The following is a 115,343-nucleotide window of genomic DNA, read 5'->3' on the forward strand; positions in this document are numbered from 1 at the left end:
GACCGGACGGTCCTCGACCGGCTGGCCGGCTCGGAGTCGTTGTGGGAGCGGCGAATCGCCATCATCGCGACGTTCGCCTTCATCCGCCGCGACGACCCGGAGTGGACGCTGCGGATCGCCGACAAGCTGGTGGACGACCGGCACGACCTGATCCACAAGGCGGTCGGCTGGATGCTGCGCGAGGTCGGCAACCGGGATCGCGACGCCGAGGTGCGGTGGCTGGTCCGGCATCAGCGGACGATGCCGCGAACCATGCTGCGGTACGCCATCGAGAAGTTCGCGCCGGCGGAACGCCGAGCCCTTGCCGGCGAAGGCCCCGGCGGGGTGTCCGCCGGGGCCTTCGCCGAGCCGTGATCAGGACGCGGTGATGGTGTCCCGCACGGCGACGAACGCCTCGTACTCGGCCTTCTGGTCGACCGGCAGCTGGTAGGCGGCGGCCATCAGCTTCGGCACGGACGGCAGCACGGACAGCTTGAACGTCTGGCCGTCGGTGGTCTTGATGACGGTGCGGCCCTGGAGGTCGCGGCGCTTGACCGAGGCGCGGTTGGCGTCGTCGACGGTCAGCGGCGCGCCGGCGGTGATCACGCCCTTGTTCTCGTCGAGCGGCACGATGACCAGCTCGGTCCGCCCCGGCTTGAAGCCGACGGCGAAGTTGCTGACGGTGGTCGTGCGGAACACGATGTAGTTCTTCTGCTTCATCTCGGAGGCGTACACCTTGGTGTAGCTCGTCCCGTCGGCGACCACCGACTCGAAGGCGGCGTGAATGGCCGCCTTCAGCTCTTCCTTGCTCGGCACTGCAACTCCATTCCATGACGGTGCCGGACGGCCGCTCCACGCGGCGGTTCTCGGCCCCGCAATGAAACGCAGTGGCGGCAAAGGTTTTCAAGGCGCGCGAGGGCAGCGAGTCCCGACGAAAGTCGGGGCGCCTGTGGGTAATTCGGCCGTCGTGGAAAACGCTTACCACGGGAGGTGAGCGCCCGGTTCTGCACGGTGAGCTCGTCGGGAACTGGTGTCCGGTCACACCGGACGCACCTCGGGCGCCGGGCGGTGACCGGTCCCTAGTCTCGGGTCCGATCCGCTTGATCCCCGAAGGAGAGACCCCATGGCGAAGGTTGCCGTCATCTACTACAGCGCGACCGGGACGGTGCACAGCCTGGCCCAGGAGTACGCGGCCGGGGCGGCGGACGCGGGTGCGCAGGTGCGGGTCCGCCGCGTGGCCGAGCTGGCGCCGGCGGAGGCGATCGCGTCCAACGAGAGCTGGCAGGCGCACCACGACACGGTCAAGGACCAGCCGGTCGCCACGGCCGAGGACGTGCTGTGGGCGGACGCGGTGGTGTTCGGCAGCCCGACGCGGTTCGGCAACGTGACGGCGCAGCTCAAGCAGTTCATCGACACGCTCGGCCCGCAGTGGGCCCAGGGTCTGTTGGCGGACAAGGTGTACTCGGGCTTCACGTCCACCTCCACCACGCACGGCGGCCACGAGTCGACGCTGCTGGCGCTCTACAACTCGGTGCACCACTTCGGCGGCATCCTTGTCACGCCGGGTTACACCGACCCGATCCAGTTCGTCACCGGCACGCCCTATGGCCCCACGCACACGGCGTCGGCCGGCTCGTCGATCAGCGACGACACCAAGGCGTCGGCCCGGTACGCGGGCGGCCGGATCGCCGCCGTGGCCGGACGCCTGGTCCGATGACCGAGCTGCGCAACTTCGTCGGCGGCCGGTTCGTGGACGGCGGCGCGGCGTTCGACGACATCAACCCGGTGGACGGCTCGCTGGTGGCGACCGTGCACGAAGCCTCGGCCGAGCTCGTGGACAGCGCGGTGCGGGCCGCCCGTCGGGCCGTCGACGGTGTCTGGGGTCGTTGCCCGGCAGCGGAAAGAGTGCGGCTGCTGCGGCGGATCGCCGATCTGATCGACGAACGGTTCGACGACCTGCTCGCGGCCGAGGTGGCGGACACCGGCAAGCCGGCGCCGCTGGCGGCGGAGCTGGACATCACCCGTGCGGCGGCGAACTTCCGGGCCGCGGCGGACATCGTGGCCGCGGCCGGGCTGGACTCCTTCCTCACCGACAAGGCCCTGAACTACGCCATCCGCAAGCCGGTCGGCGTGGTGGCGGTGATCGTGCCCTGGAACCTGCCGCTGCTGCTGTTGACGTGGAAGGTCGCGCCGGCTCTGGCCAGCGGCAACGCCGTCGTGGTGAAGCCGTCGGAGGAAACGCCGGCGACCGCGACCCTGCTGGCCGAGATCATCGCCGCGGCCGGTGTCCCGGACGGCGTGTACAACGTGGTGCACGGCTTCGGGCCCGGCTCGGCGGGGGAGTCCCTCACCCGGCACCCCGGCATCGACGCGGTGACGTTCACCGGCGAGTCCCGCACCGGCGCGACGATCATGCGCGCGGTGGCCGACCGCGTCCGGCCGGTGTCGTTCGAGCTGGGCGGCAAGAACGCGGCGATCGTGTTCGACGACGCCGATCTGGGTGAGGCAATCGACGGCCTGGCCCGGTCCACGTTCACCAACACCGGCCAGATCTGCCTGTGCACGGAACGAATCTACGTGCAGCGCGGCGTCTTCGACGAGGTCGTGGCGGGCTTGGCCGAGCGGGCTCGGAGCCTGCGGTTCGGCCGTCCCGACGATCCCGCCACCACCACCGGCCCGCTGATCTCTCAGCAGCACAAGGAAAAGGTGCTGTCGTACTACGACATCGCGGAAAGGGAAGGCGCGACACTGGTGGCCGGCGGCGGTGTTCCCGACCTGGACGCCGGCCTGGCCAAGGGATCCTGGATCCAGCCGGCGCTGTGGACCGGGCTGGACAACGGCTCTCGCATCATGCGCGAGGAGATTTTCGGCCCGGTGGCGGCGATCGCGCCCTTCGACACCGAGGAAGAGGCCGTGAAACTGGCCAACGACAGCGACTACGGCCTGGCGTCCGCGGTGTGGACGACCAATCTCGAACGCGGGCACCGGGTGGCCGGCGCGATGAACGTGGGGATGTCCTGGCTCAACACCTGGTACCTGCGCGACCTCCGCTCGCCCTTCGGCGGCAACAAGCTCTCCGGCATCGGCCGTGAAGGCGGGGCGCACTCGCTGCACTTCTACAGCGAGACAACGAATGTGTGCGTGAAACTGTGACGGCCCGGATCGTCGCCGGCAAGGCGACTCCGCGAGGTCGGTTCCCGCACGTGAAGGTGGCCGGCGGGCTGGTGTTCGTGTCGGGCACCAGCAGCCGCCGTCCGGACAACACCATCGCCGGGGCCGAGGCCGACGAACTCGGCGCGACCCGGCTGGACATTGCCGTCCAGACCGAGGCTGTTATCGCTAACATCCGGGATAATCTGCACGAAGTCGGGGCCGACCTGACCGACCTCGTGCAGATCACCGCGTACCTCGTGGACATGAACGACTTCGCCGCCTACAACGAGGTCTACGCCCGCCACTTCGACGAGAACGGCCCCACCCGCACGACCGTCGCCGTGCACCAGCTGCCGCATCCGCACTTGCGGATCGAGATGCAGGCCGTCGCGATCAGGCCGGACGAACCGCCCACAGCCGCGACCCGTTGATGATCCGCGAGCTGATCACGCCGGCGACCTCGGTCACCGCGGCCCGGGACGACGCGATCACCGCCGAGCAGAACATGCCGTCCGGTCCGGCCAGCGAGACGCCGCCGACCGGGCGGCTTGACGCGTCGAGTATGGCCGCGGCGACCGAGATTCGCTTGGCCTGGAACGACTGCGACACGACGTAGCCGTCCTGACGGGCCTTGGCCAGCTCGTCGCGCAACCGCTCCAGATCGGGCATTGCCACGGAAGTCTCGGCGCAGCAACGCTCCACGTGGGCGACGACTTCCTCGTGCGGCAGCCACGACAGCGCCGCCTTGCCGCAGCCGGTGAGGTGCGCCGGCGCGCGCTGGCCGACGCTGTTGTGCATGGGCAGCTTGCGCTCGTTGCCGTTGCGGTTGAGGTACACGACCCAACCCTGCGTGAGCTGGCCCAGGTGCACCTCCTGCTCGGGCGCACGCCGCAGCCGTTCGAGCAGGCCCTCGGCCGCGCGCACGAGCCCGGTCCGTTCGATAACCTGGCCGCCCAGCTCCAGCACGAGCGGTCCGAGCTGATAGCCGTCCTCACAGGTCTCGAGCATGCCCTCGGTTACGAGCGTCTGGCACAGCGCGTGCGCGGTGCTGCGCGGAATGCCGGTACGGGCAGCGATCTGCCGCACCGACAGCGCGGCGACGGCCGGCGTGAACGCGCGCAGCACCCGTATCGCCTTGACCACGGGCACGACCCCGGACTCTGCCATGCCACCACCCTACGACCGCCGCGCCGAACCCGCCGACACGAGTGTCCGGTGACACGGGACGCAGCCCGTGACCTCGGCAAACGCGGGACCTACCGTTCCGGACCATGTCACGCGTCTTCCACCTCGCGCCGAAGCGAGCCGAGGACCCGCCGGAACCAGCGGGCGGCGGCATCGTCGCGGGCTACCTGTCGCCGCACCCGCCGCACCTGATCTACGCCGACAACCCGCCGCAGAACGAGCCGCGCAGCACCGGCGGCTGGGAAGTGCTGCGCTGGGCCTACGACGAGGTCCGGCGCCGGGTGCGCGAGCTGAACCCGGACGTGCTCGTGGTGCACGCGCCGCACTGGATCACCATGGTCGGCCACCACGTGAACTGCGTGCCGCATCCGCGCGGGACCTCGGTGGAGCCGATCTTCCCGCACCTTTTCCGGTACCACTACGACTTCCGCACCGACGTCGAGCTGGCCGAGGCGCTGGTGACCAGCTTCGCCGACCACGGCCTGGTCAGCCGGGCGATGCGCGAGGAGGGCGTGCGGGTCGACTACGCCACCATCGGCGCCCTGCACATGGTCAACCCGCGCTGGGACATCCCGGTGGTGTCGATCAGCGCCAACAACAACCCGTACTTCTACGCCGAGGCCGAGCTGACCCAGATGGAGACGCTGGGCCGGGCGACCAGGGCGGCGATCGCGCAGACCGGCCGGCGTGCCGTGCTGTTGGCCTCGAACTCCTTGTCCCACCTGCACTTCGACCGTGAGACGGAGCTGCCCGAGGACATGAGCCGCGAGCACGCGTACAACAACGACCAGTACCGGGCCGACATGGCGCTGCTGGAGACTGTGCGATCGCAGCCGTCGAAGGCGTTGCGGGCCGCGATCCCGGAGCACATCGCGGCTTCCGAGGCGGAGACCAAGTCCGGCAGCCTGACCTGGCTGCTGTCGGCCCTGGACTGGCCCTCGACCACCGGTGACGTCCTGGGGTACGGGACGATCATCGGCACCGGCAACGCGGTGATCGAGTGGCGGCCATGACCGTCGTCGGGGCAGCGCTGCTGCCGGGCATGCCGCACCTGCTGGCCAAGGACCCCGCGCCGGCCTGGGCCGACCTGCGTACCGCCGTGGAGCAGGTCGGCGAGGAGTTCCGCGAGGCCGGTGTGGACACCGTGCTGATGATGTCCACACAGTGGTTCACGGTGCTCGGGCACCAGTTCCAGTTGGACCCGAATCCGCGTGGCCACCGCGTGGACGAGAACTGGTACGCCTACGACTACGGGCATGTCGGCTACGACCTGCGGATCGACACGGAGCTGACGGAGCGCTGGGCCGACCTGACCGCCGCCCGCGAGCTCCAGGCCCGTCGCACCCACTACGACGGTTTCCCGATCGACACCGGCACAGTAACGGTCACACCGTTACTCGATCCGGGTCGTCAGTTTCGGTTCGCCCTGGTCTCGTGCAATCTCTATGCCCAGGTCGACGACATCGCGACGCTCGGCGAGACCGGCGTGGCCGCCGCCGAGGCGAGCGGCCGCCGGGTCGGGGTGGTGGTTGTTTCGGGGCTGTCGGCCGGCCTCATCCAGCAGTGGATCGAGCCGTCCGAGGACCGAATTTCCACCCCTGAGCAGGACAAATGGAACCGGCGCATGCTGGACGCGCTCGGCCGTGGCGACGCTGACGAGGCGTTGCGGCTGCGCGAGCCGTTCGCCCGCGAGGCAGCCGCCGACAGCCAGTTCCGGGCGTTGGCCTTCCTGCTCGGGGCGGGCGTGCTCAAGGACCCCGGCGAGCTGCTGGCGTACGGACCGGTGTGGGGAACGGGCGCCGCGGTGATGCGGTGGCCCGTTGTGACTGAAGGGAAGCACAGCTGATGGCCAACACAGCGGTCGGGTTCGTCGAGACCGAGGGCTTCGTCCCGATCTTCGACGCGGTCGACGCCATGGTGAAGTCGACCAACGTCATCGTCGAGGGCGTGGTGCGGCTGGGCGGCGGCCTGGTCGCGGTGGCCGTGTCCGGCGATCTGGCCACCGTCGAGGAGGCCACCGAGATCGGCGAGGAGACGGCCAAGGCGCTGTCCGGCGGCTCGGTCCGGTCGATCGTGTTCGCCAACCCCTGCGACGCGGTCGCGGCCCTGGCCGCCGACACCGCGTTGCTCGAAGGCAACTGACTCAAGGGCTAGGTGGGGAGGGACCATGCGGGACAGCAACGACGCCGGCGCGATCGGCCTGGTCGAGACCAGGGGCATCGTCGCGTTGTCGGCGGGCATCGAGGCCATGATCAAGACAGCGGACGTGCGGTGCATCGCCGTCGACCGCGTGTCCAGCGGCTACCTGGTGGCCGCGATCCAGGGCCAGCTCGCGGCCGTACGACAGGCTTTGGACGCCGGTGCCGCGGCGGTGAAGCGGTACGGCGAGCTGCGCTCCGTGCAGATCTACCCGCGGCCGAGCGCGGATGCGGCCGGCCTGTTGGAGACCCGGCGGGCGGTGGCGTTCCGTGACGCCGCGGTGGCCCTGCCGGCCGGGACCGAGCGATGATCCTCGGCCGGGTGGTGGGCCGGGCCTGGGCCGACCGGCAGGCGGCCGCGCTGTCCGGCCGACGGTTCCTGCTGGTCCGCGACCTGTCCACCGGGGCGGTCCTCGTTGCCGTTGACACGCTTGAGGTCGGGGAGGACTCGACGGTCCTGGTCGCCACCGACGAAGCCGCCGCGGCGGCGGCCGGTGTGTCCGTTGTGGACGCTGCCGTGGTCGCGCTGGTCAGCGAGCACGATCCGGTACGGGGAAAGGAAACCCTGTCATGACGACCATCGCGTGGATCGGCGACGGCGAGCTCGGTGTCGACCGGGTCGGCGGCAAGGGTCGATCCCTGGACACCTTGCACTGCTTGGGACTTCGGGTGCCGGAGGCGTTCGTCGTAACGACGCATGCCTATCGCCAGGCCGTCGGCGACAAGCTCGTGGCGGAGATCGACCGCCGGATCGCCGCCCTGGGCACCGATCCTGACCCCGAAGCGGTGTCCTCGGTCTCCGATTCCGTACGGGCGTTGGTGATCGCCGAGACTGCCGACCACAGCTGCGACGCCGACATCCGTGCCGCCTATCAGCAGTTGGCGTCCCGGCTCGGCCAGGATGAGCCGGCGGTGGCCGTGCGGTCCAGCTCCGCCGCCGAGGACTCCGCCGACCGCAGCTTCGCCGGCGAGCACGACAGCTACCTGTGGGTGCTCGGTGTGGACGAGGTCTCGGCGGCCGTCCGGCAGTGCTGGGCCAGCCTGTTCACCGCCCGGGCGATCAGCTACCGGGCCCGCGGCGGGGCCGACGTCGACGACGTGATGGGCGTTGTCGTGCAACGGATGGTCGACGCCGACGCGGCCGGTGTGTTCATGACCCTCAACCCGGTCAACGGCGACCGGTCCAAGGTGGTCGTGGAATCCGTGTGGGGGCTGGGGGAGCCGCTGGTCAGCGCGACCGCGACGCCGGACCGCTTCGTGCTAGACAAGATCACCGGCGAGATCATCGAACGGAACATCGTCCAGAAGCCCACTCGGGCCACCCGAAACCCGGTCACCGGGCGCGGTCTCGCGACCGTGCCGGTCGATGAGGCCGACCACTCGCTGCCCAGCCTCGACGACACGCAACTCCGGCAGCTGCTGGACATCGCCCGCACCGTCGAACGGCACGCCGGCACGCCGCAGGACGGCGAATTCGCGGTCGCCGACGGCGAAGTGCACCTCGTGCAGGCCCGCCCCGAGACCGTCTGGAGCAGCAAGCCGGCGCCGCGCATCACCAGCGCGACCGGCGCCATGGGACATGTGCTGTCGGCCCTGACCGACCGGAACTGACTGAGGAGACCGACCATGCCGTCCTCGTTCCCCAGCCCCTTCGAGCTCGGGCCCCCGCCCGGCGCCGAGGGCTGGGAGTCCATGTACGACTGGTACCACCTGTTCGGCGACGACCGCCGCGCGGCCGACGAGAACAAGTTCTGGTTCCAGGACGCCCTGCACCACCCTTATGTTCTGTATCCGTACGACGAGATCCAGTGCGAGTGCTGGTGGCAGGCGCTGGGCGCGATGAACACCCGCGTGTTCGCCGTGCCGCCGGCTTTCGGCCTGGAGCAACGGATTCTCAACGGGCGGCTGTACGTCTCGCCGGTGGCCGCCCCGGATGAGCAGATCGCCGAGCGGGCGGCCGCGTTCGCCGAGCGGGCCGGCCACTACTACGAGAACTGGGACGCGATCTACGCGCAGTGGAAGGACAAGGTGCTCGACCGGCTGAACCTCATCCGGTCGCTGTCCTTCGAGCCGCTGCCCGACCGTGAGCCGCTCGCCACCGTCACCGGGCACCTCGGGCATTCGGCCGGATTCCGCTGGGAGCGGGACTTCTCGCTGCTGGTGAGCACGATGTACGAGACGTACCAGTGGCATTTCGAGATGCTGAACATCGGCTACGCCGCCTACCTGACGTTCTTCCAGTTCTGCCAACGGGCTTTCCCCGGCATCGGCGACCAGTCGGTGTCCCGGATGGTCGGCGGCCTGCACGTGGAGCTGTACCGCCCGGACGACGAGCTCAAGCGGCTGGCCAAGGTCGCCGTCGAACTGGGCGTCGGCGACCAGCTGCTGGAGATCGAGGACGTCGCCGAAGCCTTGCGGCAGTTGGCCGGCAGCAAGTGGGTCGACGAGTGGGAGGCCACCCGCGACCCGTGGTTCCAGATCAACACCGATCCGGGCCATCCCGGCGGTGATCACCGGTTCGGCACCTGGGACGACCACCCGGAGATCCCGTACGGGGCGGTCCGGGACTACGTCCGGCGGCTCAAGGCCGGCGAGGACATCGACCGGCCGACCGCGCGGATCCTGGCCGAGCGCGACCAGGTCGCCGACGGTTACCGCAGCCTGCTCAACCCGGACGACGTCGCCGCCTTCGACGAGCTGTTGGCCTTGGTGCGCAAGGTGTTCGTGTACATCGAGGAGCACGTGCTCTACATCGAGCACTGGATGTGGGCGGCGTTCTGGGGCAAGTCCAAGCAGTTGGCGTCGTCGCTGGCGTCGATGGGCGTGGTGGCCGACGCCGAGGACCTGTTCTTCCTGCGCCGCACCGAGGTCAGCGAGCTGATCTTCGACACCGTGGCGTCGTGGGGCACCGGCGCGCCCGGTCGTGGGCGGGCCTATTGGGAGCCGATCATCGCCCGTCGGCGGGAGATCTTCGCCGCCCTGGATGCCTGGCAGCCGCCGCCGGCCCTTGGCCCGCCGCCGACCGCTGTCAGCGAGCCGTTGACCGTCATGTTGTGGGGCATCAACACCGACACCGTGGCTGGTTGGCTCACCGACGACGTCGATGAGCCCGGTGTGCTGCGCGGTGTGGCCGGTTCGCCCGGCATCGTCGAGGGGCCGGTACGGGTCGTGCAGTCGGTCAGCCAGCTGGCCGAGATCCGTGAGGGCGAGATCCTCGTCTGCCCGGCCACGTCCCCCGCGTGGGCCCCGGTGTTCTCCCGCATCGCCGCCACGGTCAGCGATGTCGGCGGCATCATGAGCCATACCGCCATCGTGTGCCGGGAGTACGGGCTGCCGGCCGTCGTCGGCACCGGGCGCGCCGTCAGCACGCTGCGAACCGGCCAGCTGGTCCGTGTTGACGGTAACACCGGCGTAGTCACGGTGCTGTGACCGTGATCGACGACTGGCGGGCCGGCCGCAACCGGGTCATTCGACGCGCCGCCGCCGTTCGATCACGGGGCGAGGGCCCGCAGCTGACCACCGTTGTGCTCGACCTTGGTGGCGTGGTCGTGCCGACGCTGTTCGAGGTGGTGGACGAGCCCGGCTTCCCGGCCGGGCCGTTCGGCGACGACCCGCTGTATGCCGGCGTCGAGCAGGGACGGCTGCAAGAGCGTGACTACTGGGCCGCGGTGGCCCGTTGCCGTCCTGACCTCGACATCGGCCGCTATATGCGGACGCGCCTCGGCGTGCGGGCCGAGATCCGCACCCTGCTCGCCCGCATCGGCGGCCGAGTGCGGGTGGTAGCGCTAACAAACGATATGGCGCACTGGTTCGGCGCCGACTGGGCCACCAGCCTTGCCGAGCTCGACCGCTTCGACCTGCTGCTCGAGGCCGCCACATCCGGCGTCCTCAAACCCGACCCCGCCGTGTTCCGGTGGGCATTGCAGCTGGTGGGCGAGCCCGCCGACCGGTGCTTGTTCGTCGATGACCTACCCAGCAACCTGCGCGGCGCGCAGGCCGTGGGCATGGCCGTCGAGCACTTCCGGGTCGACGACCCGGCCGGTTCGGTGCGGCGGGTGTTGGACCGGCTCGGCATCGACGGGAGCGAACCCCATTCCCGCGTCTACCATCCGGAGCGGCCATGACTGTCCACTTGGTACGGCACGGCGAGACGTCCAGCTACGACAGCGACGCCGGTCTGACCCCTCGGGGCGTGGCTCAGGCCGAGACCTGGGCCACCGCCTTCGCCGCCGAGCTCGACGGCGCGCACGTCGCCTTCGGTTATGCCCCCACGGCCCGTGCTTATGAGACCGCTTTGGCCATACAGCGGATCGTCCGCCCACACGGCCGGTGCGTCGAGCTGGCCGCGTTCCGCAACCTCCAGGTTTTGGTCGACGGTATGGAGTTCGAGCCCACCCAGGTCCGCCAGCGAGCCATGACCGAGGACCGCGGTTGGGCCGTCGAGGCCCGGCGTTTTTGGCAGGCGCACGAACGCGGTGACGCCATGCGCTTCTGGCTCACGACTCCCTTGCTGTGGCACGAGAGCCCCGCCGCCGTCGTCCGCCGCTTCCTCACTGCCGTGATCGACCACGACGAGTCCGATCACCTCGTCGTCGCCACCCACTCCGGCTGCCTCCGGGCCATCGTCGCCTGGGCCAAGGGCTCCGATCCCGGCGAGCCCGACAACGCCGAGTCGGTGTCGCTGCGCCGCACCGGTGATCACGTCGAGATCCGTTGTCGCGGCGAGGAGTTCCGGTGCGAACTGCCGAGCTAGTGTGAGCTCTCCGTCGGCAGGCCGGCGGTCACCCAGTCCTCGATGCCCTCGCGGTACTTGAACACGCTGGAATAGCCCAGGTTGAGCAGTTCGAGGCCGACGAGCTCGCTGTTGCGGCACGGCACGTTGGCGCAGTAGACGACGATGGTGGCGTCGCGGTCGGGCAGCACGTCGGGGGCGCAAGCGCGGGTGAACGCGGCGGCGTCCTCGTAGGGGAAGCCGGGGATGTTCACGGCGGTCTCGATGTGCTCCTTCTCGTAGTAGGCCAACGGCATGGTGTCGACGACGGTCACCTCGCCGGCGTCGATGGCGGCCTTCAGGTCCTGTCGGGTGATCAGCGGAACCACGGCTGGAGCTCCTTTCACGGTCAGACCGGGACGACGGCCTCGGCGGACAGTACGAGAAAGCCCTGGGCGGGAACGGGGCGGCGGGCGAGTGAGCCGAGATAGAGCCGTTCGAGGAAAGAGACGCGCTGGTGGTAGACGAAAACGGAGGAGGAAACGCCGACAATGCCTGGGGTGTCGAGGAACAGCGGGAGCTCGGCGAGGAAATAGCGTACGGCCAACAGACGCTGGCGCTCGGTCGGTTCCTGGCCGGCCGGGAGGCGCTTGGCCAGGACCCACTCGGAACTGGCCATCGTCTGATCCCGGAAGACGTTGTCCGACTGGAAAAGGCGGATCACGTCGTCATGGATGCGGTGGTACGCGGCGTTGTCCTGTAATCGCGCGGAGTCGAGGACGCGTCTGCCGGCGTCGCGAACGCCGATGTCGGCCAAGGCCCGGCCGATGCGGTTGAGCACGAGATTGCCCTGCCGGCGGGCCTTGTGCCGGGCCCGGGCGGGCTCGTAGCCCAAGGCCTCCAAGGTGTAGGCGGCGGGTTCGTTCGGCACGAAGAAGTGGAAGTCGGAGAAGGTCCGTCGGGCCCAGGCCGCAAGCGCGGCGATGCGCTCGGCGGTGTAGTAGCCGTTGAACGGGCTGACGCCGATGCAGGCATGCGCGCCGGTGTCACGCACGGCGGCACAGCGTGGGGTCAGTGGATCCTCGGTGAACACAACGGCTCTCCTGTCGCGAAAGGTGGAGGCGGAGGCGGGAATCGAACCCGCGTACGGGGTTTTGCAGACCCCTGCCTGAACCACTCGGCCACCCCGCCGGTGTTCCGGCCCACGGCATGGGCCGGAACGGCGGGATCAGCCCTTGGCCAGCTGGTCCTTGATGTACTTCTCCAACGCGGCCGGGTCGCCGTCGTAGCCGATCTGCCGGCTGTCCTTGAGCTCCTCGGAGTTGCGCACCGGGGCCAGCGTCGGGATGTACTCGATCTTGTACTGGTCGGCGATGGCCTTGTTGTTGTCCACGTCGACCGAGGCCAGCGTCCACTTGCCGGCGTCGGCCCCCTCCTTGGCCAGCTTCTCGATGACCGGCTTCATGGCCTGACACGGCCCACACCAGGTGGCGTTGAAGTCGAAGATCACGAGCTTGTCGGCCGACGACTTGAGCACCGAGTCGTAGTTGGCCGCGGTGACCTCGACGATGTTGTCGTCGGTGGTGGCCGCGGAGGCCGGGACCATCGTGCTGAGCATGGTGGCGGCCGAGACGGCCACCGCGCCGGTGAGCATGGCGATCTTGCGCATGGGTTCTCCTTGGTTACTTGGCGGGGTAGAGGAACTTGTCGTCGGGGATCTTGGTGGTGTGCAGCCAGGCGGCGAAGAAGTCGGTGAGATCCAGCTGGGTGGCCGCCTTGACGTAGAGCTCCCAGTCGTACCAGCCTTGGTTCCACCAGTTCTTGTTGATCTTCGCGTAGTTGACCAGCAGCTTGCCGAACTTGTCGTCGCCGATGCGCTGGCGCAGCGCGTGCACGAACAGCAAGCCCTTGTCGGTGGCCGAGAACTCCTGTCCGGCGCCGGGATTCTCCAGGTCGACCGACCAGAAGCCGGGATCGTCCCGAGTGGACTCGACGATCGCCTTGTAGCGGTCGTCGAGGTTCACGCCGTGCTTGGCGTCCCACATCCACGTGGCGTACTGGGCGAAACAGTCGGCCATGCAGAGGTCTTTCCACATCTTGATGGTCAACGCGTTGCCCCACCATTGGTACGCCATGGCGTGGATGAGGGTGTTCACATCGGCGTCGGCACCGAGAAACGGCCGGCCCTGTGCCGGCGAAGTGCCCGGCGTGGCGAGGAAAACGCCGCCGAGCGCGTCCTCGGGGTAAGCGCCGAAGGTGGCCTTGAGGAAGTCCATGACCTCGGGCAGTTTCGCGGCCAGCTCGTGGTTGCTGCCGGGCGCGAAAGCGTTTACCACCGCGGTTCCGTCAGCGAGCTTGGACTGCTCGAACTGGTAGTGGTCGATGCCGATGGAGATCGACTGCGGCGGTGCACTGGTGGTTTCCTTCCAGTGGAAGGTGGTCTTGCCGTCGGCGGTGGTGGACGGCTGCTGGTTGCCGATCGACACCACCGACCATCCATTCGGGACGGTCGCGGTGAGATCGAAGGTGGCCCGGGCCACCTGGGTGTCGTTGACCGGGAACCAGGTCCGAGCGGCGTGCGGCAGGCCGGCGGCCATCGCGCCGCCGTCGGGCAGGATCTGCCAGCCGGTTTTGCCCTGCGGGGTGTCGATCGACTCCGGCGTGCCCGAATAGGTGATCTCCACGATGAGTGCGGCGTCCTTGTCCAGCACCGTGGCCGGCACGATCACCAACTCGTGTTCATCGGCCCGGGAGAACTGGGCGTCGGCACCGTTCACCTTCACCGAGGACACCTGAAGTCCTTGCAGGTCAAGGTTGAACTGCTTGAGCCGCTGGAGCGTCTTGGCCGTCACCACGGCCTTGCCGACGAGCTTGCGGCAGGCCGGGTCGTAGCTGATGTCGACCTTGTAGTCGGCGACGGTGTACCCGCCGTTGCCGTCCTTGGGGTAGTACGGATCCCGGCCGAGCACCACCCCGTTCGGCTCGACGTGCACCCAGCCGTCGGTGCCGATCTCCGGGTCGTCGGCCGCGTGCGCCGGCGCGGCGGCGAAGCCGATCGACGCGGACAGGCAGCACACCAGCAGGACGTGGACGGGCCTACGACGCATGGGAAAACAACCACCTTCGGATCGTCCGTCGACACGGAACTCGACAACTGACGTCGTGGCCGGGGCATCGGCCGCGCTCGGGGCCTGCCCGGCGGCCCTGCGGGCCCATGGCCGGCGGGCCAGCAGCAGGTACAGCACGAAGGAGACGAGAATGGAGTTGAGGCTGGGGATGCCGATGTCGACGGTCAGCCCGACGGCCGCGCCGGCGACCCAGGCGATCAGCCCGCGCGGCTCCCAGTCCGGTGTCTCGGCCGGAAGCCGGCCGGTGGCGCGGGATTCGTCCAGCGCGGCGCGCCAGCGGCGGACGAAGTAGTACTCGGCGACGAACACGCCGGCCACCGGCGGCGTGATCACGCCGAGCACGGTGAGGAAAGACGTGAAGTGGTCGAGGATGCCCAGCGCGGACAGCACCGAGCCGACGAGGCCGAGGCCCAGTGCCGCACTGACCCGTCGGATCCGCTTGCGGCCCAAGGCATCGACCGCATTGACCAGGCCAAGCGACGCGCAGTACAGGTTGACGTCGTTGACCTTGACGATCGCCGCGACCAGGATCAGCGTGCCGATCACACCGGAGGACGAGGTCACGATGCCGACGATGTCGGCCGATTTCGCCGCGTGGGCCAGCAGAATCCCGATCACCCCGGCCCCGCACTCGCCGAGTGTTACCGCCAACACTGTTTGCTTGACAACGTCTCCGGCCGTGCGGTTGAACCGGGTCAGGTCCGGGGTCATGATCGCGCCCATGATGAAGCCGCCGGCCACGATGGTCGCGCCCTGCGCGATGGTCATCGCCGGGCCCGGGGAGGGCCCGAGGTCAGCTCGGCCAGCGAGTGCTCGCCGAGGTAGCGGACGACGCAGTAGCCGGCCAGCAGCACGAACGCCGGCACCGTGATGTACGCGGTCCAGGCCATGGACACGAAGCCGCCGGTGGCGATGAGCGCGACGACCACGCCGCCGGCCAGCGCCCACACCCAGGTCGGCGGGCCGCCGGCGATGGTGTGCAGTCCCTCCGCGAACGCCCCGGACTGCACGCCGAACCAGCCGGTGAGGCTGACCGTCAGCAGCAGTCCGACCAGCGCGGATCCCTTGCGGCCGAAGCCGCCCCAGCGGCTGAGCATGGACATCGACAGACCCTCGCGGGCGCCGGCCGCGCCGAGCAGGACCGTGACCACTTCCAGCATGGCCACGCCCAGCACCATCGCGATGACGGCGTCCCAGAAGGTCATTCCGAAACCGAGCGCGGAACCGATCAGGAACTGCGAAAAGGACGAGATCTGCCCCAGTCGCTGCACCGCGACGCCGAACCAGGAACGGCGGGCGTGTGCCGGCATGCGGCTGATCGAGTAGTCATCGGTTCCCGGAATGATCCGGTCGTCGTTGCTCATTCAACGACCCGATCGCGTTATGTGAACCCGTTTCTCATTATGCGGTTCACGGGTCATGGCCGCCTCGCTCCGATCGACGCCGACGCTCCGCGGGCTGCGGATCTGCCTCCGATCATGTGGGCGGCGAGCGGGCTTCGGGTACTGCCGGATGGTCATGTCACCGCGTTATAACCACAGATCTGGCCACCATGAGCCGACCTCACGTGCACGATACGACCGCGGTATTACCCTGCAACCGACGAAAGTAGGTAACCGGACACCCGTGGCCGAACTATCGTTCTGGAGTGGAGTTAGGGATCAGACACCTGAGGGTTCTTCGGTCGATCGAACAGAACGGCAGCCTCACCAGAGCGGCGGCCGAACTGAGACTGCCTCAGGCCTCCCTGAGCCACCAGCTCCGAAGAATTGAATCGACCGTCGGCGGCTCGATATTCGAACGCGACCACCTCGGCGTGCGGGCCACGCCGCTGGGGCAGGCGCTGCTCGGCCGGGCCCGGGCGGTGGTGACCGCTTTCGACGAGCTGGACCGGGAGTTCCACCGCGGGCCGGCGCGGGCCGACCAGCCGTTCCGGATCGACTGGCAGAGCGCCGACCTGCTCGGCGTGCTGGCCGACGCGCTGCGCGACATCGCGCCGACCAAGCAGCTCACCGGCCGGGCCGACCCGTGGCAGTCGCGCCTGCTGACCAAGCTCGTCGAGGACGACGTGGACGCCGCGCTGCTGTGCGACCTCAGCCCGCAGATCCCTCGGCCGGACGGGATCGCGAGCGCCGCGCTGATCGCCGAGCCGGTGTTCGTGGCCGTGCGCTCCTCGCACCCGTTCGCCGACGCCGACGAGATCCGCCTGGCTGACCTGGTCGGTGAGCCGTGGATTCTGCCGGCGGGGCTGGACTTTCTGGGCTCGCGGCTGCGTGAGCTGTGCGAGCGGGACGGGGCGCCGCTGCGGGTGTGGGTGGACGTCGACGCGGCCGACGTCCGGGCCGATCTGGTGGCCGGTGGGCACGGCGTGAGCCCGTCCCGGCCGGTACGGCCGTCGAGGCCTGGCATCGTGGTCAAGCCGTTGGCCGGGAATCCGTTGGTGCTGAGGCACTTCCTGGCCTGGCGGACCGACGGCGAGTTCGCCGTGGCCGCCCAGCGGATCTGTGCCGCGATGGTCGACGGCTACCGCCGTCGGGTGGCGGCCGATGACGGCTTCCTGTGGCGGGCCGATGGGCTTTGAGGTGCGGCAGCTCCGCCTGGTGGCGGCGATCGGCCGGGAGGGCAACCTGTCCCGGGCCGCCTCGGCGCTCGGCGTCAGCCAGCCCGCGGTCAGCTGCCAGCTCAGCCGGCTGGAGAAACAGCTGGGTTATCGGCTGTTCGAACGTAACGACAATGGCGTTACTCCCACCCCCATGGGCGAGGCGCTGCTACGGCGCGTCGACTCCGTGCTGCCGCTGATGGACGACCTGCTCACCGACATCGAGCAGCGCACGGTGGTCAACGCCGTGCCGGCCGTGCTGCGGGTGGGTGCGGTGTGCAGCGCCATCGCCGGCCGGATCGGTGGGCTCGTGGCCGGGGCCGTGCAGAGCGGGACCGTGTCCGTGCAGATCGACGACTGCGTGCTGCGGCTGCTCGACATGGTCGGGGACCGGCGGCTCGACCTGGCCGCGATCAAGGAGTACCCGGGCTACGAGCATCCGCTGCCGCCGCAGGTCCGGGTCACCGCGTTCATGGCCGATCCGACCGCGGTCCTGCTGCCCGAGGGGCATCCGCTGGCTGCCCGGGACGTGGTCGAGCTCGGCGACCTGCGGGAGGAGGAGTGGGTGCTGCACCCGGTGGACTCCTCCCGCTTCCACGAGTACCTGTTCGCCAGTTGCGCCGCGCTCGGGTTCCGGCCGCGGATCACCCATCAGTGCGCCAGCGAGCAGGCGTCGCTCCAGGTCGTGCGCAACGGGGCGATCAGCCTGTCCCAGGCCGGCTCACCGGCGCTGGCGCCGGGCATCGCCTGCCGGCTGCTCGGCCGGAATGCGCTCTCCCGCAAGCACGCCTTGGCGTGGCGGCTCGACAGCCCGCTCGCCGCCGCGGCGGCCGACCTCGTCGAGGAGCTACGCAAGGTGTACTGGCACGAGGCCCGCGACAGCCCGTTGTTCGACCACTGGGGCACTGAGCCGTCCAAATGGGAGCTGTCAGAGACCCGATAGCGCGTAATCCCACTCCGTCGGCCGCTCGTGGCCGTCCAGCTCGCCTCGGCCGGAGGCCCAGAGTAGTGTCGTCCACGGGTCGGTTTCCGTTGGCGCGTCGGGGAAGACACGGTCCAGAACCTTGGCCGCCAACTCCGCCGGCGGCTGCCAGTCGACGCGCAGTCCCTGGGCCACGTCATCCATGTGCAGCAACGTCTCCGCGACCGTGAGCGCCGCAAACCCCTCGGGCGTAAGCACTCCCGAGTCATTGAAGGCCCGGGCGTCTTTCGGCGTTGTCCGCAGTATCGCCACCATCATGCCGCCGCAGGCATCCACCACCTGGATGAGGCCTTCCGGCCCTGCCTTGCGGTCCGCGAAGATCACCAGTCCCGGCCCGCCGTCCCGCTGCCGGTTCCACGCGAACGGCACCGACCGGTTGGTCCACGGCTGCCCCGGCGCGACCTGCGCGGCGTGAAAGAAGAAGTTGTCGGCTATGTGTTCCGTTGTCTCCCAACAGGTCCACTCCAGCGGACCGGCCTGCGCCTCCCAGTCGCCATGCGCCTGGCGCAACGTGGCGACGGTCAGGCGGAGAGTGTGCTCGAGATCGTCTGCCGTGACGGACATCGCCGCAGGCTAACCCCGGCGCGCTCCAGCGGGCGACCGATTTGTCACGGCGTGACGATCACATGCGGCATCCTGGCTCGCAGATCATCCAGCAGCGCCTGCGGCACGTGGACGAGCCCGACGGACGAGACCCGACGGAGCGTGTCCTGCCACCGCTCGATGCCGGTGAACGACTTCAGACGGGTGTTTTCGAGCCTGAGCTCGACTACCGAATCCACGAATTTCAGTGACCGTAGGTCATTCAGCTCCATGTCATGAAGGCCCAGGGTGGTCGTTCGGATGTGAAGGTCGACCATGGCGAGAGTCGATTCGGGCCACTCGTGCAGGCGCAGCATGGAGACATCGAACAGCTCGTAGTAGCTGTAGTAGAACGAGCCGTCGGTGAGGTGCAGGTCGATCTGGTTCAGGGCGGCGAGGTAGTTCGCTGCGGCCATCGTGAGGTCGTCGCGCACCGCCAGGTGGGTGCGGGCCGACTTGGCCAGCACGGCTTCCCCGTAGGTCTGCTCGTCGAACAACAGCATGCACTGGAGGATCTCCTGGAATACCCGTTCGCGGGAGTCGGAGGCGAAGCGGGCGATGACCGGCAGCGCCTCCTCCAGGCGGGTCTCGGCGAGCGCCCTGATGGTGGCCGTGACCTCGTCGGTCGTCCGGGGCTGGCAGTTGGCCAGGAGGTCCAACACATACGGGCCGGCGGCGGCGATGGTTTTGGCCTTGTGCATCGAATCCGGGGGCAGCAGGCGCAGGGTCTTGACCTGGATCTCGCGCCGCAGGTCGGCGTTCATCTCGGGGGCGGTCTCCATGGAGGCCAGCACCAACAGGTGCAGGTCGCCACGTTCGATCAGCTTGCCGAGCAGCTCTTCCCGCTGCTTCTGCGACGCGTGGCCGACGGCCATGACCACCACCTCGTGCCACTGGTCGAGGTGGGCGTTCTGCACGACCGTGCCGACATCGTCGGTGTTCATCGCATCCTGCGCGGCGAGGTACTCCTGGAACGTCCTGTGCACGAAGTCGACGCGGCCGTCGACCGGCTCGCGCAGCAGGCCGGAACGCTCCAACAGATTCCGGTACACGTCCTGGATGCTGGCCTTGACCTGTGGCATCGCCTGCAATCGCTGGGAGATGCGGTAGATCGCGCGCGGGATCTCGACGTCGGTGTAGCCGTTGCGGATGAGCCAGTACGCGAGGTCGCCGAGCAGCAACAGCTTCTCGGTGCGGCCGAGGCCGTCGATGGTGGCGATGCGGCGCTCCACGTCGCGGCGCTCGACGAGCATGTGCAGCGCCACTTCGTACAGCTCCATGCGGTTGGTCGGCAGTGTCGCCCGGCGGTCCTGGTGCAGCGCGCACAACAGGGCGCAGAGCAGCGGGTAACCGGCCAGTTTGCGCAGGTGGCCGCGGTTCTCGATGAGTTCGAGCAAACCGGTCTGATAGGTGCCGAGCGTGCGCCGTGACTCGTCGTCGACCCGGGTCAGCTGCATCGCCGCATGCCAACGGGCGACGAAGAGGCGCACGTCGTCACGGCTCATCGGCTGCAACGCCATGACCGAGAACTGCTCGTCCCGCAGCCACTGCGGCGGCGCCCCGCCGGGCCGCGACGTGACGACGACCCGGGCCCGCGGGAAGGCGCTGACCAGGTCACGCAGCCAACCGCGGGCCTCCTCACGGCGGCCGGCGGCCAGCTCGTCCACGCCGTCGACCAGCAGAACGGCGCTTCCGTCGCGCAGCTTCTGCAGCACCCAGCCCGGCGGCATCTCGTCGGCGATGTACTTGCCGACCTCGTCCAGGAACTGCTCCGGCGTGGGCAGGTCGCGACCGGCATAGCGGCGCAGCGGGATGAAGAACGGGATCGTCCCGTTCCACGCGGCCAGCTTCGGCGGGAAGTCGTTGAGGGCGCTGCGGACCGCGATCCACTGCAACAACGTCGTCTTGCCCAGACCGGCCTCGCCGCGGATGAACACCCGCCGCGTGCCGGCCAGCAGCTCCTCCACCCGTTGCACCGGGCCGACCTCGTCGGTGGCCGCGGTCAGGCCGATGTAGGCCACCGACAGCGGGTAGCGGCGACCGGCGTCGGCCAGGGTCACGCCGAACATCTCGACGTGGTCCAGCTTTCGGGCCACGAGCTGCCGGTAGTCGTAGTCGAAGCCGGCGCTGCGGTCGCGTTGCGGCAGCCGGGCCAGCACCTCACGGATGCCGTCCAGCATTTCCCGGTCGCGGCGCAGCAGCTCGGTCAGCGCGTTGGCCGAGAACGCCGGCAGGCCGCGGGAGATCTCGATGACGTAGCCCGAGCATTCGCGCAGCAGCAGGTCATAGAGCGCCGTGCCGTCCGCCGACAGCAACGTCGTCTGCGACGGCACTCGCCCGCGGATCGACCGGTCCAGGTGGCCCGCGTCGAGGTCCGCCGCGAACAGGTCCCCGTCGTCCAGCGCCGCTTGGGCGAACGTGTCCCGCACTGCCTCGATCGCCGCCAGCTGCTCGTTCTCCGGCAGGCCGCGGAACTCCGCGTCGATGATCGGCTCCAGCCGGTCGACCACCGCCTCCGCGAAGTCGTCCATCAGCCGCTGGAACTTGCGCCGGTCCCGCTCCTTGGCCAGCCGCCCCGACAGCTGGTCCACCGCCGACGCCCCGACCTCCGCGGCCAGCTTGTGATCGCCCAGCCACAGCTTGGTCGCCGTCCGGACGGCCACCGTGCCCAGCGTGATCAGCGCCGCCTCGATCGACATCGGTCCATCCAAGCCCAGCGGCCGGGCCCGCCACCGCCGTTCGCCCGAATCGGCCCCGAAAGCACCAGTGGGTTGTGTTTTCCAACTAACCGTGTCAGGGTGAGTTGCACTACTAGACCTGGGGAGGTCGGGCGTGGCGAAGATCCCGGCGCGGTTGGCGGAGCACCCGAACGTGCGGGCGGTGCGGGAACGGCCCGGTGGCGGTCCGGCGGGGGTGATCGACGCGGGCTGGCTGCGGAAGCTGTGCCTGGATGCGGGACTGGACGACGTGGGATTCGTGTCGATCGACCACGAGGACCTGGCCAGCGAGGTGGAGCACGCGGAGCATGCGCTGCCGGGCACGCGGAGCTTCATCAGCCTGGTGGCGAGGATGAACCGGGACAACGTGCGCTCGCCGGCGCGCAGCGTGGCCAACCAGGAGTTTCACCGGACGGGGGAGCTGCTGAACGAGGCGGCGCACGAGATCGTGCGAGCGCTGGAGGACGCGGGTTATCGGGCCATCAACCCGTCGGCCACGTTCCCGATGGAGATGGGCAAGTACCCGGGCCGCATCTGGGTGGTGGCGCACAAGCCGATCGCGGTGGCGGCCGGCCTCGGCGCGATGGGCATCCACCGCAACGTGATCCACCCCAAGTACGGCAACTTCATCCTGCTCGGCACCATCCTGGTCGACGCCGAGATCAGCGAGCACGGCCAGAAGCTGGACTACAACCCCTGCCTGGAGTGCAAGCTCTGCGTCGCCGCCTGCCCGGTCGGCGCGATCAGCAAGGACGGCGTGCTGGACTGGGTGGCCTGCTCCACCCACAACTACCGCGAGTTCATGGGCGGCTTCACCGAATGGGTGGAGACCATCGCCGACAGCAAGGACGGCCCCGAGTTCCGGGAGCGGGTGAGCGACTCCGAGAACGCGTCCATGTGGCAGAGCCTGTCCTTCAAGCCCAACTACAAGGCCGCCTACTGCCTCGCCGTCTGCCCGGCCGGCGAGGACGTGCTCGAGCCCTACCTCGACGACCGCAAGGCGTTCATGAACCTCGTGCTGAAACCCTTGCAGGACAAGGTGGAGCCCATCTACGTGCTGCCGGACTCCGAGGCCGGCGAGCACGTGCGGAAGCGCTTCCCGCACAAGCTCCCGATCACGGTGACCGGCGGCCGCCGGCCTCGGTGATCACGCCGTGTCGACGAGCTGGTCGAAGGCCAGGCCGCTGGCCGCTTCACCTCGTCCGACGCCGCGCTGGGCGCTGAGCCACACCACAACCCGGCCGTCCCGCCACCGGGTTCGGTTGTAGGCCACGGTGAGTTTGGTGCCGGCGACCGGAACCTCCTCCTGGTTCACGTAGTACTGGGTCGGCTGCGGGAGGTCCAGGCCCTGCCGCAGCAGGTCGGTCCGTGGCGGCACGCCGACCGTCGGACCGACCGCGCTGGGCAGGGCGGCGCGTTGGAGCTGGATCTTGCGCTTGATGTCGTCCACGTGCACCGGGATGAACGGAATCCAGTTGTCGGGTATTGAGTTCATCGCCTCGTAGGCAATGGGCGCCAGTGCGCCGGTGCGGCCCTGTGGCGGGAAGAGCCGGGTGCGGTGGGCCAGCACCTCGGAGGCGATCTCATTGCCGCGACGGCTGTTCCCGGTGGCCGTCCGGACCACCTGCTCGATTCCCCAGACCAGGTCGGCATGCTCGTCGCGGACCAGCCACACCTCCTCCAGCGCCGGCCCGTTGGCCACCTTGGGCACACTGGGCGGCAACAACATCCCGGTGTGCACGGGCACCGGAGCCTTGGGGTCGACCGGGCCGACGGTGTCGACGGTGAACATTGACCAGCGCTGCCAGCGTTTGTCGTTCGGTGTGCCGGCGGGCTCGACCCACAGCCGCTGCCCGAAGACGTCGGTGACCGCCACGCCGTCGACCCGGGCGAACGTGCCGGCCGGCAGGTCGCAGGGCAGTTGGTACCAGTCGTTGCCGTAGACCAGCGCGAATTCGAGGAAGACCAGCCGGGCCAGGTCGGTGCTGTCCGGCTTGACCGCGGCGAAGTTGGTCTTGCCGTCCTCGACGGCCCACCAGCGGGCCAGCGGCATGCCGGAAAACCGGACCTGGGAAGGGAAAACCGCGCGGACGATCGGCGGCGGGGCGGTGCCGGTGCCGCCGACCGGACGGCCGGTGTTGACGGTGAAGTCCTGCCATTCCAACGTGCCGCCGGGATACTCCTGCGCGGTCAGCACGGTCTCGCCACCGGGCGCGGGCCCGGCGACCGAGAACCGGTGCTCCAGCGCCCGCGGATCCCAGGCGGCGTCGCCGACCGGCTGGTCGATCAGCCCTTCGAACCAGTTGATCAGCTTGGGCTTCAACGCATTGATCGCGCCGGCGTTGAGGATCACCTCCAAGCCGGTGAGGCCGTCGACCGGCTTGCCGCCGTTCTTGAGGTGGCGGTACAGCTCGTAGCCGTCCATCCGGCGGCCGGCCATCGCCTGCATCGCCGCCCACACCTCGGGATGCGAGGCCCGGGCCGTGTCGGCGTCCTGGTCGGGGTCGGGCAGCGCGATCGGATAGAGGTCGACGTACTGCTTGCGGATGGTCAGCCCCCGCAGCAGTGTGTTCGCGCCGATCAGTTTCATCCACCGCCTTCCGATGGCCAGCCGCAGGTCGAACGAGATCTTGTCGGTGTCGAAGGCGAACGGCAGCGCGCGCCGCTCGGCGAACGTCTCCAGTGGACGGTCGGCGGTCAGGTTCTCGGCCGGCCCGTCGCCGGCGGCGAACCGGGTCGGCGTGGTCGCGGTGACGGCATACTTTGCCGTCACGGGCGAGCCGGCGTCGGCGCCGCGGAATTCGCCGAGCTGCCACTGCCGCGCCAGCATCCACAGTGGATCCCGCACCTCGGCCCGCAGCGCGCGGTCGAAGTCGGTGGTGCGCGGCCGGCCCTCCAGCCGGTTCCACAGCCCGACCGTCGGCAACTGCCGACCGGCCAGCACGTCGGTCAGCGACTCGATCCGGGGTTCGGTCATGGCGTGGCCTTCCGGCGCAGGTTGGCGATGGCGAGATCGGTGCCGATGGTCACCGGCTGTCGTGTCGCCGACATGACGGTCGCCGGCAGCAGTTGGGCGTACGGCGTGTCGTCAAGATGTTGCGGCTCAACGGCCCGGGCCTTGGCCAGATCAAGCGTCTCATTGACGGCCGCGAGCAGGTCGTCGGTGTGCCACGAGCCGGTGCGGGCCGGCGGCGCGACCAGCAGCATCGCCTGCGGCGGCTCGGAATCCGGCCGGTCGACGTGCACGGCGATGGACGTTGTCTCGCTGACCGCCGGCACCACCTCGGTCCACTCGTCCAGCAACAGTCCACAGTGGTCGGATGTGCCCAGCAGCGGCTCGGCCGCGTAGTGGGCGCTGAACAGCAGTTTGTCCTCGGTGATCGGCTTGTTGTCGGCGAATTCCATGGCCAGCCAGTGATCGCCGGCATGGTAGGGGAACTGCACCGGCGTGACGGCCGGCTCTTCCCAGCCGTCGAGGATGCCGAGAATGCCGTGCCCGGGACCGCGCAGCGCGTCGGCCATCGCCACGGCGTTCTCCCAGTGTCGCATCTTGTCCCGGACGCGGGCGATGCCGTGCACCCAGTCGTCCACCGGGAAGTCGTGCGCGGCAACGAGGTGCGCGACGAGTCGGCCGCTGTCCTGGCGGGCCTTGCGCCAGTCGCTGTTGACCTGGTCGGTCGGCGTGAACTCGGGCACCACCAACACGTCCTCGCCCAGCAGTGCCTTGAGTGCCTCCGTCGCCGCCTGCACCTGATCGGGTCCGGTGACCGCCTTGTCGTAGTCGGCCAGCGGTGGCAACACGTTCTTCAGCCGCAGCGCGATGTCGGCCGCCAACGCCGTCGTGCGGGTCAGCAAGTCCTTGCCGTAGGTGACGATCTGGTCCTGGAACGGGCTCAGGTCGAGGCCCAGTCGATCGTACTTGGCCAGCGAGCCGATCCGGCCGATCTCGGCGAGGAGGCCGCTGAGCGTGTTCTGGCTGCTCCTGGCTTCGTTCTTGAGCGAGGTGACCTTGCCGTTGAACTCGTTGCGCAGGCTGGCCACCTGGACCCGGAGCGCAGTGGGCGTGCTCGGCCGCGGGCTCGTCGGCGTGGTGGTCAGCAGGCGTTCCGCCTGCTGTAGCAGGGCGAAGCGCTGCTCGTCGGTCGCCGTGCGCGGGAGGTTGTTGTATTGCACGATGATCGCGTCGGCGGCGTCGAGCGACGCCTGCATCCGTTTGGAGGTCACCAACACGGCCGCGAGCACAGCGGCGAACACGCCCCGTCGCCACTCGACCAGCTCGGCCCAGCCGCTGCGGACCATGCCGAACTTGCCGGCCGTGGTGACCAGATCTCCATAGCCGCCAATCAGATCGTCGATGCCGGCGATGATGTCGTCCCGCCCCATCGGCGTGAGATCGGCCAGATAGTCGCTCACGTCTTTCTGGAATGCGGTCAGCGACGCCTGCACGGCCAGCGGCCGGGCCTTGGGCAGCTTGATCGACTGGTCGGCCGAGCGGTCGACCGTGCCGCCGGCGGCCGGAGTCAAGTCGGTGGGGCGCAACGGCCGGGCCGTGGTCAGCAGTGTCCGCAGCGACGCGATCAGCGGCGACGTCTCGAAGAACGTGACGCTGTTCGCCACTCGCTGGGTGTGCTGCACGGTCAGCACCGCGTCCGGCCGAGGGCGGAAGCGCTCGACGATCGCACCGATAATCCGGTCGTCCAGGTCGGTCTGGGCCGGATCGCCGGTCGGCCGCACTGCCCACAGCAGGTCGATCGGTTGCAGCCCAAGGTCGTTCTGCGTGACGGACTCGGCCCGGGCCAGGCCGCTGACCGGGTCGGTCCACGTCACCTTGGCCGAGATGGTCGCCGGCACCACCGCGGGCAGCCAGTCGTTCACCGCCGGCTCAGCCTGGGCCCGGGGGTTGTTGTGTCCCAGGAGAACCCCGTGATCGGGATCGAGGCTCGGGGTGAACAGCACACCGAACCGGTGGGTCAGCGTGGTGCCGCTGCGCGGAGTCTGCACGACCGCCGGCACGCCGGGAAAGCCTTCCTTGGCATAGGCGTCCAGGGTTGCGGCGGCCCGTTCGGTGTTGCCCAGCAATGCCTGGTGCGTGCCCTCGGCCACCGCGAGATCGGCCAGTGCGTCGTGCAGGTCCAACAGGCCGACTACGGCCTGACTGATGGCCGCTGTCTGGTTCGGATCGGCCGGCGGCAGCGCTGCCTCGAGGCCGAACGGGTAGGTCTGGGACACGCCGCCGCGGGTCAGGTGGCGGGCCAGTGCGAGGCCGTCGACCACGTTGTACGACTCGACCTGCTCGATCGGCCCTGACTGCTGGGTCTCAGGGATCTTGTTGGCCCGCAACGGGAACTGCTGCCGCAGTGCCGGAATGAAGGTGTCCAGCTCGGCGATGGCGTACGAGTCGTGCAGGTCCCGTTCCAGCCGGTAGCCGAGCAGCGCGCCCAGGGCCTGGCCCTGCCGGAGCCCGTCGAGCACGGTCAGGGCCCGCCGCACCCGCTCGGAGCTAAGGTTGACCGCGAACGAGCCGGGATAGTCCTTTGACCCGTTGGCCAGATAACCCGCGCGTAGCACCGCGGCGGTGCGGGCGTGGGCCGGCGACGGGGCGTGCACGTAGCCCTCGTTGCTCGGGTCGGTCATCAGCGGCGTCGGATCGGCGAAGATCGTCGCCAGGTCGGCCGGCAGCGGCGGCGTCGGCACAAGGTCTTTGCGGGGCCGGATGTTCTCCAGCCACCCGTACGACCCGATGTGCACACCACGCGCGGCGTTGGTGCGCATTTCGGTCAGTCGCTCGGTGACCAGACCCAGCCGCCACGAGTCGAGACGGTAGGTGGCCAGGTCGAGATGCTCGGCGAGAACCCGTTCCAGCCGAGCCGTCGGCAGCGTGGACAACAGGTCGATGGCCTGCACCTGCTCGGCCAGCTCGGCGGTGGCCGGATTGCCGTGGGCCACGGTCGGGATGTACTCCCGTACCAGGGTTTGCGGGCTGCCGGTCAGCACCGGGTCCGGCGAGTACAGCTGCCGGAACCGGCTCTCGCTGGGCAGCGACGACGGCGGCTCGGCGAACTTCACGTGCACGAACAGCGGATCGGCCGTGGTCGGCGGGTTGGGGCTGCCGGCCGCGATGGCCAGCCGCCGGCCGGCGTCGGCCCAGGCCAGGATCACCGCCTGGCGCAGCAGCAGGTAGAGCAGCGCGGCCGGCCGGACGTCACCGGCGAACCCGGTCTCCAGCCGGATGGCCTCCAGGTCGGTGAGGCCGTGTTGAACCAGCCAGGCCAGGTAGTTCTGGCGGTCGGCGGTGTAGTCGCGCACGGGCGTGGTCTCCGACAGCGGCCGATCGTCGACCAGCGGCGCGAGCAGCGGGTGTTGGGAGTCGATGAACAACCGCCGCAGCAGCGCCGGATCCGGTCCGGTGTAACCGAGTCGGGTCAGCAGCGCGCGGATCGGCTGCGGCATGTTCAGACCGTCGAGCGCCGGCAGCACGGCCGATCCGTTGGCGCCGAGGTTCTCGCGGTTGAAGATGTCCTCGACGCTCTGAGCGTAGCGCTGGTAGTACTCGGCCGAGGTCGGGTGCAGGGCAAGGATGTCCAGCAGCACCTGGTGCGGGTCGCCGGCCGAGTCCACATGCGACACTTTGGCGGTCGCCGTCTGCCAGTCCGCGCCGGCCGTGGCCAGCACGTGGTTGAGCACGCGGCGGTGGGCTTGGGCGTCGGGCCAGGTCAGCCGGGAGAACGCGGTGGTTGGCAGGATGCCGTACGGCTGCCGGCCGATCCGCATGGTCGGCGCCGGGCCGCGGCCGGAGACGTTGCGTAGGAAGAAGTCCCGGAGCTCGGCCACGAGGTCGTCAGGGAACATGGGGTACAGCGTGGTTTGCAGGTGGTAGCCCCAGGTTGCCGGCCACAGCGCGGTGTTCATTGCCCGTGCGTCGGTGTGGTCGGTCCCGTCCGCGCCGGGCACGCCGGTCAGCACGGCCGGGTCGATGCCGACGAACTCGGCCAGCAGCTGTCCGTCCGATGTGGATGTCCAGTCGTCGCTGTCGAAGCTGGCCGCGGCGGTGCGCAGTGCGGCCGCCGACACCGCGGTGGCGGTCTGGCCGGCCGGCGCCTGGTCGGAGTTGTTGGTGGGCGTGCCCTGTGGCAGCACGGCCAAGCCGGCCGGGCTGCGGAGCTGGCGCAGCAACAGGTCGCTCAGGTCGGTCGCGGACTGGGCCGGCGTCGACTGCTGCCGCAGCCCGTACACGACAAGGCGGTCGATGCCGTCCTTCTGCTGTTGGGGCGTCAGTCCAATTCGGACACCCATGCCGGCCGTCACGGCCTTGCCGAAATCGGTCAGCCACAGCAGATCGGCGGGCACGTGGAGGTTGCCGTTCGCGTCGATCTGGAGCTGGTCGGCGTCCGCGGTGCCCGGATCCGGGCTGACGGCCAGCGAGGTCGGCAGTGGATTCCCGGTCTTGGTGAACACCTGCTGACCGCCGACGTAGCCGACAAAGGTGAATGCGTCCGGCAGCAGCCGTGCGTGGGCGGCGGTGGTCCAGGACTGGGCGGCAACCTGACTCGGCACCGGCAAAACCAGGAAAGCGACGATGACGTCGTCGCTGGGCGCGGTGGGCGCGGCGTCGATCCCCAACGGCCGCCTGGACTTGATGCCGGTCGCCCGAGCGGGGCCGACTGCGGCGAGCAGGGCGATTTCGGCGGTCCGGGTCCTGGCCCGATCCCCGTGTGCCTGCCAGATGGCGGTCCAGTAGTTGACGGTCGGCTGCCGGTCGTTCACCGCCACCGGTGTCGTCGAGCTGACGACCAGCACGGTGGTGTTAGCGGGAACATTGGTTGGCTTGTCGGCGAGATTCGCCGGTTGGTGACCCTGGAGCAGCCACGTCGCACGGCCCGGCGGGATCCGGGTGCTGAGCTCATGCCACGCGGCCTGCTCGCCCGCCGCCACGCCACCGGCCCGCCACACGGCAGCCCAGTAGGCGTCCATCGCGGCGATCTCGGCGGTGGTGGGCAGCGGCTCGAACTTGTCCACCTGCCACTCGTCCGGGAACACGCGGATCAGCAGTTCCGCGCCGACGAACCGGGTCTCCACGCGGACCGGCCCCAGCAGCACGGGGTAGTCGTCACTGAGCGGTGTCGTCATGCGGCAGCATCTCCTGTGCGTGCACGGCCAGCAGCACCGGCGCCTGGAACAGCAGGTAGGCCACGTCGGCCGAGCTGATCCCGGGCTGCCATGCCACCGCAGTGTCCTCGTCGTGCTGGGCGGTCATCAGCGGGTCCTGCGCGTACTCGCCGCTCAGGTCGTTCAGCGTGACGCTGACGCCATCGCCGAACTGGAGGAAGCCGTGCCGGTCGCCGGGATCGAGCAGCGGCCACGACAGGTCGTCCCACAGCTCGACCGGCCCGTCGGTGTCGATGTCCGCGCCGAACCTCGGGTCGCCCGGCCGCTCCTTGATCACGAAGAACCAGCCGGGATCGGTGACACCGTCGCCCTTGGCCTGGGCCGCCGTCAGGTCGAAGCCCAGCAGGTAGATGTCCGGCTCGACCTTGCACTCCCACAGCGGCATGCGGATCTCTTTGTCGGTGGGGTGGTTCGGATCGAGCGGCTCGCACGGCAGCCGCTCCTTGCCGTGGTCGTCCTGCCACACCGCGGCCTGCGCGTAGATCGCTGCGGTCGGGTACTTCTTGAGCAGCTCGCCACGGATGATCAGGACCAGGGTGTCCTGCTGGTCGTTGGCCGGCCGCCGGTTGTTGTTGGCCCCCAGCGGTCGTTTGCCCCAGGTGTCGATCGGGGTGATGTCGTAGAGCCGCTGGCGGCGCTGCTGCTCGGACTCGCCCGGCGTGGACAGCGCGGTCCGCTCGTCCCAGAACTGGCGGAACACCGACCCGCGCTGGTCGGTCGGGTACTCCCGCCACAGCATCTCGCGGCCCAGCTCGTGGTTCAGCCCGACCAGGTAGGACTCGATGAACTCCTGGTTGGTGTCGAGCAGCGTCACCGTGTTGGGCGGCACCAGATTCAGGTTGGGCACGAACAGGTCAACGGACAGTGCCAGCAGCGGCCGGAACATCGGCAGGTCGATCACCGGGTACGCCATCACCACATCGATCGGCTGGTCCGGGGTGTCGGTGGCGGCGAAGGCCGACACCGACCGCAGTCGTGGCGGCAGGTTCACCGAGGCCAGCAGGTTGCGCGGCACGGTCAGGTCGGCCCGCAGGCCGTTCATGGTCACGTCGGTGACGGCTGCGACCGGCAGCGGCGGCCGCGCCGCCGTGCTGCCACCGACCGCCGCGGCGTCGAAGCCGTGGTACATGTCGCGCAGCGCGTCCTTGAAGTTGGCGGCGTCGTGGCTGTCCTGTTGGCCGCCGGTCGACGGTGGCGGCAGGTTGTCCTCGGGCACGCTGAGCTGGAAGTTCGAGCTGAAGGGAAGTTTGCCGACCGGATCGTCGTCGAACGTCGGCACGGGATGCAGCGCGCCGTCCAGTTTCGCCGGCGTGACAACGGCTTCCGGCACCACCCAGGCCGGCGCGGCAGTGACCGTGCCCAGCTCCATCTTGGGCAGCAACGCGTTGTTGCCCTGGCGGTCGTCGGTGAACAGCGACTTGATCAGCCGCGACGCCGGCCGGGTGGCCCGGCGCATGGTGGGGGAGACCGGCGCGGCGCCGATGTTGCTGGCCGCGACCTGGTAGCCGACGGTCTGATCGGCGTCGGTGACCCGTGGGTGGGCCGGCGCGGTCAGCCGCAGCGGGCGGCCGCCGGGCGCGGCCGGGGCCAGTGCGGTGGCTGCCGGCTGAGGCGTGACATGCTTGCCCTGCAACGCATGCCCGACCTCGCGGGCCAGCTGGGCGGCCCGGATCTTGTTGTTGGCCGCCACCACGTCGCCGATCTGGGCCCAGGCGGCGTTCATGTACTCGTCCTTGTGCTCCTGCACGACCCTGGTGCCGTAGTTGGCGGCGACGCGGAACCGAGGGTCGAGGTTGAGCCGGTGCACCCAGTCCGGGTGCTGAGGGTCGACGATCGGCCGGCCCTGGTCGTCGGTGACCAGCCGTCGGGTCAGCGCGTGCCAGCGCCCGTACAGCGGCGGCGTGATCACCGGATCCGTTGCGCCGCCGGGCTTCTTGTAGTCCTCAGCCAGGTTGATCAGCGCCGCCAGCGCCTGTTGGAACGGGTGCTGCGGGTAGGTGACGCCACCGGTGGTGTCCCATGCGTCCCAGACGTCCTGGTGGTCCTCGGGCAGCCGCAGCGCGCCGCCGAGCTTGAGCACGCCGTGGATGTCGGCCGGTGTGGTGATCGGCGGCAGGCCCGGGCCGGCCGGCTCGTGCACGTCCATGTCGCGGCGGCCGACCGGATCCTTGGCCGTGTACGGGTGCAGCAGCCGCACCAGGAACTCGAAGTCGCCGGCGGTGCCGGTGCGGAAGAACCAGCGATGGTAGTACGGCAGCTGGCTGCCCCCGGCGGCCGGGCCCCAGCTGGCGTCGGTGGCCCCGGCAGTGGGCGGCTGGCCGAGGCCGGCCAGGCGGCCGTTCTCGTAGGACGGCACCAGAAACGCGTGGTAGCCGGTCTCGGGTTTCAGGTGCCGAGGGCAGATCAGTCGACAACAAGCGTTGTCAGCGTTCTGGGCCAGCACCTGCTCGAGGCCGGCCAGCGCGGCGGTGGGGTCGTTGGTTGGCGTGGTGCCGACGATCTCGCCGTTGACGTGCACGTGCGCCCATGCGCCGAGCTCGTCGGGCGGCGGCAGCGTCGCCGCCGGATCCTTGACCGTGATGAACGGCAGCGGCCCGGGTGGCGTGGCGCCCTCGGTGAACTCCACGCCGTTGCCGTCCTGGTCGGCGGCCAGCACGATCAGCGCCAGCCACGGACGCACGTTGCGGCTGGTGTCGGTGGCGGCCGGGCTGTACCGCCAGAGGTAGTCCTCGTCGTAGAACTCGATGTGGGCCAGGAAGTTCGGCTCGAAGTTGGTCACCCACTCCCGCGGCTCGGTACGCGACACCGCCCGCGGGTCGACACCGATCACGTCGCCCGGCCCGTAGACCTGCACGGTGTGGCCGACCGGCAACGGGGGCAGTGGCCGGCCGTCCACGGCGTCGCCGATGATCTCCAGGTTGATCGGGATCTGGGCCCGGTGCTTGGTCGGGTCCTGGGGCGCGGCGCCGATCAGTGTGGCCAGCCCGGTGCGCAGCCACGGCAGGAACGAGTAGGCGTTCGGGGTCGTCACGGCGTGAACACCTCCGCGGCGGTGAGCAGGTCGTCCACGTCCGGCGTGCTGGCGGCCAGCCCGGACCGGGCGGTGCCGCCGAGCACCAGCACGCTGTGGTCGGCCAGCGCGACGGCGGCGAAGCCCCAGCGGCCGGCGGTCAGCCCGGTCACCGTTGTCCAGGGCTGCGCGGCCGACGGGTCGTAGACCAGGGTGCTGGGGAAGCCGGTGTCGTTGCGGGTGCTGTCGGTGCCGCCGACAATAACGGCCTTGCCGTTACCTAGCGGGGCGGCGCGGTGGAACTCCCGGCCGGCCGGCATCGTGGCCTGCGCCTGCCAGCCGCCACCCTGCGTGTACAGCTCGGCGGTCTTGCGGCTGAACGGGTCGAACGTGCCGTCGCCGCCGGCCTGCGGGGCCGCGCCACCCGTGACGAGGACGGTGGTCGGGGTCAACAAGGTCGCCTGGTGATGGCTGCGCGCCACGGCCATGCTCGGGGCCGGGGACCACTTGTCGTTGGTCGGGTCGTACAGCTCGCACAGCGCCAACTGGGCCTCGCCGCGGCCGGTCGCCGTCACGCCGCCACACACCAGCACCTGGCCGTTGTCGAAGACCACGGCGGTGTGGCCGTAGCGGGCGTCGGCCATCGGGGCCTTGGTCGTCCACTTGGTACCGTCAAAAAGCTCTACAGTGGACAGTGCGCGCACGGTGTCGCTGCCGGTCGGCACGGTCGCGCCGCCGATGACCAGGACCTGTTTGTTCTTCAACCGCACTGCGGCGTGGCCCCAGCGGCCGCCTTGCAGCGCCGGCCCCTGCGACCAGGTGTTCTTCGTATGATCGTATCGTTCCACGGTGGTCAGGCCGGGGGAGTTGGGCGTGGCGAGGCCGCCGGTGACCAGCGCGTCGCCACCGTCAAGGTCGGTCAGTGCGTGCAGCATCCGGGCGCCGAGCATCGTGCTGCCCTGCCACGCCTTGGTGCTCGGCGTGTAGTGCGCGGCGGAGTTGACCGGCGTGCCCGACTTGTCGGCGCCGCCGGCCACCAGGACGGTGTCGTCGGCCAACCGGACCGCGTTGTCGTGCTGGCCGCGCCAGCTGGCCGCCGCGGGCAGGTGGCCGGCGGAGGCCCAGTTGCCGGTGGTCATGGCGTCGAACCCTTCGCTCATGGGGTGAAGACCTCGGTGGTGGCGGTGTCCCCGCCCGCGACCAGTAGCCGGCCGTCGAACAGCTCGGCCGCCGCGAAGCCGGCCCGACCGGCCGTCAGCCCGCCGGTGCCGGTCCAGGTTCCGTTGGGGTTGAACACATGTACGCTCGCGTAGCCGCCCTGGCTGATGCCGGTGCCGCCGATGACCAGCACCTGGCCGCCGCGCGTGCGCACTGCCCGGTGCCGGCTGCGCCCGCCCGGCATGGGGGCCGCGGCCGTCCAGGTCGTGCCGGTGGAGTCGCAGATCTCTGCCGTGGCAACGCTGTCCGGGTTGAACACTCCGTTGGCGTCGAGGCCGACAGCATCGCCACCGGTGACCAGGATGCGGTCGTCGGTGAGTCGGATCGCCTGATGACCCTTGCGTGGCACGAGAAGGCTGCCGGTCGGCGTCCAGTGGCCGGTGCTGGCGTCGTAGCGTTCGCAGTACGCCAGCGCGGTGTCGCCGGCCCCGGTCCACCGCGAGCCGCCGATGACCAGCACGTTTCCGTTGGCCAGCAACACGGCCTGATGGCCGGCGCGGGCATCGGCCATCGACGCGAGCTGCCATTCGTTGCCGTTGAGCCGTTCCGAGCTGGCCAGCGTCCCATTGGCCCCGACGCCACCGGCGACGATGATCGTGCCATCGGCGAAGGCGGTGGCAGTGTGGCCGGCGCGGGCTTCGTGCAGCGCCGTGGATGTGGTCCAGGTGCCGGCGATCGGATCGTAGACCTCGACCGAGTTCAGCGGCTGGTCATCCGCGCCAAGGCCGCCGGCCACCAACACATGTCCGTTGGCCAGCTTGGTCGTGGTATGCCCTCGGCGGGCAGTGGTCAGCGATCCCGTTGCCGTCCAGGACGTTGTGACTGGATCGAACAGCACTGCCGTGTTGACCGGGACGCCGCTGGCATCGGCGCCGCCGACGATCAGGATCTTGCGGTTGTCCAGCAGCACAGCGTCCACATCGGACAGTGCGGCCGGCAGATCGCCGCCGGCGGTCCAGGTCTGCGGCTTGGCCGGCGAGGCAGCCGCATCGGATTCCGGGACCACGTGCAACTGCCCGGCCAGGCTGCTGTCGGCGCCGATCCAGTCGGCCATCGCCTCGTTCGCGGCCGTCTCGCTCAGGAAGCTGACCGGACCGTCCAGCGGGGACACCGCCGGCACGTTGTTGCGGACATAGGTGATGACGTAGCGCTGGTCGGCGACCCGCACGGTGTCGTCCGGCGCGAACGGCTGCCGCCGACTACTGTCCTGTTGGGACAGTACGGACCGGCTGGTGCTGCTGCCGCACAACAACTGTGTGTGCACCGCCGGGCTGATGTTCACCAGCGGCTTGCGCACCCGGGTCGTGGTGGCCGCCCGCAGCAGTCGGGCGGCCGGAGCCGGCTGCTGGCCCCGGTTGTCGATGATGATCTGCTCGTACCGGGTGCTGCGGCGGACCGCGCGGGCCGACGCCAGCCGGCCGCCGGCCCCGGCCACCTCCAGGCCCGCGTCCTGGTTCTGGTACGCCGACTGGGACAACTTCTCCGCGTCCGTCATGGTCTGGAACTGGGCCATGGCGAACTTGTCGGCCACCGTCGACACCTGCACCAACGTGGTGTCGGCCGGCCGCACCGAGAAGCGCTTGCCGTCGCTGGGCAGCTGCGCGCCCACCCGGTCGATCCGCACGTTCAGCGGCAGCGCGCGTTGCCGGATGAACAGCGTGCCGAGGGGATGCAGCACCGGATCGCCGACGTCGTCCGGCGGGCGCAGCGTGACCAGCGGATTCGTGCCGCCGGTCGGCAGCCGGGTCTGCCAGCCCTCCAGCTTGGTGATCTCACGGGCCAGCAGCGGCAGCACCGGCACGCGCGGCAGCGTGGTATCGCGCTCCTCGCCCCAGCTGATGTCGAAGTCGGCCGAGATCTCGAAGAACAGCAGGGAGATGGAGCCGCGGCCCTTGGCCCGCCACGGCGCCGGGCCGGACAGCGCGAAGTCGAGGTCGATGCCGAACACGCCGACCCCGAACGCCTTGAGCGAGACGCCGGCCGACACCTCGATGACAAACGCGAACGGCGAGATCTGGAACAGAGCGTCGAACGAGAGGTGGCCCTCGATGAAGAACTCGCTGAACCCCAGCTGGAGCTGGGCCGACGCGCCGAACTGGACGGTGTTGCTTGTCACCGCGAAGTAGCCCTGCACGCGGATCAGCTCGCCCGGCCGGTTCAGGATGTCCACGCTGATCCGGTCGGGCACCGGGAACGGCAGCGCCGGCGGTCGGAAGGAAGGGTGGAAGCCGCCGACCGTGAGCACGAAGTCGGGGTTGTCGCCCCAGGCCACCAGCAGGCCCATGCCACCGTCGATGGTGACGGTGAGGATGTGCGAGTCGAAGATCTCCGCGTAGAACCAGAGGCGGGACTTGTCCACCTCGAGCGCGCCGACGAAGGCCACCTGCAACACCAGCAGCGGCAGCTGCTCGGTGGGCAGCACGCACTTGAGCAGGCCCAGTATCGCCACGTTGCCCGGCGGAACCTCCACGATCACGCCAAGCGACACGCTGACCAGCGTCGGCGTGCCCCAGCCGATCTTGGCCATCGGCCCGATCAGGAAGGAGCCCTGGCGAGGCGGGAAGAACGCCCGCAGGTCCGACAGCACGCGAGGCGCGTTGGCGATCACGTCCTTCGGGAACAGGACCGACTCGATCGAGCCGCTGCGCACCCCCTCGACCAGCGCGGTCAGGTTCATGCCGCGATTGAGGCCGAGCACACCGCCCACCGCCAGCAGGGTGAAGCCGTAGCCCAGCTGGATGCCGCCGCCGCCGAACTCGGTCGCGATCACCACGAGCAGCGAGAACCCGTTGGTGCCGTCCGGCATTCTCGTGCTGATCAGCCCGATCGCCGTCAGCTCGACCAGTCCCGCGAACTCCAGCTGCAGCGCACCCGCATACTCGCCGCGATCCGGGTCCGCCGACAGGAAACCGCCACCCTTGACGATACCCGCGTCGACCTCGAGGCCGATCCCCGTCGGGGGCTTGAACCCGAGGTCCAGCTGCGCCGGGCCGACGTTGCCGCCACCGTCCGGAAAGGACAAGTCGACCAGCACGCCCAGCCGGTCGACGCTGGCCTTGATCGGGCCAAGCGCCACCGTGAAACCCGCCGAGAGCTCCACCGGCACCCGGCCGCCGTCAACCGACGCCGACAGGTACACCTGCTGGATCTCCACCGGCCCCAGCTCGATGTGCACCGGCACCTGCACCTGCAGCCCACCGCCCCCGGTGAACCGCAGCCCGCCGGCCGGGTCGAACACGAACCCCACCTGGAAGTCCGACTCCAGATGCAGGCCGCGCAGCACCGTCGCGATGAACCCGTCCCCCTGCGACGTGTCGATCACCAACTTGCCGCCGGACAACTCCCCGGACACCGTCGGCACCCCATGCGCATGCCCGGTGCCGAGGTCGACGACGAGCTCCATGCCCATCGACAGCGTCACGGCGCCGACTTCCAGCCGGCTGCCGCCGGCCTGTCCGATGAGGACGAACGGCTGTTCCGGCTTCGCGGTCAAGGACAGCGTGGCTGAGCCGTCGAGTTGGCCGCTGGACGGCGGTTGCACCGTGAGGTTGAACGGTGGCCGCAGCTCGCCGCTGGTGCCGACGGGGAAGTCGACGTTGACGGCGAGATTGCCGTCCCACCAGGGCTGGAGGCCATGCGGTCGCACTGTGGCGGCGCCGGAACCAGGGAGCACGGCCTCGAACCGCAGCCCCTGCCCGTCGGCGGTAGGCGTGAGATCAAGGGCGAATGCTTGCAGCTGTGGGGGATTGCCGTCGGCGGCTGGGATGAACAGCGCGGGCAGCCCGGCCGTGGTGAGCACGTCCTCCAGGACGCCGAACAGCTTGGCGGCGTCGAAGGCGCCGGTGCCCCAGCCGTAGAGGCGGGCCAACTGGCCGGCCGGGTTGGTGAGCGCGGGCAGCAGTCGGTCGAGGTGGACCGACACCGATTCGTACGGCGGCGCGGCAGGATTAGTCGGGTCACCGGAGTGGAACGTTCGTTCGACCACGCCGAGCAGCGTGAACACCGGCGGGCTCAGCACCGCGGCCAGCAGCCGGTCGACCAGCTTGCCCGGCAGGCCGTCAACGAGGGCGTCGATCTGCGCCTGCGTGATGCCCGGCAGCCCCGGGCCCGCGCTGCGGATCGCCGCGGCCACTTCGGACAGTGCCGCCTCGATCCGGCCGACCTGCGTGACCACTTCGGTTGCCGCGGCCGCCATGTCGACCGCGTGGCCTGCCTCGATCGCGTCGGTCAGGCGGTGCACCGCCGGTGCCAGCGCGTCGGCGGCGTTGCCGACCGTTGTGCGGGCGTTGGTGATCGCTGCCGTGGTGAGGAACTGCGGCGGGAACAGCACACCGAGGTCTTCGAAGGTGCCGAGCACCTGCTCGTCGTCCAGGAAGCCGCCGGCCGGCCGCCAGAGCGCGGCGAGCGCGGTCGCGAGCCGTTCCAGCACACCGGGCTGGTCCGCCATGAGTCGCCCTCCCTCACCCTCGCCCGAGGGCGTCGAGGATCTCCGCGTACGTCTTGCCGGCCAGCGACGGCACCGCCGCGTGCGCTTTGTCCAGCGCTGTCCGCAGCGCCGGGCTGGCATACGGCGCGACGCCCGCCCGTAGTTCGTCGAGCACCACGTCCACCGGCCGATCGCCGATCAGGGTTGGCACCGTGGCCGCCGGATCCCTCGGCAGCCGGCTGAGCAGCTGTGCCAGCGCCGCACCTCCGCCGCGCCGCCACAGAAGCAACACCCGGCGGTTGCTGCGGACCAGCGAAGTCAGCTCGTCCTGGTGGTCCTGCCACAGGGCCGTCACCGCCCGGCCGGCCGGCGAGGCAGCCAGGTCCGTGCGGAACCGCTCCGATTCGAGCGCGGGCTCCGCCGTGACGGCGCTGCCGCGGGCATTGTCGACGGTGGCCACATCCAGGTCGATGCCGTCTTTCTTGAGGCGCGACAACACGTCGTCGATGTGGAGGGCGTATCCGTTGCCGTTGTCGTCGAACTGATAGAGCAGACCGATGACCTCGAGCACCGGCAGCCCGTCGGGTCTGGTTGTGCCGAGGTCATTGACCAGCACGGCTCCGGAATCGCCCTTGACCAGGAAGTAGGTCGTCTGGCCCGGTGCGGCCTTCGGGTTCGGACGGGGCTTGACGATCATGAGGCGATCGCCGACGGCATGACCGGGAACGAGGGTGGCGGTGCCGCCGGTGAGACCAGTACGCGCACCGAATTTGCGGACGTTGTAAGGCACAGTATCCGAGTAGTCCTCGGGCTCAAGGGTGTGTTTGCCGGTCACCTTGCCGAGGCCACGGATCTCCGGCGCCCACGGCCGCTTCACGATCCTGATGACGGCCTCGTCGCGTTCGAACGGCGCCGGTTGCTCGGTGCCGACGCCGTAGAAGCCGATCGAGTCCGAGCAGAAGATCGAGTACGTCTCGCCGGTCGGCTGGCCTGCCTCCGACTTGCCGGGAATCGGCTTGAAAGTCTTTTCACCGTTGGCCACGTGCTCATTGGTGAGGCCGTAGGGCGTGGAGTGGGTGGCCGAGTCGACGAGAATGCAACCAAGAGTGCCGAACCGCTCGGTCGCCGTTGCCGTGCCCCACTGCTGCTTTGTCGTCTGCGCGTCGAACATGCCGATGCGGTAGCCGCCGATAAGGATCTTTGCCTCATCGGCGTTCGTGTCGAGCTTGCCCGGATCGAGCACGCCCGGCGGCAGCTGCGCCGCCGCGGGGCGCGGGCCGCCGGCGGTGTCGACCACGTCGGTGGGCACGCCGTCGAATTCGGCCGGGATGAGCTGGTCCGCCGCCAGCCCGTCGGCCGTTGCCTTGTGCCGGACGTAGACCTTGATCGCGAGCTGGTCGGTGACGAGGTCATCGACCTCCTTGTGGCCGACACCGACGTACAGCACGCCGTCTCGGGCGAGCAGGCCCGCCCGCTCGCGGTCGATGATCGCCACGATGTCGTCGGCGGTAGTGGGCTTGGTCAGCGCGGCCAGCAGCTGGAGGTAGCTCAGCCCGGCGGGATCGGGCAGCACCTTGCGCACCTCGGCCAGTGCCGCTTGGAGTTCCGGGCTGGCGAACCGGGTGAACCCGGCGATGACCCGGTCAACGCACTCGGCCACCGGCACGCCGTTGAGCGTGGCGGGCACGACCAGTTCAGGGTTGTTGGCCATGCGGATCAGGAGCTGGAACAGGCCGGCCCCGCCGGTGCGATGCCAGGCGACCGCGACCCGTCGGTTGCCGTCGACCAGCCCGGTCAGCTCGGTCCCGTGCGCCGACCACAGGTCCAGCAGCCGGCGACCGGCGGCGCCGTTGGCCAGATCCTCCCGCAGCCGCGACAGCGTCGCCGTGTCCGGCGGCGTCACGCCCGGCAGCCAGCGCTTCACCGACGCGGCGTCCGCCGGCGCCGCGGCGGCCGACAACGCCGGCGCCAACTCGGGCGCGACCATGGCCAGCGCCGGGTGTTTGGGCGCCTCTGGCACCACGTTGATCTGGCCGAACTCGGTGGCCGTGGCCAGCGCCACCGGCAGGTGCTGGACGGTGGTGAAGTAGTCCAGGATGTCCTTCATCGGGATCGCCAGCGTCCACCGGTTCAGGATGGGCGGGTCCTCGCCGGGGTCCCGCGGTATCTGCTTCACCTCGTCGGTGTCGGTGTCGACGATGCCCGAGACCACCAGCCCGACAGCCTTGCCGGCGGAGTCCACAATGGACGCCCCGGAGTCGCCTTCCTGGCTGAAGCAGTAGTCGGTGATCCCCGGCTCCGGCGGATTGGCCTTGACCAGGATCAGGTTCTTGTAGGTGATGGTGTCGCCCTTGCCGCCGAACGCCTTGCCCTGCACGTTGATCGCCCGCACCATGCCGCCCGTGCCGCGGGTGCGGATGCCCCACTTCCACACGTCGAACGCCGGAACCGTGGTCAGCTGCTGGACGGTGAACTCGTGCACGCCGGTGATCGGGCCGATGCCGATGTTGTCCGCCGTCCACTTCGTACCCGGGTCCAGCCGGGCAAGTGCCGCGTCCACCACGCCGTTGCGCGCGCCGTAGTAGAACCGGCCGATCCGGTTCGAGCAGCAGCTGCACAGGATGTCGTCCGGGCCGTGCGGGTGGCGGATCTTCGTCGTGATGTCCGCGTTGTCCGTGCCCACCCGCTGGCCCAGCACGTGATGGTTGCTGACCAGGTACACGATGCTCGGGTCGGTCGTGTCGCGGAAGAAGCAGCCGATGGTGCCGTTGGCCGAGCTCGTGCCGGACTGTGCGGCGTCGGACGACACCATGATGCCGCCCATCAGCACCTTCACCCGCTCGGTGCCCTGTACCAGTTCCGGCGTCGTCTCGTCCTTGTCGGACTCCGCCCGCAGCCGACCGCCCGGCCACCGCGGCGGTGTCGCCGGCCCGTCGTCCGCCGGTTCCTCGCTCAGGTCGACGACATCCGTCGGGATCCCGTCCACCTCGGCCGGGATCAGCTGCCCGGCCGGCAGCTGCGCCGCCGGGCGCTTGCGTTCGACGAACACCTTGATCACGGACTCCGGCACCGGCCGGCCGGCGCGTTCCCGGCCGCCCAGGCCCACGTACCGCACCCCGGGCCGGGCCAGCAGGTCATCGGCCACCCGCTCCTTCGCGGTGACGTGGTCGGCGTGGCTCAGCATGCGGCTCCGTCCTCACCGGGGGCGCGAAACGTCAGCGCCACACCGGAAACCCCCGTGTTCGAACCGATGCTCTCAGGCTGGCGTTGGGCCTTTCGGCCGTCAACGACACGGCTGGTTCCCTGCCCCAAAAGGCAGCAGGCGGGAGAGGGGGAACGGCGGAGTGGGAAGGGCGGCCGGCGGTCAGGCGATGCCGGCGTCGATGAGCTGGCGCCAGATGTCGGCCTGGTCGGTGATGGCGACCTCGAGTTTCTCGGCCTTGGCCAGTTTGCTGGCGCCGACGTCGGCGCCGGTGATGAGGAGGTCGGTGTTGGCGGAGACGGAGGAGGCGATGGTGGCGCCGGCTTTCTCGCACAGGCGCTGGAAAGCGGGGCGGGGGACCTTCTCGCCGGAGCGGGGGTCGGCGATGGCGCCGGTGACGACGACGGTCTTGCCGGCCAGGGGAGCACCGGCGGCGACGACCGGAGGGAGGTCCTCGGAACGGACGTCGAGGGAGACGCCGTGGGCGCGGAGGCGGGAGAGCTCGGGGCGAAGACGGGTCAGGTGGGCGGAAAGGGAAGCGGCGACGCGAGGACCGATGTCGTCGACGGCGACGAGCTCCTCCTCGGAAGCGTCGGCGACGGCCTCCAGAGAGGGGAAACCGGCGCGGCACAAGCGGGAAGCGGTGCCCTCGGAGGCCATGGGAATGGCCAAGCCGATGAGGGCCCGGCGCAGGCCGACGGCCCGGCTGGCGGCGATGGACTCGATCATGCGGGTCGCGGAGGTCTCGCCGATGCGGTCGAACTCGAGCAACCGGTCCTTGGTGAGGCGGTAGAAGTCGGAGGGATTCTCCAGGTCGCCGGACTCGGCCAGCCGCTCGATCCACACCGGACCGACGGCCTCGATGTCGGCGGCGGCGCGGGAAGCCCAGTGGATCAGCCGCCGTGTGGTCTGGGCCGGGCAGGAAGCGTTGGTGCAGAACAGTTCCCGGCTGTTGCCCTGCTCGGTCAGGATCTCGCCGCACGAAGGGCAGGTGGTCGGCGGGACGATCTCCCGCTCGGCCCCGGTGCGACGAGACTCGTCCAGAACACCGGCCACGAACGGGATGACGTCGCCGGCCCGGCGCACCAACACGGTGTCGCCGATGCGGATACCACGCGCCCGGATGACCTCCTGGTTGGCCAGCGTGGCCCGGGTGACGGTGGTGCCGCCGACGAAAACCGGCTCCAGGTGGGCAACGGGCGCGATCTTGCCGGTCTTGCCCACGTCCCACACGACGTCGGCCAGCACGGTGGTCTTCTCCTCGGCGGCGAACTTGTAGGCCAGCGCCCCGCGCGGGGAGTTGGAACGGGTGCCGGCGGCGCCGTAGGCCACGCGGTCGGCCAGCCGCAGTACGGCCCCGTCCAGGTCGTAGTCACGGGAGTTGCGGCTCTGCTCGATCTCGCCGATGGCCTCCTGCGCCGACGCGGCGTCGGTGCACACCCGCATGTCGGCCGCGGCCAGACCAAGCGCCGACAGCGCCTGCTCCAGGTCGTCCGGCGCGCCGCCTTCCGAGGTGTGCAGATCGAACGCGAACAGCTGCAACCGCCGCTCGGCCACGGTCGCCGGATCCTTGGCCCGCAGCGTGCCGGCGGCGGCCCCACGGGGGTTGATCAGCGGCTTGTCGGGGTGCGCGGCGTTGTAGGCGGCGAAGGTGGACCGCAGCATCACGGCCTCACCCCGCACCTCCACCCGCCCGGGGGCGTCGATACGCGTGGGCACGCCGTCGACCAGGGCCCGGACCAGGAACGTCACGTCGTCGCCGGTGGTGCCGTCGCCGCGGGTGACCGCCCGCACGAGCCGGCCGTCCTCGTAGACCACGGCCAGCGACAGGCCGTCCAGCTTGGGCATCACGGCCATCGGCTGGCCGGGGAACCGGTCGAAGAACGCCGCCACCTGCTCCGGCCGCGTCGACTTCTCCAGCGACAGCATCGGCCGCGAGTGCCGGACCGGAGCGTGCAGCACCGACGGCCCGCCCACCTGCTCCAGCGGGTTGGGGTCGGGCGCCAGCTCCGGGTTCGCGGAGATCAGGGCCCGCAGCTCGTCCTCGATGGCGTCGTACTCGGCGTCCGCCACCTGCGGCGAGCCGCGGTAGTAGGCGTCGCGCAGCGCCACGATCTGGTCGGCGAGTTCCTGGATGCGTTCCCCGGTGTCCACGGCGCTGACGCTACCGCCAACCCCTGACAATCCGGGCGGCTATGCGACCACCCGTTTGTGGGTCTTCGTGAACCGCAGCGTCCCGTCGTCGATCTTGCCGTGCCGCAGCAGCACCACGTCGTTCGCGTAGCTCATGCCCAGCTGCCACGGCTGCCGCGAGCCGGCGCGCGGGAACTCGTGCACGGTCCGCTGCACGTAGCCGGCGGCGAAGTCCAGCAGCGGCCGCTCGGTCACGTCCGGGTCCGCCACCGGCACGCACTGGGTGTAGCCGTTTCGGTCCATGTGCCGCAGCAGCCGCACTGTGTACTCGGCGACCAGGTCGGCCTTCAGCGTCCACGAGGCGTTGGTGTAGCCGATGGTGAACACGAAGTTCGGCAGCCCGCTGAGCATCATTCCCTTGTACGCCATGGTCTCCGGCAGCTTGATCTCGCGGCCGTCGACCGAGAGGCCGATGCCGCCGAAGGCCAGCAGCCGCAGCCCCGTCGCGGTGACCACGACGTCCGCCGGCAGATCCTGGCCGGACTTCAGCCGAATACCGGACGACGTGAAGCCGGCGACCTCGTCCGTGACGACCGACGCCTTGCCGTGCCGGATGGCCCGGAACAGGTCGCCGTCCGGCACCAGGCACAGACGCTGGTCCCACGGGTCGTAGCGGGGCTTGAAGTGGGTGTCCACGTCGTAGCCGGGCGGCAGCAGCGGCACCGTGGTCTTGCGGATGAACGACCTGATCATCCCCGGCCGGCGCCGGCTGAGCTGGTAGATCAGCGTGGCCAGGGCGACGTTCTTCCACCGCGTCACCATGTAGCCGAGCCGGTCGCCGAGCAGCCGGCGCAGCTGGTTGGCCAGCTTGTCCTCGCCCGGCCGCGCCACGATGTACGTGGGGGAGCGCTGCAACATCGTGACGTGCTCGGCCTTGTCGGTCATGGCCGGCACGAGCGTGACGGCGGTGGCGCCGCTGCCGATCACCACGACCTTCTTGCCCGCGTAGTCCAGGTCCTCGGGCCATTCCTGCGGGTGGATCACCGGCCCGCCGAACTTGGCCAGCTCCGGGAACTCCGGCTGGTAGCCGCCGTCGTAGTGGTAGTACCCCGTGCACAGGTACAGGAACCGGGCCGTCATCCGCACGGTGTCGTCGCCGTGCCGAACCTCAACCGTCCACCGAGCGTCCTCTGTGGACCACGACGCCGAGATCACCCGGTGTCCGTAGCGGATGTGCCGGTCGATGCCGGCCTCGGCCGCGGTGTCCCTGATGTAGTCCAGGATCGCCGGCCCGTCGGCGATGGCCTTGGCCTGGGTCCACGGCCGGAACCGGTAGCCGAGGGTCTGCATGTCCGAGTCGGACCGCACACCCGGGTAGCGGAACAGGTCCCAGGTGCCGCCGCTGGACTCGCGGGCCTCCAGGATGGCGTACGTGCGGCTGGGGAAGGCGGAGTGGATGTGGTGGGCTGCGCCGACGCCGGACAGGCCGGCGCCGACGATGAGCACATCGACGTGGTCGGACATGCGGCTCCTCAGCGACGACGGTCGGCGGCGCGGCCGATCAGGTCGAAGTAGTGGGTGGGGGCGATGCGCATCATGGCGTCGAACAGGTACGCGTCCGGGCCGACGAGGATGCGGGCCTTGCCGGCCTCGACGCCGCGGTGGATGATCTGCGCCGCCTTGTCCGGCGTGGTCATGGCGATCTTCTCGAACGACGCCGCCATCTCGTCCATGGACCGTGAGCGCCCCTCGGGATCCTGGCGCATCCGGCCGTTGCGGACGATGTTCGTCTTGATGCCGCCGGGGTGCAGGTTGACCGCGCTCACCCCGGTGCCGCGCAGCTCCTGCCGCAGCGAGTCGGTGAAGCCGCGGACCGCGAACTTGGCCGCGCAGTAGGCACTCTGGAACGGCATGCCGGCCAGCCCGAACACGCTGGAGGTGTTCACGACGACACCGGAGTCCTGCGCGACCAGGATGGGCAGGAAGGCCCGGGTGCCGTTGACCACCCCGTGGAAGTTGATGTTGTGCAGCCACTGGTCGTCGGCCGGATCGGCGTCCAGCACCGTGGACGACAGCGCGACGCCGGCGTTGTTGAACACGCCGGCCAGCGGGGCGGGCAGCCAGTCGCGCACCTCGTCGGCGAATTTCCGCTGGTCGGCGGCGTCGCTGACGTCCAGCACCCGGGTGAGCACGCTGCCCTTCAACGAGGCGGCGGTCTGCTTGAGGCCCGTCTCGTCGATGTCCGCGATGGCCACCGGCGAACCCAGCCGGTTCAGCCGCAGCGCCAGGCTGCGGCCGATGCCGGAGGCGGCGCCGGTGATCATCACGGGCCGGCCGGTGAGCCTAGGAAGCTGTCGGGGCATCGGCACTCCTTGTCGCGGGCTGGTCGATCGGGGTCGGCTTGCGCACGATCGCGAGGCCACCCTTGGCCGGCGCGTTCGCGATGCCCCGAGAATGCCAGGGCTCGTCCGGGAGCGTGGTAGGGGCCAGGTCGAACTCGCGGAGCAGGGTCCGCAGCACGACGTTCATCTCCATGGTGGCGAAGGCCGCGCCGATGCAGCGTCTGCTGCCGCCGCCGAACGGGATCCACTGGTACAGGTCGGGTTTCGTGCCGACGAACCGGTGCGGATCGAAGGTGAGCGGATCCGGGAACAGCGTCGGGTCCTGGTGGATCAGACCGATGCTGGCCAGCACGGTGAGCCCGCGGGGCAGCGTCCAGCGACCCAGTTCGACCTGGTCGGACCGGATCCGGCGGCCGACCATGTCGATCACCGGCCGGGTCCGCTGCACCTCGAGGATGGTGGCCTCGCGCAGCGTCTTGCCGTCGGTGCGGGCCTCCTCGGTCAGCTCGCGCAGCACGTCCGGATGGCGGCGCAGCCGCTCGACCGCCCAGGCCAGCGTGGTCGCGGTGGTTTCGTGGCCGGCGGTGAGCAGCGTGAGCAGCTGGTCGGCCATGTCGCTGTGGCTCATCGCCGTGCCGTCGTCGTAGCGGGCCTGGAGCAGCAGGGCCAGGATGTCCTCACGCTCGTCGAGCCGGCCCTCCCTCTCGGCCTTGACGATCAGCCGCTCGATGATCGCGTTGTACTCCTCGCGCATGAGCCGGAACCGGCCCCACGGGCTCCAACGGCCCCAGTCGGTCTTGGGGACGGGCAGCACGGCCAACAGCGAGCCCAGCTTGACGAACCGGGGCAGCAGTTCCCGTAGGTCGTCGAACTCCGTGCCCTCGGCCCCGAACACCGCCCGCAGGATGATGTTGAGGGTGAGTCGCATCATCGACGGCATGGTCGCGAACTGCTGGTCGGCCGGCCAGCCGGCGAACTCGCGGAGCGTCTCTTCTTCCATGATCTGCTCGTACGCCGCCAGGCGGCGGCCGTGGAACGGCGGCACCAGCAGCTTGCGCTGTTTGCGGTGGTCATCGCCGGACAGCGCGAACAGCGAGCCGGGGCCGAGCACCCGGCCGAGGTTGGGCTCGATGTTGTCGGCGACGTCCGATCCGGCCTGGAACAGCTGTTTGATCTCGGCGGCGTCGCTGATCACCAGGGCTCGGCCGAACATCGGGGAGTTGAAGGTGAACGCGTCGCCGTAGCGGGCGCGCGCCTCGCGGAAACCACGTCCCGGCCTGGTCAGCGCGGCGAACGCCTGCACCAGCCGTGGCGTGGACGGTCCCGGTGGCAGCGTGGTCATCCGGCGCCTCCCTGTGGTACGTCAACGTACCGGCCCGATGGTACGCTCACGTACCAGGAACTCTCAAGGGGGAGGCACTACCGTGACGACGGTGACGCGCTCCAACACCGCGACCCCGGTGGACTTCCGGCGGCGGCTGCTCGACGGGATGGCGGCGGCCATCGGCGAGATCGGCTACCGCGACACCACGGTGGCCGACGTGGTGCGCCTGGCCAAGACCTCGCGGCGTACCTTCTACGAGCACTTCGCCAGCAAGGAGACCTGCTTCGTCGCGCTGGTCACCGAGGCCAACGACGAGATGATCCGGCGCATCGCCGGCGCCGTCGACCCCACTCAGCCGTGGCCGGTGCAGGTGCGGGCGGCGGTCGTGGAGTGGCTGGCCTGCTCCGACGCCGAACGGGCTGTCACGCACAGCTGGATTCGCGACATGCCGGCGCTGGGGTCGCTGGGCCGTCAGCTGCAACGGGACATGCTGGAGAAGTTCGTCGACATGGTGCAGGCGCTCACCGACAGCGAGAGCCTGCGGGACATCGGGATCTACCGGGTCGACCGGCAGATGGCGATTCTGCTGCTGGGCGGGCTGCGTGAGCTGATCGCCAGCAACGTGGAGGAGGGCGGCGAGGCCATGGACATCACCGAGACCGCCGTCCGGGCGTCGATCGCCCTGCTGGGGCCGAGATCGTAGGACGTGCGACGCCGGCTCGGGTTGCGCCACTGAAGGATAGCTCACTTCTCGTGATCATCTCGGCACTCGCGGTGCCATAGTGTCGGCCATGTCTTGGGCGCGATCAACGGTGCTGGCCTCGGCCATCGCCATGCTGGCGGGAATCGTGGGAAGTCCGACCGCGATGGCGGGCCAACCCGATGTGCCGCAACTGCATCAGCAGGTGCATGCGGCGACGTTGTTGCAGAATCACGGCGTGCGAACGGTGTGCGCGCATTGCCGGTCCCTGGTCGTCACGTCGACACCGGGCGGCTCGGCCCCGCTGAGCACCGCCGCGCCGGCCGGCTACTCGCCGGCCGAGCTGGCGGCGGCCTACTCACTGCCGGCGAATTCCAGCAGTAAAGCGACAATCGCTATCATCGGGGCCGGTGTGGACGGAAATTTGGCCGCGGATCTGGCGGTGTACCGGTCCACGTTCGGGCTGCCGGCGTGCACGGTGGAAAGCGGTTGCCTGCGGCTGCTGGACTACGCCGGCGGGGCGCAGGTGCCGCCGCAGACCGGGAATGAGGGCGCGGCGATCGAGGAGCGGGTCGCCGAGGAGACGTCGTTGGACGTGGACATGGCGTCGGCCGCCTGCCCGTCCTGCCGGCTGATGTACGTCGCGGTCCCGTGGCAGGACGCCATTGACGACAACGACGTCAGCACCGGCGACTTCGCCCAGGCCGTGCAGACGGCCGTCGCCGCCGGCGCCTCAGCCGTGAGCATCAGCTACGGCTACACCGCCGACGTGACGAACACGCAGCAGTTCACCCTGTCCCACAAGGGAGTTGCCATCACGGCGGCGACCGGCGACGAGGGCTTCAACGGCGGCGTGCACCAGAGCTGGCCGGCCGACCTGCCCGGCGTGATCGCCGTCGGCGGCACCAGTTTGACCGCCCCCGGCAAGGAAACCGCCTGGTCGATGGCCGGCAGCGGCTGTGAAACCGCCTTCCCCAAGGCCAACGGGCAGCCCAAGGCCGTCACCGCCGCGTGCAACGGCCACCGCGCCGCCTCCGACGTCTCCGCCGACGCCGATCCCGCCACCGGTGTCGCCGTCTACGACACCTACGCCCCTACCGGCGACGGCCCCGACAACTGGCTCGTCATCGGCGGCACCAGCGCCTCTTCGCCGTACGTCGCCGGCCTCTACGCCCGTGCCGGCCATCTCGCGAACGTCAACGGCCCCAACACCCTCTACGCCGCCCCCAAGTCGGCGTTCAACGACGTGACCAGCGGCAACAACGAGATCTTCCACCAGTGCACCGACTTCCCCGGCTCCGCCGCCGCCGTGTGCAACGCCGGTCCCGGCTGGGACGGCCCCACCGGCCTCGGCTCCCCGCACGGGCTCGCCGCCTTCTGACCTCGGAGATCCCCTTGAAGAAGCTCGCCATCGCGTTCGCCGGGCTCCTCGCCCTGCCCGCCCTCACCGCCGCCGCCACACCGCCGCCCGTGCCGTGCGGCGTGAACCTCGTTTCCTTCTACTACGGCGGTTTCAGCCAGAACCTCAGCCTCGGCTCCTTCGACCTCACCCTGCTGGCCCATGACGGCGTCACCTGCACCCTGCCCGACACCCCGCTGATTGCCGTCGGCGGTCCGGACGGGTCCGTTCCCCTCCACGTCGACGGCCGTGGCGGCACCCTCGTGCTCCGCCCGAACAGCCCGTTGCACGCCTCCCTCTCGTACAACCTCCCCGACCTGCCCGAGAACGCCGTCAAGATCAGCTACCTGCACCTGTCCATGCCGGACAAGTCGTTGCGGGGCAGCTACTTCGGCACCCCCGGCGTCATCGACATCAACAAGAACGGCGTCTTCGTCACGGCCTGGCGCACCGGCATCGGTCTCGGGCAGGGCGAGGGCACCAGCTGATCAGCGGGGTTCGGCCCGGAACGGAGCCGTATGCCCGTCCTGGACGTCGGTGGCGAGCATTTGGTTAGTCCGTCCTGGTGTCTTGACCGCCATACGGGCCACCACTGCCGTCGCTGATGGTCTCCTGGATGCGCGATCGAGCGTCGCCTGGGCGGGAGGACGGATGGCAAGGGTGTTCGTCGGACGTCGGGAAGAATCGACCGAGATGCAGAACTTTCTGGAGCGTGTGGCCCGCTCGGGCACGCGGATCCTCCTGGTCGAGGGGCCGGCCGGTGTCGGCAAGTCCGCGTTGGTGAGCAAGTTCCGAACCTACTTTCGCGAGTCGTGGTCGGGCCGTCCTGGCGTTACGGCTCTGGTTCGGTGTCACGGCCAGGTGGGAGCGGACAACGCTTACGAGCCGATGGTGGACGCGGTCGAACAGCTGAATCCACAAGCGCGCCGTTGGCGTCGCGCGAAGGCCGGCGCGCACGTAGCCGCGGCGTCGGCGTCCGAACTCGTCGCTGGGGTGGTGCCGGGTACCGGACCGGCGTTGCGTGCGGGTGTGGGAGCGCTCGGGCACTCCAGACTGGCCGATGGTGCGAGAAGCGTCCAGGGGCTTACGTCGGCTGTGCTCGCAGCGGTGGGCCGTGAGCACGTTGGGATGCTTGTCGTCGACGACGCGCATCTGATCGACGCCAGCTCCTGTCAGGTGGTCGAGCGCCTGGTGTCTGCGCCAGAACGCGGGCCGCTGGCGATCGTGCTGGCGGTTCGGCCCGAGGAAGTCGACGGTGCGTTGCGGGAGATGCTTGGTCGACTGACCGTCCGAGGTCAGGTCGATCGACTGGTCCTGAGTGGCTTGGGCGTTGCCGATATCGCTGAGTACGTGAGGTTGTCGATCGGGGCCGTCCCTGCGGCCAAGGATTGCGACCGGCTGCGTCGAGTGACTGGTGGACTGCCCTTCTTCCTGGGCCAGTGCATGTCACTGCTCCAAGAAGAGGGACACGGGATCGAGGCTCCGGTTCCGTGCAGCGTCGAACTGGTCATACGGCTGCGTCTTGGGCGATTGAATGAGCAGGTGGTCACGTTGCTCGTCCACGCAGCGGTTCAAGGGGAACGGTTCTCGACCGATGTGTTGGAGCGCATGGCGAACGTGCCGCACGATGAGGTGCTAACGCAGCTGTACAGCACGGCTGCGCACCCTGGTCTCATCCATCTCTGCCCGCCGGACGAGAGGGCCCGCGTCACCGGGTACGACGTGTATGAATTTGACCATTCGTTGTTGCACAGCGTTCTGTACGCCTGGCAGAGCCCGCAACAACGACGTGAACGTCATGCGCTCGCGGCGCGCGTGCTGCTCGAACTGTCCTCGGCCACCGACACCACGAATGTGGAGTTCCAGCTGGAGCTGGTTCGACACCATCACCTAGGAGGCGACTTCGGCCCGGCTGCCCGGCGGGCATTGGCCGTTGCCCGCACGTTGCTCATCACCGGTGGATCGCTCGGTGAGGCGGAACGACTGTGCCGTCAAGCGTTGGCGGACGCCCGATCGTTGCCGTCCGATCAGGAGACGGACCGGCTCGAGGTGGAGATCATCGAGCTGCTGCTGCTCTGCACGGAACCCCGGTGGCACGTGGTGCCGGGGGCGCACCCGAGCACGGAGTTGGAAGGGCTCGTCGACGAGGCCGTGCAAGCCGCGGCACGCAACGGTGACCTGTTGCTCCAGGTGCGGGTGGCGGCGGTGCGGGGCCGTGTCGTGCACCGGGTGCACGGTGTCGATGCCGGGCTGGAGGCACAGCGGCAGGCGGTGGAGCTCGCCTCGGCGGCTGGGCCGGTGGTTCGGTTCCTGACGCTGGCGATGTATGGGCGAGAGCTGACCAAGCGGGACATGTACGCCGGGATCGAGGTGCTACGTCAGGCAGAGAGACTCGCAGAGCAGACGCCGGAGATCCATGACTCGACGGACGTCGCCATGCGCCAGGCGTATTTCCGGACCAAGGTCCAGATCGGTGTGAATCTGTTCGACGCGGGCCAGCTCGGGGCGGCGAACACCGTGCTCGACGCGATGGCGGATCGGCTGCGGCGCACCGAGGACGTGGGCATCCTTCCCATCGGGTTGAACTTCCTCGCTCAGGTGCAGCTGGCGATCGGCTCGTGGGCGGCGGCGCGGGCGACCCTGCACGACGCGGTGCGGCTGGCTGACGATGGGCCGGACGCATGGCACGCCAATAATCTCGCGCTACTGGGCAAGCTCCGGGTCGATCAGGGCGAGGTCGAAGCCGGCCTGGCGCAGATCGAGGCCGCATGGGTGGAGATGAAACAGGTGTGGCAGACGAACCTCGCTACGCTGGTGGCCAACCTCTACGCACAGGCGGTGTTGGACAGCTCGCCAGGGAAGGTCGATCGGCCGGCGCTGGTGGACCGCCTGCTGACCGACAACATCTCGGAGTGCCGACTTTCCGGGATGACGCGGAGCGAGGTCTTGGCCCACTGCCTGCATGCACGACTGCGACTGGCCATGGGTGGCGTCGACGATGCCTACGAGGCCAGTCAGCGGGCCGTGCGTCTGCTCGAGAAGCACGACCCGCTGCCGGCCCTTCGGACCGAGGAGATCTACTACTGGCACAGCGAGGTGCTTCGCCAGTTGGGGCGTGGCACCGAGGCCGACGAGTTTCGCCGTCGTGCCGGGGAGATCGTGCGGACCAAGGCACAGAGCCTGGACGGTGTGTTGCGCGAACGGTTCCTCACCGAGGTACCGCTGAATGTGCTGGTAACGCACAGTGCCTGATCAGCGGGGTTCGCCGAACCAGCGGGTCAGGGCCGGCTCCAGCTCGTCGGGGGAGCCGGCCCAGCAGACGTAGCCGTCAGGGCGGACGAGCATGGGACGGCCGGCGGTGACGCGGGAGACGGTGGCGGACCAGAGGTCGCCGAGCTTGGCGTACTGGTCGTCGGGATCGAGCAGGATGGCCCGGCCGGGACGGAGCATGGCGTGCAGCCGGGAAGAGCCCACGGGCAGGTCAGGGGCGGGCAGGCCGACAAGTCCGTCACCGGGGATGGGGTAGCGGATCACCATGCCGGACATGAGGTCGGCGAGGTGGCGCTGGACGGCGGGCAGCTGGGCGAGCTCGCGGAAGATCGCCTGGCCGGCAAGGACGTCGGGGTCGCGGGTGCCCTGCCAGTCCATGTACAGGCTCTGGGCCTGGACGTTGCGCAGCACGCCGGCACCGACGGGATGGCGTTCGGCGTGGTACGAGTCGAGCAGGTCGGCGGGGGCCCAGCCGTGGACGGCGGCGCCGAGCTTCCAACCGAGGTTGAAGGCGTCGCCGATGCCGGTGTTCATGCCCTGCGCGCCGAGCGGCAGGTGCACGTGGGCGGCGTCGCCGGCGAGGAACACGCGGCCGTGGCGGTACTGGGCGGCCTGGCGGGCGGCGTTGGTGATGCGGCGTGAATAGCGGAGTTCCAGCAGCTCAACGCGGTCGTCGAAGACGATGCGCAGGCCCTCGCGGATCTCGTCCTCGGTGATCGGGACGTCCCGCGGCACCGACCGGCCCGGCCCGCCGAGCACGAGGCGGGTGATCGGCTGGCCAGCGGCATCGGTGCCGAGCGGGAAGAGCGCGATCCAGGTGCCGTCCTCGCTCCACGTGTGCGACAGCTCCCGCTCGATGCCGCCGAGCGACACGTCGGCGGCGATGACGGTGGCGGTGCCGAGCCGGCCGGGGAATTCCGCCCCCAACAGGTGCCGAACCTTGCTGTGGGCGCCGTCGGCGGCGACCAGGTAGCGGCTGCGAATGGTGGTGCCGTTGGCGAACGTGGCGGTGACGCTTTCCACGTCCTGGGCGAGGTCGACGAGCTCGTGGTCCCGGCGGGCGTGAATGCCCTGCGCGGCAAGGTGATCCTCGAAGAACGCCTCCAGGTCGACCTGCGGCAAGTATCGCCACTCGCGCGGGCGGATGTTCGCCAGCTCCAGCGGAACGCCGGCGAAATGCCCGGAGCCGATCGGGAAGTCCCCGCTGGCCAGCAGCGGCTCCAGCAGCCCGCGCTGGTCGAACGCCTCCAGCGTGCGCGACTGCACGCCGCCGGCCCGCGACAGCTCGCTGCGCCGCGGCAGCTTGTCGGCCAGTACCACCGACACTCCCGCCACCTGCAACTCGTTGGCCGTCATCAGGCCCGCCGGGCCCGCGCCGACCACCAGCACATCGGTGTCCATGTCCTGCTCCCCTTCGTGATCTCGACGGGAGCAACACTCCGGCTTCGGACGCCGCGGCAGCCAGTGAACCGATCATTTGTGCCGATATCCGACAACCACTACCGTGAGACGGTGGAATCCGACTTCGACGAGCTCGACCGCCAGCTGGCGTACGCCCTCCAGATCAACGGCCGAGCCCCGTTCAGCACCATTGCCGAGGTGCTCGGCGTGTCGGATCGCACCATCGCCCGCCGCTACAACAGGTTGCGGACATCGGGGGCGCTACGGGTGATCGGCGGCGTCGACCCGACGGCGTTCGGGGCCATGCAGTGGGCCCTGCGGATCCGGTGCGCGCCCAACGCATCGGTGCCGGTGGCCGAGGCGCTGGCCCGCCGGCCCGACACGACCTGGGTGAGCCTCACCTCCGGCGGCACCGAGATCGTCTGCACGGTCCGGACCGAGAGCGACGCCGACAGCGAAGCGCTGCTGCTGGCCAAGCTGCCCCGCACGCCGCGGGTCGAGGGCGTGACCGCGCACTCCATGCTGCACTACTTCTACGGCGGCGCGGACAGCCACATCGCCAAGCTCGGTTCGTTGAGCCCCAAGGCAATCGAGCGCCTGCGGCCGCCGCCGCTGCCGTCACGGGAAGGCCCCGTGACGCTGGACGACGGCGACCGCAAGCTGATCGCCGCCCTGACCGTGGACGGCCGCGCCGAGCTCGAGCAGCTGGCCGTGGTGACGGGCTGGTCGCCCACCACCGTGCGGCGGCGCATGACCGAGCTGCTCGAACACGGCGTGCTCTACCTGGACATCGACGTCGACGGCCGGCTGTTCGGCGTCGGTCCCCGGACCATGCTCTGGCTTTCCGTCACCCCCAGGCACTTGGCGGCGGTCGGCGCGGCGTTGGCCGGCCACCCCGAGATCGCCTTCGCCGGGGCCACCACCGGGCCGTCGAACCTGTTCGCCAGCATCATGTGCGCCGACCAGCGCGAGCTCTACCGCTACCTCACCACGCGGGTCGCCGCCCTGCCCGGCATCACGCACGTGGAGACCGCGCCGGTGATCCGCACCGTCAAGCGCGCCGGCAATCCGGCGTGACTACAGGGTTTTCACCCACACGCCCTCGCCCTCGTGCTCCGCGCCCTTGTCGTAGCCGTAGATGCCGCTGCCGGTGCCGGCCGGCACCGTCGGCCGCAGCTTGTCGCCGGTCGTGTAGCGCACGATGATCTTGACCTTCTTGAACTCCCGTTTGAACTGCGCGATCACCGACCGGCAGGAGCGGCAGGGGCCCTGGTCGTCCACCACCGTGATGGTGCCGGTGGCCTGCTCCACGTTGTCGTAGTAGGCGTCCGGGTCGTTCTGGTAGTGGTCGAAGACCTCGTTGGCCAGCCAGTCGAACAGCTGCGCGTCCGGGTCCCACATGTGGAAGTACTGCGGCCGGCCCTTGCTGTCCTTGCCGTCGGCGGTGCGCCGGTAGTACGTCGGCGCGCCCGCGTTCTCCCCGGTGGTGCAGGAGATCTTGTCCTTGAGCCGTGCCCCGTCCGGTAGCACGATGTCGTAATCGATCTTCACTGTGTTGCGCCCGGTGTACCTGACCGTGCTGGTCATCGACAACTCCCCGTGTGAACGACGATGTTCGACACCAGCACGTCGGCCGCCGGCCGGCGAGCGATACGGGTCCCGGTGCGGAATCACTCGCCCGGCCCCGGCCGGTGATCTAGGCCGATAGGCGGAAGCGGATCACCACCGGCAGCGTGCCGACGTCGTCCAGGCTGATCGCCGTTCCCGCGGACACGGCGTGCGCGGTAAGAGGCTTACCGTCGAGGCGAACGGGGGCGATGAGGCCGGCGGAGTGGGGAAGCAACACCTCGCCCGCCGCGTCGGCGAGGAGGGCATAGGCGTGGTCGTCGGTACGGGTCCAGCGCAGCCAAGGGGTTTCACCGGGCACCGCGCCTTCCAGTGGCCGGGTGTCATGGATGGCAACGGAGTTCACGGCCATCCACGACGCCATGCCCTCCAGCACGGCCCGTTGTCGAGGCGGCAGAGTGCCGTCCGACCGAGGGCCGACGTTCAGCAGCAGATTGCCGCCCCTGGAAACGACATCCGCCAGCAGGCGCACGGCGGCGGCCGGGCTGAGGCAGTGCGCCGGCCCCTCGGCCTGGTTGAAACCGAAGGAGTAGCCGACGCCACGGCAGTTCTCCCACGGGCCAGCGCCCTCGTTGCCCCGGTTGGCCTGGTATTCGCTGGTCAGGAAGTCGTACGAGACCGAAGGGCGAACGGAGTGGGTGCCGTCCCACCGGTCGTTGACCACGCCGTCGGGCACGGCGGACCGGTAGTCGGCGAACAACTCGGGCAGGTCATCCAACCCGAGATCCGGCCAGCCGATGTCGTTCCACAGCACATCGGGCTGGTAGCGGGCGATGAGATCCTGCACCTGGGCCAGGGCATACGCGGCGTAAGCGGCCTCGTTGGCCCGGCCGTGGTCGTCGATCTGCGACTCGTGCCGGATGACGGCCCGCCGCCCGGCATACCAGTCGATGCCGCCGGAGTAGTAGACGCCGAACCGCAGCCCAGCCGCCCGAGTGGCCCCGGCCAGGTCGGCGACGAGATCACGGCGAGGTCCGCGGTGCACGGTGTTGCGGGTGCCGGTGCCGGGCGCGTCCCAGAGCGTGATGCCGTCATGGTGCTTGGTCGTCGGAATGACGTACCGAGCGCCGGCCCGGGCGAACAACGCCGCCAAATCGTTCGGATCGAACAAATCGGCGTGCCACAGATCGAGGAAGTCGTCGTACGGGCGGCCGCCGTGGGTCGACTGGTGGTGCTGATAGGCCGGGCTGCCCTCGATCTGGCTGGTGTTCCAGTACCACTCGGCGTACGGGCAGTGGCTGAACCAGTAGGTCGAGTCGAACGTCCCGAGCTCCCCGATGGGCTCGGCCCATGCCGGCACCGCGTACGCGCCCCAGTGCATGAAGATGCCGAACTTGGCATCACGGAACCAGGTCACCCGCGGATCGCCCTCGGTCGCGCCGGCGATGAAACCGCGGGCGAACAGCGCGAACACCGCGACCATCGGCACCGAGGCCATCAGCACGCCGGCCATCACCATGCTGTAGTCGGTGTTGTGGCCGACGTTCAACTGGGCCAGCGCGACCTGGAGCGTCAGCCGGTTCGGATCGGTCAGCACGATCAACGGCCAGATGTAGTCGTTCCAGGAATTGACGAACGCGTAGATGGACAGGAACGACAGCGCCGGCCGCATCAGCGGGACCGCGACGTTCCAGTACTGCCGGAAGAAGCCGCAGCCGTCGATACGGGCCGCGTCCAGGAGTTCATCGGGCACGCCGCCGCTGATGTACTGGCGCATCCAGAAGATGCCGAACGCGTTGGCCAATGCCGGCGGCACCAACGCCTGGAGAGTGCCCACCCAGCCGATCTGGGACATGATGATGAACTGCGGCAACGTGCCCAGCTGCAACGGCAGCATCATGAACACCAGCAGCAGTCCGAACAGGACTCTGCGGCCGGGGAAGTCGAACTTGGCGAAGGCGAAGGCGGCCAGCGAGTCGATGAACACCACCAGGAACGTGGTGACCGTGGCGACGATCAGCGTGTTCAGCATCGACCCGAAGAAGTCGATGGTGGACAGCACGTTGCCGACGTTGTCCAGCAGGTGCGAGCCGGGGGTGAACTTGGGCGGGCTGTGGTAGATGTCCGTGGTGGTGTTGGTGGCCATGATGACCGTCCACACGAACGGAAACACGGAGACCAGCACGGCCGCGATGAGGATCGCGTGCGTGCCCCAGCGACGGGTCATTCCTTCCTCCCGCGTTGCACCAGCCACCAGTTGAGCACGACCAGCACCAGGATGAGCAGGAAGAACGCCCACACGATCGCGGCGCCGTAGCCGTAGTCGTTGTTCATGAACGCTTCCTGGTAGAAGTACAGCAGCGTGGTCAGTCCGGCCTGGCCGGGCCCGCCGAGGCTGGCGTTGGCCGCGTTGGTGCCGAACAGGACCTGCGGCTCGCTGAAGCTCTGCAACCCGTTGATGGTGGAGATGACCACGGTGAACAGGATGATCGGCCGCAGCATGGGCAGCGTGACGGAGAAGAACGCGCGCACCGGCCCGGCCCCGTCGATCTTCGCCGCCTCGTGCACCTCCGGCGGGATGGCCTGCAACCCGGCCAGGTAGATGATCATGTTGTAGCCGGTCCACATCCACGTCATCAGCAGCGCGATGACCACCTTGATCAGCCACGGATTGCTCAGCCAGGCCACCGGCGCGATCCCGACCGTGCCGAGAATGGCGTTGACCAGCCCGAAGTTGTTGCTGAACACGGCGCCGAAGAAGATGGTCACGGCCACGATCGACGTGACGTTGGGCAGGAACAGCGCGATCCGGTAGAAGCCCTTGAACCGCTTGACCGAGTGCACCAGCGCGGCCAGCACCAGCGCGCCGAACAGCGTCGGCACGGTCGACAGCACCCAGATGACCAGCGTGTTGCGCACCGACAGCCAGAACACCGGGTCCTTGAGCAGGAAGCCGAACTGCTGGAACCCGACGAAGTTCATCTCGCTCAGGCCGTCCCAGTGCTGGAAGGCCAGGAACAGCGAGAAGAACACCGGGAACAGCGAGAACACCGCGAAGACCAGGTAGAACGGCGAGATGGCCAGGTACTGCCGCCAGTACGTGAGCACACCTCGCTTGGCCGGCCGTGGCGCCGACGGGGGCGGCGTGCGCCGGGGGCGGAACCGCGCGGGCGCCGTCCGAGTGGCCAAGCTCAGCTCACCCCCTGCCGCTGGGCGATCTGCTTGGCCTGGCTCAGCGCGTCGGTCCAGGCCGCGTCGGGCGACTTGCCGCTGGACTCGACGTTGGTCAGCTCGGTCCGGTACGGGGCCATCACGGCCGCGTCGGCCGGGGCCTCGTAGCTGATCGGGATGGCCTGGGCCGCCGGCCCGAACACGTCGATCGTGCTCTGCCCGCCGAAGTACGGGTCGCCCGCGGTCATCGCCGGCAGCTTGTACGCGGCCGGCGCGGCCGGGAACAGCGCCGCGTCGGTGAAGCCGCGGACGTCGTTCTCCGGGCCCAGCATCCAGCTGATGATCTTGAACGCCTGCTCGGGGTTCCGACATTGCCTTGGCAGCGCGAGGAAAGAGCCGCCGTCGTTGGCCGGCCCGCCGGGCATCGGGGCCACCCGCCACTTGCCCTTGAGATCCGGCGCGGCCTGCTCGATGTCCAGCGCGTGCCAGGCCGCCCCGAGCTCGATGCCCAGCGTGCCGGTGGCGATGGCGGCGTTCCAGCTGGCGTCGTCGACCTTGCCGTCCAGGCCGGACGTGAAGCCCTTCACCGCGGTGTTCCACGCCGTGCGGATGTGGTCCTGATCGCCGATGAAGTGGTTGTTCTCGTCGATGAAACGCTTGGTGCCCTGGTTGATCACGATGCTGAACAGCTCGGGCAGGTTGCGCACCGGGAAGGACTTGGGCACGGCCTGGTGCAGCTGGGCCCCGACGGCGAAGAAGTCGTCCCAGGTCTTGACCTTCTCGGCCACCTGCTTCGGATCGGTCGGCAGCCCGGCCTGCTCGAACAGGTCGACCCGGTAGTACATGCCGGTCGGCCCGATGTCGATCGGGAAGCCGAGCTGCTTGCCGTCCGGCGTCTGCGCCCGCTTGACCTTCCACGCCAGGTACTGCGACGAGATGTCCTTGAACCCCAAGGTGTTCAGGTCGAGGAACTTGCTCGCGCTGGGAATGAACGAGGCCATGTCCTCGCCCTTGATGCCGGTGATGTCCGGCACCGAGGAGCCGCCGGCGGCCAGCGTGGTGACCAGCTTCTGCTTGAAGTCGCCGCCGACCGAGTTGGCCGTGAGCGTGATGTCCTTGGCGAACTGGGTCTTGGCGTCGGCCACGACCTTGTCGCTCAGGCCGCCGCCCCAGTACCACAGGGTCAGGTCCTTGCCGTTGGCGGCGGCGGAGCCGGAGCTGCCGCAGGCGGCGGAGAACCCGGCGGCCATGGCGGTCAGCGCGGATGCCTGGATGAATCGTCTGCGGGAGAGTTCCATGGGTTCGCTCCTAGGAGTGCGGGAGGAAGGCGTAGTTCTCGAAACGCCGCCAGGGCTCCAGGTCGGACCAGCGGGGCGCGGAGGCGGCGCCGCCGATCCGTCGCACGGACAGCGCGGCGACCAGGGTGGCGAAGCGGAGCCGGTCGGCCAGCGGCAGGCCGGCCAGGGTGGCGTGGACCAGGGCCCCGCCGAAGACGTCGCCCGCACCGGTGGTGTCCACGGCGTCGACCTCGACACCGGGCACGGCGGCGGACTCGCCGGTGGTGCCGTCGATGGCCATCGCGCCGTCGGCACCGCACGTGACCACGGCGAGCGGCACCAGGTCGGCCAATTTGCCCAGTGCCGCAACGGGATCGCCGGTCGCGGTATAGGCCATGGCCTCACGGTCGTTGGTCAGGAACGCGTGACAGTCCGGCAACTGGGCCAGGATCGCCGCGCGGTGTTTTTCGGCTTCCTCCCAGCCGGCGGCGGCGAACACCAGCGTCTCCTGGGCGGCGGCCTTGCCGATCCAGGCCTGTGGCCGGGCCGCGAGATGCGTGACAGCTGCCCGGGCCGGCGGCGGCGTGTCGATCAGGTCGTCGGGGGACAGCGGTGGCGTGGTGCCGTGCGTGATCAGGGCGCGGTCGCCGTCGTACGCGAGGGATACGGTCAGCGGCATCGGCCAGTCCGGGATCCGCCGGGACAGGGTGAGGTCGACGCCCTCACCTTCGAGCTCCCGCCGGCAGAGGTCGCCGGTCACGTCGTCACCGATCGCGGCAGCCAGCGACGTGCTCGACCCCAGCCGGGCCAGCGCCACCGCGAAGTTGGCGATGCCGCCCGGGCTGGTGCCGCGTTCCCCGGCCCAGACCTCGGTGCCGGCGGCCGGCGCGGCGGGCAGCCCGGCGAAGCCGATGTCGTAGAAGAGCAGGCCCGACAGGAACACGTCGGGGACCGCCGCTGGTGTCGCCACGCCGCAACCTTCTGTCCGCTCGAAGTTGAGCTAGAGACTGCACCGCGTGCACGAGATTGGCAATAGCTGCGTGACTTTGAGCGAGTTTGCAGAGTAGGGTCCGACTGTGCTTCCCGCCCGACGACACGAGCTGATCCTGCGCGCACTGCGCTCGGAGGGCCCCTGCACGGTCACCGTGCTGGCCGACCTACTGGGCGCGAGCCAGGCGACGATCCGCCGCGACCTGCTGCAACTGGAGGACGAGGGCCTGCTCCGGCGGGTCTTCGGCGGCGCGGTCCCGGTCAACGGCCACGACGACCCCTTCGCTGACGTCGCCGACGTGCGTGTGGAGGCCAAGGACGCCGTCGCCGCCCGCTGCGCCTCGATGGTGCGCGACGGGCAGACCGTGCTGCTGGACATCGGCACCACCGCGCACCGCATCGCCCGCCACCTTCGCGGGCGCGCGTTGACCGTGATCACCAGCAACCTCGCCGTCTACGAGGAACTGGTGGAGGACAAGGAGATCCAGCTCATCCTGCTGGGCGGCGTGGTCCGGCGCGACTACCGCTCGCTGGTCGGCTTCCTCACCGAGGACAACCTGCGCCAGGTGCACGCCGACGTCCTGTTCCTCGGCACCAGCGGCATCCGGCCCGACGGCCACGTGCTCGACACCACCGCCGTCGAGGTGCCGGTGAAACGGGCGATGATCGCCGCGGCGGAGAAGACTGTGCTGGCCGCCGACGCCGGGAAGTTCCCCGGCACCGGCATGGCCCGCGTGTGCGGGCCGGAGGATCTCGACGTCGTGGTGACGAACGCGGCCGCCGACGCGGCGACCTGCGCGGCACTGCGCGAGGCTGGGGTGGAGGTCGTGACGGTATGAGGCTGACGATCCTGGGCGGGGGTGGCTTTCGGGTCCCGCTGGTCTACCGGGCGCTGCTGGCCGATCGGGGCAAGGGGCGGGTCACCCACGTGACCCTGCACGACCTCGATCAGCGCCGCCTGGACGCCATCGTGAAGGTGCTGCGCGAGCAGGCGTCCGGGTATGAGGACGCGCCGCTGGTGGACGTGACGACCGACCTGGACGCGGCGGTGACCGGGGCGGACTTCGTGTTCTCGGCCATCCGGGTCGGGGGGCTGGCCGGGCGGGCGACCGACGAGCGGGTGGCGTTGGAGCTGGGGGTTCTCGGCCAGGAGACGGTCGGGGCCGGCGGGATCGCGTACGGGCTGCGGACGATTCCGGTCGCGGTGGACATCGCGCGGCGGATCGCCCGGCTGGCGCCGGAGGCGTGGGTCATCAACTTCACGAATCCGGCGGGCATGGTCACCGAGGCGATGGCGGCTCATCTGGGCGACCGGGTGATCGGGATCTGCGACTCGCCGGTCGGCCTGGGGCGGCGGGCGGCGCGGGCGCTGGGGGTGGATCCGGAGCGGGCGTGGTTCGACTACGCGGGGCTGAACCACCTGGGCTGGCTGCGGGCGATCCGCGTGGACGGCGTGGACGTGCTGCCGCGGCTGCTGGCCGACGAGGCGGCGCTGACGTCGTTCGAGGAGGGCAAGCTCTTCGGCGCGGACTGGCTGCGGACTCTGGGCTCGCTGCCGAATGAGTACCTGCATTACTACTACTTCAACCGTGAGGCGGTGGCGGGGGCTAGGGCTGCTTCGCAGACGCGCGGGGCGTTTCTGCTGGAGCAGCAGGCGCGGTTCTACTCGCGGATGGAGGCTGCGGGGACGCTGCCGTTCGAGACGTGGGACGCGACGCGGCTGGAGCGCGAAGTTACCTATATGGCGGAGAACCGTGAGGCGGTGGACGCCGGTGAGCGGAATTCGTGCGACCTGGATTCCGGCGGGTACGAGAACGTCGCGCTGGCGTTGATGCGGGCAATCGCGTTGGACGAGCGGACGACGTTGATTTTGAACGTACGCGGGCGGGGTGTGTTGCGGCCGTTGGACGATCAGGCCGTGATCGAGACAAACTGTCACGTGGATGCGAACGGGGCGCGGCCGGTTTCCGGGCTGCCGTTGGCTGATCACTCCGTCGGGTTGGTGACGGCGGTGAAGTCCGTGGAGCGGGACGTGATCTCGGCGGCGACCTCCGGGTCCCGGGCGGCGGCGTTGCGGGCGTTCGCGTTGCATCCGCTGGTGGATTCGGTAGCCGTTGCGCGGCGGTTGCTGGACGGATATCTCACCCATGCCGCTGGTCTCGACTATCTTCAGGTGGACACCCGTGTTTGACGATCGCAAGCAGGTCGAGGCGCGTCTCGATCGCGTTCTCCAGCAACGTATCCGGCCGGCGGTGTACGGGCCGGTGGTGCCGTTGACGGTAACCGCTTGGCATGTGCCGGACGAGCCGGTGCCGGTGGCGGAGGCGTTGGGGGCGTCGTATTCGGCTTTTGCCGTGGGGGAGCGGTGGGGGCGGCCGTGGTCGACGACGTGGTTCCGCGTGGTCGGGGAAGTGCCGGCGGAGTGGGCTGGGCGGCGGGTTGAGGCCGTTTTTGATTTGGGGTTCATTGGTGACTGGCCTGGTGGGCAGGCTGAGGCGCTGGTGTATTCCGCGTCGGGTGAGCCGGTGAAGGGGATCGAGCCGCGGAACCAGTACGTGCCGGTGGCGGACGTTGGCCGGGTTGAGCTGTTCCTGGAGGCGGCCGGGAATCCGGACATCCTGGCGAACGGGTTCATCCCGACGTTGTTGGGGGACAAGCTGACCGCACCGGCGGATCCGCTGTACGTCTTCGGTCGGGCTGATCTGGCGGTGTTGAACGAGGATGTCTGGCATCTGGTGCTGGACATCGAGGTCGCGTCGGAGCTGATGCGTGAGCTGAGTGAGCACGACACCCGTCGGCACGAGCTTTTGCGTGCGCTGGAACGGATGTTGGATGTGTTGGACATCGCGGACGTGGTGGGGACGGCTGCGGTGGCTCGGGCTTCGTTGGTTGATGTCCTGTCGCGGCCGGCGCATGCGAGTGCGCACACGTTGTCTTCGGTGGGGCATGCGCATATCGACAGCGCGTGGTTGTGGCCGTTGCGGGAGACCGTGCGCAAGACGGGGCGGACGTTTTCCAACGTGACGGCGTTGGCCAAGGACTACCCGGAGTTCGTGTTCGCCTGTTCGCAGGCGCAGCAGTATGCGTGGGCGAAAGAACACCATCCGGCGGTGTACGCGCGTATGCAGGAAGCGGCGAAGGCCGGCAACTGGGTACCCGTGGGTGGTATGTGGGTCGAGGCCGACGGCAACCTGCCCGGCGGCGAGGCGTTGGCCCGACAACTGGTGCACGGCAAGCGGTTCTTCCTCGACGAGTTCGATGTCGAATGCGAAGGCGTGTGGTTGCCGGACTCGTTCGGGTACACGGCGGCGTACCCGCAGCTGGCGAAGCTGGCCGGGATGAAGTGGTTCCTGACGCAGAAGATCTCGTGGAACCAGACCAACAAGATGCCGCACCACACGTTCCGGTGGGAAGGCATCGACGGCAGCCGGATCTTCACGCATTTCCCGCCGGTGGACACGTACAACGCGGTGTTCTCCGGTGAAGAGCTGGCCCATGCGGCGCGGAACTACGCCGACAAGGGTGGCGGGACGCGGTCCTTGGTGCCGTTCGGGCATGGGGACGGCGGTGGCGGGCCTACGCGGGAGATGATGGAGAAGGCTCGGCGGCTTCGCGATTTGGAAGGGTCGCCGCGGGTGGTGGTGCAGGACCCGAACGTGTTCTTCCGTGAGGCGGAGGCGGAGTATTCCGACGCGCCGGTGTGGTCGGGGGAGTTGTACCTGGAGCTGCACCGGGCCACGTATACGAGTCAAGCGCGGACGAAGTCGGGGAACCGGCGGAGCGAGCATCTGCTGCGAGAGGCTGAACTGTGGGCGGCGACGGCTGCTGTGCGGGTGGGGTTTGCGTATCCGTACGAGGAGCTGGACCGGTTGTGGAAGACAGTGCTGCTGCACCAGTTCCATGACATCTTGCCGGGGAGCTCGATCGCGTGGGTGCATCGTGAGGCTGAGGCTACGTATGCACGGGTGGCTGCGGAGCTGAACGGGATTGTGGAGGCGGCGGGGGCGGCGCTGGCTGGGGTTGGGGAGGTGCCGTGGGTGCTGAACGCGGGGCCTCGGCGGCGGGTGGAAGTTGTTGCTGTGCCGGGGGAAATGGGGGTTGAGGGGCAGCCGTTGGTTGATGGGACGGTGGCTGTGCTGGTGAAGGTGGAGGGGTCTGGGGCCGGGCCGTTGGTTTCCTGTGCTGCGGGTGCTGATGTTGTTGTGGGGGAACGGGTTCTGGAGAACGGGCTGGTTCGGGTGGTGATCGATGAGGACGGGTTGTTCTCGTCGGTCTATGACCTGGTCGAGGAGCGGGAGGTGCTGGCGCCGGGGGAGCGCGGGAACCTGCTGCGGCTGCACACGGATTTCCCGAACCAGTGGGATGCCTGGGACATCGACAAGCACTATCGGCATCAGTTCGTCGACTTGACCGATGTCGAGTCGATCGAGGTGGTGGAGCGAGGGCCGCTGGTGGGGGCGGTTCGGGTGACGCGGCGGTTCGGGGAGTCGTCGGTGGTGCAGACGGTTCGGGTGCGGGCGGGGTCGGCGCGGATCGACGTGGAGACGGAGATCGACTGGCACGAGCGGGAGAAGATCCTGAAGGTCGGGTTCCCGCTGGACGTGCATGCGGACCGGTCGGCGGCGGAGATCCAGTTCGGGCATGTTTTCCGGCCTACGCATACGAACACGAGCTGGGAAGCGGCGCGGTTCGAGATGTTCTGCCACCGGTGGGTGCACGTGGGGGAACCGGGGTATGGGGTGGCGGTGCTGAACGACTCCACGTACGGGCATGACGTGGGGCGGGAGGCGCGTGCGGATGGCGGGACTACGACGACTTTGCGGCTGAGTTTGGTGCGGGCTCCGAGGTGTCCGGATCCGGAAGCGGATCAAGGGGTGCACCGGATGACGTACTCGCTGCTGCCGGGGGCTTCCATCGCGGATGCGGTGGAGGGTGGGTATGCGGTCAACTTGCCGTTGCGGGTGGTTGCTGGGAGTGGTGGGGCTGGTGGGGCTGGTGGGGCGTTGGTTGAGGTGGAGGGGCGGAAGGTGGTGGTCGAGTCGGTGAAGTTGGCTGACGATCGGTCGGGGGATGTGGTGGTTCGGTTGTACGAGTCGGTTGGGGGAGGGCTGCGGGGACGGTGCTGCGGGCTGGGTTCGGGGTGGGGCGGGCTCAGGTGGTGGATCTGTTGGAGCGGCCGGTTGGGCAGGAATTGGGGGTTGAAGCGGACGGGTGTTCGGTGCGGGTGGGGTTGAGGCCGTTTCAGGTGTTGACGGTTCGGTTGACGCCTGGAGGGTGAGGTGGGGGTTTTGGGTTGGGGTGGGGTGGGTTTGTGGGTTGGGTTTGGTGGCCCGCCCGCCCGCCCGTTGTGGGGGTTGGGTTTGGTGCGCGTGCTGCGTAGTTTTCCGGGGGTTCTTCGGTTTATGGGTCGATTTGGTGTGGAGCCTCTGCGCGATGGCCCAAGGGCTAAAAGCGGGCAGGACGAGCCTGCCCTTGGCCTGTCAATTGTACGCCATCGCGCCCCTCCACACAAAATCGACCCAATTCGGGAGTTGGCGATCGGTGTGTGAAGGGGATGGCGGTGGCTGGGTTTTGGCTCCCACTGTGCACCCTTTTGGTGGTGCCCGTTCCCCGGTTAGTGCCGCAGGGGGTGGGTGGTGTGGTGGCGGCCGGCCGGGGTGATCCAGTGGGTGGTGCCGTCTGAATCCTGGGTCACTGTGTAGTTGTCGTGTTTGCGGTGGTGGTGCCAGGTGCAGAGCCCTTGCAGGTTGGTCGCTTGGGTGCGGCCTGTGGGCCAGGGGGTGATGTGGTCGTGTTCCTGGATGGGCAGGGTGCAGCCCGGGGCAGTGCAGGTCCCGCCGGCTCGAGCAACGGACGTCTCTTTCATCAGTGCCGTGGGTCGGTAGGTGTCGGTGCTGATGGCGCTGATCTGCTGGTACTCGTCGAGCAGGAGTCCCCGGAAGGGGCCGTGCATGGCGAGTTCGCGGGCTGCCTCGGCGGCGATGGGGCCGTAGCCGGCGAGCTGGCCGGGGTCGTTGGTCAGGCCGAGCAGGGTCTCCATGGAGATCGTCACGAAGGTCCGCACGTTCCAGTTGGTGTGCTCGCCCCGCAAGCGGTCCCAGAGCACATCCGAGCGTTTCTGGTCGGTGGTGCGGTCGTCCTTCGGGAGTGACTTGGCGTCGGCGCAGATCTGTTGGAAGAGCTGGTGGGCCTCGGTAGCGGGGAGGATCCACACGAGCTTGGCCATGCCGTCGGGCAAGGCGGAGAGCCCGACCTGCCGGTCGTCCTTAGCCTTGTGGCAGCGCTGCTCATAGCCATCCGGATCGGCCTTCGCGACCAGCGCGGTGGCCTTGCGACACACCTGCGTCCGGGTCATACCAGCGGCCTCCTCGGCCAGGGCTCCGTCGACTTCGGCGACCTGGGCCGGGTTGGACAGGTGGCGGGTCCGCTCGTGGACCGCCGCGAACCGGGCCAGGTCGATCTCTCCCCGGCGGAACCGCTCCGCCAGCGCAGGGTGAGTCTCCAGGGCGGCGGCGACCTCCTGGGACCGGGCCAGCGCCGGCTCCGACACCTTCGTCGCCATCGCCAACTCAGTCAGGTCGTCGATGTGGTTGAGGGCCTCATGTTCGGCCCATTCACACACCGCCCGCACCTTCCGGGCCACCCCCACAAAATTGACCAACTGTTCTTGGGTCAGGCTCGCCGGATCCACACCCACCACCAGATCGAACATGGCCCCAGTGGGTTCCCTGTTCTCGATGTCGCGGGTGAGTTCCATACTTCTGAGAATACTCGAACACAAGATCGAACGCGAATCCCTAACGGGTGAATCCCGCCGGGCAGAAAGGCTTTTCTTTCCCCCGCCACACCACAACACGGCAACTCCGACTAGTCGCGTGGATTTTGTGTGGAGGGGCGCGATGGCGTACAATTGACAGGCCAAGGGCAGGCTCGTCCTGCCCGCTTTTAGCCCTTGGGCCATCGCGCAGAGGCTCCACACCAAATCCACGCGACCACACCGAATTAATCCCCCCACCCAAACCAACCCACCCCCACCCCAAACGCAACACCCACCCCGAAACCCAACCCCAGCAACCAACGAACCACCCCAACCAAACCAACCAACCAGCCAAACGAACCCCGTGCACCACCCCACCCCCAGAACGTATGGTTGTCACCGTGCCCAGCGAACACCCGGTGACACCCGCGTGACCACCCCGTCCCGCCCCGCCAGAAGCGCGATTCTCACCGTCGACGACGACCCGGGGGTCTCCCGCGCGGTCGCCCGCGACCTACGCCGCCGTTACGGCGACCAGCACCGCATCCTCCGCGCCGAGTCCGGCTCCCAGGGCCTGGACACGCTCCGCGAACTGAAGCTCCGCGGCGACCTGGTCGCCGTGATGCTCGCGGACTACCGCATGCCGGACATGAACGGCATCGAATTCCTCGAACAGGCGATGGACCTCTACCCGTCCGCCCGACGCGTCCTGCTCACCGCCTACGCCGACACCGGCGCGGCGATCGACGCCATCAACCTGGTCGACCTCGACCACTATCTTCTCAAGCCCTGGGACCCGCCCGAGGAGAAGCTCTACCCCGTCGTCGATTCCCTTCTCGACGCCTGGGCCAGCACCGACCACAAGCGCGTCCCCGAGACGAAGGTCGTCGGCCACCAGTGGTCGGCCCGTTCCTCCGAGGTCCGCGAGTTCCTGGCCCGCAACCAGGTCCCGTACCGCTGGTACCAGGTCGACGAGCCCGAGGGCGAGCGCCTCCTGGCCGCCGCCAACGCCGACGGCCAGAACCTCCCGGTCGTCATCACGACCACCGGCGACGCCCTCATCGCCCCGACGGACGCCCAGCTGGCCAACGAGGTCGGCCTCAGCACCAAGCCCTCCGAACGCTTCTACGACCTCGCCATCGTCGGTGGCGGCCCCGCCGGCCTCGGCGCGGCGGTCTACGGCGCCTCCGAAGGTCTTCGCACCGTCCTCATCGAACGCACCGCCACCGGCGGCCAGGCCGGTCAGAGTTCACGGATCGAGAACTATCTCGGCTTCCCCGACGGCGTCTCCGGTGCCCAACTCGCCGATCGCGCCCGCCGCCAGGCCACCCGCTTCGGCGCGGAGCTGATCACCACCCGCGACGTCGTCGGCGTGGAGATCAACGGCTCCGCCCGTACGGTCCGTTTCGCCGACGGCGACGCCATCGACGCCCACGCGGTCATCCTGGCCACCGGCGTCTCCTACCGCCAGCTCACCGCCCCCGGCCTCGACGATTTCACCGGCCGCGGCGTCTACTACGGCTCCGCGCTCACCGAGGCCACGAACTGCTCCAAGCAGGACATCTACATCGTCGGCGGGGCCAACTCGGCCGGCCAGGCCGCCGTCTACCTGTCCCGCTCGGCCCGCTCGGTCACCATCGTCGTCCGCGCCGAGTCGCTGGTCGATTCCATGTCGCACTACCTGATCCAGCAGATCGCCGCCATCCCCAGCATCTCCGTGCTCACCTGCACCGAGGTGACCGAGGCCAACGGCGACGACCACCTGGAGCAGATCACGTTGCGGCACAACAAAACCGGCGAATCCCGCACGGTCGAGGCGTCCTGGCTGTTCGCGTTCATCGGCGCCGCGCCGCGCACCGACTGGCTCGACGGCGTCGTCGCCCGCGACGAGCGCGGCTTCGTCGTCGCCGGCCCGGACCTGGGGACCGTCGAGACCGCACTGCGTGACTGGCCGCTGGACCGCCAGCCGTATCACCTGGAGACCAGTGTGCCCGGCGTCTTCGTCGCCGGCGACGTGCGCTCCGACTCCGGCAAGCGGGTCGCCTCCGCGGTCGGGGAGGGCGCCATGGCCGTCATGCTGGTGCACCGTTATCTGGAGCGGACATGAGCAAACTGCCGTGTGACATCGCCGAGCTCCGCACGCTGTTCCTGTTCGAGAAGCTCGACGAGGAGCAGCTGGAATGGCTGTGCGAGCACGGGCACATCGAGCACTTCGAGCCCGGCCCCGTCTATCACGAGGGTGACCCGGCGACCTGCTTCTACGTCATGATCGAGGGCGGCCTGGCCATGTCACGGCGGGTCGGCGCCGAGGACGTGGAGATCAGCCGCACCACCCAGCCCGGTGTGTACGCCGGGGCCTGGCGGGCGTTCCTGGGCGACCGGGTGCCGCAGAAGTACGACGGCTCGATGCGCGTCACCGAGCCGTCCCGGTTCTACGTGCTCGACGCCGTGCTGTTCGAGCAGCTGATGCGGGACTGGTTCCCGATGGCGCTGCACATGCTGGAGGGCCTGTTCTTCGGCATGCAGAACACCCAGCAGGCCATCGGCCAGCGGGAACGCCTGCTGGCCCTGGGATCCCTGTCCGCCGGCCTCACCCACGAGCTGAACAACCCCGCCGCCGCGGCGATCCGCGCGACCTCGACGCTACGGGAGCGGGTCGCCGGCATGCGGCACAAGCTGGGCATGATCGCCGCCGGCCCGTACGACCGGATCGCGCTGGAGAAGCTGGTGCAGCTCCAGGAGCAGGCGGTCGAGCTGGTGGCCAAGGCCAAGCCGCTGGAGCCGCTGGAGGCGTCCGACCGCGAGGACGAGCTGTCCGACTGGTTCGACGAGCACGAGATCCGTGCCGGCTGGGAGATCGCGCCCACGTTCGTGCAGGCCGGATTGGACGTGGCCTGGCTGGAGACGGTCGCCGCCGCGGTCGACCCGTCCATCCTCGAGGGCGCGGTCCGGTGGCTGAACTACACCGTCGAGACCGAGCTGCTGATGACCGAGATCGAGGATGCCACCACCCGGGTGTCCACGCTGGTCGCCGCGGCCAAGCAGTACTCGCAGCTGGACCGGGCCCCGTTCCGCCCGGTCGACGTGCACGAGCTGCTGGACAGCACGCTGCTCATGCTGGGCCGCAAGATCGGCGACCGGATCACCGTCGTCAAGGAGTACGACCACAGCCTGCCCGAGGTGCCGGTGTTCGCGGCCGAGCTCAACCAGGTGTGGACGAACCTGATCGACAACGCCATCGCGGCCATGGACGGCGTCGGCACGCTGACCGTGCGCACCGCCCGCGAGGACGACCGGCTGCTGGTGGAGATCGGCGACACCGGCCCCGGCGTGCCGGCGGAGATCAAGGACCGTATCTTCGAACCGTTCTTCACGACCAAGCCCGTCGGCTCCGGCACCGGGCTCGGCCTGGACATCTCGTGGCGGATCGTGGTCAACAAGCACCGCGGCGACCTGTCCGTGCGGTCCGTGCCGGGCGACACCCGGTTCCAGGTCCGCATCCCGATCGCACCGGCCGCTCAGGAGGACTCCGCATGACCGTTCCCGGCATCGACCCGTCCGTGCCCCCGAGCGGGACCGGCTGCGTCGAATGCGACGCCGCCGGCGGCTGGTGGGTGCACCTGCGCCGGTGCACGCAGTGCGGGCACATCGGCTGCTGCGACACGTCGCCGGCGCAGCACGCCAGCCGGCACTTCGACCAGACCGGGCATCCGTTCATCCGCAGCTTCGAGCCGGGTGAGGACTGGTTCTGGAACTTCAAGACCGAGGAGTTCTACGACGGGCCGGCCCTGGCCGGGCCGGAGTCGCACCCCGCGGACGCGTCGATCCCGGGCCCGGCCGACCGCGTGCCGGCCGACTGGCGCAGCCACGTGCACTGAGCCATGCCTGAGCTGCCCGAGGTCGAATCGGCCCGCTCGGTCCTCGAACGGGCCGCGCTCGGCCGGCTGATCGTCGAGGTCGACGACACCGACAGCTACGTCTGCCGCCCGCACCAGCCCGGCGAGATCCGGTCGGCGCTGCTCGGCCGCAAGCTGGTCGCCGCGCACCGGCGCGGGAAGTCGCTGTGGTGCGACACCTCCGAGGACGGCGCGGTGCTCGGCATCCACCTCGGCATGTCGGGCAAGATCGTGATCGCCGACCTGGACGGCGGCGAGATCGACGGCGGCGACTACTGGGAGGGCCGCCGCGTGCCCGGCGACTACCGGTGGTCGCGCTTCGCCGTCACGTTCGACGACGGCGGCCGGATGATGCTGGTCGATCCACGGCGGCTCGGCCGGATCACGCTGGATCCGCCGGTCGAACGCCTCGGACCGGACGCCGCGACGATCAGCAACGTCGCGTTCAAGAAAGCGCTGGCCAGCGGAAGCGCGCCGGTCAAGGCCCGGCTGCTCGACCAGCAGGCGGTCGCCGGCATCGGCAACCTGCTGGCCGACGAGATCCTGTGGCGGGCTCGCATCCACCCGTCCCGGCACGTCGACGACCTGACGCCACGCGAGGTCGGCCGGATCTTCCGCGCCACGCAGAGCTCCGTCGCGGACGCCCTCAAGGACGGCGGTGTCCACACGCTCAGCATCATCCCGTTCCGCCATGCCGGCGGACTGTGCCCGCGTGACGGCGCGCCGATGGCGCGTGGCGCGGTCGGCGGGCGCACGAGCTGGTGGTGCTCGAAGGAACAAGTGCTCTGAAACGGTTGCCCGAGCGGGCATCGACGAGCGGGACCATGATCGGCGCGGCTAGGGTGGCGACATGAGATTCGGGCTTTATCTGCCGCAGGGCAAAATGGCCGAGCCGCGACGCGCCGTGATCAGGACCGCGCAGGAGGCCGAGCGTGTCGGCTACGACAGCCTGTGGGTGATGGAGCGGACACTGTTCCCGCTGGAGCCGGCCGACGGCATGTACGGCGTGCCCGGCCTGCCGTGGGCCGAGGGCTACCAGTACATCGCCGAGCCGCTCACCGTGCTGACGCTGGCCGCCGCCGTCACCGAGCGGGTCCGGCTCGGCACCGGCATCCTGGTCGCCGGCCTGCATGCGGCGCACGAGCTGGCCCGTGCCTTCGCCACGCTCGACCAGCTCACCGGCGGCCGGGCCGTGCTCGGTCTCGGCGCGGGCTGGTCCAGCGACGAGTTCCGGGCGGCCGGCGCGGACATCAGCCGCCGGGGCCGGTTGCTCGACGAGACGATCGACGCCTGTCGGGCGCTGTGGGGCCCGAACCCGGTGTCCTATCGGGACAGTCGCATGGTCGTGGACAACGTGCTGGTCTCGCCGAAGCCGGTGGGCGAGATCCCGGTGCTGGTCGGCGGCGGCCACAGCGACGCGGCGCTGTCCCGGATCGCCCGCAAGGCCGACGGCTGGATCCCGTCCGGCATGGGCCCGGCCGCGGTCGCCGCGACGTGGAAGCGGATCAAGGACCTGGCCGCCGACCACGGTCGTGACCCGGCCGAGCTGGGGCTGCATGTCCAGGTGCAGCCGGTGGTCACCGACACCGCGCTCGGCGAGGACCGGATGCCCGGCCGGGGGTCGATGGCCCAGGTCGTCGAGGACCTGGCGGCGTTGGCCGAGGCCGGCGCGAGCGAGATCGTGATCGCGTTGATCGACGCCCGCAGCGCCGACGACGGGATCGAGAAGGCCACGGCGGTGCTGGCCGCCGCGGATGAGGCCGGTTTGCACGGCTGACACAACGGGGGAGTCATGAAGGCGCTGCGGTTGGAACGCTGGCACTCCGATCCGGTGCTGACCGAGGTCCCGGACCCGAAGCCGGGTCCGGGTCAGGTGGTCGTGCGAATCGGCGCGGCCGGCGCCTGTCACTCCGATCTGCACCTGATGCGGGAGTTCGGGCCCGGGCAGCTGCCGTGGGGGCCGCCGTTCACGCTCGGGCACGAGAACGCCGGCTGGGTGCACGAGCTCGGGCCGGGCGTGTCCGGCGTCGAGGTCGGGCAGCCGGTTGCCGTGTACGGGGCGTGGGGCTGTGGGACGTGCGGGCGCTGCCGGCTGGGCATCGAGGCCTACTGCGAGAACCGGCTCGGCGCGCCGGCGCCTGGCGGCGGGTGTGGGCTCGGCATGGACGGTGGCATGGCGGAATTCGTGCTCGTGCCTGACGTCCGGCATCTCGTGCCGCTGCCTGACGGGCTCGATCCCGTGCTGGCGGCTCCGCTGACCGATGCCGCGTTGACGCCGTACCACGCGATCCGGCGCTCCTGGGCCAAGCTCTATCCCGGCACGACGGCCGTGGTGATCGGGATCGGCGGTCTCGGACATCTGGCCGTGCAGATCCTCCGGGCGACGACGGCGGCGCAGGTGATCGCGGTCGACACCCGCAACGAGGCCTTGGAGTTGGCTTCGCGGGCCGGCGCTGACCACACCTTGCTGGCCGGGCCCGACACCGCCGACACCGTTCGGGAGCTCACCGATGGCCGTGGGGCCGACGCCGTCTTCGACTGTGTGGCCAGCAAGCGGACAGTGGCCCTCGGCGCGGCTTCCGGTCGCATGATGGGGGATCTGACGCTCATCGGGCTCGGCGGTGGCGCGGTGCCGGTGCAGTTCGGTGTTGTGCCGCATGAGCTTTCCGTGCAGACGACGTACTGGGGCAGCCGTCCCGAGCTCGAGGAGGTCCTCGATCTGGCGGCCCGCGGCCGTCTGCACGCCGAGGTCACCACGTTCGCCCTTGACGACGCCCCGGAGGCGTACCGCCGGCTGGAAGCCGGTGAGATCACCGGACGTGCGGTCATCGTGCCCTGAAAACGAGGAGTACTCATGCGGAGCGTCATCGTCACGGGTGCGGGATCGGGCATCGGCCGGGCCGCGGCACTGCAGTTCGCCGCGGCCGGGGACTGGGTCGTGGTCGCGGACGTCAACGGCGATGCCGCCATGGCGGTGGTGGCCGAGATCGACGAGGCCGGCGGGAAAGCCGTTGCGGCGACCGGTGATCTGGCCGATCGGGCGGCGGCCGAGCAGGTGGTTGCCACGGCCGTGAGCACCTTCGGCGGCGTGGATGTTCTCGTGAACAACGCCGGCGTGATGGACTCGATGTCGGCCGTGGCCGACACGTCCGACGAGATGTGGGAACGCGTGCTCGGCGTCAACCTGACGGCGCCGTTCCTACTCACGCGGGCGGCCCTGCCGCACATGCTGGCCAAGGAGAGAGGCGCGATCGTCTTCACGGCCTCGGAGGCCGGTCTGCGGGGCAGTGCGTCGGGGGCGGCCTATACGGCATCCAAGCACGGCCTGATCGGGCTCATGCGGAACGTGGCGATCATGTACCGGGACAAGGGAATCCGGGCCAACGCCATCGCGCCCGGCGGCACCCGCACCAACATCAGCGTGCAGGCCGATCCCACGACGCTCGGGCCGCAGGTGGTCGGCCGGTACCTGGGCAACGCGGGTCGGATAGCGGATGCCGACGAGCAGGCCGCGGCCATCGTCTTCCTCGCCTCCGATGCCGCCTCGAACATCAACGGCGTCGTGCTGCCCGTGGACAACGGCTGGTCCGCGGTCTAAACCACAGAAGGGTAGGGCACGTGTCCCACGACCTGGGGTTCGATCCGGACGCGCTGCGGGCGAAGTACCGGACCGAGCGGGACCGGCGGATCCGTCCCGACGGGCTGGCGCAGTACCGGCCGGCCGAGTTCGGCTACTACGCCGACGATCCGTACGTGGAGCCCGGATTCACGCGGGAACCCTTACAGGACACCGTGGATGCGGTGGTGCTGGGCGGTGGACTCGGCGGGCTGCTGGCCGCCACGCGGCTGCGGCAGGCCGGCCTCGAGTCGATCCGGGTGATCGAGAAGGCCGGCGACTTCGGCGGCACCTGGTACTGGAACCGGTATCCGGGCGTGCACTGCGACATCGAGTCCTACGTGTACATGCCGCTGCTGGAGGAGGTCGGCTACGTCCCTCGCTGGAAGTACGCGCCGGGCGAGGAGATCCGCCAGCACGCCATGGCCATCGGCCGGCACTTCGACCTGTACGACGACGCCCTGTTCCAGACCGCGGTGACCGAACTGCGCTGGGACGAGGACGCCGTGCAGTGGCAGGTGACGACCGATCGCGGCGACCGGATCCGTGCCCGGTACGTGGTGTTGACCAACGCGACGCTGGACCGGCCGAAACTTCCCGCTGTTCCCAACGACTTCCGTGGCCACACGTTTCACACCAGCCGCTGGGACTACGACTACACCGGCGGCAGCGCCGACGGCGGCCTGCACAAGCTGGCCGACAAGCGGGTGGCGATCATCGGCACCGGGGCGACGGCCATCCAGGCCGTGCCGCACCTGGCCCGGGATGCCCACAGCCTGCACGTCTTCCAGCGCACGCCATCCACCGTGGACATTCGCGGCAACGGGCCGACCGACCCGGACTGGGCGGCATCGCTGACGCAGGGCTGGCAGCGGCGGCGCATGGAGAACTTCCTGGACATCGTCAGCGGCGGCCTGCCGGCCGAGGACCTGGTGTCCGACGGCTGGACGAGCAGCGCCCAGCTGCTGCGCAACCTGACCCGTGGCGGCGATTCCGGCGCTTTGTCGGTCGAGGAGCGCGAGCGCGTCGACGAGATCGTCGACTTCCAGAAGATGAACGAGATCCGGGCCCGAGTGGCCGACATCGTGCGGGATCCGGCGACGGCCGAGCTGCTCAAACCGTGGTACCGCTACGCCTGCAAGCGACCCACGTTCAGCGATGAGTATCTCCAGGCGTTCAACCGGGACAACGTCACTCTGGTCGACACTTCCGCTCACGGCGGCGTGACCGCCTTGAGCGAGAACGGGATAGTCGTCGGCGACCGCGAGTACACAGTGGACTGTGTCATCTTCGCCACCGGCTTCCAGCTCGGGGCGTCGGATGTGCTGACCGGGCGGCTGCCGGTGCACGGCCGGGGCGGCATCGTCCTGCTGGAGAGCTGGGCCGCCGGGCCGCGGACGCTGCACGGCTTCTACAGCAACGGTTTCCCGAACCTGTTCAGCATGGGGCCGATGCAGAACGCCGCCTCGGTGAACTTCATGCACATCCTCGACGAGCAGTCCCAGCACATCGCCGAGGTGGTGTCCGAGGCCCGCAAGCGTGGCGCGCGCTGGGTGGAGCCGAGCGTGCCGGCGGTGGACGCGTGGGTGACGACCGTGCGCGAATCCTCCTTGCGGCTCTACGAGTTCCAGGCCGAGTGCACGCCCGGCTACTACAACAACGAAGGCCAGCCGCGTGAACGCGGCGAGAGCTTCGGTCATGGAGCCGTGGCCTTCCATGCGCTGCTGCGGAATTGGCGGGCCAACGGCGGCATGGACGACGTGCTGGTGGCCAACTGATGGGAAGCGCATTCCACGGCTCCAACGGCGTCGCGTTCGGGCCCGACGGCCGGCTGCACGTGGCCGAATTCCTGGGCGGCCGGATCAGCGCCGTCGACCTGGCCAGCGGTGACGTCGAGGCGGTTGTCCCGGCCGGCGGCCCTGTGCAGTCGCCTGATGATCTCGCCTTCGGCGCGGACGGCTCGATGTACATCACCGACCTGGTGCCCGGGCGGGTGTGGCGGCGCTCTCTGGAAGGCGACTACACAACGGTTTCCGACGCGCTGGTCCTTCCCAACGGCATCGCCTGCGTCGGGGATCGCTTGTTCGTCAACGAGATGCGGATGGGCGGGCGGCTGCTGGAGCTGTTCCCCGGCGGCGGCGAGCCGGTGGTGTTGGCCGACGGCCTGCCCATGGGCAACGCGATGCAGCTCGGGCCGGACGGCTGCCTGTACTACCCGCACATGATGACCAACGAGGTCTACCGGATCCCACCCGACGGCGGTGTGCCCGAGCTGGTCGCCGAGAACGTGGACGCCCCGGTGGCGGTGCGCTTCGACCGGGGCGGCGTCCTGATGGTGCTGTCCCGTGGGCCGGCCGGCATCATCACGTGCATCGACCTGTTCGGCAGCGGGCAGCGGCATATTCTCACCACAGGTGTGGTGGGCCTGGACAATGCCGCGTTCGACGGCGAGAACCGCATGTACGTCTCGAGTTTCGCCAGCGGCGGCATCGCCGAGGTACACGAGGACGGCCGGGTGCGGCAGATCGTGCCGCAGGGTCTCGTCGGTCCTTACGGCGTGACCGTGGATCTTGGCGGCACCGTGCACGCGGCCGACCACTACCGGCTCGCGCGGCCGTCGGACGACGAAGTCGTCACGGAGGCGGTCGCGATCTTCAGCCACGGCATCGCCGCCGAGGACGGGCTGCTGCACGTGACCTCGCAGCACGGCGAGGTGCGCACCCACTCAGCCGAGACGGTGACGGTACGGGCAACCGGCCTGCGTCAACCCGTCGGCATTGCCGTGCGGGACGACGGCGTGCTGGTCGTCGCCGAGACCGGGGCAGGGCGGGTCGTGGCGATCGATGACACCGTCACGGTGCTGGCCGAAGGTTTCGACGAGCCCGTGGACGTGGCCTTCGACGCCGAACAGCGTTGCTACGTCAGCGATGAACGCCGTGGCGTCGTCTACCGCTTGGACGAGCAGCCGGTCCCGGTAGCGGAAAACCTCGACGCACCACAGGGATTGGCCGTTCGGGACGGTTCGCTGTTGGTCGTCGAGGCCGGCCGGCGGCGGCTGCTGGCCGTCGACCTCGGCACCGGCGAACTCCGGGTCGAGGCCGAAGATCTGCCCGTCGACCCGCCGGATGTCCGAGCCCTGTTCGTGGCGGGGATGCCCGGCTGTCCACGCCCGTTCGCCGGCCTCGCCGCCGGCCCCGACGGCACGTTGCACCTGTCGGCCAACGCCACCGGCACCGTGCTGCGCCTATAGATGAGCCTCAAAGGCCGTCGCCTTCACGACGTCCCCGCATTCGATGACGTCGCTGCCGTCCTCGAGCGTCATCGTGATTCCGCCGGTGGGCACGCCCAGCAGCACCACCCGTCCCTCGGTCGGTTCCTGGCCCGGCTGGCACTGGGTGAACGTCAGCGTCACCACCGCACCGTCGCCCGGCGCGAGAACCACCAGGTCCGATGGCCCGTCCTGGACCACCTTCAGCTGCTTGCGCGGCCAGTCGCCGGTGGCCGGCGGCAGGCCAGTGATCGCCACGGTCGGATAGCCCTTGATGGTGCACGCCGAGGTGCCGGTGTTCTTCACCGCCGTCGTGACGCTGAACGTGCTGGCAGCGGTGGTCTTCGCACCCGTCCCGGCCGTCATGACCTGCGGGTTGCAGGGCGCCCCCGGCGGCGTCTTGATCGGCTGCACCGGCTTGGTCGGCAGCGTGCTCCCCGGCACCGGACTGGCCGACTGGCTGGCCGATGACGTGCGCGTGTGCACCGGCGCCGCGGCCGGCGGGGTGGCGGAGCAGGCCGCCAGCGCGAGGCCGGCGACCGGCAGCAGTGCCAGGCGTGTGATGCGCAAGATGTCCCCCTGTCGTCGCGATGGTCGTCCCATCGACGGACAGCAGGGGGACACCGTTGCGTTCCGGACTCAAGTCCGCCCCTTGGGGCAGCCGGACCGCGGGTTCAGCAGGTGTCCGTCTGGCTGCGCGGTCCACTGCTGCACGGCGACCCGCCCACGCCGGTGATCGCCCCGCCGCCGCGCGGGATGATCGAGACCGCGCCGCGGTTGAGCGAGTCGTGATAGCCGGCCTTGACCGAATTGGTGGAGTTGTAACCCGGATTGGTCAGATAGTCGAGCCACACGTTCCAGTAGACCCACCGGGGCTGGGCCGACAGCTGCGCCGGCTGGGGCACGCTGCCGACCTCGGCCAGCGCCATCGGCTTGCTCCCGGCCACGTGCTGCATGGCCTGGTACCAGTCGCCGGACGGGAACTTGTTCACCCAGACGTCCAGCCCGACGACGTCGACATAGCGGTCGCCGGGGTAGTAGCTCGACGCCGCTGCCGCCCCGCCGGCGACGTCCTTGAGCGCCCAGACCCAGACGATGTTGTCCAGGCCCTTGGCCGTCAGGTAGTCGTGGGTGATCTGGAACAGCCGGGCGCTGCCGTTGGGGCCGGGTCGGCCGCCCCACCAGGCCCAGCCTTCGTTCATCTCGTGCAGGGGCCGGAACAGCACCGGCATGCCGGCGCCGCGCAGCTGCTGGAAGTACGGCACGAACTGGTCGAGCTTGCGCTTGTAGGCGGCGTTCAGGCCGCTGCCGTCGGTGATCAGCTGCTGCCATTCGGCGTTGGACAGGTGGCTGCCCTTGACCGGGTTGGACCCGCCCTCGAAGCCGCACGTGGCGACGTCCGGCCGGCAGGCGTGCATCATGAGCCCGGGCAGGGCGCCGGCCGCCCACTCGGCCTTGGCCTCGTTGATCACGGTCGGTCGGTTGTCGATGTCGTTCTGGCTGAAGCCGAAGTCCCCGTTCCAGATGCCCGGGTAGCGGCCGGTGATGTCGTGGACCTTGCGCACCCACTGGCTGGGGTCGCTGTTGGCGCCGCCCTGCTGGCCGGACAGCACGTGGTTGCCGGTCAGGCCCTTCAGGTACGCGATCTCGTCGGCCGCGGTGACACCAGGCGGTCCGGGTGGTGCGGCGGCGGCCGGGCCGCCGATGACGACCGTCAGCAGGGCGGCCGCCAGTGCTGCTCTCACGGGCAGGGGCATGAGAGTTGTCCTTTCCTGGTCAGGAACTCGGGACGGTGAACTGGCCCTGGCTGAGCACGCGCGGGGAGTTGAAGGTCGCCCGCAGGCCGGCCGGGCTGTTGGCCGAGGTCAGGTAGTCGGACCAGATCATGAACCAGGTCCAGCGCGGCTGGGCGGCCAGCTGCGACGGCGACGGCACGGTGCCGACCTCGGCCAGCGACACGGGTTTGCCGTGGGCGACGGCCAGGATCGCCTGGTACCAGGCGCTGGTCGGCCAGCCGTGCACCCACGGGTCGAGGCTGGCCACGTCCACGTAGTTGTCGCCGGGATAGAAGGCTGCCACGCCGGCGGATCCGTTGTTGGCGTCGGTGTCCTTGACGTTCCAGACCCAGACGATGTTGGTAAGGCCCTTGGACAGCAGGTAGTCGTGGGTGATCTGGAACAGCCGGGCGCTGCCGTTGGGGCCAGGGCGGCCGCCCCACCAGGCCCAGCCTTCGTTCATCTCGTGCAGGGGCCGGAACAGCACCGGGATGCCGGCGTTCTTGAGCTGCTGGAGATAGGGCACGGCCGTGTCCAGTTTGGCCTTGTAGTCCTTGTTCAGCGTGGTGCCGTCGGTGATCAGCTGCTGCCACTCGGCGTCGGACAGCCTGCTCCCGTTGACGCCGCCGTCGAACTCGCAGCTGGCCACGTCCGGCCGGCACATGTGCCAGGTCAGGTTGACCAGGGAGCCGTGGCTCCACTCGATCTTGGCCTGGTTGACCACACTCTGCCGGTTGCCGATGTCGTCGGCGCGGAAACCGAGCTCGCCGCCCCACAGGCCGGCCCACCTGCCGGTGATCGAGTGGGCCTGGCCGGTGTACTGTCCCGGATTGCTCAGCGGTTCCTTGTTGTGCACGCCGCTGATCACATGGTTGCCGCTGAACTGTCGCAACAGGGTTCGCACGGAGTCCGGTGTGGACGGACCGGTGGCGTTGGCCGGCGCGGCCGACAGCAGCAGCGCCGCGGCCGTCAGTCCTAACAGGATCTTTCGGTTCATGCCTACCTCTCATGGGATTCGATACAACGGATGGCTCCGGGCACGGTGGCCGGGTCGACCTCGGCCGACACCCGGAAGACGACGCTCTCGCCGGGGAGCAACGTGACCAGGCCACGATCCGTACGGGCGTCGGGGGACAGGCGATCGGCCTGCAACAGCAGGTCTCGCAGGACGGTGTTAGCGGTAACCGTGACGGACTCCTCGTCCACGTCGATACGGAAATCTGGCTTGGGGTAACGGAAAGCGGCGGCAAAGTAGGTCGCCCGCAGGCCATCGCAGTCCGCCACGAGGAGCTCCCGGGACGGATCCTCGATGCCGGTCGGCAGTTCGACCAGGCTGACGCTGTCCGGCGTTGCCTCCAAAGGAATCGTGTGCCCTCGCATCGAGCCGTCGACGTGCACGACACGCAGTTCGATCGAGCCGATCCAGGCCTGGCGGCTCTGGTTCACCGCGGCCAGCACCAGTCGCCCGTCCCGGCGCTGGAAGGTCAGCAGCCGGTCCGCGTAGAGCCGTTTGAGCTCGTGGTAGAGCGGCTTCTCCCGGCCGTCGCCGTCGATCGCCGACCAGGAGACGACCGGCCAGCAGTCGTTGAGCTGCCACAGGATCGTGCCGGTGCAGCGCGGCCAGTGCGACCGCCAGTGCTCGACGCCGGTGGCCACCGCCCGCACCTGGTTGACCTGTGTCAGATAGTGCCAGGTGTCGAAGTCCGCCGGCGGCGGGAAGTGCGGGGTCAAACCGCGGGCGAGCTTGCCGAGGCCGTCGTCGGCCTTCTGGTGCAACAGCATTCCCGGCGAATCGGGCCACAGCGGCTCGTCGGTGATCGCCCGGCGCAGCGTCGCGTACGCCGCCGGGGCCTGCCAGCCGAACTCGGCCACGAACCGTGGCACATCGTCCAGGTAGCCGGTGTAGTCGCGGCGGTTCCACACGTCCCACGAGTGGGTGGTGCCGTGGTCGGGATCGTTGGGGTGCTGCTGCCACGACCCGGACCAGGGACTGCCGGCCCAGTACGGACGGGTCGGATCGGTCTCGGCGACGATGCGCGGCAGCAGGTCCAGGTAGTAGCCCTCGCCCCATTCGGCCCCGGCCAGCTCCCGCTGCCAGCCCCAGTCGACGTAGCCCCAGAGGTTCTCGTTGTTCCCGTTCCACAGCACCAGCGACGGGTGCGGCATGAGGCGGACGACGTTCTCCCGCGCCTCGGCCTCGACCTCCGCGCGCACCGGCTCGTCCTCCGGATACGCGGCGCAGGCGAACAGGAAATCCTGCCACACCATCAGTCCCAGCTCGTCGCAGACGTCGTAGAAGGCCTCGTCCTCGTAGATGCCGCCGCCCCACACCCGGACCAGGTCGACGCCGGCCGCGGCCGCCTGTCCGAGGCGTTCGCGGTAGCGGGCCGGGGTGATCCGCGACGGGAAGATGTCGTCGGGGATCCAGTTCACGCCGCGCGCGAACACCCTGCGGCCGTTGACCACGAAGGTGAAACCGGTGCCGTGCTCGTCGGCCGAGGTGTCGAGCTCCACCCGGCGGAAGCCGACCCGGCGCGTCCACTCGTCCAGCGCGGATCCGTTCGAAGACAACACAACCCGGCACTGATAGCGGGGTTGGCCGCCGTAGCCGCGGGGCCACCAGACGTCGGCATCGGGGACAATGATCTCCACGGTCGCCGTGTCCTGCCCGGGCTCCAGGGCGACGTGTGTTGCCAGTCCGGCGATTGACACCGTTGCGGTGACTGGTTTTCGGCCCGTGCGCTCGACGATCAGGTGGACGGCGACATGGCCGTTGCCGTCAGCGCGAAGCGTCACCTCCGGTCGCACCTCGGCCAGCCGTGCGACCGACCAGTGTTCCAGCCGGGCCGCGCGCCAGATGCCGGCGGTGGGCAGAGTCGGCCCCCAGTCCCAGCCGAAAGCGCACGCCATCTTGCGGACGAAGTTGAACGGTTCGGGGTAGGAGTTCGGCCGCGCGCCCAGCTCCGCCCGTAGCCGGTCGGCCTCCGCGTAGGCCGATGTGAAGTCCACCTCCAGGACGCCGCTCAGTCCCGTGACGTCGTAACGATAGGACCGGTGCATGTTGCGACTGTGGCCCAGGGGCCGGCCGTCGACGGAGATCGCGGCGACGGTGTCGAGACCGTCGAAGACGAGGTCGGTGCGCTCATGTCCTTGTCCCGCCGGCAGTTGCGTCCGGTAGCGCCAGTCGCTGCGGCCGACCCACGCCACCTCGAGCTCGTTGCGGTCGAGCAGCGGGTCCGGGATGACCCCGGCCGCCAGCAGATCGGTGTGCACGCATCCCGGCACCCTGGCGGGAATCCCGGTCTCGGGCAGCCGCGGCCCGTACAGGGTCCAGCCGTGCAGCGGGGTGCTGACCAACATGTGTTCCTCCATGGGTTACTTCGTGGCCCCGGCCGACAGTCCACTGTAGATGAACCGTTGCAGCGCAAGGAAAACGAGCAGACTGGGGATGATCACCAGCGCCGCGCCGGCCGAGATGACCTCCCAGTGCGCCCCGTACGGGCCTTTGAACCGGAACAGCGAGGTGGAGATGGTGCCGAGGCTGTCGTCGGGCAGGTAGAGGAACGGGACGTAGAAGTCGTTGTACACGGCGACGCCCTTGATGATCACGACGGTGGCGATCGCCGGTCGCAGCAGCGGCAGGATGATCCGCCGGTAGATGGTGAACGAGCCGGCGCCGTCCAGCCGGGCGGCCTCGTCCAGCGCGACCGGGATGGACCGGACGAACTGGAGGAAGATGGTGATCGACACGATGTCGGTGCCCAGGTACAGCAGGATCGGGGCCCACCGGGTGTCGACCGCGCCGAGCCCGTTCACGATCTGGTACGTGGCGACCTGCGTGGTCACCCCGGGCACCAGCGCGGCGACCAGGAACCCGGCCAGCACCACCCGCCGGAACCGGAACCGGAAGCGGTCGACGGCGTACGCGGTCATCGACCCGATGACCACCGTGCCCAGCACCGAGAAGAACAGGATGAACGCGGTGTTGCCCAGCGCCCGCAGCATGTGCCCGTCGGTGAACGCGACCACGTAGTTGTGCAGGTTGAACCAGTCGGCCGGCGCCGCGAGCGGACTCTGGTCGGCCATTTCCCGACTGGTGCGCAAGGAGGTCAGCACGATCGCGACCAACGGCACGAGAACCACCGCGCTGGCCGCCACCAGGCAGACGTACTTCACCGCGCGCATCACGTCAGCTCCACCCGTTCGTCGGGGAACAGCCGCCGCTGCACCCAGGTGACCGCGAGCACGATCAGCAGCAGCACCACGGCGGCCGCCGAGGCCAGGCCGGTCTTGTCGAAGGTGAAGGCCAGCTTGACCGTCTGGATCACGAAGGTCTCGCTGTTGTTGGCGCCGCCGGTCATGATGAACGGGATCTCGAACACCGACAGCGAGCCGGAGATGGCCAGGATCGCGCTCAGCGCGATGATCGGCCGGATGGCCGGCGCGATGATGTGGCGGAACTGCTGCCAGCGGTTGGCCCCGTCCAGCGCGGACGCCTCGTGCAGGTCGGGCGGGATGGACTGGATGGCCCCGATGAACAGCACCATGTTCAATCCCATGAAACGCCACACCGACACCGCGGCCAGCGACGGGTTGACCAGGTCGGGATCGCCGAGCCAGAGCCGTGGGCCCACGCCGACCTGGTGCAATACCGTGTCCAGGGTGCCGCCGGGCTGGAAGAAGTACAGGAACACGAAGCCGACGGCCACGCCGTTGATCAGGTACGGGAAGAACAGGATGCCCTTGAACAGCGTGCGCAGTCTGGTGCGGAAGCTCAGCACGGTGGCGAAGTAGAGCGCGGCGGCGATCTGCACCGCCGAGCCGGCCAGGTAGAACAGGCTGACCGTGAACACCTGGAACAGTTCAGGCCGGGTGAACAGGTCCGTGTAGTTGTGCAGGCCGACGACGTCGCTGGTCGGGCTGAGGCCGTCCCAGTCGGTGAAGCTGTAGCCGATCATGTCGAGCACCGGCAGGTAGGTGAAGGTCACCAGCAGCGCCAGCGGGGCCAGCAGGTAGAGCCAGGGCGTGAACCACCGCGGCCTCATCCGACGGATCCCTTGGCCTGCGACCACTTCCGGTTCAGATCGTCGAACACGCCGGTGAGATCGCCGGCCGCCGCGCCGCGGGCGACGTCGACGATGCGCCGGGGATAGTCCTGGGCGCTGAGGCCGATCTCCGACGCCTTGTCGATCTCGTCCACCAGCGCCGTCTTGGCATTGCTGAGCTGGATGAACTTGACGCCGCCGGCCTGGAAGGGCGCGAGGTCGGACGGCAGCGGCGTGCCCTTGACCGAGGAGATCGACAGCGCCGCCTGCGCGTCTCCGGACTTGGTGATGTACCAGTCCAACCAGGCCCGGGCGGCCGCCTTGTGCTCGGAATGGACGTTCACCGCGTACTGGTAGTCCGGCCGCACCACCGAGCAGAAGTGACCGTCCTGTTGGGACGGAAACGGCATGAAGCCGATGTCGTCCGGGTTGGCGCCGGCGTTCTTGGCCGCCGCCCGCATCTGGACCACGGCCCACGAGCCCAGCCACATGGTGGCGACCTTGCCCGTGGCGATCAGGGCCTTGGAGTTCTCCCAGTTGGTGGTGTTGGGATCGGCCTCGGACAGCTTGTCGTGCACGATGTCGTACAGCAGGCCGTCCACGGTCTTCAGGTCCTTGCCCTTGCCCCATGGCTGATCGGTGTCGGCCAGCTTGTCGTTGGCCGCGGTGTCGCAGCTGGGGGAGCCGAGCGCGCTGCCCCAGTTCGTGAGCGGCCAGCCGTCGTGGTAGTTGGTGTAGTACGGCGTGGCGGCGGTCTTGTCCTTGATCGCCCGCAGGTCGTCGAGGAACTGCTGCGGCGTGGTCGGCCAGTCGGTGACGCCGGCCTGCCGCCACACGGCCTTGTTGTAGACGAAGCCGTTGGCCGTGCCGATGTTGGCGATGCCGTAGACCTTTCCGTTCACGGTGGCGTGGTCGGTGAAGTCGTAGGTCTTGGCCAGGTCGGTGGCGTCGCCCAGCGCGGCGAAGAACACCGGGTACTGCTTGAGCGGCACGGCGGCCGGGATGGACAGCACGTCGCCGTAGTCCGCGCTGTTCATCCGGATCTTGACGTCGCCCTCGTAGTCGGTGAGCCCCTGGAACTTCACCGTCACGTGCGGGTAGATCTGGTTGAACCGCTTGGCATAGCCGTCCAGGGTGCCGTCCTGCACCTGGTCGGTGCGATTGGTCAGCACGGTGATCGCGCCGGTGACCTGCGCCGGATCGGTCGGCGACGGGGCGTCGCCGGCGGCTTGGCCGGCGTTCCCGCCGCAGGCCGACAAGGACAGCACGAGCGCCGCCACGGTGATGGCGGCCGGTGTTCTGCGCATGGCGGACTCCTCGCTGGTACTAAAACGATTGAGCGACGGCCAGGGGGATCGCGCTGCTGGTGGCTGCGGCGATCAGCCCGGCGGCCGCCACCGCACAACTCCGTGGACCCATCGGCGTGTCCCTTCAACGAGCTGTGGCGGCGCGTTGAACTAGAACGTTTTATAGACGAACCGCGGCCGCTCGTCTACCGTGAGTTCGGAAATCCCAGGCACCGGCGAGGGCGACCGAGCTCGTACGATTCAGGTCAGGGACAGCGGTCGGGGAAGGCGGACAACCTGGTGAGTCGGGCGGACAGCGGGCGCAAGGTGACGATCAAGGACGTCGCCCGGCACGCGGGCGTGTCGCCCTCGGCCGTCACCCTTGCGGTGCACGGGAAACCGGGTGTGTCGACGGCGACCAAGGACCGCATCCTGCGGGCCGCCCGCGAGCTGGGGTGGAGCCCCAACCAGGCGGCGCAGTCGCTGTCCGGCCGGGCCGTGCACTCGGTCGGGCTGGCCATCGCCCGGCCGGCCCGGATGCTCGGCCGGGAGCCGTTCTACATGGAGTTCATCGCCGGCATCGAGAGCGTGCTCAGCGAGCACTCGTGCTCGCTGCTGCTGCGGCTGGTCGAGCCGGAGCGGGAGATCGACGTGCACCGCGAGTGGTGGGGCGCCAACCGGGTCAACGGCAGCATCCTGGTCGATCTGCGGGTCGACGATCCGCGTATCCCCGCGCTGGCCGAGATCGGCCTGCCCGCCGTCGTGGTCGGCGATCCGAGCCTGGCCGGGCCGTTCACCTCGGTGTGGACCGACGATGCCACCGCCATGGCCGAGGCCGTGCGCTACCTCGCGGCCATCGGGCACCGGTCCGTCGCCCGGGTCAGCGGGCCGGCCGAGCTCGGCCACAGCGTCATCCGCACCGACGCGTTCACTGCCACTGCACGCGCGTTGGGCCTGTCCGCCCGGACCGTCGTCGCCGACTTCTCCGCCGACCAGGGCGGCCGCGCCTGCCGCTCGCTGCTGCTGTCCGGCGACCGGCCGACCGCCATCGTCTTCGACAACGACATCATGGCCGTCACCGCGCTCGGCGTCGCCGCCGAGTTCGGCCTGTCCGTTCCGGCCGACCTGTCCCTGTTGGCCTGGGATGATTCCCAGCTCTGCCAGCTCACCCGCCCTACGCTGTCGGCCATGCGGCACGACATCTTCGCGTTCGGCGCCGACGTCGCCCAGACCCTGTTCGACGTCATGGCCGAGCGGCAGCCGTCGTCCCATGCCGCGCAGATTCCCGCGCTCGTGCCGCGTGGCTCGACCGCCGCCCCGGGAGCGTGATCCGATGGCCACGTGGTGGTGGGGGACCGGCGCGTCGTCCGTGCAGGTCGAGGGCGCCTGCCCGGCCGACGACTGGTTCCATTGGCCGGCCGCCCCGGCCTCCGGCGACGGCAGCGGCTTCGCGCGGCGCTACCGGGAGGACTTCGCGCTGCTACGGGACCTCGGCACGACCGATCACCGGTTGTCGATCAGCTGGGCTCGGGTCGAACCGATCGAGGGACAGGTCGATCAGGCGACGGTGGACCATTACCGGGCGGTGTTGTCCGCGGCCCGGGATGAGGGACTCCGCGTTTGGGTTTGCCTGCTGCACAGTGCGATTCCGGTGTGGTTCGCCGATCGCGGTGGCTTCGCCGGGGCGGGGGCGCTGGAGACGTGGTTGCGATGGGTGGACCTTGCCGCCGGTGTGTTCGGTGACCTGGTCGGTGGGTGGATGCCGTTCAACCTGCCGACGACGTACGCGCAGAAGGCCTATCTGACCGGCACTTTCCCGCCCGGGCACCGCGATCCACGGGAGTTCGCGGCCGTGCTGGCCACCGTGCACACGTGCGACTTCGAGGCCGCGTTGCGCCTTCGTGCGACCGGAAAACCCATCTCTAGCAACGAAGCCGTGCTGCCGCTGTATCCGGCCGACGCTCAACTGTCCCAAGTGGACGCCGTGGTGTGGGACTCGTGGCTGCGGCTGGCCCGTTCACCGCGCTACGCCAACGCGTTCGACCTGATCGGGATCTCCTACTACTACGCGATGGCCGTGACCTCGACCGGCGAGCTGGCCCCGTATCCACCGGACGGCCGGCCGGGTCCGTTGGGCTACGTTCCTTGGCCCGACGGCCTCGCCGATGTCTTGGCCCGGCTGCACCGGGAACTACCCGACGCACGCTTCGTCGTGGCGGAGATCGGATACGGCGACACCGGTGGCCTGGACGACACCGCCCGCTGCGAGTACCTGTTGCGCGCCTTCGAACACATCTCCGCCGCGCAGGCCAACGGCATGCGGATCGAGGGCGTGTCGATCTGGACCGGCATCGACAACTACGAGTGGCTCGCCGGCCATACGGTGTCGTTCGGCCTCTTCGACGCCGACCGCCGCCCTCGCCGCAGCGCCGAGCTCATTCGCTCCTTGACGCGCGGCTGACCACTTCCGCCGGCGCGTTGTGGAAGAACGCCAGTTCCTGCGCCCGCTCCGCGATACGCCAGCCTTTCTCCGTACGAACGAACCGATCGATGTACCAGAGGCCCACGAACATCACCTCGCCCCCTTTGAACACCAACGGGTTGTGACACATCGTCCGCCCGCTCGCCGTGTCCCCGGCCAGCTCGATCTTGCTCGCCGCCACCAGATGCTGCGACGCCGCGAAATGCCGTTGCGTGCCCGCCAGAAACCGCTTGATCGTCGCCAGCTCCCCGCTCACACCCCCGGTCGCCGTCAGATCGATCTTCGCGTCCGCCGTGAACACCTCGTCCAGCGCCGCCCACTCCCGCCGATCCACCGCGTAGCTGTAGTCGACCAGCAGATCCTGGATCTCGAGCCGGTCCGACAGTTCTTGCAGGGACTTCGCCATCGCCGCTCCCGGTGATTAACGTTTCAACATGTAACGATAATCGCCGAGCCCTCTGACGTCACCCCTGCCCGTTCGGGTGATCCCTCTGGACGACTGTTGGCGGTATGGCCAGGCTCGCGCGGTGGACGTCGATTCGGGTGCAGCGGTAGGTGGCGACAACACGGGCATCACGTCGACCGGCGACCACGCGATCAACATCCAGGTCATGCCGTCAGCATTGGTCCGGACCCAGTACCGCCAGCAGGTCAAACGCATCGCCCCGCCGGCGCTGCTCGGTCGTGAGTCCGAACTCGCCGAGCTCGCCGCGTTCTGCGCCGGTCCGGCCGGCTATGCGTGGTGGCGGGCCGAGGCCTGGTCCGGGAAGACCGCGTTGATGTCGTGGTTCGCTCTGCATCCGCCGCAGAACGTGCAGATCGTGTCGTTTTTCGTTACTGCGCGTCTGGCGGCCCAGGACGACCGCAATGCCTTCATCGAGAACGTGCTCGAGCAGCTGCTGGCCCTGCTCGGCGAGTCGATGCCGCCGCTGCTCACCGAGTCGACCCGTGAAGCACACCTGTTAGCTCGGCTGGAGGCCGCCGCCCGTGGTTGTCAGGCCCGTGGCCAGCACTTCGTGCTGCTCGTCGACGGTCTCGACGAGGATCGCACCGGCCACGAACACAGCATCGCCGCGCTACTCCCCTCCCACCTGCCCGCCGGCATGCACGTCATCGTCGCGGGCCGCCCCAATCCTCCCGTTCCCGAGGATGTCCCCGACCACCACCCGCTTCGCTCCGCCGCCGTCATTCGCCCGCTCGCTCCGTCCCCTCAGGCCCGGGCGATGGGCGTCGAGATGAAGAAGGACCTCAAACGCCTCCTCAGCGGCAACGACGCCGAACAGGACGTCCTCGGCCTCGTGACCGCCGCCGTCGGCGGTCTCACCGCTGCCGACCTCGTCCAGCTCACCGGTTTGTTGCCATGGCAGATCGATGAATGCCTCCGGACCGTCGCCGGCCGCAGCTTCTCTTCCCGGCCTTCTCGCTACGGCGCGGAGGCTTTCCTCCTCGGCCACGAGGAACTCCAACTCATGGCCGGCTCCCTCCTCGGCCCTTTCCGACTGGCCTCCTACCGCTCCCGCCTCCACTCGTGGGCGCAGGACTTCCGGTCCCAGCTCTGGCCTTCCCACACCCCCGATTACCTCCTGCATGGATATTTCCGCATGCTCACAGCAGCTTCAGCGCATCCCGAGCTGGTCTCCTGTGCAACCGATCTCCACCGCCAGGACCGACTCCTCACCCTCACCGGCGGGGACGCCGCAGCACTCGCCGAGATCACCACCGCTATGGAGACCCTCGCCGCGCACGATCAGCCCGACCTGGTCGCGATGACCCGCCTCGCCATCCACCGCGACCGTCTGACCAGCCGTAACAGCAAAATGCCCATCGAAGTCCCCGCCGCCTGGGCCCTCCTTGGCGAGGTCGACCGTGCTGAAGCCATCGCCAACTCGATCCTTTCTCTCGACGACCGAGTGGCAGCGTTTGTCCGGCTGGCCGAGACGATGGCCGCCACCGGTCAGGGTGAACGGGTGGCTGAACTACTGGCTCGCGCGGAACGTGATGCCCACGCGCTGACCAACTACTTCGACCACGCAGCCGCGCTGGCCAAGGTGGCGGCCGCGATCGTCGCGACTACGGATAATGTCGATCGAGCCGAGGCGATGCTGGCAGCCATTCCTTGGCCCGACGAGCGCGACAAGGAAACGAGGACAGTGGTCACCGCCATGGTCGCGGCTGGGCACATCGACCGCGCCGAGACGTTGGCGAACTCCGTCGACGATCCGATTCACTTGGCCGAAGCGCTGGTGCCCGTTGCCGCGGGACAGGCGGCGGTGGGGAACTTCCACCGATATAGGGATGTCCGTACGCGGCTGGGGAAGCTTTTCGCCGTCGTCTGGCGGACGACTTCGACACGAAGCTCGAGGTGCTTGCTTCACTGGCGACCGAGTTGGCTCGGGTCGGTGCCGGCGATCTGGTCATGGACCTGGCGCACGCCGCCGATGATGTCGCGGAGAAGTTCGCCGACACCGACGACGCCCGCTTTGACATCGTCAGTGGGATGATCGATGGATTGTTGGTCGAAGTGTGGGCTGCGGCTGGAGACCTGGACCGTGCCGCAGACATCGCGTGGCGGATCAAGGACGCCCACGAGCGTGCGAGATCCTTGGTGGTTCTTGGGCGCGAGCAGGGCCGGGCTGGTCGCGCCGAGCAGGCACACGACACGCTCGGTCATGCGGAGCTGCTCGGCCGGGAGGAGCGGCCCCATCGGTTGCTGGCCGTGGTGGAAGCGTTCGTGGCGATCGGTGACATCGACCAGGCCACACGCCTCGCCGACTCCATTGCGAGCCCAGTGGTCCTGGCGGCGGCGCTGGCCAAGTTGGGTGAGGCGGAGGCCCTTTCGGGCCGGTACGAAGAAGCGGCCGGTTTTCTGCTGCGTGCCGAGTCGACCGCTCGCCGCGCGGTCGTCGCCACTGGCGAAGCGCTGGCCAGCGCGGCGGAGGAGCTGGCCAGGGCAGGGGCTTGCGCTGCTGCGGGGAGGATGATCGACCGCGTTCTGGAGGTCGTCTCGTGCGAGCCTGGCGGGATCGACAATGTGCTCACGCTGAGGCATCTCGCCACCACGCTCGCACTGGGCGGCGAACTGGACCGGGCTGAGCAAGTCTGCTGCGCGGTGTCCTCTTCGGCGTCGGGAGCCGATGCCCTTGCGACAGCAGCCGAGAGCCTTGCCGAGGCAAGTCGGATCGGTGAGGCAACCGACGCGTTCAGGCGGGCTAAGCGGCTTGCCCGTATGGACCGCAGACATGGGGAGCGGACTGCGGGGTTCATCATGGTGGTGCATTCACTCATCGCCGCTGGTGATTTTCTCAACGCAGAGGCGACGGCGCGGTCCGTGGTCGGCCGCGAGATGCGAGCAGGTTTGCTGGCAACGGTGGCAACTGGATTGGCTCAGACGGACAGCAGCGAACGCGCGGCCGAGGTACTCAAGCCTGTCGAACGGATCGTCCGGACGTGTCGGCGGACCAGCGCCCGTGATGAGGCGGCTGCCGCACTGGCAGGGGTGCTCGCATTAACAGGCGATACTGAGCGGGTAAGCCACCTCCTTTTCACGATCGCCGATGACGTCCAACTGAACTCCGCGATGGCGGCAGTGGCGCGAGCCCATGCGCTGGGCGGACATCTGGACCACGCTGAGGAGGTGATTGGTGCCATTACGGACCCCTATCAACAGTCCGAGGCGCTCGCCAAGGTGGCACGAGCGGCTGCGAGCGTGGGGCACATTGATCAGTCCGTCGAGATTGCCACTGGGATAGTGGACCCCTTTTGCCGTGCGACGGCGTTGCGAGACGTTACCGAATTGCTGGCCGGTGCCGGTGCTTTCGACCGGGCCGAGGAGATCGCCAGGATGATCACGGATCGGGAGCACCTGGCCGAGGCATTGTTGACGGTGTTGCGGGCCAAGCCGGCGATGGACCGGCGCGCCGTGGCAGAGGTGCTTCTACTGGGGGAGTGGTTCAAGACTCTGCCAGAAGTGATCGGCACGGCGCCGGACGCATTGGAGGAGATCATGGATGAGCTGACAACGTGAGACCTTCACCCGGCGGCCACCTGGCGTTCGTCACGGCGGGATAGGAAGCTGGGGAACCGCGAACCCTGGAGGTCCACCGATGTCTCTGTCCCGGCGAACCCTGTTCCGAGGCGCCCTCGCGGCCGGCGGCGGTGTGGTGATGGCGGCGGGCACGGCCACTGCGGCGCCGGGGCTGGTGCGGGCGGGCCGGCCGGTGTTGACGCACGGGGTGCAGAGCGGCGATGTGCTGGCGGGCCAGGCGACGGTGTGGACCCGTGCGGACCGGCCGTCGAGGATGATGGTGGAGTTCGGCACGGACCCGACGTTCCGGCGGGCGAGGACGGTGCCGGGGGCGCTGCTGCTGCCGGGGTCGGACTTCACGGGCAAAACGGTGTTGCCGAACCTGCCGGACGGCACGGACATCTACTACCGGGTGACACCGGTCGACCTGCACGACAGCTCGCTGGCCGGTGCGCCGGTCCAAGGCCGGCTGCGGACGGTGCCGTGCCGGGCCAGGGACGTGTCCTTCGTGTGGTCGGGCGACCTGGGCGGGCAGGGCTTCGGCATCGACACGGCCCGCGGCGGCTACCGGATCTTCGAGCAGATGCGCCGTCTTGACCCGGACTTCTACCTGTGCAACGGCGACAACATCTACGCCGACGACCCGATCGAGCCGACGGTCACGCTGCCGGACGGCACCCTGTGGCGCAACATCGTCACGGCGGAGAAGTCGAAGGTCGCGGAGACGCTGGACGAGTTCCGCGGCAACTACAAGTACAACCTGCTGGACGAGAACCTGCGGCGGTTCTACGCCGAGGTGGCGCAGATCCAGCAGTGGGACGACCATGAGACGCACAACAACTGGTACCCCGGCGAGATCCTCGACGACCCGCTCTACACCGAGAAGCGGGTGGACGTGCTGAAGTACCGGGCCCGCCAGGCCTATCACGAGTACGTGCCGATCGATCCGGTGTACGACCGGGAGAACCGGATCTACCGGGTGCTGCACCACGGGCCGCTGCTGGACGTGTTCGTGCTGGACATGCGCTGGTACCGGGACGCCAACTCGCCGGACAAGCAGGCGTTCAACGACGGCGGCATTCTCGGCGCCGAGCAGGCGGCCTGGCTCAAGCGGGAGCTGAAGCGGTCCACGGCCCGCTGGAAGGTGATCTCCAACGACATGCCGCTGTGCGAGGTGGTCGCCGACGCCGGCGGCAGGTTCGAGGCGGTCTCCCAGGGAGACAACGGAAAGCCGCTCGGCCGTGAGCTCCAGATCGCCGACCTGCTGACGTTCCTCAAGCGCAACCGGATCCACAACGTGGTGTGGCTGACCACCGACGTGCACTACACCGCCGCGCACTACTTCGATCCGGACAAAGCCGCCTATCAGGACTTCGATCCCTTCTGGCAGTTCACTTCCGGCCCGCTCAACGCCGGCGCCTTCCCGCCGGACGCCGTCGACACGACCTTCGGCGCGCAGCAGGTCTTCGTCAAGGCCCCGCCGTACGCCAACGCCTCGCCGGCCACCGAGTTCCAGTTCTTCGGCCAGGTGGCGATATCCGCCGAGACCGAGGCGATGACGGTACGGCTGCGCGACAACTCCGGGACCGTGCTGTGGTCGAAGGAGTTGGGCCCGCGGCGCTGACCACCGCTGTTAGGATCCGTCCCAAGGGGAGGGATCACTGTGGACTGGACGTTGCACCTGCACAGCCGGCTGCGCCGCAGCCAGCTGCTGGCCGAACGCAAGACGCAGATCGCCCGGCTGTCGGACAGGCAGCCGTACGTGGCTGAGACGAAGTATCAGCGGTTGGTCGAGTTGGACCGCCGGCACTTGGGCAACGCCCATCCGGTCACCTTGAACGCCGTGCTGGCGCTGGGCACCTGGCAGCGTTTTCTCGGCCGCTACCAGGAGGCGGTCGCGATGCTGGACACGGCCGTCCCGCACTACCACCCGGTGCAGCACCGCAACGGCTTGCTCATCGCGCGGGCCGTACGGGCGACGATCCACGCACACCTCGGGGAGCGCGCGGAGGCGGAGCGGGACCTGCGCGGGATCGTCGACGAGGCCATGCGGGTGTGGGGTGCCGAAGACCGCGTGACGTTGCATACCCGGGCGTACCTGGCCGGCGTACTGGCCGACGGCCAAGCCGATGAGGCCGTCACGCACATGGCCGACGTGGTGGCCATCCGCACCCGGTTGTTCGGTCCGGACGAGCGGATGACGCTGTGCTCGAGGCACACCTTCGGCATGGTTCTGGTCGCGGCCGGCGAGGTCGACCGGGCTGAGGTCGAGTTCGGCGCGGCGCGCAACGACACCGCCGCCGGCCGTTCCTGCAATCTGATCTGCGAGCACGGCGAGGCGGCCATCGCCGCCGCCCGTGGCCAGCGCGACGTCGCCATCCGCGGCTACGAGTCGGTGATCCGCGGCTGGACCGACTACCTGGGCCCGGACACTCCACGCGCGGAGGACCCTCGGAAGGACCTCGCGGAACTCACTGGCTCGGCGTCGTAGAGTGCACGGCATGGGGGACATCCTCGACGACGTCGACTGGTCGAAGCTCAGACACCTCAACGGCACCGCGACCGATCTGCCGGAGTTGCTGCGGGCCTGCGCCAGCCGGAATCCGGACACGGCGCTGGCCGCGATCGGCGAGTTGTACGACAAGCTGCACCACGAGGGCTGGGAAGTCACCTCGGCGGGGGCGGCGGCGCTGCCGTGGCTGGCCGAGCTGGCCACCACCTTCACCACGCGCCACCGGAAACGCGTGGTCGAGCTGCTCGAGTACCAGGCTCGTGCGGCCATGGAGTCGCCGTCGGGCATGGTGGCCGAGGGCTGGTGGCCGGCCCTGGACGTGGCGCGGCCGAAGTTGTTGGCCCTGCTGGACGATCAGGATCCGGTGGTGCGGCGGAAGGCCACGCTGCTGGTGGCCGACGGTATCCATCATCCGGAGGCGATCGCCGCGCTGCGGCACCGGCTGGCGGTCGAGAACGACCGGGTGACCAAGGCCGACGTCGTGCTGGCCCTCGGTGCGGCGTATTCGTGGTCGGGGGATGAGGGTGCGCACGCCGATCTCATCGCGCTGCTGCGGGACGAGGACCTCCAGTACCGGCTGGCCGCCGTGCACGCGCTGGCCAACACGCACCCGGCTGTCGCCGCCGAGAACGTCGAATCCGTGGTCAAGGCGCTGATGGACTCGGGGGTGGCGCTGTGGGCGCTGTCCGAGTGGATCGACGGCGAGCCGTCCGTGATGGTGAACTACACGCGGCACCTGTTGGTCGGCCATCCCGCCGCCGCGGCGGTGCTGGAGTCCGCTTTCGACCGCCGCGCCGCCCGGTTGGCGGAGGATCGCGCGCGGGCCGAAGTGGTGCTCCCGCGCGAGATTGCACCGGATCTGGCCGCGCGGGCAGCGACAGTGGCCAACGCCGTGCGGGTGTTCAGCGAGTGGCGCAAGGCCGATGCGGTCCTGCCGCTCGTGGGGGCATGCCTCGACGACGATGACCCCACGGTCCGTTATCGCGCGGCGGCGCTGCTGGCCTGTCTTGGCCGGCAGGCCGCGCAGTACGTTGACCAGTTGTTGGCGCTGAGCAGCGATTCGACGCCGTACGACCAGTGGAAGGGCATCACTGTCGGCGACGCCGCGGTGTGGGCGTTGGCCCGGCAGGGACATCCGGGCTGTCTACCGGCACTCGTGGAGCGGCTGTCCGGGGACCGGCTGGGGTTCGACGTGGCCCATGCGTACTTCGGGCGGGAGGTGCACCGGCTGGCCCAACCCGCCCTGAGCGATATTCTGATTCCGTTGCGGGACAACGCTGACGTGTTGCTGGGGCCGGTGGTTGCGCGGCGCGATCGGCCCTTTGCCCCGCAGCTGTGCGAGATCGTGGCCGCGTGGGAATCGGCGGAAGCACTGCCGGTGCTGGTGGACATGTTGGCGGAGGGCAAGCTGCGGCCGTTGGCGGCGAAGGCGATCGGGGCGATCGGCGTCGATGCCGCGGGTGCAGCGGATGCGTTGCGGGCCAATGCTTCTGAGCCGGCGGTGGCGTGGGCGCTCTGGCGCACCGGGGTCGATCGGGATCGCGGCATCGCCGAGCTCACCGGGCAGGTGAAAGACGCGGCGACGCTGGCGTTGGTGGCTGATCTTGGTGCCGATGCGGCGGGATGTGTTGACGCCGTAAGGGAGTTGGCCGAATCGGCGGACGATCGGGTTCGGGTCGAGGCGGTTCACGCCCTGTGGCGGATTACGGGTGAACGGCGCACAGCGGTGCTGGCCGACCTGGCGGAGCCGTCGCGGCCGGGGCAGATCTCGGCGGCGGGGATTGTCGCGCTGCGACACCTTGCGGCGATGGGGGAGCCGGACGATCGGGTTCAAGCGATCGCACGATCCATTGTGGACAGTGCGAGGAGGATTGCCTGTCACGGCGGCTGGCGGGCCTTCACGGAGGACGAGGAAATCCGGGCCGTGGCAACGAAAATTCTGGGCTGACCGGCCCGCCGGGGGAATCCGGCGGGCCGGTCGGTGTGTCAGAACGGCTTCTGGTCGATCGGGCAGGTGGTGCCCTCGGCCGGCAGCACGCCGGAGATCAGGTAGGCGCGCTTGGCCTTCTCGGCGCAGGTGCTGTGCACGTACATGGTGCTGTGGCCGGAGCCCTCGACCACCAACAGCCGCGCCCGGGACAGCTCGGCGATGCCGTCCTTGGCGCCCTTCAACGGTGTCGACGGGTCGAACCGGCTGTTGATCACCAAGATCGGCGCGGCGGTGACTCGGTTCCACGGACCCCGGTAGGGCTGCACGGCCCGCTGCGGCCAATAGGCGCAGGACATCATGTCGAACACGCCGATCCGGCCGAAGTACGGCACCCGCTGGTCCTCGCTGACCGCCAGCGCGCTGTAGGTCGACTCCGAAGTGGGCACGGTGCTGTCGCCGCACTGGATGGCGTTGAACGCCTCGGCGGAATTGCCCAGGTACGGCTCGCCCTTCGGCTTGGCGGCGAACGACGTCACGCCGCTGGCCACGTACAACTGTTGCAGCACAACGGCATTGTCCTTCCAGTTCTCCGGCTTGGCCAGATCGCCGGCCAGGTTGACCACCGCCGAGTAGCTGAAGGTGCTGGTCGTGCCATCGGCATTGGTCACGGTGATCGGGTGCTGCCGGGCCCGATCGGCCAGCGTGCGCCACTTGGCGTGCACGTCGCCGTCGGAGAAGGCGCAGTTCGGCCCGGCGGCGGCGCACTGGGTGAGGAAAGACTCGAAGGTCTCGGCGATCCCGGTGGCCACGTCCTGCCGGGTGTCCACCGGCAGCGTGCTGCCGGCGTTGCCGTGCCCGGTGGCGCTGCCCTGGAAGTCCATCGTGCCGTCCATCACCAGCGCGCGAACCCTTGCGGGGAACAGGTTTGCGTAGATCGCGCCGATGTGGGTGCCGTACGAGATGCCGTGATAGGTCAGCTTGGCGTCACCGACGGCCCGCCGCAGCAGGTCGATGTCACGGGCGGTGTTGACGCTGTTCATGTACGGCAGCAGCGCGCCGGCCTGCTGCTGGCAGCGGTCGGCGAGATCCTTGGAGGCACGGTAGAAGGCGGCCTCGCCGCTGGGATCACCAGGCATCTCCGGGAACGACGCGAAATACTGCTGCTGCTCGGCGCTGGTCGTGAAGCAGCGCACCGCGGTGCTGTGGCTGACTGCCCGCGGATCCCACGACACCAGGTCGAACCGGGAGCGCAGCTCGTCGGAGAACAGCCAGGGCCACTTGGCCCGCTGCCGCAGTCTGTCCACACCGGACGGTCCGGGCCCGCCGAAGTTGACGAACAGCGTGCCGATCCGGTGCGTCGGGTCGCTCGCCGGCAGCTTGATCAGGGCGAGGTCGATCTTCGAGCCGTACGGGTTGGCGTAGTCCAGCGGCACACCGGCGGTGGCGCACTGGAAGCCGTCGGCGCAGTCGGACCAGGTCAGCGTCGGTGTCGGCGCGCGGTCGGCCAGCACGTCGGAGCCGTCCGCGGTGGCGGTGGCCGTCGCCGGCACCAGGCCGAGACCGCAGGCCAGCGCCGCAGCGACGGCCCCGATGCGTCGCCTCAGGGTAAAAGGCACCTCAAGATCTCCTCACGGTCGTTTTCCTTTTGACGCCGTGAGAAGGTCCGAGGTTGTAGAAGAGTCACGCCCCCGAGGAGTGGTCGGGCACGTCGAAATCGTCGAAACCGGCCAGCGTGGCCACGTCCCGCATGGTCGGCCGGGTCACTGCGCCGGCACTCCCTGGGAAATCGTTGCCCACCAGGCCGCCCCGAGCAGGGCGGCGTCGGCCGGTCGGCTGGCCGGCCGTAGCTCGACCCCGGCCGGCAGGCCGACACGCAACGGCCCCTCGACCAGATCCCAGGACGCCGCGATGGACCCGCCGACGACCACCACCGTCGCGTCGAACGTGGTGAGCCACGGCCAGATCGTCGTACCGAGGGCGCGAAAGGCGTTGTCCAGCACCGACTTCGCGTGACCATCGCCGCCACGGGCCCGTTCCGCGATGACGTGCACGTCCGGGCCGTCGGTCTCGTAGGCAGCGCGGATTGCCCGCCGCGACACGGTTTCCTCCAGCGGTCGCCCCTGGAACTGCAACAGGTGCGCACTGCCGTCCGGCGGCACCAGCGGGCCGTCGTTCACCGGCATGCCGCGGTCGAGGAACGCCGAACCGACGCCGGTGCCCAGCGTGAGGCACACCGCGCGCGAATGTCCCGCTGCCGCACCGGAAACGTACTCGCCGATGCCGAACGCGTCGGCGTCGTTGAGGAAACGCAGCGTCGGCGACGGCAGCCGGCGGCCCAGCTCGGCCCCGACGTCCACGCCATACAGCGCGTCGAACTTGCCGACGTCGTGGAACAGGCCGATGCCCGCGGCGTAGTCGAACGGCCCCGGCACCGCGACACCCCACCGCGTCCCGGGCCGGACGTCCAGCGTGGTTGCCGCGGCGGCAATGCCGTCGAGGATCTCCGTCGCGCTGCCGTCGGCCGGCAGCGGCAGCCGCGCGGCGGTCTCCACCGCCGCGTCGGCGACCAGCGCGGCCGTGACATGTGTGCCGCCGACTTCCAGCACGGGCACCGCTTCCAATGGCTCCTCCGAGGTCAGCGCATCGCTCGAAAGGTACCGGCCCGCAGCGTGTGCTCGATGTCTTCGACGCTTCGCCCGCGTGTCTCGGGCCCGAAGCGCTGCACGAAAGCGAAGTCTATGGCGTTGATCACGGCGAACAGCCATCACGGTCGGTCCGCGGCCACCTCGATGATCGTCTTCCCACGGCGGCGACCGGCGAAGGCGTCGGCCGCCTCGGCCAGTGGGCGCACATCGCCAACGAGGACCCGAAGCCGGCCGTCACGCACTCGCTGAGCCAACTCCGTCAGCTGGGCACGGTCGGCCTCGACCACGAAGAACACGGCACGCCCGTCCTTGGGGTGCTCCGCGGGCGGGGCGGCGATGGTGACCACGGTGCCGCCGGGGCGGACGAGCGCGGTCGACCGGGCCAGGACGGAGCCGCCGATGACGTCGAAGAGCACGTCGACCTCGCCGGTCGGCGGATCGGCGGCCAAGTCCCGAAACTCCTGCGCGCCAAGGCCGAGCACGACCTCACGGTCGGCCGCACGGCCGGTGCCGATGACGTGTGCGCCGACCTCGCGGGCCAGCTGCACGGCGATCGACCCGACGCCGCCGGCCGCCCCGTGGATCAACACGGTCTGGCCGGCGACCAGCCCGGCATGCACGAACAGGCCCTGCCACGCGGTCAGCCCCGAGATCGGCAGCGCGGCGGCGACGGTGTGGTCGATGTCGGATGCTAGCGGCGCTAGATTTCGAGCCTCCACGGCGGTGAACTCGGCCAGGGTGCCGTCCGAGCCCAGTCGGCGAGGCCGAAAACGCGCTGGCCGACGGTCAGTCCGGTGGTGCCGTAGCCCAGGTCGGCGACTACGCCGGACAGCTCGTGCCCGGGCACGCTCGGCGTGCGGTCGCGGCCGGCCCGGTCGGTCCAGGTGGCGGGCCAGTCGAGCTCGCCGGGTGTGAAGCCGGCCGCGTGCACGCGCACGATCACGTCGTTCTCGGCGGCATGCGGGTACGGCAGGTCGGTCAGCGTGAACCCGGCGACACCGGCCTCACGGTCGCGGACGGTGATTGCTCGCATTTCGGCTCCCGTCAGCTCGGCCAGGCCGAGCCGAGCATACGCTCGACCGTCCGAACGCGCTGAAAACCCGGGACGAAGTGCTCGAGCACATCGGCGTTGATGGTGCCGTACGTGCTGTCCGGCCGGTGCTTCTGGCCGGCGACATAGGCGGCCAGGAACTCGTTCTTGAAATCGCCGCGCGGGTGCTCGGCGAGGATTTCCGCCACCTGAGACGGGTCCAACGCATCCAAGCCGACACCGATCACGTCGGTGGCGACACCGAGATACAGACTGGCGATCTCCGGACCCATCCGGTGCGGAATTCCCGGAGTCGTGTGCAGGGCGATCGCCGTCCACACGGTGTCGGCCGCCTCGGCGGAGAAACCATGCTCCAACAGGAACTTCCGCCCGTGATCGGCGCCGTCGACCTCGAACCGCTGCTCCACGTCGGAAAAGGGTGTGGTCAACCCGGTGTCGTGGAACAGGGCGGCCAGACAGAGCAGTTCCGGGTCCGGCTCGATGCCGAGGCGGCTGGCGTGGATCTGGGCAAACAGGAATACGCGGCGCGAGTGGTGGTAGATGAGCGGGCTGGTCGTCTGCTCGATGAGCCGGGTCGCCTCGGCGACGGCCGCGGTGTCGGGAACCTCCACACCCGCGATGACCTCTGACATGGCTTCCGCTCTTTCCGGTGGTGTTTTCCTTCCTTTCCAGCATGCCGCTGTCCGGTTGTCCGGTGCCGCTGTCCGTCAGCCACGAATCCCACCGATGAGGACATATTCCCGCTGAGCGGTGACGGTGTGCTACGAATGACTGTGCCCGTGAGTCAGCGTCTCATCGTCTTCCTCGTCTACGACGGGGTGACCCTGCTCGACGTCGCCGGTCCGGCTGAGGTGTTCAAGGAGGCGAACCGGTACGGCGCCGACTACCGGATCGCGCTGGTGTCGCCGACCGGCGACGGCGTCACGTCCAATCTCGGGTTCGGGATCTCGGTCGACGGCGCCGTCGGCGACCTCGAGCCGGACACCTACCTGGTCCCCGGCTCCGCCCGCTTTCCGCGCACGCCCATGCCCGGTGAGCTGGCCGACGCCGCCAAGGTGCCGGCCGCGAAAGCCCGGCGCATCGCGTCCATCTGTACTGGCGCGTTCATTCTCGCCGCCGCCGGCCTGCTCGCCGGCAAGCGCGCCACCACCCACTGGAAGGTCACCCGCGAGCTCGCCGCGCGCTGTCCCACCTGCCACGTCGAGCCCGACGCCATCTACGTCCGCGACGGCTCGACCTACAGCTCGGCCGGCATCACCGCCGGCATCGACCTCGCCCTTGCCCTGGTCGAGGAGGACCACGGGCCCGACCTCACCCGGGACGTCGCCCGCGGCCTGGTCGTCTACCTCCAGCGGTCCGGCGGCCAGTCCCAGTTCTCCGCACCGCTCCAGGGCCCGCCGCCGCGGTCGCCCGCACTGCGCTCCATCACCGACCTCGTCACCGCCAACCCTCAGGGCGACCATTCGTTGCCGGCACTGGCCAAACACCTCAACATGAGCACTCGTCATCTTGGCCGGCTGTTCCAGGAGGAGCTGGACACCACGCCGGCCCGGTACGTCGAGAACATCCGGTTCGACCTGGCCCGGGCCCTGCTCGACGGGGGCCACAACGCCACCGAGGCCGCCGCCCTGGCCGGCTTTCCCAGTTACGAGAGCATGCGCCGGGTCTTCGGCCGCAAGCTGTCCCTCAGCCCCACCGCCTACCAGCGCCGCTTCGGCACCGCCCGCCGAGCGGAAGTCGGCCGGTGACTCGGTGCGGGGTCCCCGCCGCGCCGGCGCGGCGGGGACCCGGTGTCGATCAGAAGTCGATCGACAGGTGCGTGCAGCAACAGGTGATGTTGCCCGTGCTGCACCGCCCCTGCTTCGGGCCGAGCACGACGTCACCTTCGAACGCCGGGTTGGTCTCCGGCAGTCGCTGCAACTCGGCGATGTCGACGGTCAGCCGCAGCTCCTCGGTGCGAACGCTCATGGATGTTCACCTCCCTCGCTTGACTCGGGATCGGGTGGCTCGGTGAGGAAGGCGACGATCTCGGCCGCGGCGTGCGGGTCGTCGGCCGGCTCGTGGCCGTGGTCGCGGATCTCGACGTAGCGGAAGTCCTTGCCCAGTCGGCGAAGCCGGCTGGCCAGCGTCCGGGAATGGCTGACGGGAATGACGTCGTCCTCGGTGCCGTGCACGATCAGCAGCGGTGCCTTGATGTCTCCGCACGCCTCCAGCGCGTCCCGGTTCGACGAGCCGGCGATGCTGTCGAGCAGCGCCCGGACGCCGGGCCCGCCGTCGGCGTGCAGACGGCGGGGCGAAAGGAACGGGGCCAGCACGGCACAGCGGTCCAGTGGTACCTGGGCGGCCGCTAGCAGTGCTAGGTAACCGCCGTAGCTCTCGCCGAGCAGGCGCAGCGGCGGCAGGCCGCGGCGGTCCCGATAACGCCGGAGGTCGGTCACGATCTTGGTGACGTCCTCGAGGTCAGGGCCGCCCAGGTCGCCGATGATCGCGTTGGTGTGGGCGCTGCCGTAGCCCGTGCTGCCGCGCTGGTTCGGGGCGACGATCGCGGTGCCGGTGGCGGCGATCTGGTGCAGCAGCGGTGAATACTCGTGCAGCCAGGCCAGGAACGGACCGCCGTGCAGGGCCAGCACCAGGCGCGGATTGTCCCGCCAGTCGGGGCCGCCGTGGACGATGGCCTCAATCTCGCCGAGTTTCTCAACGTGAGCCGGGGAGTCCTGATTGGACAGGCGGTCGAGATCGACGATGCGTGGTGGGCCGGCCGGTGTGGAGAATACGAAGGACACGCCGTCGGACGTCCAGCGGGCCGGCGTCCGGACAACGCCGGGCGGCAGGTCCAGCGGAGTCACCGTGTCCTCGTCCAAGTCGTAGTAGCCCAGTGTCGAGCGCACGCCGTCGAGCCGGTGCACCAGAAGTCGGTCGCCGGTTGGGCTGACCGCCAGCGGCCGCATCGGCTCACCACCGGGATTGAGCGCCGCAGGGAACCGCAAGTCGGAGCCGATCCGCGTCCAGCCGGTCCGACCGGACACCTCGACCACCACCAACCCCGTGTCGGCGTGAGTGATCAGCACGCTGCCGGCGGCGAGCAGCGTTGAATGCGAGCCGTCGGCCAGGTCGATCGCCACTACCTCACGCGGGCCGCCGACGATGTCGCACCGATCCGCGGCCAGCAGCCCCCAGTCGGGTTCCAGCGGCAGAACCGTGTGCACCAGACCGGGAATCGATGCCACACGCTCGATCAGCGCCGGCTCCTCGGCGCGGAATCGCCAGACTTCCGTGGTGTCCGGGGTGTGCACGATGGCCAGGCCAGGGCGGTCGGGGCTCGGCGCGCGTAGGAACCGAAAGCCGGTCGGCACGTCCAGACGCGCGGGCGGCTCGTCGCCGTAGAAGACTCGCACGACCGGATCAGCGCTGTCGTACACCAAAATGCGGCCGTCGCGCATGGGCAGCATCTGCGGATGCTTTGCGCGGCACAGCATCCTACCCGGCTGCCAGCCGCCGTCGCCGCGCGTCCACGTCTCCAGATGCGGCCCCAGCTCCGGCGTGCTGGCCAGGCAGATGGCATGTCGCGCATCCACGTCGATACGGAAGTCCAGGCGCATCAAGGCATCCACCGCCGAGGACCGCCGTGGGCCAGCCGATGCAGGAACGCGACCCAGCCGGCCACACCGACCGCGTAGTCGGCCCCGAATTCGATCATCGTCTCGTCTGGGGCGAGCAGCCGGCCGTCCTGCTCGGCCGCACGGGCGGCGATCGCGTCGGCCAGGTCAACCGCCTGGTGGCGAAAGGAGTCGTCGCCGGTGGCCTCGGCGAGGTCGAGCAGCAATTCGCCGCCGCCAGCCAGGCCGTGGCAGATCGATGTGCCAAGCCGCCAGCGGCGCGTCCATACCGCCTGCCCGGCCAGCTCGGCCAGCGTGCGAGCGCGTTCGTCGCCGGTGGCCTGCCAGAGCCGGATCAGGAACGCGCCGATACCGGCGGCCCCGCTGCACCAGAATTCCAGTGGCCGCCCGCCCGAGGTCGGTCCGGCGGGCCAGCGCGCGCCGAAACGGTCGACATGCGCGGCGTCGCACAGCATGCGGCCGACGTCCTCGGCCAACCGCACCCACGCCGGCTCGTCGAGCCGGGTGCCGGCGGCCAGGAGGAAAGAGGCGATGCCGGCGGAACCGTGCGCAAAGCCGTAATCGGTGATGCCGGCGAGCAGGGAGTCGAAGGATTCGGGCACGCGCCACAACGGCTCGCCGTCGACCCGATCCACGAGGGTTCGAGCGCAGCGACGGGCCTGCTCGGCGAGTTCTTCGTCGCCAGAGTCCAGCCACAGCGCCAAAGCGCTGGTGCCGGCACCGGCGACGCCATGCGTGACATCGGGATTCGGCCAGTCCGACGGCAGCCGCTTGACCACGTCGATCATGCGCGCGGCCCGGCCGTCATCGCCGAGCCGCTTGGCCGCGTCGTGCAGCGCCCAGGCCGTGCCGGCGGAGCCGAAGTTCAAGCCGGGCAGCACCTTTGTCCGAGCCAGCAGCCGTTTCTCGATCCAGTCGGCAGCTGTGCGCAGGACGTCGGGGGAGACGTCGAGCGAGGTCAGCACGGCAAGCACGCCGCCGGCGCCGTGATGCACGTTCAGGCTGTCGCTGCCGGTGCCCCAGTAGCTCATCGGCCACAGCCGGTCCTCGGCGTCCGGCGTCATCGACGCGACGAGATAGTCGGTGCCGTCGCGCAGCAGCCTCCGCACGTCCGGCCCGAGCGCATCCGGCTCCGGCGCAGCGAGAAACGCCCGTACCTCTTCGATTCCCCACCGTTGGTCGTCGGCCAGCAGCCCCGCGATCAGCGGCTTGGCTCGCCGCGCGCGTTCGTCGTCACGGGCGATGAGGTCCAGCCAGCGGGCCATGCGCGCGCCCCGATCGGGGCCATCCGGCAGCAGCGGGTCCTCGCCCGTGATCATCAGCATCAGGAGCGCCCCGAGCGCGTACAGGTCGACGGCCGGTTCGAGAACCGCGCCGGGACGTTGTTCCGGGGCCAGATAGCCGGGTGTGCCGCTGACCGTCGTGCACACGATGCCTTGCCGCGCGGCAACTTCAAGGTCCAGCAGTACGGGCGTGTCGTCCGCGCGCACCATCACGTTGGTGGAGGACAGATCCCGCAACACGATGCCGGCCGAGTGCACGCGGTCGAGCAGGTCGACGAGCTTGCCGGCCATGCGGGTCATGGTCGCCCACGACATCCGCTCGTGACCGGCGACCCAGCCGCGCAGCGTGACGCCCTGAATCCTTTCCTCCACAAGGAAGTCGTCGCCGCCTTGCTCGAAGTAGGCCAGCGGGGCCGGGCAGACACCGAAGTCCGCCAGCGCCGCTAGCATGTCGGCCTCGTTGCGCAGGCAGTCCCGGGCCAGCTCCACGTGCGCCCTGGCCTGCTTGACGACCACGTCGGCGCCGCCGAGCCGGTCCGTGGCCTCGAAGATGCCGCCCTTGTTGGCGTGCCGAATCGCCTGGCGCACAACAAAACGATCGGCCAGCAGGACCCCGTCGACGTCCTCGGTCGGCACCGGCTCGGGCAGCGGACACTCGGCCCAGACGGGCGGGCTGAACCACGCTTCACGGCGGTCCGGCTCCGGCGTGCCGTCGGGGGCGTGGATGATCTCGACGACCTGGCCGTCGTTGTCCAGCATGCGCTCGCCGACGAACGCGCCGTAGCGGTAGTGCACGATGCTGCCGGCCCGGTACGGCCGGTCGGACAGGATCATCGGGCCGGCCAGGCCGGTCGTGGCCGCGTCCAGTTCGGCCGCCAGCCGGCGGAACTCGTCGTCGTCGGTCGGGTAGACCGTGATGAACTTGCCGGCGCTGCCCCGGGCGAACCGGGCCCCGTTGAGCTCGCCGACGCGGGCCGGGGCATTGGCGAACTTGAACACGCAGCGCGCCGGCAGCAGCACGTCCAGGGACCGGGCCAGCACCTGCGGGGCCGAGGCGACAGTGGCCGACACGTGCAGCTTCCAGCCCTGCCGGCGCAGCTCGCGCTCGTTCGGGCGCAGCTGGCACCACATCTCGGACAGCGAGACCGTCCAGTCGGCCGGCAGGCGGTTCTCGGCCAGCTTGACCAGGTCGGACATCCTTGTCCCCCCTCGGATGCGTGCGCCACCAGGAGCAAGCATCCGCCCGATCCGCGGTCGCGGACCGGAGACCGCGTCTTCGGGCGCACGTTCGGGCGTTGTTGTCCCTGGGCTCTTCCGCGCTATCCGTCCGCCGGGCCGTTGGTCAGCCGATCGGCATGCCGACACGGGCCGTGTTCCACCGCCTTTCGCAGCGTTGACAACGCGGCCGCGAGCTGGTCCACCGACCGGCCGGTCAGCGGCCGCCTCCAGCCGGTCGACCGCCTTGCTGGTCGCGTCGACCGTGATCGCGATCTCCTCGGCGATGTCCTGCACCCGGCACGAGCCGTGCGTGCAGACACGCGGCCCGACGGCGGCGAGGCTTCGCCGGCATCCCGTTCGCCGCGCCGCCGATCGGCGAGCTCAGGTTCCTTCCACCGCAACCACCCGCACCCTGATCGGCGCCGACACCCCCTCGCGTCTCGCCGTCCAGGACGCCCTCGTGCACTCCTTCGCTGCCTTCGTTGCATCTGGCGATCCTGGTTGGGAGGCCCCGTCATGGGAGTTCGGCGGTTCCTAGATGGCGCATTCCTTCTTGCGTTCGCGGTAGGCGCGGGTGGCCATCTGGCCGCTGCACGCGGTGCTGCAGTACAGCGCCGAGGAGTTGCGGGTCTTGTCGAAGAACGCGGTGTAGCAGGTGTCGTTCTTGCACACCTTCACGCGGGCCCACGCGCCTCGCGAGGCGAGGTCGGCGACGGCGCTGAGCAGGTAGGAGAACGACCGGTCGATGCCGGTGCCGGTGGGGTGCAGCTCGCAGCCCTCGGAGGTCACGATGGTGGTGACCGGGAAGCGCGAAGCGGCGCGCTGGAGGTGCGCCTCAGCCGCCGGCACCATGGCCGCGCCCTCATCGCAGCCGACGTGCGCGCGCAGGATGCTCAGCAGGGCATCCCGCAGCTCGCGGGCCGTGGCCGCGTCGGCGTCCGTGGCACCGGGTGTTGAGCCCGCCCCGGCCGCCTCGAACCATTCCGCCACCGCGGGCCCGTCGGCCAGCAGTTCCGCGGGCTGCTTGTGGTGCGGCCGCGAGTTGACGAACCCCACCAGCAGGTCCGAGCTGAGGCACTCCGCCCCGGCCCTCGCCGGGCCCAACGTCACCTTCACGCCCTCGAGTGTAGTCGACGGCCCTGTCATGAGCTAACTCGTTACTCATGTCACAACAGGGCTCGTGGGCTTGCTTCGTGATGACCGTCTGCGGGTAGCGTATGACGGGATGGCAATCCTCAAGGAGAAGAACATGAGCAAGCTGCTGATCATCCTCACGTCCGCGACCAGGTGGAGCCAGAAGGACGGCAGCCAGCGTCCCACCGGCTTCTGGGCGGAGGAGTTCGTTGTGCCGCACCGGATCCTGACCGCGGCCGGGGTCGAGCTGACCATCGCGACGCCGGGCGGCCGTCCGGCACCCGCCGACGAGCTGAGCCTCAGCGCGGCGGCCAACAACGGCAACCAGGCGCACGCCGACGAGATGCGAGCGTACGTCGAGGCTCACCGCGACCTGCTCCAGGCCCCGGCGCGGCTCGAGGACATCGACCCGGCCGAGTTCGACGGTGTGTTGATCCCCGGCGGTCACGGCCCGATGCAGGACTTGGCCGTGAACGCCGACGTCGCGCGGGTGCTGGGCGCGTTGCTGCCCGACCAGACCAAGGTCGTCGCCTCGCTGTGCCACGGCCCGGCCTCGTTCTTCGCCGCCGGCGACGCCGATGGCGCATGGCTGTTCAAGGGCCGCAAGCTCACCGCGTTCACCGACGAGGAGGAGACGCAGGTCGGCCTGGCCGCCAACGCCCCGTGGCTGCTGGAGGAGCGCCTCCGCGGCGCCGGCGCCGTCTACTCTTCGGGGCCGGCTTGGGGCTCGTACGTCGTGGTCGACGGCAACCTGATCACCGGCCAGAACCCCGCGTCCGGCGGCGAGGCCGCCGAGGCGCTGTTGAAGGCCCTGGCCGAGCGCGCCTGATCAGCTACGCGACCGTCCCCGGTCCGCTCCAGCGGAGCGGATCGGGGTTGTGCCGCTCGTCCCGTGGTCGCTCTATGGTGTCTTCGTGATTCGCATCGACCATGCCGTGAGCAGCGGGACGTTCAGCCTGGACGGCGAGACCTTCGACGTCGACAACAACCTCTGGGTCGTCGGTGACGCTTCGGAGTGCATCGTCATCGACGCCCCCCATTCGGTTCCCGACATCCTCGCGTTGGTCGGCGATCGCACCGTCACCGCCATCGTGTGCACCCACGCCCACGATGATCACGTCCGCGTAGCCCCCGCCCTCAGCTCCGCCGTCGGCGCCCCCATCCTTCTGCACCCTGCCGACGAGCCCTTGTGGTCCTTGACGCACGGCTCCACCCGTTGGGATTCCGACCTTTCCGACGGCCAGGTCCTCTCCGTCGCCGGCACTTCGCTTCACGTCTTGCACACCCCCGGCCACGCCCCCGGCGCCGTCTGCCTCTACGCGCCTTCCCTCGGCTGCGTGTTCACCGGCGACACCCTGTTCTCCGGCGGCCCCGGCGCCACCGGCCGTTCGCACAGCTCCTTGCCCATCCTGTTGTCTTCCATCAGGAGCAGGCTCTTCTCTCTACCCGGCGAGACCACCGTCCACACCGGACACGGCCCTTCCACCACCATCGCCGCCGAGCAGGCCCTCTTGGACTCTTCCGCCCAGTAGCCACATCCCATGCCTTCCGCCCCCGGCCCTTCGCGCCCCCGCTTCCTTCACCCCCTGTCGTTTCGGGCTGTCGGCCGCCGCCTTCTCCTGCCGTTTCAGCGTGTCCGAGTGCTTGGCTCCTTGGTCCTTGGGCGTGCCTGCTTCCTTCAGCCCCTGTTCCGGGTTGTTCGCGTGCGTCGCCTCTGGTCGTTTCCGCGTGTCCGCCCGCTTAGCTCTTTGCCCCTCCGGCGCGCCCGTTTCCTTCGTCTCACCGCCCCTCCGGCATCGTTTCGCCTACCGGTCGCCGCCTACTCGCGTCCTCCCCGGTCCGCCCTTCCCTTCGGGCTCTCTCCGCCGGTCGTGCTCACATGAAGCGCTTCCAGCCCCACTTTCGCCGCCGGCTTCCAGCCCCTTGGCTCACCCCCGCTCGACCCCGCCTGCCTTGGCCCGTCCTCCGGGCCGCACTCGTCGCCGTCCTCTTGGCCCTCACGCTCGCCACCGCCAGCGTCGTTTGGACCCGTCTAGCCTCTTCCGGCCACCGCTACGACCTCTCTTCCGCCCCTTCCGCCCCCGTCGCCATCGTCTTCGGCGCCCAGGTAGACACCCCTTTCCTCACCGGCCGGCTCGACGCCACCGTCTCCCTCTTCCGTGCCGGCAAGGTCAACGCCATCCTCGTCTCCGGCAACGCTTCCGGCTCTTCCGGCAACGAGACCTCCGCCATGACCTCCTACCTCTTGGCGCACGGCGTTCCCCCTTCTTCACTCCTCGTCGACCCTCTCGGCCTCACCACCTACGACACCTGCGCCCGCGCCGCCCAGGTCTTCCACCTCCAGCACGTCCTTCTCGTCACCCAGCCCTACCACCTCCCTCGCGCCGTCACTCTCTGCCGCCACCTCGGCCTCTCCGCCGACGGCATCGCCGCCCCTTGCTCGTGCAGCCCCGTCCTCCTCTTCCGGAACCAGTTCCGAGAGCTCTTCGCCGCCGTCCTCGCCCTCCGTGACTCCCTCTGGCCCCGCCCTCCCGCCTCCTCCTGACCCCGTCGCTCGCCCTCGCCTTCGCGCTCCTCCCTCTCACCGCTGGTCACGCCCCCGTACCCACCCTGACCTGCCCAAACCCCGCACCCCACCCCCGATTTGGAATCCATTGAGACGATCATGTAGTCTCTGTCCTGTCAGCAACGCTGACAACCCAGTCCGGGTGGCGGAATGGCAGACGCGCTAGCTTGAGGTGCTAGTGCCCGCAAGGGCGTGGGGGTTCAAGTCCCCCTCGGACACATTCACTACGCGCACGGGTGGTTCAGGTCGACTTTCGGCCGTGACCACCCGTCTTTCGTGGTTGTAGGTCAACTTCACGCCCAGCTGCCGATAGACCTCTAGCTTGTCTGCTGGATCGGCGGTTTGGAGGACGTTCAGCAGACCTCCAAGTGTGTCGACGAGTTCCTTGATCTCTTGGCTGGTCATCCGGCGATTGCGAACCGCATCATGCCCGCTTGTCGGCAGTTTCGCCGTCAATGCCTCCTGCTCACGCTGCACCTCGCGACTCCACGTAGCGACCCAATGCCGGATCGGCACCCGCTTCCAATGCGGCGTGATGGCGAGCCAGCTTCCGGTCGCAGACGGCAAGTGCGCGGCGGACCTCATCGAGTCCCGACTCGATATCGGGCTGAGCCGCTTCCAGTGCAGCCAGAGACTGCTCTATGCGTCCCGGACTGAACGCATTGGCCGACCAGTCCAGGGTCGTCTGTCACGGACCGAACATCATCAACAGCTCGTCCGGCCGGGCGATTCCGCGCTGGTAGCGGGGCCTCACCGAGGCGACCGCGGTATGCGCCGAACCTGGTCAAGTCGACACGGCTACGGTTCCTCACGGGGCTTGCCACGCTGCATCACAGCACGAACTTCCTGGACAGCGAAGGAGGTCGACTGCGCGGCACGGGAAGGACGGCGGTTCCCTTGGATGGACGGTGTCGATTGGCGTCAGACAGTAGTACCGGCCCCTCTGAGCAAAGCAGCGAGGCCGGAAATGGTCGGCTTTCGGAAGAACTCCATCAGCGGGAAGTCCAGGCCGAGGCGATCCCGCACGCGGTCGCGCAGTCGTACGGCCGAAAGTGAATGGCCGCCGAGGTCAAAGAACGAGCTCGTGACGTCCACCGGGCCGCAGTCCAACTCCTCGCACCAAAGGACGTGCAACTGGGCCTCCAGGCCGCCGACAGAGGCGGAGCACTCCGCCTTGCGAGTGGCCGGCTCGGGCAGGCGGTCGCGATCGAGCTTGCCATTGGCACTGACCGGAAGTTCATCTAGCCAGACCCAGCGGCGCGGCACGCTGTAGCCAGGCAGCACGTCGGACAGCGCGGCGGCGAGGTCGGCGACTTCCCGGTCACCGACAACGTAGCCGACGAGTTGGGCCTCGCCGTTGTCGTCCTTTGTCGCCACCACGGCAGCGTCCCGGACACCTTCGATGCCGGTCAGCGCGCGGGTCACCTCGCCAAGCTCGATCCGGAAGCCCCGGACCTTCACTTGGTCATCAGTGCGGCCAAGATACTCCAGAACGCCGTCACGCCACCGAGCCAGATCCCCCGTGCGATACAGCCTCTCGCCAGGGCGTTGCGGATCGGACACGAATGCCGCCGCCGTCTCCGCGGGCCGATTGACGTAGCCGTCGCTGACACAAGCGCCGCCGAGATGGATCTCGCCGACGGAGCCGACCGGCACGGGCCGGCCGCAGTCGTCGAGCAGGCGCACGTGCACCCCGGCGACCGGGCGGCCGATGGGCGGTGCGGGATCCCCCGGCACGACCACCTGTGCGGTGGCGCAGACCGACCCTTCGGTGGGGCCATACATGTTGTGCAGTACGCAGTCGGGGTGGCTGTCGAGGAATGCGCGCAGCGCGGGCGTGGATCCGGTCGCCTCGCCGGCGGAGATGAGCGTACGCAGCGAGGGCAGCGACGGCCGGGTGGCCATCAGGTACTTCAGCGGGGTGAACGGCATGGACAGACGTTGCACGCCGTGCCGCCGGACGGTATCGGCGACGGCCGCCGGGTCGTACCGCGTCTCGTCGTCCATCAGCACGAGCCGGGCTCCGGACGCCAGTGTTACGAAGATCTCGACCACGCTGCCGTCGAACGAGGGCGATGCCCACTGGAGTGTGTCCTCGGGCTCGAATTCGGCCAGGTGCCAACGCACCAGGTTGACCGGCCCGCGGTGTGGCACGAGCACGCCCTTCGGCTGACCGGTGGAGCCCGACGTGTAGATGCAGTACGCAAGACTGTCCGGAGTGGAGGGTGCTGACACAGGTGCGGTCGGCACGTCGTCCAACTCGTCGACCAGCACCGGTGACACGGTTGCGAGCGCGGGCAGGTCGGTGAGCAGGCGTTCGGTCGTGACCACGGCGACAGCCCCGCTGTCGCCAAGCATGAATTCGATGCGGGCCGGTGGCACGGCCGCGTCCAGCGGCAGGTAGCCCGCGCCCGATTTGAGTACACCGACGAGGGCGGCGATCAGCTCCGGGCCGCGGGGCAGGCACACGCCGACCAGCGCGCCGCTGCCGATGCCTCGGGCGGCGAGCACACCGGCAATCCGGTCCGACCGTTCGTCGAGCTGCCGGTACGTCAGTTGCCGGTGGTCGTCGACGATGGCGACGGCGTCGGGCGTCCGCCGGGCCTGGTCGGCGACCAGGTCGTGCAGGCACTGCGTGGGCGCGCCGGCCGGCTCACCCTGCCATTGCGCCAGCAGCGCGCGGTCGGCCGCGGTCAGTGGCAGCGCTGACACCGATTCGGCGGGCCGGGCGATCCCGTGGCGCAGCGCGTGTTCCACGTAGTCCATCAGGCGCTGGACGGTCGAGCCGTCGAACAGGGCCGTGTCGTACTCCACGAGGCAGCGAACGCCGTCCGCGTGCTGCGTCAGGTAGATCATCACGTCCATGGTGGCCCGGTCGCTGGCCACGTCGATCAACTCCGCCGTGACCTCGGGCGCGAACTCGATGCCGGGTTCGGTCTCGAACTCGACGGCGATCTGGAACAGCGGATTGCGCCCGGGATCGCGGACCGGGTTGAGCTCACGCACGAGCTCGTCGAACGAAACCTGCCGATGCTCGTACGCCGCCAGGCTGGACCGCGTGACGCGCGCGGCAAGGTCACCGAAGGCGGGATCGTCGGTGAGGTCCACACGAAGGGGCACCGTGTCGACGAACATGCCGACCACCCCCTCCGCACCGGCCGGGCGACCGCCGTACCCGGTGCCGAACACGATGTCGTGCTGGCCGCTCAATCGGGAGAGGGCGACGCCGAGCGCGGCGAGCAGGAGGCTGAACACCGTCGACCGATGCCGGGCGCCGAACTCGCGCAGGCGTTCGCCGATACCGTGCGCCAACTCGCGGGTGATGCTGGCGCCGACGCCGGACCGCACCGGCGGCCGAGCGCGGTCGGTCGGGAGGATGAGTTCCTGTGCGCCCTCGAGATAGCCATGCCAGAAGGACAAGTCCGTGGCGCGTCGCCCGTCGTCGACCGGAACCGGAGCGGTCAGCTCGGCGGAGATCGGTGGCAGCGGGGCGTCTCTGTAGGCCGCACCCAGGTCCGTGACGAGGATCTGCGTGGACAGCGCGTCGATGACGATGTGGTGCCCGACCAGGAAGAGCAGGTGCCGCTCGGGGCCGAAACGCAGCAGCCTGAGGCGAAGCAAAGGACCATTCGCGAGATCGAACGGCACACGCCCGACTTCGGCCAGCACGGTGGCGAGTGCCATGGTCTCGTCGACGTCGACGCAATCGATGGTCGGGCAGTCGAGTTCGCTCGGCTGCGTGACGAGGCGGGGTTCGCCGTCCACGATCTCGACCACTGCCCGCAAGGCAGGATGACGGTCGATCACGCGACGTAGTGCGGCGTGCAGGGTTTCGAGGTCGAGCGGGCCGTCGAACCGGATCGCCTTGGGTTCGTTGTAGAGCGCCTGGCCGGGGTAGAGCTGGTCGAGGAACCAGATTCGCCGTTGGGCCGGCGTCAGCGCGACGCCCCGCCGCGGGCGGTGCCGCTGCCGCATCGCGTCCAGCAACGGCAGCGAGGCCAGCACCTGTTCGGTGTCGATGCCGAAGTCCACGAAGCAGGCAAATTCGTCCGTGCCCGCGTCAAGCAACCGGCCGATCACCTCGGCACAGGAGTCAGGGGTGCCGATCAACGCCCGTGACTCGCAGTAGCGCTGGTAGGCCCGGCGCAGCATGAAGTCCACGTCGCCGTCGGCCGTCGCGGCAAGGTCGATGTCGAGGCCGAGGCTGTTGGTGACCTGGTTGAACAGTGACATCGACGAGCGCAGATAGTCGCAGAACGGGCGGAAGGCGGTTTCTCTCGTGGCGTCGAGGTCGTCACCGACGAACGTGTGCAGCAGCACGACGACTCGGCCGGCTTCGGGGTCGAGGCCGTGTTCGGCGCGGGTTTTCCGGTACAGGGCGATGTTCTCGGCGAGTTGCTCGACCGTCT

Annotated in this window: 86 protein-coding genes, 2 tRNA genes and 2 pseudogenes (2 of these 90 cut by a window edge); 46 read left to right on the forward strand and 44 right to left on the reverse strand. The window is 69.4% G+C overall.

The window, feature by feature from the left end; translation table 11 throughout:
• A protein-coding gene (locus M3Q35_RS07455) for a DNA alkylation repair protein (protein WP_273940910.1) crosses the window boundary here: on the forward strand, nucleotides 1–354 show its end. It extends 378 nt beyond the left edge of the window; the window shows 354 of its 732 coding nt (coding positions 379–732); the start codon falls outside the window, past its left edge; it ends in the stop codon at nucleotides 352–354.
• On the opposite strand, the gene M3Q35_RS07460 is transcribed toward M3Q35_RS07455, so the two are convergent.
• Nucleotides 355–795 carry a hypothetical protein gene (locus M3Q35_RS07460; RefSeq protein WP_273940911.1) on the reverse strand — a complete coding sequence of 147 codons (441 nt, stop codon included), beginning with the start codon at nucleotides 793–795 and terminating at the stop codon, nucleotides 355–357.
• Nucleotides 796–1,102: 307 nt separating this feature from the next.
• Here M3Q35_RS07460 and wrbA point away from each other — a divergent pair, with 307 nt between their 5' ends.
• The 3 genes from wrbA to M3Q35_RS07475 are packed head-to-tail and all read left to right on the forward strand — an operon-like array spanning nucleotide 1,103 to nucleotide 3,563.
• On the forward strand, nucleotides 1,103–1,696 hold the full coding sequence (gene wrbA / locus M3Q35_RS07465) for an NAD(P)H:quinone oxidoreductase (RefSeq protein ID WP_273940912.1): 594 nt from the start codon (nucleotides 1,103–1,105) through the stop codon (nucleotides 1,694–1,696).
• The gene (locus M3Q35_RS07470; protein WP_273940913.1) at nucleotides 1,693–3,132 is read left to right on the forward strand and encodes a 2-hydroxymuconic semialdehyde dehydrogenase; all 1,440 of its coding nucleotides are present in this window, start codon (nucleotides 1,693–1,695) and stop codon (nucleotides 3,130–3,132) included. The genes wrbA and M3Q35_RS07470 overlap by 4 nt, the downstream gene beginning before the upstream one ends.
• A complete protein-coding gene (locus M3Q35_RS07475) occupies nucleotides 3,117–3,563 on the forward strand; it encodes a RidA family protein (protein WP_273940914.1) in 447 nt (148 codons plus the stop codon). Before M3Q35_RS07470 ends, M3Q35_RS07475 begins: the two co-directional genes overlap by 16 nt.
• On the opposite strand, the gene M3Q35_RS07480 is transcribed toward M3Q35_RS07475, so the two are convergent.
• Nucleotides 3,526–4,299, reverse strand: a complete 774-nt coding sequence (locus M3Q35_RS07480; protein WP_273940915.1) for an IclR family transcriptional regulator — start codon at nucleotides 4,297–4,299, stop codon at nucleotides 3,526–3,528. The genes M3Q35_RS07475 and M3Q35_RS07480 overlap by 38 nt on opposite strands.
• 104 nt (nucleotides 4,300–4,403) lie before the next feature.
• On the opposite strand from M3Q35_RS07480, the gene M3Q35_RS07485 reads away from it, so the two are divergent.
• Genes M3Q35_RS07485 through M3Q35_RS07525 form a run of 9 tightly spaced genes read left to right on the forward strand, consistent with a single transcriptional unit; the run spans nucleotide 4,404 to nucleotide 11,268 of the window.
• Nucleotides 4,404–5,330: a DODA-type extradiol aromatic ring-opening family dioxygenase gene (locus tag M3Q35_RS07485; protein ID WP_273940916.1), complete on the forward strand. Its 927-nt coding sequence runs from the start codon at nucleotides 4,404–4,406 to the stop codon at nucleotides 5,328–5,330.
• Nucleotides 5,327–6,163 carry a DODA-type extradiol aromatic ring-opening family dioxygenase gene (locus tag M3Q35_RS07490; RefSeq protein ID WP_273940917.1) on the forward strand — a complete coding sequence of 279 codons (837 nt, stop codon included), beginning with the start codon at nucleotides 5,327–5,329 and terminating at the stop codon, nucleotides 6,161–6,163. Before M3Q35_RS07485 ends, M3Q35_RS07490 begins: the two co-directional genes overlap by 4 nt.
• Nucleotides 6,163–6,459, forward strand: coding sequence for a BMC domain-containing protein (locus M3Q35_RS07495; protein ID WP_273940918.1), 297 nt, complete (start codon nucleotides 6,163–6,165; stop codon nucleotides 6,457–6,459). Before M3Q35_RS07490 ends, M3Q35_RS07495 begins: the two co-directional genes overlap by 1 nt.
• A 25-nt stretch (nucleotides 6,460–6,484) precedes the next feature.
• Nucleotides 6,485–6,826 carry a BMC domain-containing protein gene (locus tag M3Q35_RS07500; RefSeq protein WP_273940919.1) on the forward strand — a complete coding sequence of 114 codons (342 nt, stop codon included), beginning with the start codon at nucleotides 6,485–6,487 and terminating at the stop codon, nucleotides 6,824–6,826.
• Nucleotides 6,823–7,089 carry a EutN/CcmL family microcompartment protein gene (locus M3Q35_RS07505; protein ID WP_273940920.1) on the forward strand — a complete coding sequence of 89 codons (267 nt, stop codon included), beginning with the start codon at nucleotides 6,823–6,825 and terminating at the stop codon, nucleotides 7,087–7,089. Before M3Q35_RS07500 ends, M3Q35_RS07505 begins: the two co-directional genes overlap by 4 nt.
• Entirely contained in the window at nucleotides 7,086–8,126 is a 1,041-nt protein-coding gene (locus M3Q35_RS07510; RefSeq protein ID WP_273940921.1) for a PEP/pyruvate-binding domain-containing protein, read from the forward strand. The genes M3Q35_RS07505 and M3Q35_RS07510 overlap by 4 nt, the downstream gene beginning before the upstream one ends.
• A 15-nt stretch (nucleotides 8,127–8,141) precedes the next feature.
• Complete coding sequence (locus M3Q35_RS07515; RefSeq protein WP_273940922.1) at nucleotides 8,142–9,944, forward strand: PEP-utilizing enzyme; 1,803 nt, start codon at nucleotides 8,142–8,144, stop codon at nucleotides 9,942–9,944.
• Entirely contained in the window at nucleotides 9,941–10,639 is a 699-nt protein-coding gene (locus M3Q35_RS07520; protein ID WP_273940923.1) for an HAD-IA family hydrolase, read from the forward strand. The genes M3Q35_RS07515 and M3Q35_RS07520 overlap by 4 nt, the downstream gene beginning before the upstream one ends.
• Nucleotides 10,636–11,268: a histidine phosphatase family protein gene (locus M3Q35_RS07525; RefSeq protein ID WP_273940924.1), complete on the forward strand. Its 633-nt coding sequence runs from the start codon at nucleotides 10,636–10,638 to the stop codon at nucleotides 11,266–11,268. Before M3Q35_RS07520 ends, M3Q35_RS07525 begins: the two co-directional genes overlap by 4 nt.
• Here M3Q35_RS07525 and M3Q35_RS07530 read toward each other — a convergent pair.
• The 6 genes from M3Q35_RS07530 to M3Q35_RS07555 all read right to left on the reverse strand — a co-directional run bounded on the left by M3Q35_RS07530 (nucleotide 11,265) and on the right by M3Q35_RS07555 (nucleotide 15,718).
• Nucleotides 11,265–11,615, reverse strand: coding sequence for a rhodanese-like domain-containing protein (locus tag M3Q35_RS07530; RefSeq protein WP_273940925.1), 351 nt, complete (start codon nucleotides 11,613–11,615; stop codon nucleotides 11,265–11,267). The two genes, M3Q35_RS07525 and M3Q35_RS07530, sit on opposite strands and share 4 nt — an antisense overlap.
• A gap of 20 nt (nucleotides 11,616–11,635) precedes the next feature.
• Complete coding sequence (locus M3Q35_RS07535) at nucleotides 11,636–12,319, reverse strand: tRNA-dependent cyclodipeptide synthase (RefSeq protein ID WP_273940926.1); 684 nt, start codon at nucleotides 12,317–12,319, stop codon at nucleotides 11,636–11,638.
• 23 nt (nucleotides 12,320–12,342) lie between these two features.
• Nucleotides 12,343–12,417: transfer RNA gene (locus M3Q35_RS07540), tRNA-Cys, on the reverse strand.
• Nucleotides 12,418–12,454: 37 nt separating this feature from the next.
• Nucleotides 12,455–12,895, reverse strand: coding sequence for a thioredoxin family protein (locus tag M3Q35_RS07545; RefSeq protein WP_273940927.1), 441 nt, complete (start codon nucleotides 12,893–12,895; stop codon nucleotides 12,455–12,457).
• A 13-nt stretch (nucleotides 12,896–12,908) separates the two neighbouring features.
• Complete coding sequence (locus M3Q35_RS07550; protein WP_273940928.1) at nucleotides 12,909–15,122, reverse strand: cytosine permease; 2,214 nt, start codon at nucleotides 15,120–15,122, stop codon at nucleotides 12,909–12,911.
• A complete protein-coding gene (locus M3Q35_RS07555; protein ID WP_273940929.1) occupies nucleotides 15,119–15,718 on the reverse strand; it encodes a cytosine permease in 600 nt (199 codons plus the stop codon). The genes M3Q35_RS07550 and M3Q35_RS07555 overlap by 4 nt, the downstream gene beginning before the upstream one ends.
• Before the next feature lie 284 nt (nucleotides 15,719–16,002).
• On the opposite strand from M3Q35_RS07555, the gene M3Q35_RS07560 reads away from it, so the two are divergent.
• Together M3Q35_RS07560 and M3Q35_RS07565 are read left to right on the forward strand one after the other, a co-directional pair.
• Complete coding sequence (locus M3Q35_RS07560) at nucleotides 16,003–16,935, forward strand: LysR family transcriptional regulator (RefSeq protein WP_273940930.1); 933 nt, start codon at nucleotides 16,003–16,005, stop codon at nucleotides 16,933–16,935.
• Complete coding sequence (locus M3Q35_RS07565; protein WP_273940931.1) at nucleotides 16,901–17,896, forward strand: LysR family transcriptional regulator; 996 nt, start codon at nucleotides 16,901–16,903, stop codon at nucleotides 17,894–17,896. The genes M3Q35_RS07560 and M3Q35_RS07565 overlap by 35 nt, the downstream gene beginning before the upstream one ends.
• Here the strand turns inward: M3Q35_RS07565 and M3Q35_RS07570 are convergent.
• On the reverse strand, nucleotides 17,882–18,499 hold the full coding sequence (locus M3Q35_RS07570) for a hypothetical protein (protein WP_273940932.1): 618 nt from the start codon (nucleotides 18,497–18,499) through the stop codon (nucleotides 17,882–17,884). The two genes, M3Q35_RS07565 and M3Q35_RS07570, sit on opposite strands and share 15 nt — an antisense overlap.
• A 44-nt stretch (nucleotides 18,500–18,543) precedes the next feature.
• Nucleotides 18,544–21,216: an NACHT domain-containing protein gene (locus tag M3Q35_RS07575; protein WP_273940933.1), complete on the reverse strand. Its 2,673-nt coding sequence runs from the start codon at nucleotides 21,214–21,216 to the stop codon at nucleotides 18,544–18,546.
• A 133-nt stretch (nucleotides 21,217–21,349) separates the two neighbouring features.
• Here M3Q35_RS07575 and M3Q35_RS07580 point away from each other — a divergent pair, with 133 nt between their 5' ends.
• Complete coding sequence (locus tag M3Q35_RS07580; RefSeq protein WP_273940934.1) at nucleotides 21,350–22,381, forward strand: epoxyqueuosine reductase; 1,032 nt, start codon at nucleotides 21,350–21,352, stop codon at nucleotides 22,379–22,381.
• On the opposite strand, the gene M3Q35_RS07585 is transcribed toward M3Q35_RS07580, so the two are convergent.
• From M3Q35_RS07585 to M3Q35_RS07630, 10 genes are all read right to left on the reverse strand, one after another.
• Nucleotides 22,382–24,211: a hypothetical protein gene (locus M3Q35_RS07585; protein WP_273940935.1), complete on the reverse strand. Its 1,830-nt coding sequence runs from the start codon at nucleotides 24,209–24,211 to the stop codon at nucleotides 22,382–22,384.
• Entirely contained in the window at nucleotides 24,208–29,361 is a 5,154-nt protein-coding gene (locus tag M3Q35_RS07590) for a hypothetical protein (protein ID WP_273940936.1), read from the reverse strand. The genes M3Q35_RS07585 and M3Q35_RS07590 overlap by 4 nt, the downstream gene beginning before the upstream one ends.
• On the reverse strand, nucleotides 29,342–32,431 hold the full coding sequence (locus tag M3Q35_RS07595) for a hypothetical protein (RefSeq protein WP_273940937.1): 3,090 nt from the start codon (nucleotides 32,429–32,431) through the stop codon (nucleotides 29,342–29,344). Before M3Q35_RS07595 ends, M3Q35_RS07590 begins: the two co-directional genes overlap by 20 nt.
• Complete coding sequence (locus tag M3Q35_RS07600) at nucleotides 32,428–33,570, reverse strand: Kelch repeat-containing protein (protein WP_273940938.1); 1,143 nt, start codon at nucleotides 33,568–33,570, stop codon at nucleotides 32,428–32,430. The genes M3Q35_RS07595 and M3Q35_RS07600 overlap by 4 nt, the downstream gene beginning before the upstream one ends.
• Nucleotides 33,567–38,075, reverse strand: a complete 4,509-nt coding sequence (locus M3Q35_RS07605) for a DUF6603 domain-containing protein (RefSeq protein ID WP_273940939.1) — start codon at nucleotides 38,073–38,075, stop codon at nucleotides 33,567–33,569. The genes M3Q35_RS07600 and M3Q35_RS07605 overlap by 4 nt, the downstream gene beginning before the upstream one ends.
• 13 nt (nucleotides 38,076–38,088) lie before the next feature.
• Entirely contained in the window at nucleotides 38,089–41,238 is a 3,150-nt protein-coding gene (locus M3Q35_RS07610; protein WP_273940940.1) for a chymotrypsin family serine protease, read from the reverse strand.
• Between the two features lie 180 nt (nucleotides 41,239–41,418).
• Nucleotides 41,419–43,410, reverse strand: a complete 1,992-nt coding sequence (gene ligA / locus M3Q35_RS07615; RefSeq protein ID WP_273940941.1) for an NAD-dependent DNA ligase LigA — start codon at nucleotides 43,408–43,410, stop codon at nucleotides 41,419–41,421.
• A 39-nt stretch (nucleotides 43,411–43,449) separates the two neighbouring features.
• A complete protein-coding gene (locus M3Q35_RS07620) occupies nucleotides 43,450–44,913 on the reverse strand; it encodes a flavin-containing monooxygenase (protein WP_273940942.1) in 1,464 nt (487 codons plus the stop codon).
• An 8-nt stretch (nucleotides 44,914–44,921) separates the two neighbouring features.
• Nucleotides 44,922–45,752 (reverse strand): SDR family NAD(P)-dependent oxidoreductase, encoded by an 831-nt coding sequence (locus tag M3Q35_RS07625; RefSeq protein ID WP_273940943.1) that lies wholly within the window; start codon nucleotides 45,750–45,752, stop codon nucleotides 44,922–44,924.
• Complete coding sequence (locus M3Q35_RS07630; RefSeq protein ID WP_273940944.1) at nucleotides 45,733–47,073, reverse strand: cytochrome P450; 1,341 nt, start codon at nucleotides 47,071–47,073, stop codon at nucleotides 45,733–45,735. The genes M3Q35_RS07625 and M3Q35_RS07630 overlap by 20 nt, the downstream gene beginning before the upstream one ends.
• Nucleotides 47,074–47,164: 91 nt before the next feature.
• Between M3Q35_RS07630 and M3Q35_RS07635 the strand changes: the two genes are divergently transcribed.
• The 4 genes from M3Q35_RS07635 (at nucleotide 47,165) to M3Q35_RS07650 (ending at nucleotide 52,406) form a co-directional block, all read left to right on the forward strand.
• Nucleotides 47,165–47,758 (forward strand): TetR/AcrR family transcriptional regulator, encoded by a 594-nt coding sequence (locus tag M3Q35_RS07635; RefSeq protein ID WP_337960570.1) that lies wholly within the window; start codon nucleotides 47,165–47,167, stop codon nucleotides 47,756–47,758.
• Nucleotides 47,759–47,846: 88 nt separating this feature from the next.
• On the forward strand, nucleotides 47,847–49,136 hold the full coding sequence (locus tag M3Q35_RS07640; RefSeq protein WP_273940945.1) for a S53 family peptidase: 1,290 nt from the start codon (nucleotides 47,847–47,849) through the stop codon (nucleotides 49,134–49,136).
• 14 nt (nucleotides 49,137–49,150) lie between these two features.
• Nucleotides 49,151–49,642, forward strand: coding sequence for a hypothetical protein (locus tag M3Q35_RS07645; protein ID WP_273940946.1), 492 nt, complete (start codon nucleotides 49,151–49,153; stop codon nucleotides 49,640–49,642).
• A 163-nt stretch (nucleotides 49,643–49,805) separates the two neighbouring features.
• The gene (locus tag M3Q35_RS07650) at nucleotides 49,806–52,406 is read left to right on the forward strand and encodes an ATP-binding protein (RefSeq protein WP_273940947.1); all 2,601 of its coding nucleotides are present in this window, start codon (nucleotides 49,806–49,808) and stop codon (nucleotides 52,404–52,406) included.
• Here M3Q35_RS07650 and M3Q35_RS07655 read toward each other — a convergent pair whose 3' ends face one another.
• Nucleotides 52,407–53,825, reverse strand: a complete 1,419-nt coding sequence (locus tag M3Q35_RS07655; protein ID WP_273940948.1) for an FAD-dependent monooxygenase — start codon at nucleotides 53,823–53,825, stop codon at nucleotides 52,407–52,409.
• Between the two features lie 111 nt (nucleotides 53,826–53,936).
• On the opposite strand from M3Q35_RS07655, the gene M3Q35_RS07660 reads away from it, so the two are divergent.
• A complete protein-coding gene (locus M3Q35_RS07660; protein WP_273940949.1) occupies nucleotides 53,937–54,902 on the forward strand; it encodes an Lrp/AsnC family transcriptional regulator in 966 nt (321 codons plus the stop codon).
• Here M3Q35_RS07660 and M3Q35_RS07665 read toward each other — a convergent pair whose 3' ends face one another.
• From M3Q35_RS07665 to M3Q35_RS07685, 5 genes are all read right to left on the reverse strand, one after another.
• Nucleotides 54,903–55,412 (reverse strand): deaminase domain-containing protein, encoded by a 510-nt coding sequence (locus M3Q35_RS07665; RefSeq protein WP_273940950.1) that lies wholly within the window; start codon nucleotides 55,410–55,412, stop codon nucleotides 54,903–54,905.
• A 109-nt stretch (nucleotides 55,413–55,521) separates the two neighbouring features.
• Complete coding sequence (locus M3Q35_RS07670) at nucleotides 55,522–57,618, reverse strand: alpha-L-fucosidase (RefSeq protein WP_273940951.1); 2,097 nt, start codon at nucleotides 57,616–57,618, stop codon at nucleotides 55,522–55,524.
• The gene (locus M3Q35_RS07675) at nucleotides 57,615–58,580 is read right to left on the reverse strand and encodes a carbohydrate ABC transporter permease (RefSeq protein ID WP_273940952.1); all 966 of its coding nucleotides are present in this window, start codon (nucleotides 58,578–58,580) and stop codon (nucleotides 57,615–57,617) included. Before M3Q35_RS07675 ends, M3Q35_RS07670 begins: the two co-directional genes overlap by 4 nt.
• A gap of 2 nt (nucleotides 58,581–58,582) precedes the next feature.
• Complete coding sequence (locus M3Q35_RS07680; RefSeq protein ID WP_273940953.1) at nucleotides 58,583–59,860, reverse strand: ABC transporter substrate-binding protein; 1,278 nt, start codon at nucleotides 59,858–59,860, stop codon at nucleotides 58,583–58,585.
• 10 nt (nucleotides 59,861–59,870) lie between these two features.
• Entirely contained in the window at nucleotides 59,871–60,809 is a 939-nt protein-coding gene (locus tag M3Q35_RS07685) for a PfkB family carbohydrate kinase (RefSeq protein WP_273940954.1), read from the reverse strand.
• Between the two features lie 106 nt (nucleotides 60,810–60,915).
• Between M3Q35_RS07685 and M3Q35_RS07690 the strand changes: the two genes are divergently transcribed.
• Genes M3Q35_RS07690 through M3Q35_RS07700 form a run of 3 tightly spaced genes read left to right on the forward strand, consistent with a single transcriptional unit; the run spans nucleotide 60,916 to nucleotide 66,063 of the window.
• Nucleotides 60,916–61,668 (forward strand): DeoR/GlpR family DNA-binding transcription regulator, encoded by a 753-nt coding sequence (locus tag M3Q35_RS07690; protein ID WP_273940955.1) that lies wholly within the window; start codon nucleotides 60,916–60,918, stop codon nucleotides 61,666–61,668.
• On the forward strand, nucleotides 61,665–63,020 hold the full coding sequence (locus tag M3Q35_RS07695; protein WP_273940956.1) for a 6-phospho-beta-glucosidase: 1,356 nt from the start codon (nucleotides 61,665–61,667) through the stop codon (nucleotides 63,018–63,020). Before M3Q35_RS07690 ends, M3Q35_RS07695 begins: the two co-directional genes overlap by 4 nt.
• Nucleotides 63,013–66,063, forward strand: a complete 3,051-nt coding sequence (locus M3Q35_RS07700; RefSeq protein ID WP_273940957.1) for an alpha-mannosidase — start codon at nucleotides 63,013–63,015, stop codon at nucleotides 66,061–66,063. Before M3Q35_RS07695 ends, M3Q35_RS07700 begins: the two co-directional genes overlap by 8 nt.
• A gap of 380 nt (nucleotides 66,064–66,443) precedes the next feature.
• Here M3Q35_RS07700 and M3Q35_RS07705 read toward each other — a convergent pair whose 3' ends face one another.
• A complete protein-coding gene (locus M3Q35_RS07705; protein ID WP_273940958.1) occupies nucleotides 66,444–67,586 on the reverse strand; it encodes an HNH endonuclease signature motif containing protein in 1,143 nt (380 codons plus the stop codon).
• Between the two features lie 430 nt (nucleotides 67,587–68,016).
• Between M3Q35_RS07705 and M3Q35_RS07710 the strand changes: the two genes are divergently transcribed.
• From M3Q35_RS07710 to M3Q35_RS07750, 9 genes are all read left to right on the forward strand, one after another.
• Entirely contained in the window at nucleotides 68,017–69,693 is a 1,677-nt protein-coding gene (locus M3Q35_RS07710; RefSeq protein ID WP_273940959.1) for an NAD(P)/FAD-dependent oxidoreductase, read from the forward strand.
• Nucleotides 69,690–71,123, forward strand: a complete 1,434-nt coding sequence (locus M3Q35_RS07715) for an ATP-binding protein (protein ID WP_273940960.1) — start codon at nucleotides 69,690–69,692, stop codon at nucleotides 71,121–71,123. The genes M3Q35_RS07710 and M3Q35_RS07715 overlap by 4 nt, the downstream gene beginning before the upstream one ends.
• A complete protein-coding gene (locus M3Q35_RS07720) occupies nucleotides 71,120–71,464 on the forward strand; it encodes a UBP-type zinc finger domain-containing protein (RefSeq protein WP_273940961.1) in 345 nt (114 codons plus the stop codon). The genes M3Q35_RS07715 and M3Q35_RS07720 overlap by 4 nt, the downstream gene beginning before the upstream one ends.
• A gap of 3 nt (nucleotides 71,465–71,467) precedes the next feature.
• A complete protein-coding gene (locus M3Q35_RS07725; protein WP_273940962.1) occupies nucleotides 71,468–72,271 on the forward strand; it encodes an Fpg/Nei family DNA glycosylase in 804 nt (267 codons plus the stop codon).
• Nucleotides 72,272–72,332: 61 nt separating this feature from the next.
• Entirely contained in the window at nucleotides 72,333–73,259 is a 927-nt protein-coding gene (locus M3Q35_RS07730) for a TIGR03619 family F420-dependent LLM class oxidoreductase (RefSeq protein WP_273940963.1), read from the forward strand.
• Nucleotides 73,260–73,274: 15 nt separating this feature from the next.
• Nucleotides 73,275–74,321, forward strand: a complete 1,047-nt coding sequence (locus M3Q35_RS07735) for an NAD(P)-dependent alcohol dehydrogenase (RefSeq protein WP_273940964.1) — start codon at nucleotides 73,275–73,277, stop codon at nucleotides 74,319–74,321.
• Nucleotides 74,322–74,336: 15 nt separating this feature from the next.
• Nucleotides 74,337–75,080, forward strand: coding sequence for an SDR family NAD(P)-dependent oxidoreductase (locus tag M3Q35_RS07740; protein ID WP_273940965.1), 744 nt, complete (start codon nucleotides 74,337–74,339; stop codon nucleotides 75,078–75,080).
• A gap of 20 nt (nucleotides 75,081–75,100) precedes the next feature.
• On the forward strand, nucleotides 75,101–76,876 hold the full coding sequence (locus M3Q35_RS07745; protein ID WP_273940966.1) for a flavin-containing monooxygenase: 1,776 nt from the start codon (nucleotides 75,101–75,103) through the stop codon (nucleotides 76,874–76,876).
• A complete protein-coding gene (locus tag M3Q35_RS07750; protein WP_273940967.1) occupies nucleotides 76,876–78,348 on the forward strand; it encodes an NHL repeat-containing protein in 1,473 nt (490 codons plus the stop codon). Before M3Q35_RS07745 ends, M3Q35_RS07750 begins: the two co-directional genes overlap by 1 nt.
• Here the strand turns inward: M3Q35_RS07750 and M3Q35_RS07755 are convergent.
• The 7 genes from M3Q35_RS07755 to M3Q35_RS07785 form a co-directional block, all read right to left on the reverse strand.
• Complete coding sequence (locus tag M3Q35_RS07755; RefSeq protein WP_273940968.1) at nucleotides 78,343–78,936, reverse strand: DUF4232 domain-containing protein; 594 nt, start codon at nucleotides 78,934–78,936, stop codon at nucleotides 78,343–78,345. The genes M3Q35_RS07750 and M3Q35_RS07755 overlap by 6 nt on opposite strands.
• Before the next feature lie 104 nt (nucleotides 78,937–79,040).
• Nucleotides 79,041–80,123 carry a glycoside hydrolase family 26 protein gene (locus M3Q35_RS07760; RefSeq protein WP_273940969.1) on the reverse strand — a complete coding sequence of 361 codons (1,083 nt, stop codon included), beginning with the start codon at nucleotides 80,121–80,123 and terminating at the stop codon, nucleotides 79,041–79,043.
• 19 nt (nucleotides 80,124–80,142) lie between these two features.
• Nucleotides 80,143–81,138 carry a glycoside hydrolase family 26 protein gene (locus tag M3Q35_RS07765; protein ID WP_273940970.1) on the reverse strand — a complete coding sequence of 332 codons (996 nt, stop codon included), beginning with the start codon at nucleotides 81,136–81,138 and terminating at the stop codon, nucleotides 80,143–80,145.
• A gap of 2 nt (nucleotides 81,139–81,140) precedes the next feature.
• Nucleotides 81,141–83,501, reverse strand: coding sequence for a glycoside hydrolase family 2 protein (locus M3Q35_RS07770; RefSeq protein ID WP_273940971.1), 2,361 nt, complete (start codon nucleotides 83,499–83,501; stop codon nucleotides 81,141–81,143).
• A 15-nt stretch (nucleotides 83,502–83,516) separates the two neighbouring features.
• On the reverse strand, nucleotides 83,517–84,326 hold the full coding sequence (locus M3Q35_RS07775; protein WP_273944283.1) for a carbohydrate ABC transporter permease: 810 nt from the start codon (nucleotides 84,324–84,326) through the stop codon (nucleotides 83,517–83,519).
• Nucleotides 84,326–85,186, reverse strand: a complete 861-nt coding sequence (locus M3Q35_RS07780) for a carbohydrate ABC transporter permease (protein ID WP_273940972.1) — start codon at nucleotides 85,184–85,186, stop codon at nucleotides 84,326–84,328. Before M3Q35_RS07780 ends, M3Q35_RS07775 begins: the two co-directional genes overlap by 1 nt.
• Nucleotides 85,183–86,493 carry an ABC transporter substrate-binding protein gene (locus M3Q35_RS07785; protein ID WP_273940973.1) on the reverse strand — a complete coding sequence of 437 codons (1,311 nt, stop codon included), beginning with the start codon at nucleotides 86,491–86,493 and terminating at the stop codon, nucleotides 85,183–85,185. Before M3Q35_RS07785 ends, M3Q35_RS07780 begins: the two co-directional genes overlap by 4 nt.
• Before the next feature lie 279 nt (nucleotides 86,494–86,772).
• On the opposite strand from M3Q35_RS07785, the gene M3Q35_RS07790 reads away from it, so the two are divergent.
• Both M3Q35_RS07790 and M3Q35_RS07795 read left to right on the forward strand, forming a co-directional pair.
• Nucleotides 86,773–87,801, forward strand: a complete 1,029-nt coding sequence (locus M3Q35_RS07790) for a LacI family DNA-binding transcriptional regulator (RefSeq protein ID WP_273940974.1) — start codon at nucleotides 86,773–86,775, stop codon at nucleotides 87,799–87,801.
• A 4-nt stretch (nucleotides 87,802–87,805) separates the two neighbouring features.
• A complete protein-coding gene (locus tag M3Q35_RS07795) occupies nucleotides 87,806–88,933 on the forward strand; it encodes a family 1 glycosylhydrolase (RefSeq protein ID WP_273940975.1) in 1,128 nt (375 codons plus the stop codon).
• Here M3Q35_RS07795 and M3Q35_RS07800 read toward each other — a convergent pair.
• Nucleotides 88,908–89,360, reverse strand: a complete 453-nt coding sequence (locus M3Q35_RS07800) for a nuclear transport factor 2 family protein (RefSeq protein ID WP_273940976.1) — start codon at nucleotides 89,358–89,360, stop codon at nucleotides 88,908–88,910. The genes M3Q35_RS07795 and M3Q35_RS07800 overlap by 26 nt on opposite strands.
• Before the next feature lie 121 nt (nucleotides 89,361–89,481).
• Here M3Q35_RS07800 and M3Q35_RS07805 point away from each other — a divergent pair, with 121 nt between their 5' ends.
• The 5 genes from M3Q35_RS07805 (at nucleotide 89,482) to M3Q35_RS07825 (ending at nucleotide 97,438) form a co-directional block, all read left to right on the forward strand.
• A complete protein-coding gene (locus tag M3Q35_RS07805) occupies nucleotides 89,482–91,455 on the forward strand; it encodes a hypothetical protein (protein ID WP_273940977.1) in 1,974 nt (657 codons plus the stop codon).
• On the forward strand, nucleotides 91,371–92,978 hold the full coding sequence (locus tag M3Q35_RS07810; protein WP_273940978.1) for a hypothetical protein: 1,608 nt from the start codon (nucleotides 91,371–91,373) through the stop codon (nucleotides 92,976–92,978). Before M3Q35_RS07805 ends, M3Q35_RS07810 begins: the two co-directional genes overlap by 85 nt.
• 79 nt (nucleotides 92,979–93,057) lie before the next feature.
• On the forward strand, nucleotides 93,058–94,602 hold the full coding sequence (locus M3Q35_RS07815; protein WP_273940979.1) for an alkaline phosphatase D family protein: 1,545 nt from the start codon (nucleotides 93,058–93,060) through the stop codon (nucleotides 94,600–94,602).
• A 39-nt stretch (nucleotides 94,603–94,641) separates the two neighbouring features.
• On the forward strand, nucleotides 94,642–95,469 hold the full coding sequence (locus M3Q35_RS07820) for a tetratricopeptide repeat protein (protein ID WP_273940980.1): 828 nt from the start codon (nucleotides 94,642–94,644) through the stop codon (nucleotides 95,467–95,469).
• A gap of 10 nt (nucleotides 95,470–95,479) precedes the next feature.
• On the forward strand, nucleotides 95,480–97,438 hold the full coding sequence (locus M3Q35_RS07825) for a HEAT repeat domain-containing protein (RefSeq protein ID WP_273940981.1): 1,959 nt from the start codon (nucleotides 95,480–95,482) through the stop codon (nucleotides 97,436–97,438).
• Between the two features lie 38 nt (nucleotides 97,439–97,476).
• Here M3Q35_RS07825 and M3Q35_RS07830 read toward each other — a convergent pair whose 3' ends face one another.
• From M3Q35_RS07830 to M3Q35_RS07850, 4 genes and pseudogenes are all read right to left on the reverse strand, one after another.
• Nucleotides 97,477–99,036: an alpha/beta hydrolase gene (locus M3Q35_RS07830; RefSeq protein WP_273940982.1), complete on the reverse strand. Its 1,560-nt coding sequence runs from the start codon at nucleotides 99,034–99,036 to the stop codon at nucleotides 97,477–97,479.
• 144 nt (nucleotides 99,037–99,180) lie between these two features.
• Nucleotides 99,181–100,032: an ROK family protein gene (locus M3Q35_RS07835; RefSeq protein ID WP_273940983.1), complete on the reverse strand. Its 852-nt coding sequence runs from the start codon at nucleotides 100,030–100,032 to the stop codon at nucleotides 99,181–99,183.
• Nucleotides 100,033–100,184: 152 nt separating this feature from the next.
• Nucleotides 100,185–101,098, reverse strand: a pseudogene (locus tag M3Q35_RS48460) (NADP-dependent oxidoreductase).
• Between the two features lie 11 nt (nucleotides 101,099–101,109).
• Complete coding sequence (locus tag M3Q35_RS07850) at nucleotides 101,110–101,748, reverse strand: HD domain-containing protein (RefSeq protein ID WP_273940986.1); 639 nt, start codon at nucleotides 101,746–101,748, stop codon at nucleotides 101,110–101,112.
• A gap of 135 nt (nucleotides 101,749–101,883) precedes the next feature.
• Between M3Q35_RS07850 and M3Q35_RS07855 the strand changes: the two genes are divergently transcribed.
• Nucleotides 101,884–102,864, forward strand: a complete 981-nt coding sequence (locus M3Q35_RS07855; RefSeq protein ID WP_273940987.1) for a GlxA family transcriptional regulator — start codon at nucleotides 101,884–101,886, stop codon at nucleotides 102,862–102,864.
• A gap of 49 nt (nucleotides 102,865–102,913) precedes the next feature.
• On the opposite strand, the gene M3Q35_RS07860 is transcribed toward M3Q35_RS07855, so the two are convergent.
• The 3 genes from M3Q35_RS07860 to lanL are packed head-to-tail and all read right to left on the reverse strand — an operon-like array spanning nucleotide 102,914 to nucleotide 107,213.
• Nucleotides 102,914–103,084, reverse strand: coding sequence for a hypothetical protein (locus M3Q35_RS07860; protein WP_273940988.1), 171 nt, complete (start codon nucleotides 103,082–103,084; stop codon nucleotides 102,914–102,916).
• Complete coding sequence (locus M3Q35_RS07865; RefSeq protein ID WP_273940989.1) at nucleotides 103,081–104,715, reverse strand: S9 family peptidase; 1,635 nt, start codon at nucleotides 104,713–104,715, stop codon at nucleotides 103,081–103,083. Before M3Q35_RS07865 ends, M3Q35_RS07860 begins: the two co-directional genes overlap by 4 nt.
• A complete protein-coding gene (gene lanL, locus M3Q35_RS07870) occupies nucleotides 104,715–107,213 on the reverse strand; it encodes a class IV lanthionine synthetase LanL (protein WP_273940990.1) in 2,499 nt (832 codons plus the stop codon). The genes M3Q35_RS07865 and lanL overlap by 1 nt, the downstream gene beginning before the upstream one ends.
• 350 nt (nucleotides 107,214–107,563) lie before the next feature.
• Between lanL and M3Q35_RS07875 the strand changes: the two are divergent.
• Nucleotides 107,564–107,650, forward strand: a pseudogene (locus tag M3Q35_RS07875) (carboxylesterase family protein); the annotation flags it as partial.
• Between the two features lie 118 nt (nucleotides 107,651–107,768).
• Here the strand turns inward: M3Q35_RS07875 and M3Q35_RS07880 are convergent.
• Nucleotides 107,769–108,350 (reverse strand): CGNR zinc finger domain-containing protein, encoded by a 582-nt coding sequence (locus M3Q35_RS07880; RefSeq protein WP_273940991.1) that lies wholly within the window; start codon nucleotides 108,348–108,350, stop codon nucleotides 107,769–107,771.
• Between the two features lie 109 nt (nucleotides 108,351–108,459).
• Between M3Q35_RS07880 and M3Q35_RS07885 the strand changes: the two genes are divergently transcribed.
• The 4 genes from M3Q35_RS07885 (at nucleotide 108,460) to M3Q35_RS07900 (ending at nucleotide 111,152) form a co-directional block, all read left to right on the forward strand.
• Entirely contained in the window at nucleotides 108,460–109,197 is a 738-nt protein-coding gene (locus M3Q35_RS07885) for a type 1 glutamine amidotransferase domain-containing protein (protein ID WP_273940992.1), read from the forward strand.
• An 85-nt stretch (nucleotides 109,198–109,282) separates the two neighbouring features.
• Entirely contained in the window at nucleotides 109,283–109,900 is a 618-nt protein-coding gene (locus tag M3Q35_RS07890) for an MBL fold metallo-hydrolase (RefSeq protein ID WP_273940993.1), read from the forward strand.
• A 347-nt stretch (nucleotides 109,901–110,247) separates the two neighbouring features.
• On the forward strand, nucleotides 110,248–110,913 hold the full coding sequence (locus M3Q35_RS07895; protein ID WP_273940994.1) for a SanA/YdcF family protein: 666 nt from the start codon (nucleotides 110,248–110,250) through the stop codon (nucleotides 110,911–110,913).
• Nucleotides 110,914–111,070: 157 nt separating this feature from the next.
• Nucleotides 111,071–111,152, forward strand: a tRNA-Leu gene (locus M3Q35_RS07900).
• 703 nt (nucleotides 111,153–111,855) lie between these two features.
• On the opposite strand, the gene M3Q35_RS07905 is transcribed toward M3Q35_RS07900, so the two are convergent.
• Nucleotides 111,856–115,343: the 3' end of a non-ribosomal peptide synthetase/type I polyketide synthase gene (locus tag M3Q35_RS07905; protein ID WP_273940995.1), read on the reverse strand. Its footprint extends 5,578 nt past the window's final position; only the last 3,488 of its 9,066 coding nucleotides appear in the window; the start codon falls outside the window, past its right edge; it ends in the stop codon at nucleotides 111,856–111,858.

The sequence above is a fragment of the Kutzneria chonburiensis genome, from assembly GCF_028622115.1.
Taxonomy (GTDB): domain Bacteria; phylum Actinomycetota; class Actinomycetes; order Mycobacteriales; family Pseudonocardiaceae; genus Kutzneria; species Kutzneria chonburiensis.

What these genes read in the sequence shown, in the direction of transcription:
- wrbA (WP_273940912.1), top strand. Translation starts at nt 1,103, where the DNA reads ATGGCGAAGGTTGCCGTCATCTACTACAGCGCGACCGGGACGGTGCAC.
- M3Q35_RS07470 (WP_273940913.1), top strand. Translation starts at nt 1,693, where the DNA reads ATGACCGAGCTGCGCAACTTCGTCGGCGGCCGGTTCGTGGACGGCGGC.
- M3Q35_RS07480 (WP_273940915.1), bottom strand. Translation starts at nt 4,299, where the DNA reads ATGGCAGAGTCCGGGGTCGTGCCCGTGGTCAAGGCGATACGGGTGCTG.
- M3Q35_RS07485 (WP_273940916.1), top strand. Translation starts at nt 4,404, where the DNA reads ATGTCACGCGTCTTCCACCTCGCGCCGAAGCGAGCCGAGGACCCGCCG.
- M3Q35_RS07490 (WP_273940917.1), top strand. Translation starts at nt 5,327, where the DNA reads ATGACCGTCGTCGGGGCAGCGCTGCTGCCGGGCATGCCGCACCTGCTG.
- M3Q35_RS07495 (WP_273940918.1), top strand. Translation starts at nt 6,163, where the DNA reads ATGGCCAACACAGCGGTCGGGTTCGTCGAGACCGAGGGCTTCGTCCCG.
- M3Q35_RS07500 (WP_273940919.1), top strand. Translation starts at nt 6,485, where the DNA reads ATGCGGGACAGCAACGACGCCGGCGCGATCGGCCTGGTCGAGACCAGG.
- M3Q35_RS07505 (WP_273940920.1), top strand. Translation starts at nt 6,823, where the DNA reads ATGATCCTCGGCCGGGTGGTGGGCCGGGCCTGGGCCGACCGGCAGGCG.
- M3Q35_RS07510 (WP_273940921.1), top strand. Translation starts at nt 7,086, where the DNA reads ATGACGACCATCGCGTGGATCGGCGACGGCGAGCTCGGTGTCGACCGG.
- M3Q35_RS07515 (WP_273940922.1), top strand. Translation starts at nt 8,142, where the DNA reads ATGCCGTCCTCGTTCCCCAGCCCCTTCGAGCTCGGGCCCCCGCCCGGC.
- M3Q35_RS07525 (WP_273940924.1), top strand. Translation starts at nt 10,636, where the DNA reads ATGACTGTCCACTTGGTACGGCACGGCGAGACGTCCAGCTACGACAGC.
- M3Q35_RS07545 (WP_273940927.1), bottom strand. Translation starts at nt 12,895, where the DNA reads ATGCGCAAGATCGCCATGCTCACCGGCGCGGTGGCCGTCTCGGCCGCC.
- M3Q35_RS07550 (WP_273940928.1), bottom strand. Translation starts at nt 15,122, where the DNA reads ATGACCATCGCGCAGGGCGCGACCATCGTGGCCGGCGGCTTCATCATG.
- M3Q35_RS07555 (WP_273940929.1), bottom strand. Translation starts at nt 15,718, where the DNA reads ATGAGCAACGACGACCGGATCATTCCGGGAACCGATGACTACTCGATC.
- M3Q35_RS07565 (WP_273940931.1), top strand. Translation starts at nt 16,901, where the DNA reads ATGACGGCTTCCTGTGGCGGGCCGATGGGCTTTGAGGTGCGGCAGCTC.
- M3Q35_RS07570 (WP_273940932.1), bottom strand. Translation starts at nt 18,499, where the DNA reads ATGTCCGTCACGGCAGACGATCTCGAGCACACTCTCCGCCTGACCGTC.
- M3Q35_RS07575 (WP_273940933.1), bottom strand. Translation starts at nt 21,216, where the DNA reads ATGTCGATCGAGGCGGCGCTGATCACGCTGGGCACGGTGGCCGTCCGG.
- M3Q35_RS07585 (WP_273940935.1), bottom strand. Translation starts at nt 24,211, where the DNA reads ATGACCGAACCCCGGATCGAGTCGCTGACCGACGTGCTGGCCGGTCGG.
- M3Q35_RS07590 (WP_273940936.1), bottom strand. Translation starts at nt 29,361, where the DNA reads ATGACGACACCGCTCAGTGACGACTACCCCGTGCTGCTGGGGCCGGTC.
- M3Q35_RS07600 (WP_273940938.1), bottom strand. Translation starts at nt 33,570, where the DNA reads ATGAGCGAAGGGTTCGACGCCATGACCACCGGCAACTGGGCCTCCGCC.
- M3Q35_RS07605 (WP_273940939.1), bottom strand. Translation starts at nt 38,075, where the DNA reads ATGGCGGACCAGCCCGGTGTGCTGGAACGGCTCGCGACCGCGCTCGCC.
- M3Q35_RS07610 (WP_273940940.1), bottom strand. Translation starts at nt 41,238, where the DNA reads ATGCTGAGCCACGCCGACCACGTCACCGCGAAGGAGCGGGTGGCCGAT.
- M3Q35_RS07620 (WP_273940942.1), bottom strand. Translation starts at nt 44,913, where the DNA reads ATGTCCGACCACGTCGATGTGCTCATCGTCGGCGCCGGCCTGTCCGGC.
- M3Q35_RS07625 (WP_273940943.1), bottom strand. Translation starts at nt 45,752, where the DNA reads ATGCCCCGACAGCTTCCTAGGCTCACCGGCCGGCCCGTGATGATCACC.
- M3Q35_RS07630 (WP_273940944.1), bottom strand. Translation starts at nt 47,073, where the DNA reads ATGACCACGCTGCCACCGGGACCGTCCACGCCACGGCTGGTGCAGGCG.
- M3Q35_RS07640 (WP_273940945.1), top strand. Translation starts at nt 47,847, where the DNA reads ATGTCTTGGGCGCGATCAACGGTGCTGGCCTCGGCCATCGCCATGCTG.
- M3Q35_RS07650 (WP_273940947.1), top strand. Translation starts at nt 49,806, where the DNA reads ATGGCAAGGGTGTTCGTCGGACGTCGGGAAGAATCGACCGAGATGCAG.
- M3Q35_RS07655 (WP_273940948.1), bottom strand. Translation starts at nt 53,825, where the DNA reads ATGGACACCGATGTGCTGGTGGTCGGCGCGGGCCCGGCGGGCCTGATG.
- M3Q35_RS07665 (WP_273940950.1), bottom strand. Translation starts at nt 55,412, where the DNA reads ATGACCAGCACGGTCAGGTACACCGGGCGCAACACAGTGAAGATCGAT.
- M3Q35_RS07670 (WP_273940951.1), bottom strand. Translation starts at nt 57,618, where the DNA reads ATGACCCGTCGCTGGGGCACGCACGCGATCCTCATCGCGGCCGTGCTG.
- M3Q35_RS07680 (WP_273940953.1), bottom strand. Translation starts at nt 59,860, where the DNA reads ATGGAACTCTCCCGCAGACGATTCATCCAGGCATCCGCGCTGACCGCC.
- M3Q35_RS07695 (WP_273940956.1), top strand. Translation starts at nt 61,665, where the DNA reads ATGAGGCTGACGATCCTGGGCGGGGGTGGCTTTCGGGTCCCGCTGGTC.
- M3Q35_RS07705 (WP_273940958.1), bottom strand. Translation starts at nt 67,586, where the DNA reads ATGGAACTCACCCGCGACATCGAGAACAGGGAACCCACTGGGGCCATG.
- M3Q35_RS07715 (WP_273940960.1), top strand. Translation starts at nt 69,690, where the DNA reads ATGAGCAAACTGCCGTGTGACATCGCCGAGCTCCGCACGCTGTTCCTG.
- M3Q35_RS07720 (WP_273940961.1), top strand. Translation starts at nt 71,120, where the DNA reads ATGACCGTTCCCGGCATCGACCCGTCCGTGCCCCCGAGCGGGACCGGC.
- M3Q35_RS07725 (WP_273940962.1), top strand. Translation starts at nt 71,468, where the DNA reads ATGCCTGAGCTGCCCGAGGTCGAATCGGCCCGCTCGGTCCTCGAACGG.
- M3Q35_RS07730 (WP_273940963.1), top strand. Translation starts at nt 72,333, where the DNA reads ATGAGATTCGGGCTTTATCTGCCGCAGGGCAAAATGGCCGAGCCGCGA.
- M3Q35_RS07735 (WP_273940964.1), top strand. Translation starts at nt 73,275, where the DNA reads ATGAAGGCGCTGCGGTTGGAACGCTGGCACTCCGATCCGGTGCTGACC.
- M3Q35_RS07740 (WP_273940965.1), top strand. Translation starts at nt 74,337, where the DNA reads ATGCGGAGCGTCATCGTCACGGGTGCGGGATCGGGCATCGGCCGGGCC.
- M3Q35_RS07750 (WP_273940967.1), top strand. Translation starts at nt 76,876, where the DNA reads ATGGGAAGCGCATTCCACGGCTCCAACGGCGTCGCGTTCGGGCCCGAC.
- M3Q35_RS07760 (WP_273940969.1), bottom strand. Translation starts at nt 80,123, where the DNA reads ATGCCCCTGCCCGTGAGAGCAGCACTGGCGGCCGCCCTGCTGACGGTC.
- M3Q35_RS07765 (WP_273940970.1), bottom strand. Translation starts at nt 81,138, where the DNA reads ATGAACCGAAAGATCCTGTTAGGACTGACGGCCGCGGCGCTGCTGCTG.
- M3Q35_RS07770 (WP_273940971.1), bottom strand. Translation starts at nt 83,501, where the DNA reads ATGTTGGTCAGCACCCCGCTGCACGGCTGGACCCTGTACGGGCCGCGG.
- M3Q35_RS07775 (WP_273944283.1), bottom strand. Translation starts at nt 84,326, where the DNA reads ATGCGCGCGGTGAAGTACGTCTGCCTGGTGGCGGCCAGCGCGGTGGTT.
- M3Q35_RS07780 (WP_273940972.1), bottom strand. Translation starts at nt 85,186, where the DNA reads ATGAGGCCGCGGTGGTTCACGCCCTGGCTCTACCTGCTGGCCCCGCTG.
- M3Q35_RS07785 (WP_273940973.1), bottom strand. Translation starts at nt 86,493, where the DNA reads ATGCGCAGAACACCGGCCGCCATCACCGTGGCGGCGCTCGTGCTGTCC.
- M3Q35_RS07795 (WP_273940975.1), top strand. Translation starts at nt 87,806, where the DNA reads ATGGCCACGTGGTGGTGGGGGACCGGCGCGTCGTCCGTGCAGGTCGAG.
- M3Q35_RS07800 (WP_273940976.1), bottom strand. Translation starts at nt 89,360, where the DNA reads ATGGCGAAGTCCCTGCAAGAACTGTCGGACCGGCTCGAGATCCAGGAT.
- M3Q35_RS07810 (WP_273940978.1), top strand. Translation starts at nt 91,371, where the DNA reads ATGGACCTGGCGCACGCCGCCGATGATGTCGCGGAGAAGTTCGCCGAC.
- M3Q35_RS07815 (WP_273940979.1), top strand. Translation starts at nt 93,058, where the DNA reads ATGTCTCTGTCCCGGCGAACCCTGTTCCGAGGCGCCCTCGCGGCCGGC.
- M3Q35_RS07825 (WP_273940981.1), top strand. Translation starts at nt 95,480, where the DNA reads ATGGGGGACATCCTCGACGACGTCGACTGGTCGAAGCTCAGACACCTC.
- M3Q35_RS07850 (WP_273940986.1), bottom strand. Translation starts at nt 101,748, where the DNA reads ATGTCAGAGGTCATCGCGGGTGTGGAGGTTCCCGACACCGCGGCCGTC.
- M3Q35_RS07855 (WP_273940987.1), top strand. Translation starts at nt 101,884, where the DNA reads ATGACTGTGCCCGTGAGTCAGCGTCTCATCGTCTTCCTCGTCTACGAC.
- M3Q35_RS07860 (WP_273940988.1), bottom strand. Translation starts at nt 103,084, where the DNA reads ATGAGCGTTCGCACCGAGGAGCTGCGGCTGACCGTCGACATCGCCGAG.
- M3Q35_RS07865 (WP_273940989.1), bottom strand. Translation starts at nt 104,715, where the DNA reads ATGCGCCTGGACTTCCGTATCGACGTGGATGCGCGACATGCCATCTGC.
- lanL (WP_273940990.1), bottom strand. Translation starts at nt 107,213, where the DNA reads ATGTCCGACCTGGTCAAGCTGGCCGAGAACCGCCTGCCGGCCGACTGG.
- M3Q35_RS07885 (WP_273940992.1), top strand. Translation starts at nt 108,460, where the DNA reads ATGGCAATCCTCAAGGAGAAGAACATGAGCAAGCTGCTGATCATCCTC.
- M3Q35_RS07895 (WP_273940994.1), top strand. Translation starts at nt 110,248, where the DNA reads ATGAAGCGCTTCCAGCCCCACTTTCGCCGCCGGCTTCCAGCCCCTTGG.